This window comes from Chlorogloeopsis sp. ULAP02, from assembly GCF_038404745.2.
Classification (GTDB): Bacteria; Cyanobacteriota; Cyanobacteriia; order Cyanobacteriales; family Nostocaceae; genus Chlorogloeopsis.
On record NZ_JAYKTT020000074.1, the window covers coordinates 1 to 106,288 of the forward strand.

A 106,288-nucleotide genomic window follows, 5' to 3' on the forward strand; every position below is an offset into this window, starting at 1 on the left:
GTAAAAGTTTTTACCACTATCCATCATCCACTAACATTTATTTAGTACTAAAAACTACTGGGTCTAATCTCCACTAACGCAATGCCTAACTAACAGAAGAACTGCAAGGCTATCATTGCATCAGTGCGGAAATCAGACCCAGTATCAAATTATTAGCAATCTAATTAAGTAATCAGAGTTGCGGTTTTAGCTCGCAATTTTAGCGTCTGCTGCCACTACGAGAAGGTACTAAGCTCATGTAATCAAGTTCGGCTGCGCGAATATTTTGAGCATAGTTACCTTGGGGAGCGATCGCAGATGCCATGTCGGCATACTTGCGAGGATCGCCTTCTGCCAGTCGCCGTTCTTGGGCTTTACGGCTGTAGAAGTTCTGCAATGTAAAGCGCCAGTCGGTTTTGACGGTGCCAGCACTTTCTTGGAAGTCTTCGCCGTAGCGAGGAGTTACCAAGTTGTGGGGACGATCCACCAAACGCTTGCGTTGGTAGGGAACGGTATTTTCACCAAATGCTTCGGTGTATTCGTTACTGTCAATTAGAGCATCAACGAAGCCGCCAAATCCTTTGGTACCAATCACAATTGACCAAGCAATTTCTTCTTCTTTGTTATAAGCAGAACGACCTAAAAAGCGCTTGAGGCAAATATCGACGAGACGGTAGTTGTTATTAACCGAGACAACCAAGCGGTAGAAAGCTTCAGACTTAGCTAAACCACGAATAAAATCGCGTACTGTCAAAGAACCATTTTTCAGCTGAGATTCCAAGTGCTGTTGACGATTGAACTTCAGAATTTCATGCTCGCTGAAAACTTGGCGATAAGCTGCCCAAATGATATTTTGCCTGTCGCTATAAGAGCTGATATCTTCTAAGCGATAGATATAGGGTGTATCTTCATCTAGATCGGACGGGCCAAAGCTTGTAACCCGATGATTTTGGCTGCTGGGTTTATATTGAAGTAATGGCAGTGCCATTGGCAATTTCCCTCTTAAATTATCAACAAATTAAACAGAGCTTTTGGGAAAATAGAAGAAGGCTTGCGTGATTGCAATCCTATTTCATTAACTATTTTCCCGCATTCTGTTTAGAAGATAGAACTGTTTACAAACCAATTTAGTACGAGCAAGAAAGTGGCGATCGCAGAAAATCCAACCAGTACAGCTGATAACATTCTCCAATCGACTTTTTGAGGATAGGCTGACGCAGCCAAAAACTTATACCATTCGGTATCATGTACCCAACTGGTTTTAACAATACCTGCTTTGTCGCGATAGTCTGCACCATAGCGCGGGGTAAAGCTGAATGGTCTGTCTATTGACATCCGCTTGCGCTGATAGGGTACCGTATTGTCACTAAAGGCTTGCTCATACTCTTGAGAGTCAATCAATGCATCTACAAATCTTGCCCAACCGCGAGTGGCGATTTGAATAGACCAAGCAATTTCTTCTTCTCGGTTGTATGGAGCACGACCTAACAAACGCTTCAGACAAATTTCTACTAGTCGATAGTTATTATTAGCTGCAACTACCAACTGATAAAATCGGTCTGATTTTGCCAATCCACGGATAAAATCGCGTACTGTGATCGATTTGTTTTTGAGTTGAGTTTCCAGAGCTATTTGACGGTTAAATTGAAGAATTTCTTGTTCGTTAAAAACTTGACGATAAGCTGCCCAAATTAATTCTTCAATTTCGCCACTAGACTTAATATCTTCAAGACGATAGATATAAGGAGTATCTTCATTAATATCTGTCGTTCCAAAGCTACTAACTCTCTGATTTTGGGTAGTGGGTTTATATTCGAGTACAGGTACTACCATATTTTTATTCACCTCATTGCATGATTTGGCACTTTAGAAGGTTATGCGATTTATACCTTAGGAATTCTCAAGTAAATCTACCAACCTTCTAAATTGTGTGAACTTATTTTGGATTTACCCAGACCCACTTTTGGATGTTTGTTAGTTGTTGGTGATTAGTTGAATTTTCTAGTAACAACTAATGTGCAGACGCGAGGAACCGAAGCGTCTCTACCTACTAACCACTATCCATTTCAGTTTAGCTTAACGGGAAACTAGCGCTAGGACTAACGGACACGGGAATACCTTGTGGTTGAGTATTCCGAGTGGTGTCGGGAATTGTGATGTTGGCAGTACTAACAGGATTGTAATTAACTGTCTTAATCTCAATTGACTTGGCTAGATCCAAGAAGTTCTTAATATCACCCGACTTATAGCGCTCATTTTCTAATTTGTCTCGCCAGTAGTTACCATAGCGAGGTGTAACCAAATTAAAGGGTCTATCTTTGAAGCGGCGACGTTGGTAAGGAACTGTATTATCACCAAAGTTGGTTTGATATTCTTCACTGTCTACCAAAGCATCAATAAAGCCGCCAAAGCCTTGAGTAGCAATTTTAATTGACCAAGCGATTTCTTCGTCTTTGTTGTAAGATGCACGACCCAAAATACGTTTGAGACAAATCTCTACAATTCGGTAATTAGAGTTTGTCTCTACCACTAACCGACGAAAACCTTCTGATTTTGCCAAACCTCGGATGAAGTCGCGCACAGTAATTGCTCGGTTTTTCAATTGAGATTCTAAATTTTTTTGGCGATAAAATTTGAGGTTTTCGTGTTCGCTGAATATTTGTCGATATCCAGCCCAAATTAATTCTTTGATTTCGCTTTCAGTAGGAGAGTCCTCTAAACGATATATTCTTGGAGAATCTTCGTTAGGTACTTCGTAACCAGCAACACGCTGATTTTGGGAACTGGGTTTGTATTCTAGTAAAGGTATTGACATTGTAAATATTTGTCCTTTGTTATTTGTCATTTGTCCTTGTCATTTGTTTTGTTTTTGTGTGAAAAACCAATGACTAACGACCAATGACTAATGACTATTTAAGTTGTTTTGTTACCAGGAATGTAACGATAAGGTAGAGCAACTGATGCGGGTTTTACAGTTGGAGGAGGAGTTGCAGATTCGCGGGTTGTATCGGGAATCTGTGCTACAGCAGCAAAATTTCTAGCGCTATCTGCTGTACGCTGGTAATTCATCCCACCTGGTGCGATACTAGCTGCCATTGACAAGAATGTAAAAGGAATTGCTTGACGAACGCCGCGTTGTACTGATTCTCCTGCACGTACAACTTGATAGAAGGTTTGACCTTCTAAAGAACGTGTAAGCTCTTGATTACGCCAGTAATCAGCGTAACGGGGATTGACTAAATTAAAAGGACGGTCTTTGAAACGACGGCGTTGGAAAGGTACAATGTCGTCACCAAAATTTTGGCGGTACTCTTCACTATCTACTAAGGCATCAATAAAACCGTGCAAACCTTTAGTCGCAATTACAATCGACCAAGTAATTTGCTCATCTTTGTTATAAGTAGCACGTCCTAAAAACCGTTTGAAGCTGATGTCTACTAAACGGTAGTTAGAGTTTGTTTTTGCTACTTCTTCGCGGTATACTTCAGATTTACCTAAGCCTCGGATAAAGTCGCGAATGTTAATTGCCCTGTTTCGCAACTGCGATTCTAGGAAAGATTGGCGATAATTTTCTAAAATTAGGTGTTCGCTAAAGATTTGCCGATAGGCTGCCCAGATAATAGCGTCAATATCTGAATCTGAAATCGCGTCCGTTAATCGATATATTGTTGGCGTGTCTTCGCTGGGTACTTCGTAGCCTTCGACACGCTGATTTTGTGTGGAAGGAGTAACAGAAAGTAATGGTATTGGCATCTGTAATTTTTACCTTGTTTGATGGAGATGGAGGGATAGGGGATAGAGGCTAGAGGCTAGGGGCTAGGAATAAAGAAATCCTAATACCCAATCCCCGGTACCTAATCCCTAGTCCCTATTTTTGAGCTAGCTGCACGCGAGCGCGGATAGCATTCTCTGGATCAAAAGCCAATATTTCTGCAAGTCTTGCTTGAATTGGCTGTTGTAACTCAGGGTTTTTTGCTAAGGCTTCTAAACCAACAACAGCAGCATAACGAATTGACCAATCTGCATCTTGAGAGATGAACAGCAGAGTTTCCAGTGCTTTAGTTAATGCTGTTTGGCGTTCTGAGACTGGTAGCTTTGCAAAGTGCAAATTTCCCAATCCTTTAGCAGCGGCACGACGGACACTGGGAGCAAAATCGGTGGCTGCTGATGCTAGCAATACATCTAAAGCACGCGGATCGGCGATCGCCGCTAAAGCTCGAATTGAATAAGCTCGTGCGCCATAGTTATAATCATCGATTTGTGCTAGCAATTGTGGTACCGAAGCTTCTCCTAACTCCGTTAGTCCAGTTACTGCTGCTACTGCTGCCGCTGGGTTGTTATAGCCAAACACGGCAATTAAAGTGGGAATTGCCGCTTCATCTTTTACATCTGCCAATTTTTGTACTGCTGCGATCATCTGCGCTGGTGAGTTTGCTTCTGCTACGGCGCAAATTAATTGTTGGGTATCAGTCATTAGTCATCAGTCATTGGTCGTTTGTCATTTGTGATTAGCTTTGAACAAAGGACAAAGGACTAATAACAAATGACTACAAAAGTGAATCCATTAAGTTCATGACTCGAATGGCATCCACTCCAACAGAGGAAGCATCTGACTCCTGTTGAAGTTGATGCTCTAACAAGCCTTTGAGGGCTATGAGTTTAAAACTATTTTCTACCTTGGCATTAGCGATCGCATCTAATGCTGGTAGATACCCAATTGCACCCAAATCACCCAAGGCTACACGGCGTAATTGCAAATTGCTATTGTCCAACATTTTCACCAAATATTCTCCATAGGAGACATCTTGTGTTAGTTGGTACATTGCTCTTGCTGCTGCACATTGCACTCGTGGCACTGGATGCTTAAAGAAGGGTTCAATGAGAGGAACAGCCTCAGTCGCACCAATAGCTCCTAAGGCTTCTAATACTGCTTCGTAAGGTTGGGTTAGGTGAGGACGTCCTGGTACTTGAGATGCGGCTGCTACACCCCCGTCTAGCAGCCGCATCAGTGCTGGTGCAGCAATCATATCTCCCAGCATTTCTAGAGATTGAGCTGCTGCCTCGCGTACATAAAAGTCAGAGCATTCCAAACACTTAATTAGTCCTGGTAAAGCTCGTAAATCACCTATTTTACCGAGTGCTCTAGCAGCATTGCGTCGTAAAGGATAGCCTCCCATTTCGGTTCTGTCGGCTTCATCTTCTAACGCCACAATGAGGGCATCTACAGCAATTGGCTCACAGACGCGAAATTTACCCAACCACCAAGCAGCATAATAGCGGAGACTTAAATCTGGTGATGATAGATTGGCGATCGCTTGCTCTTTTGTCAGTGGCGGCGCATTTTCTGCGGAATATTCTTCCGCCATTGGTTCTATCATTCCTAGAACTTAATTTTCTGTTTCCGAGGTCAAAGGCTCAATTTTGATGATTCTACCGCCCATGCGGGTAATCCGCTGCATTTCTTCGTTCATGCGGTTGTATGGCACGGTCATAAATACGCTGCCACTGCGACGGATGTCGTAGCTATTTTTGTCATTTTCTTCGTTTTGGCGCAAGCCTACGACTTCATAACGAAACATCCGGCTGTTTGCACTAGAAATGCCATTAGCACCAACTGTGGTTTGACCGAACATCCTTGTTTACCTCTCCTGTGGAATTAGCTTTTAGGCAATTGTTAGGAGTTAGGAGCTAGAAGTTAAGAGTTAGGAGTTAAGAATTAGGAGCTTAGAATTTGTATTTTCTTCAACTCATAACTCATAACTCATGACTCATAACTCTTAACTCATAACCCCCACTCCTAACTCTCGACTTGATTACGCTGGTGTAACGCTGACGATTTTGCCACCTTGACGTACAATTTGCTGAATTTTGTCCGAAAGTCGCTCGTAGGGTACGACAATTGCGTAGCTGCTACGACGCACGCTAGGAAATCCAGGATTGCGCTGTCCGGTGACTTCGATCCGATAAACCCGATCCCCTTCTCCGACAGCATTTCCCATATTTTTTCTGGGCGTTACATCCGTACTTGCACGGTAACCCCAGTTAGAATTGCTGCCAGAAGGCCCAACAATTGAGGACGCGCTGTTAGTTCCCAATTCCCTTGCCAGACGGGTTTTGCTGCCTTCTACTTGAGCGCGATCGCTGTTGGCATAACCCCGGTATAAACGGAACATCCGGTTAAAACCAACTGTTTTTTGTCCGGGTTGGGTTTCAAAACCGCGGTAATATGGGACAACATTGTCGCCAAAGTTGTTTAGGTATTCGACTGAATCAATGTAGGAGTCAATTTCAGCATCAAACCCTTCACTATGGTATAGGTCTAAGTGATAAATTACCTCAGACTCATCGTAGGGAGCACGACCCAACAAATGCTTGTAGTTGAGTTCGATAAACCGAGTTTGGAAGTTGTTGTAGAAGAATTTCTTTTTGTAGAGTTCTGACTTGGCAACGCTACGGACAAACTCCCGCACTGTCAGGTTACCATCCCGCAGGAGTGATTCTGCACTCACAAGGCGTTCTGATGCCATGATGTAGTCATTACCTAAAACTTGCCGATATACGGCACGGATGACTATTTCCACATCATTTCTGCTTGCGTAGGGACGCAGCTCAACTTTAGCCGTATCGCTAAAAGCCTCTGTTCCCAGCCTAGATGCTGCTGCTGTAATCGCCATATTTCTCTGTCCCCCTATTTATTTACACGCTGACATTCTTTGCGTGTTTGATAAATATTTTTTATCAATCCCCAGATACAACTATGCCCGGAGCTTGATCCAACTGCCAGGTAATTCCAAACAGCTGCATCCCTCTCCGGGCATTACGCTATCTAGCTGAGAGCGTTGATTGCGTAATCAATGTAGGTGTTGGCTTCGTTAGCAGCTTGACCAGATAAACCGTGGTTACCTTTGATGTATTTCAAAGCTTCAACGTACCAGCTGGGAGACAAATCGAAAGCGCTGTTGATTTCAGCCAAACCAGCAATCAAGAACTCATCCAGAGGGCCAGTGCCACCAGCAACCAAGGAGTAGGTGATGATCCGCAGGTAGTGACCGATGTCACGAGCACACTTAGACTTACCACGAGAATCAGCAGCGAACTGAGGTCCACTGGTTTGGGTGGTGTAGGGGTACTTCTGATATACAGCTTGAGCAGCACCATCAATCAAGCGTTGCGCGTTGGAAGTTAAAGCGCGAGCAGCTTCCATGCTAGCAGCAGCACGCTGAAAACGACCGTTAACAGCTTGTAATTCAGTGTTGCTCAGAAAACGTCCTTGGGTATCAGCAGCTGCAATTGCTTCGGTAATTGGTGTCTTCATGATCTAGAATCTCCTTAAAGTTTTGTAACTTATAGCCGAGATACCTATACTTTGGGTTTCTGGGCTTTTTTTGTTTTGATGTTAATTAGGCAACTGCAGCAGCAGCGCGATCAAAGTAGCTAGCCAATTCAGAAATCAAGGAGTTGCAATCACCTTTGGTGATACCGTTGGGGTCGTTAGCAATGTTGATTGCAGCTTCTTTCATCTTTTGAACACCAGCTGCTACGGAAGAACCGGGAGTACCCAAAGCTTGGTAGGTTTCGCGCAAGCCGTTCAAGCAACGGTCATCCAAAACACTAGCGTCACCAGCCAATGCAGCGTAGGTAACATAGCGCAAGATGATTTCCATGTCGCGGAGGCAAGCAGCCATGCGACGGTTTGTGTAAGCATTACCACCAGGAGCAATCAACTGGGGCTGCTCTTCAAACAAAGAGCGAGCAGCGTTGGTTACGATGGTGGAAGCATTGCTGGTGATGCGGTTAACAACATCCAAGCGCTTGTTACCGTCTTTAACCAGATTGCTTAGAGCATCTAGTTGATCGCTGCTCAGGAACTCACCTCTGGAGTCGGCTTGAGAAACCACCTTGGCAAATGCGTCTAACATGGAATATTCTCCTAATTCCTTAGTTGAGTGCTGTCTTGATTAAAACTGGCAATGTTTTATCAATGTGGATTGGTTAATCACAGACCATGAATGAGAGCGTTTCTCTTTTTTTTCTGAGTCATCCCCCATTTTTCAAGTTAAACGAGAAAAATGAGAAACTGGAGTGTTTTTATGAGAAACTGGCAAACTTTACGAATTGATTGCCATCTTTAACTTTTGCCTGCTGTTTAACCCCTCCAGCTTATGTTTATACAATGCTATAGGGGCATTATCTGTTACAAATTATGAATAAATGAGATAGACCAATAAGAAAAGCCTCAAAAGCTTTACATACAAGGGCTGTAACTGAGAATAAGCAGTGATTTTATGTAACAAAACTTTGTAAATAATCGAAATGAGGCGCAATGTTTCTTTGTTTAGATTTTTTTAACTTTTGCCACAAGTCATATAAAACAACCTATTGAAGTTGTATATAACTTTGGTAGACATAGGGTAATGTGTAAAGATTTCTTAACAAAAAAGTTCTAAATATTGCGGCTAGTTGCTGAAATTTGTCACGACTAGAGAAACTTGAGGAGAACGGTAGGTATTAATACCAAAAACAATGCTGCTGTAAAAATAGCATTACAGCAGTTTTGTGTAAGGTGGAGAGAATTCCTGTAGGTGGGTTTCCTGCCGTGGAGAACTTCAAAGCATTGAGCATTAATTCTCAAATGTTTACCAGATTGGCTTTAAAGGGCAATGTTTACCCTACTGCTGTGAGAACAGCATCAAGAGGGGAGAAGACAAAAGTATTTGTATCTCCCAATCCTGCTCATATTTTGATTCTCCAGTCTGTAGCTTCTATAGCAGAATTTTTTCTAAAGCTGTTGCGATTCGCGATCGCACAACTTGATCCGGTTCTCGATCAAATGCTGTCATCAAAGCAGAGTGAGCTTCTGGGGTAGCAATTTCCTGTAAAGAAACAGCAGCGGCATAACGCAGCCCCCAATCTTCTGGAGTCAGCAATGCCCAAGTCAGTTTTTGGACAACACCAAAGATAGTTTTTGCGTCTTTTGTCGTACTGCCTATTTTTCCTAATCCACGTGCAGCAATACGACGTACATTACCTTGACAATGATTTGCAACTTCTGTACCGACTACCTCTGCTAATAAATCAGATGCTGTGCGATCGCCAATTTGGGCTAAAGCTTGAATGATATATGCTTGTAAACCTTGATCGCGAGAGTTATAGTAAGCACTAATCAGTGGTTCTACGGTTGCAGGTGCTAGCTTTACTAAAACTTTAACTGCCGCTGCACTCACAGAAGGATGATGATGACTTAGGGCTTGAATCAAAGCAGAAATCACTGCAATTTCCGTAGTTTCACTAGCAGCTATGGCAGCAATTGCAGAAACTGCATCTGCTGGCAATGAAGCAGAGTTTAATTGAGAAATAAGTTGCTTGTTGTCTGTAAATTTTAGTGTATTCATTCTTGCTAGAGATAATGCAGACATTAAAAAAGGGACTAGGGACGCTTGAAGAGGACAAGGAGCAGGGGAGACAATCAGACTTGGGGCAAGAACGTGAATGATAATTCTCCGTGTCCCCGCGTCCCTTTGTCCCCTTGTCCTCTTACTCCGTGTCCCCGCGTCCCTTTGTCCCCTTGTCCTCTTCCCAATCCCCTTCACAATTGAATTAACAAATCATCAATTGCTTGGAACAGTAACTGTGTTATTTCTTTGTCAGAGTCTTTCTTGGACGTATTTGACGCTAGAGTTGGGGATGTGTTGTATCTATCACCATCTCCGCACAGGCGATCGCTAGTTAACAAAGCTTCGAGAATACGCTTCAAATTTAACAGCTTTAAACTGTTGGCAACCGGAGCTGCGAGAATCGCATCTACAGCTTGGCGATGCCCGACGGCTCCCAAATCAAATATTGCCGCCCAGCGCAAATACATATTGTCATGATTAAGATTTTTGACAATACGTTCAATGTATTGGGGTTCTTGAGTTAAAAGATACAAATATCGCGCCGCAGCGCATTGTACTCGCTCAGAAGAATGATTAAGATAAGATTCTATCAGGGGACGAGCAGACCATACTTGCAAAGTGGCTAGCGCTTCAATTAGAGCTTCATAAGGCTGCTGTTGACTCGATTGTAGGAGATTCAGCAAAGGATTAACAGCTTGCTTGTCACCCATAGCTGCTAGAGCGTGAATCACCGCTTCTCGCAAACCCATATCCTCATTACATTCCAACGCTTTAATCAACGCTGGTACTGCTTGCGGATTTTTGAGTTGCCCTAACGCCCGTGCAGCTTGACGGCGTAGGGGATAACCTCCTGATGGGATGCGATAACCATCATCAAACAGAGCTTCACATAATGCCGTACAACCCGCTTGTACTTGATGCTTTCCCAACCACCAAGCAGCGTAATAGCGGATTTGATTATCTTCACCACTTAATGCTGCGATCGCTGCTTCCGGAGAAAGAATTGGTTCGGTAGAATAAGCAGCAGTCATAAAAGTAAAGTCAAAAGTTAAAAGTCAAAAATTAAAACTAAAGACGCGGAGAAAGAGGATGGGGGGACAAGGGGAAGGATCGCGACTCATGTCTTTTCCCCGTGTCACCGTGTCTCCACCTCCCCGTGTCCTCTTCTACGAGGCTGGCGTAATTTTAACTATCTTGCCACCACGCTTGTGAATTTCTTGGTATGTGGCTGAAAGTCGCTCGTAAGGTACGGTATAAATTTGTCTGCTGCGACGTACTGCTACTTTCGTATTTAATGTACCAGTAATTGCTTCGACAACAAACATCCGAGAATCTCCTAATGCAGGAGAACTGATTAAAGTCGGTGCGGCTGATGTAAAGCCACCAGCTGGTGATGAAGGTGGCACGATCATATTTGGCATATTCATCGAAATTTTTGACCGTAGCCGCGAACCTTTGCTACCAAATTGAGCGTTATCGCTGTTACCCCTACCACGGTAAAGCTCGAAAATACGGTTATATCCTACGGTTTTCATCCCAGGAATTGACTGAAAGCCACGGAAATAGGGAACGACAAAATTACCGAAGGCATTGTCGTATTCTGGGCTATAAATGTAAGATTCTATTTCAGCATCGTAACCACCAGACGCATAAAGATCTACGTGGAATGCAATTTCTGATTGATCGTAGGGTGCACGTCCCAGCAAATGCTTATAGTTCAATTCAATGAACCGCACTTGAGAATTCTTGTAAAAGAAGCACTCTTTGTAAAATTCGGATTTTGCTAGAAGCTCAACAAATTGTTTGACGCTTATTTTACCGTTACGCAATAAAGCTTCGGCACTTGTAAATCTTTGGCTGGCATATACTCCTTGACGCCCAAAAACTTGCTCGTAGGCTGCCCGAAATATCAATTGCAGCTCATCTTCACTCCAATTTGAGCGCAATTCAACTTTGTTGCCGATTTCGTCTCTAATTCCAAAGCGTTCTGCGACTGAAGTAGTCATCTTGACAATCGCTCCATTCTAAATCGTTTCTTTTTAAAACACGACTAATGGCTAATTGCCAATAACTAATTGTTAATTGCTAAATGCTAATTGTATTTTTCATCAGCTATTAGCCATTAACTATCAGCCACTAACCATTAGCCATTAAGCAAGGACAAAGACACTAGCTGTTTGGGATTAGCTTAATGCGTTAATTGCATAATTAATGTAGGTATTAGCTTCACCAGCAACGTCACCAGACAAACCATGATTGTCGCGGACAAATTCAAGAGCAGCTATGTACCAGCTAGGAGATAAACCAAGAGCGTTGTTGAATTCCTTCAAGCCTGCAACTACATAATCATCCAAGGGGCCAGTACCACCAACTACACAGCAGTAGCTAATAGTACGAAGATAGTGGTCTATATCACGCACGCACTTAGATTTACCTTCTGGAGTGGAAGCGTATTGTGGCCCTTGCATTTGAGTGGTGTAAGGGAATTTTTGATAAACATGATTGGCTGCAGCTTCCGCCCATTTTTTACCATTTTGAGCAAATGCTCTGGCGGCTTCTAAGCCAGCACGAGCACGATTAAAACGACCAAATACTGCTTGTAATTCAGTGTTGCTTAGGTAAGAACCGCGAACATCTGCGGCGGCGATCGCTTCAGTCAATGGGGTTTTCATAATTTGCTTAATCTCCGAAAACTTGTCAACTAACTACTAAAAAATTTGGAAAAATCTTTGCTTCAAATGCCGCACATTTAACTGTATTTTTATGTCCTCTGTAACGACAAAGGACATTTTCAACAAAGTGCAATGTCCGACAAAAACATATTAAGCAACAGCAGCAGCAGCACGGTCAAAATAACTAGCTACTTCAGACATTAATTGACTACAATCGCCTCTGGTAATTCCATTGGGATCGTTTGCAATTTGAAGTGCAGCTTCTTTCATTTTTTGAATTCCAGAAGCGACAGCATCACCAGGAGTACCAAGAGCTTGATATGTTTCACGCAAACCGTTTAAGCAGCGATCGTCCATAGCACTGGTGTCGCCAGCTAGTACGGAATAAGTTACATAACGCAGAATGAATCCTAAATCGCGGATGCAAGCAGCTTGGTTGCGATGGTGGAAGCAAGCACCGCCAGGATTGAATACTTGCGGACGTTCTGCTACTAAAGCACGATAAGCATTCGCCACAATGGAGGAAGCATTGCTAGTGAGTCGGTTAACTACATCCAAGCGCTTATTGCTATCAGCAACTACTGCCTGGAGAGCATTAATTTCATCACCACTCAGGTAAGCACCTTTTTTATCAGCTTGTTCAACGACTCTAGAAAAAGCGTCAAGCATTTTTTATTTTCTCCTCGAATTTATGGCAGCTATTTCAAACTGTTGTAGTTAGCTTTTTTCGGCTCAAAGTAATTATTTTCTCAAGACAGATAAGCAATATAAAACTGGCAATTATTGCACATCAATAGTTGGAAAACATCATAAATATGTGCAACAGTTTGCTCAAAAATTTTTACGTTTGTCTTGATATTGGTAATTACTTTCAAACCTTGTTCGTATTTTATATATTGCTTGTATTCTTTTTTTGTGAACTTTATTTAATAAGTGTAAAACCCTAGCTAATTATCCACAATTGATTGAAGTATCAAGCTTTTTGCTATATTTAAGTTGAGCCTATATTTACAATTGAATACTTTTGTTTATCTAAGTTAATAAAATCTGGCTGTAGAATATTTTGTAACAAAAACAACAAATAATCTAAACTTATCTCGCATTAATAAAGCCTAGTTAAATTTAGCGCATCCTGCTCTATCAAAAAATTCTGTATTTTATATAACTTTTTTCTTATCTTCTTCGCTGAGTCAAAATACTTAAAACTCAAAAACCAAATTTACTTAAACCATCACGACAAAGCTCAGATATTTCCCGGTTTAACTGTAACTTTGATACTGGGGATCGCGTAAAGTTCTGTAAAGATGAGTTAAGAAAATTCTGAAAAATTTCTCATTTTTATCTCTAGCGAGAGATGCCAATTCGGCGTCGCAAAACTTCTAGCAGAGTTGTAAAAGTTTCGGGAACAGGCGCAGTGACTTCAACCCAGTCTCCAGACAATGGATGCCGCAACCTCAATCGCCAGGCATGAAGTGCTTGCCCTGGTAAATTTACACCTACAGAATGACCTGAACTATAAACAGGATCGCCGACAATAGGATGACCAATATGGGAACTATGGACACGAATTTGATGGGTACGTCCGGTTTCTAGTTGAAAGTGCATCAATGTATAGTTGCCCAAACGTTCTAATACTCGCCAATGGGTTACCGCAGAACGTCCACCTTGTTCTACGGATAGGATAGCCATTTTTTTGCGATCTACAGGATGGCGGCCGATCGCTAAATCAACTGTACCGCTTTCAGTTTTCGGCGCACCATAGACAATACCTAAGTATTCTCTACGTGCAGTTTTAGCTTTGAGTTGTGCTTGTAGGTGTTGATGAGCCAATTCGGTTTTGGCAATAGCGATCGCTCCTGTTGTATCTTTGTCTAGTCGGTGGACAATTCCCGGACGCTGTACTCCACCGATTCCTGGTAGGTTGGGACAATGAGCCAAAATCGCATTCACCAGGGTACCATCTGGATGACCTGGTGCAGGATGAACTACTAACCCCGCAGCTTTGTTAAGAATCAGCAGTTGATCGTCTTCGTAGAGGATGTCTAGGGGAATGTCTTCTGCTTGCAGTTTGAGGGGTTCAGCAGCGGGAATCTCTAGCATGATGCGATCGCCTGCTTTAACATTTGCCTTTTTAGACGTGCAGACTTTGCCATTAACTTGGATGTTACCTTGTTCAATTAACTGTTGAATACGAGAACGAGATAAATCTGTTAACTTTTCGGCAAGGTAGCGATCAAGACGTTCTCCCTGTTCTTCTACTTGTAAACTAATTTCGGTCACAGTTGCGTTGATTGAATTTCCAGTGTTTGTAGTTTTTGTTAGTGCTGGTGATAACTTCAATAGTCTGCCATCAAGACATTCAACTCGCTTTACTCAGATATAGATCATATTTCGACTGCCACAAGTTTTGGAATAGTAACTTTAGCTATTTTAACGAATTACTCTAAATACACGGTACAAAAAGCTTGAAAAATAGTAGCAATCTTGGCATAACATCCATTATCATTTTCAAGCTTAAAAATTTACTCTCGTCACACAAGAATATTGTTTCTTAGATAACAGACTGTTTTCATCTGTAATTTACTACACAAAAAACATTAATATTTTGATACTCAATTACAATAATTTTGATATATCAGTATTTTATCTTGCTGTTAAAAATACATTATTTTTAAACTCGATCCGGAAAATCTTTAACATAAAAATGATTAGGATTTTTTGTATTTATCAAATGTCTTATTAAAAAATATTCTTTCTGTATGTGCAGTCTGTCATTAAATAAGTAGATAGTGGCAAAGTAGTTAAATTACCTGTCTTTTCTGTATGTATAATATATTATCTAATGGCTATTGATTGAGTTATTAATTACTCAGTTCCAGTTTAATTTGAGCAATTTTTATTCTGATTTATATTTTATCCGGATTCAAATCAGATTCTTTGAATATCTATTTCAGTAGTAAAGAGAATAGTATTTTTACTGTTGCTTATGATTTCGAGTAAGCTTACCTAATACTTAATCACACGAGATTGGAAAAATGTAAGAACAAAAAAATAGAACTAATAGCGATATATTACTGATAAATACTGGAGTAATAGCAACTGTGAATATATCAAATTATTCAATTTTACACACAATCTAGATGTTTTTTATAATTTATTTTGCATAAATGCATTCATAGTTACTATTTAATAGATATAAAAGCATAAAATCCTGCGCATTTTTGTTATTTGGATACAAAATATAAGCAGTCAAGAGTAAATTTATCATTGTCTTTACTATGATCATTAAAATAAAAAGTTTTCATGTTTTGTTTAGTTAATTCAGTATTTTTAATACATTTCGTAATTTTTTTTTGTTAAAGTGTAGTAATCTAAAAGTTAGGAATAAGCTTTGATTTTGACTATGCACTACACTTTTTTATTTGGCTCAAAATTAATAAATTGAGCAGAGATATTTTGTAGGGTGAATCTTCATCCAGATCATTAGGGCAATTCTCCAAATCATCAGAGCTAAACTTTAGAATTTATTTTCGTTACATATGAAGAAACTTTCTTCTTCTAGACGAATAACAGTTGCATCTTGTAATTTTCTGTTGCTGAGTCAAGCATCTACTCAGCAATCATATCGTGGGAGTTAGTTATTAGTGTCGTACCAGCGAAGATTTTGCTGTGGTTGAAAACAGAACTTCACACAACAGCATTGTCTGTAGATCGGGTGCTAGAGACAGTGAACAGTAAACTTTTAAGGGAAACTGTTCGTGGATACTCAATACCCGATCCTCGCTCGCTAGTACCTAAGATAGACACTTGTTTCATGGCAACAATTTAAGCCATTTTGGTATTTGGCAATAGCAAGGATACTTACCGAATTGAATTTGTAAACCTTGATTTCAATTGAGAGCCATAGCCATGAAGGTACTTCCTATAAATAGATACAGATTTTATCAATCACTACAACCACTATTTCTCCTCAAAAAAATTACGAGTAAATCTACGACTGGTTGTTTGCAAGTTTTTACAGCTTCAGCCTCTTGGTTAATCTATGTACGGGAAGGAAAATTAATTTATGCCTGCTGTACAGAGAAAATGTTTGAAATCCTTTACAAACACCTACAGCATTTCAGCCAAAAAATTCCTACTCTTCATCATGGAATTAAAGAACACCTGCAAGCAATATTTGAAACTGGCATCGAAAATCAAGCCATACCTAATCCAGATTATTTAGCTATTTGTTGGTTAGTTAAGCAGAAGTATATTACGCCTACCCAAGCTGGAATTTTGATAGAACAGTTGGCGCTAGAAATTTTAGAATCTTTTTTGAGCTTAAAAGAGGGAAGTTATGAATTTACTTCCTATAGTTTTCTCGATGAGATGCCAAAGTACTGCCATCTGGATATACGTTTACTCGTCGAATGCTGTCAAAAGCGATCGCAGCAACGCCTACAAAGTAAATCCTCACAAAGTAGTTTGTTCACCACCAATACAAAATCGGCAAGAGTTGGTGCTACCAATGTGAACACGCCACATCAGCAGCATCGTCAAGTTGTAAATCCTGCTGAGTCGAAATCGACATTATCAAAACCAAGTAATCATCAGGTTTTAACTAACCCTGTTGTCACTGAAAACCAAAATAGTCGCTCTATTACCCAGACATCTACTGAGAAAAAAGTCTACAAAGTTTTGTGTATTGATGACAGTCCAATAGTAGTTAATACTATTCAAAGATTTTTAGATGAGCAAATTTTTTCTGTTGTTGGTATCAATGAGCCATTGCGAGGTTTAGTACATATTATTCGCCTTCAACCAGATATAATTCTATTAGATATTGAGATGCCAAATATAGATGGTTATGAACTGTGTTCTTTAGTACGCAATCATTCTCTTTTTCAAGAAACGCCTATAATCATGATTACTGGTAGAACAAGTTTTATAGATAAGGCTAGAGCTAAAATTGTAGGAGCTTCAGGTTTTTTGAATAAGCCTTTTGCTCAATCAGATTTAATCAAAATTATCTTTCAACATCTTGATTGAATTAGCACATACAGCAAGCAAGAATAGAACCAAAATGATATGAATTTTGAGAGTTGTGTTTTACGATTTGATAAATTTGATATTAGCTAGAGTAAAACAAAGCATATCACTTATTGGAAATTGACAAACATTTGACTATAGAAAATAGAGAAATCCTTAATGACTAATAGAATTGATGTCAACAAAAAAAACCGTAACTCTACACAAAATTCCTTTACAGTTCCATTAGAAACTGTAACTGTATTACAACCGAGAAGTTATTCTCCATATTCTCCCATTCGTAGCGTAATTATATGGATAAAGCAGGCGAGCTTACGCACTAAAGCGACTGCTTTTGCTGTTGCCATCTCTACCCTACCAATTTTAGGAATTGGAGCATTTACTTATTACTTAGTCAATCAATCTCTGACAAAAGAAATAAGTAAGATAAAACAAGCTAGTGCTATTGATTTATCACACAATATTCAACAGTTCATTCTGGCACGAACTGGAGAGGTTCAGTTATTTGCCAGTCAAAGTTTTCTTACTAACCCAAAGCAGAGAAATATTACTAGTTTTATAGAGCAGAAAGCAAGGATAAATAACTGGCAAGAAATTTATCAGTTTTATGAAAGCATAGCAATTTTAAAACTGAATGGAGAAGTATTTTTACAAACACAAGGACAATCAATTCCTAATCAAAAAAATCAGGAATATTTTCAAGCAATACTTAAAACCAATCAACCTTATGTCAGCCAACCATTTACAACAATAAATACAGAACAGTCAAAAATTCTCTTAGCTGTACCTGTCAAAGATAGTGTCACAGATAAAACTATTTATATTATTCAGGCAGTGATATCTGTGCAATCTTTAGCACAGACACTCAACAAGCTGCCAGGAATTCGAGATGAATATCATCTCATAGATGAGACAGGAAAGATTTTTTTAGCAAAGAACAAGAGTGATGTCGGTAAAGATGCTCAAAAAGTAATTCCAAGTTGGGAGCAACTGCAAAATGCGAATCAGATATTAACACGCATATTACCTGATAAAAAGGGCCATGCTGAAGACTTAACAACATACGTTCCCTGGCAAACAACAGAAGGTTTACCAGACTTAAATTGGAGCTTAGTTTTAAGTACAGATAAAGCTATTGCCTTGGCAACTCAAAGACAAATATTGCTGATATTAACAATTGGCATTGTCGTCACAGCTGTACTGGTAGGTGCGATCGCTGCAATTTTAGCTACCCGCCTTACCCTACCAATTCAAAATGCAACCATGGTAGTGAAAAAACTGGCTAGAGGTAACTTTGACACTCGAATTACCGTTCGTGGTGAAGATGAGTTTGCGACTTTGGGAGCCAGTATTAACCGCATGGCAGATCAACTGCAAGACTTGTTAAACAAGCAAAAAGCAGAAGCTGAACGCTTAAAGTTGTTCACAAACATCTCTGCCACAATTCGCCAGTCACTCAATTGCGAAGATTTATTTAACATAACAGTTACAGAAGCTCGACAAGCACTAGGAGCGCATCGAGTTGTTGTCTATCACTTTAATGCTCACGGGCGCGGGCAAGTAGTAGCTGAGTCTGTTGCTCCTAGTTTGCCTGTAACTTTGGGAGACACGATTGAAGATGGCTCAATTGCCAGGCAGCTAATGGAAGCATACTCAATAGGTGGGGTGTTAGTTGCCAATAATATTTTTGAGATGGATTTTGCCCCTGAGTATCTCAAATTAATGGAACAATTGGAAGTCAAAGCGATTTTGGCAACACCAATTCTCAAAGATAATCAAATCTTTGGTTTCCTGATGGCTCATTACTGCTGGGCGCCTCATGTTTGGCAACCCTTTGAAATTAATTTCTTAAGGCAGTTAGCAGTGCAAGTTGGGCTTGCTTTAGAAAGAGTGAGTTTACTAGAGGTGAGCCAGGCATTGAAAGACTTTGCCATTTACTTATCTGGAAATCTCAACAGCCAAGAAATCTACAGTTTAGCAGTTCAAGGAATCCGCAAAGCTTTAAAGGTGGATCGAGTTGTAATTTGTCAATTTGACGAGAAGTCGCAAGGTAACATTTTAGCTGAATCCGGAGTAGACGGTTTACCTTGCGCTGTAGATACAAAATTATCTGGTTTACAAGATTATATAGACAAGTATCGGCAAGGTGATGTGCTGGTAACCAATAATATTTACCAAGCAGGTTTTGCTGAGTCTTACATCAAACAACTCGAATCATTAGCAGTCAAAGCTCATCTAGAAGCACCTATTCTATCCGGAGGTAACGTGCTGGGCTTGTTGATTGCCCATCAGTGTACAAGAACCCGCGTATGGCAGCAGGCAGAAATTGATTTATTTGAGCAATTCACAAGACTTGTAGGATTAGCTTTAGAGCGAGCAAATCTTTTAGAGCAAAGCGAAAAAGCTTCTGTGCTCCAACGTCAGCAAACAGAACAACTACAACAGCAACTGCTTAAACTAATAGATAATCTTGCTGGAGCTAAAAAAGGCGATTTGACAGTACGTGTGGAAGTTACAAAAGGAGAAGTAGGCGCGATCGCTGACTTTTGTAACTCAATGGTAGAAAACTTGCAGGATGTTGCGATTCAAGTTAAAGCAGCTGCGAGCCAATTGAATGGTACAGTTGCAGAAAACTCTGGTGCGATCGCTCAACTAGCAATTGACGCATTTAAACAGCAACAGGAAATCAGCCGTACCCTTGATGTTGTCGATCAAATTAGACTTTCAATGAAAGGCGTAGCCAAAAACGCCAGACTTGCCACAGCAGTTGCTCGTGCTGCCTCTCCCACCGCAGAAATCGGCGATACGGCAATGGATCTGACTGTAGAAAATATCTTAAGTTTGCGAGAGGCAATGGGAGAAACAGCGAAAAAACTTAAGCGTCTTGGAGAATACTCGCAAAATATTTCTCGTTTGACTTCCTCAATTCACAAAATTGCCCTCCAAACTAATTTATTAGCCATTAACGCTGGTATTGAAGCGGCTCGTGTTGGTGGAGATAATCAAGGTTTTGCCTCCTTTTCTGAAGAAGTTGCCGCACTCGCAGTCGAAAGTGCTGGGGTAACTGGTGAAATAGAAGGAATAGCTGCCAATATCCAACTAGAAGTTAGCGAAGTAGTTAAGGCAATGGAATTGGGAAGCGCCCAAGTAATGGAAGTAACTCGTCTAGTAGAAGATAGCAAACATAGTTTAAATCAAATGCTAGATGTCTGTCGTCAAATTGACGATTTAGTGCAATCAATTTCTACCGCTACCGGATTGCAAGTGCATAATTCCAAAGAAGTCATGAATTTTATCAAAGAAATTGCCAAAGTATCAGAATTGACAAGCAGTTCCTCTCGCAAAATCTTTACATCCCTGCAAAAAACAGTAGAAATTTATCAGCAATTACAAGCAACAGTTAGAAATTTCAAAGTTAGTTAATCTAGTTGTTTGTACAAAAGTTAGTCACTGTTCATAACTGAGATTTTGCATCTGCACTCTTGTTTGCCAAAATAAATTTATTGGTTCTCTGTTTTAGTCAGTTTTAAATGACTTGAGCTATAAGCCTGGAACTTCATCTCCAGGCATTTTAGACACTAGGCACAAGATGTAAAATCATGTAAAAATCAGGTTTTAAAGAAAGTTAGGCATTGTCCACCCTACAAAATTTGCTGTTCTAAATTACTTGTAAATATAGATTGATATAGATAAAATATGAGCAAATATCTGTGTGCTTTTTTATTCACAATCTCATTAGATTAAGCTCAACTTAAGAAACATTAAAAATATAAATAATCTCAGTTTGAAATAGAAGTTACAAAATCTCCTAGAATTCATAATCTATAATTTAATAATTTATTATCGGCAATTGCCTACCAGAAAAACCATTGTATCTCATGAATTTGGTACAAACAAATCAACTTATGTTAAAAGACAGGGAACTCGAAACCCAGATGCAATTTCTGGATACAGCTAATGATAGTTTGCATACCCTGGAAACAGTTTTATTAGAAATACAACCTAACTATCAACTTTCTATACCAAAAATTGATACAGCACTCCAAGCGACTCATTCTATAAAATGTGGTGCTGGAATGATGGGATTTAATATTTTGGGTAATTTTGCCCAACATTTAGAAGATTCATTACAAGTTTTAAAAGTACAATCTCACTCTTTAAAAATTGATACAGATTTACACACTTTACTTGCATCAGTAGTTGATTGGCTGCGTCAAATAGTAGAATCAATCTCAATTGGTTGTATTATAGATGAGCAATGGTTAGCAACCTTTTGTTATCCACTCTTTGAAGAACTACAAAAGCATATATCCTTTCACAATGTTGATAAAAATATAAGTCTTTTGTCACCCACAGATGGAATGCAAGACATGATAAACTTTCTGTTTAGAACAGAAGTAGAGGAAGACTTGCAACGTCTAGAATCTTTATTAACTAATAGCAAAAAATCTGCTTTAAAATCAGAATGCATGATCATAGCCACTCAATTGGCTAGTTTAGGAGAAATACTTCAGTTAAAAACTTTTGTCCAACTTTGTAAGTCGATTCTAGAACATCTAGAAAATATTGACTCTGATGAAAATATCGTAGAAATTACTCAACTTTCATTATCGACATTGCGGCGATCGCAAGCATTAATTTTGTCAAATCAGCTTGAGAGCATACCTACAAGTATTTTTCTATCAAAAACAGAATTTAGTAACCCAAAAAAATCAAAGTTAATCCCAAGACTGCCAGAGAATAAGGTAATAAATTTAGAGCTATCACAGGAATTATTAATATCTGGCAATCACAGAGAAAATCAAGAAACAATAACGCAAACTCTTGCCAAGAGAGTAGAAAACGTTGATGATTTAATGAAGGAACTTACTATCCAGCATGATAGTCTAGAAATGCAAATTGATAGATTAAATAAACTCATTCGCAATCTCAGCCTCCGTGTAAAAAAGCTAGAGATAGATAATAACGAGTTGCGCCTAACTTACGATAAGTTTGCAACGAAAATATCTACTTTGTCTCAAATACAATTCCACAATGGAAATTACGAGCGTATTAACAACCAGAATACATCAATAGATAATTGCCCAGAATTAGAAATTACATCTCAGACAGTAATAGAAACAATTACAAAAATTCAAGAAATCGCAAACGAGATTGAACTTAGTCTTGCAGATACAAATCAAGTCAGTCGTTTGTTAAATAAAACGGTTCAAGATTTGCAACAGTCTATCACACAAACCCCTATTGACCTCTCATTAGAGCGAGTGCTTCTAGTAGAAAGCGATCACATGCTTTTAGGATTTTCCATAGATACAGTTGAAGAAATATGCTTGCTAAATCCAGAACAAGTTTCGGTGGTAAGAGGTAGTGAAGTTTTCAACTGGCAAAATTCGACACTACAGTTAATTCGTCTAGAGAATTACTTACAATTTAATTATCTCTATCCTCTCACTTCAGCTTTGGAAACTCCACCCCAAATCGAGGCTGCTGGTATATTAATTGTCAAAGCAGGCGATCGCCCATTAGCAGTACAAATAGATCGCTGTTGGGGTGAAAGGAAAGTTTCTATTCATCAAGTAGAAGGTAACATACCCTACTACAGAAACTATACTATTTTAGATGATGGTCGGATAGTGCCACTGTTGAGCGTTGGTGAGCTATTGCAAATGAGCGAGGATTACTGCAAACTTTAGCTCGACAACAGACGACAACCAGAAAGGATCTTGTGCAAATTAACTACTGCACCAATCACTACAATCGCAGGCGCTCTCAACTTGCTCTACAGTCGTCCCCAAATCATCAATTCATTCTTCTTGTTCATATACCCCATCATCGACATACCATTGCTGAAAATCGGTTTTGTCTTTTTGTTGACTGCCAATTCTTCAATTAATTAAGAGCGATCGCATTTCTTTTAAAAGAAACTTAAGATAATTGAAAAGATTGACGAACTCATTCTAGGCTTGGCAATCACATAAACATAAAGGGAAGACAAAAGTGATGCAAAATTTAACTAGAATTACCCGTAATCCAGAAGTGATGGGTGGCAAACCCTGCATTAGGGGAATGCGTGTAACCGTCGGCACTATTGTTGGCTTGATGGCATCTGCACATAGCCCTAGTGACATTCTTAAAGCATATCCATATCTAGAAGAAGCGGATATTTACGAAGCACTTGCTTATGCTGCATGGCGGGCTGAAGAGATTGAAGTACCCCTTAGATCAGCATGAAAATCCTGATTGATATGAATCTCTCTCCTGATTGGGTTGAGGTTTTTGGGAGATATAATATTGAAGCTATCCACTGGTCTACTATCGGTAATCCTCGTGAGAAAGATTCCGTGATTATAGAGTAGGCAAGGAGCAATGGGTATATCCTTTTTACCCACGATTTAGATTTTGGTGCTTTGCTAGCTGCAACCAAAGCCGTTACTCCCAGCGTCATTCAAGTTCGCACACAGGATATCTTACCTGCTAGTATCGAAACTCTTGTTATTTCGGTTCTTCGCCAGTTTGAATCTGAACTAGAATCTGGGGCGTTAGTCTCTGTTGACCAAATTCAATCCAGGGTGCATATTTTACCAATTTCACAGGAATAATCGCAAGTCGAACTTCCGAATCTTTATCTAAAACCCTTACACTGGACGACAACCAGAAAGGATCTCGTGCAAATTAACTACTGCACCAATCACTACAATCGCAGGCGCTCCAAATCCAGCCTTCTCAACTTGCTCTACAATCGTCCCCAATTTACCAATTAATTCTTCTTGATCTGTTCGCGTACCCCAACGCACCAAAGCGATTGGAGTTTCCTGACTCAATCCTGCTATCGTTAGCTGTTCCACAATATAAGGTAGATTGTGAATTCCCATATAAATCACAATCGTTTCCGAGCCGTGAGCGATCGCCTGCCAATTCACACTCGGTTTATACTTACCTACTGCTTCATGTCCAGTAACAAAAGTTACCGATGAGCTATATAGTCTATGTGTCAAAGGAATACCGGCATAAGCTGGAGCAGCAATTCCCGATGTGATACCTGGCACAACTTCTACTGGAACTCCAGCATTTACCAATTCTTCCATCTCCTCGCCACCGCGACCAAAAACAAACGGATCTCCCCCCTTCAACCGCACCACAATCGCATACTCTTGCGCTTTTTCAATTAGCAACTGCGTCGTTTCTTCCTGAATCAGGGAATGACGCCCCCGTCGCTTACCAGCATCAATCTTCTCAGCTAGGGGATTGATCATCGCCAGAACTGCCGAGCTTACCAGAGCATCATAAATGACAACATCTGCACATTCTAACAGCCCCTTACCCTTGAGTGTCATCAATCCTGGATCTCCAGGCCCAGCACCAACCAAATACACCTTTCCCAAACAAGTCCTCCCCTCTTCCTTCGCGTTTACGTGCCTGTGCGGTTTATTACTTTAACAAATCCCAAACTAAATCAGCCAATTCTGCACTTACTCCCAAAGGCTCCGCTAGCTGAAAATTTACCTCAGGAAAATGTAATTGTAACTTTTTTGTAGCTTGAGCGATCGCATCAGTTATGCCACCAGCGAATAAGAAGTATGGCAGAATCGCAATTTGTTTGTATCCAGCAGCAATTAACTGTTGAACTTGTGATTCTAAACTAGGAGGCACAGCCCAATAAGCAGTTACTGCATCTAATTTCTTGGCGATCGCTTCCACTGGTTGTTGCGAACCCCAGCGACGGCTACCGTGGGCTAAAACAATCTTGGCGGTTGCTGTTGTCGCTGCCAACTGTTTTACCCACAACTGCTCTAAACCTGAGTGACTACCTAAATATGGTTGTAACTCTATAAAGATATCTTGACCAAGCGACTGCTGTGCTAAAGCGACTTCATGAGGAATGTCTTCCATTACATGCACTCCTGGCATCAGAAATAAAGGCACGATTTTGAGACTAGTTGGTTGCAAAGCAGACGGGCTAATAGTATTTCTGACAAAGTCGATAATTTGCTGATGTAAAGATTTCGGAGTTAGTTCTAAGTTTGCTGTACCTACTAAAGTGTCACACTCTGATATGGAGGTAATATGACCACCAACAGCTTTAACTAAATTACCTTGCGCTTTGTTGGATACTAGTCTTGCCAACTGTTGCATAGCAATTTCCGGTCGTGGATCTCGGCTTCCGTGGGATACTAGCAGATACGCAGATGGCATTAGCAAAAGTGCAACTTCAAATTTTTACTGGGAATATCTTAGCAAATCAAAACAAGCTCCCCGACTTCTCGCAAAAGTCGGGGAGTTGTGTCATACATTAATTAGGACTGCTTTTCCACCATTGGATCGGCAATATAACGGAAAGTAGGTTCAGAATTCCAAGGGCCTCTTTCGTCCTTACCATCTGTGGACAAGTTATAGTAAATATCCACAGTGCTATCGGGTTGGATATTACCGAAGAAAGGATCGGTTAATTTACCCAAAGAATCCAGTGCCTTCATAAACATCTGGGTGTGAGATATTTCTCGTGTCAATAAATGAACGAGAGTATTTTTAGTACCTTCATCAGGCGCTAACTTAATTAGTTCTTCGTAAGTTTGACGTGCGCCAGCTTCAGCACCAATATTAGCTCGCAGATCGCGCACTACATCACCACCCTCATTCACGTAATTAGCAGACCAAGCATTACCTTGACTATCTAACAGATGTGGCCCCATACCGCGCACTGCAAACAAAGTGCTTTTATAAGCATCAGTTTGATCAACATTTTTGGTGTGTGCTTCAATCAGCTTACCCACCATTTCTAAATGACCAAACTCTTCTATAGCAATATCTTGTAACATATCCCGAATGCCGGGATTTTCACAGTGGAAGGACTGAGTCCAGTATTGCAAAGCTGCTGTTAGTTCACCTGTAGCACCACCAAATTGCTCTAAAAGCAGTTGAGCAAAACGTGGGTTGGCTTCCTTAACATTAACAACATGAATTGTTTCTTTTTTGTGAAAGAACATCAGCCAGTTTCCTCTCTTTAAGTTGTAAATTTTATCTTCATGCAAGTAATTGAATTTAAATAATTACTTACAAGAATTTAAAGGCTAACTTCACTCACAAATTGTAGACATCACAGCAAATATGAACCTTCCCCAAAAGAAAGAATTACTGTTTGACAATTTCTAACTAAAGCTTTATTTTTGTTTGCGCTGATTTTAATTAAAATGAAAATCTTAATATCGTCACCACATCTCAAAACCACCTTATGTCAGAGGCAGAAGGCGATTAGGGTGTTTGTATGATCATTATCTACCGCAATTGCAGTAAAATTCGGCTTGGTCAGAGTTTTGCGGATGTAATACCAATTCTCCCAGTTAAGGCTACACATAATTTGTAGTAGTGCTTAGGCGCAATTACAAACCTTTTTGCCTCAGTAGCCAAAATTTAGGGAAATCAGCTAATATTCGGACATTAGCTCATCAACGGTTGGCATTATCTACAGAGAATGACTAAATTTGAGCCTCCGACTTAGTGCTTTTTGCCATAAGCAGAATTAAAGAAACACTTGACTGTATTGTCTTTCCTGATGCTTACCTACCCTATCCTGCGGGAACCCTCTACTTCACAGAAGCCGCTGCGCGTCTACGAGGGAACGGGAACAGCTACCTTGCGGGAAGGACTACGCCCAACGCTGAACGGAAGCCGTTACGCGTCTACTGCCCTCTGCCTTGTTTCCAATAACACATTATCTGATGTTAAGTCTAAAGCTGTTCAGCTTTGTAAGTATAAAACTGATCAAAAGCTCCCAATGTCTCAAATTGATAACCAGGTGTAGAAGGCAATAGAGAATCTAGATTCACACCAGGTGTTACAGAATTTAAACTTAAATCTGTACGATAAATGCTAAAAATCACAAAATCTTGACGCTCGGTATTTTCTGCAATTAGTTCTCGTACTTGTGGTCTAGCTGAATCCACTATTTTCTTACAATTAAATCGGATTAGATTTTCTAATATTTTTGGAGTTTTTTTACAAACATTTGTCTTTAAATAACTTGTTAGTCGTTGCTCGGCATACTCCTCATATTCAACTTGAGTGGGATTAGTCTTCGTCATTACGACACCCAGGACAATTAGTCCTATCACTCCCACATATGCCATCATATTTGAGACTTTCATTTTCTAGATAGTGATTTACTGTGGTCTTTAGACTTCAGATTACCTAAGTCCGTTCCTTAGTGAAAAACACTAGACCATTTTGCTGGAAAAGTGCTATCATAAGAAACGCAATAGAAAAATGGCGAGCGTAGCCAAGTGGTTAAGGCAGAGGATTGTGGTTCCTCCATTCGTGGGTTCGAGTCCCATCGTTCGCCCTAATTTAAAAATTGGGTGTTGCATAATTGCGGGATGATTTTGGAATTTGCATCAACCATAATCCCCGTGTCTCCGTGTCTTTGCCTCCCCGCGTCAGCCTCAATCATCCCCTTATTCAGCAACGCCAAAAATTGATATCACACCCTCATTTGCTAAATGATGCAAATCTAGTTATGTATAGTTAGTGGGTATAGACGCGATTAATAGCGTCTGTACAATTAGTGGTTAGCAGTGTATTTCATAGAATAACTATTAGATTTGCACATTCATAAAATCATTGTTGTACGGTAAGTAGCAGTATTTCTTAGGAAAAAGCGATCGCCTGATGTCTAAAGACTTGTAATTTCACAAATATACTCTGGCAAAGTTTTAATCCAGCAGTCTAATAACTGCGATCGCGTTGAGGAGGACGATAGCGGATATTATCATAGACTGAATAGCCTTTTCCATGATTAATTCGATTGTTTTGTCCATTGGTTGAGAAAATATTGGCAGGACGGTTAAAACAACGCCAACACCTATCATTTAAGCGATTAAGTGGATAGCTAGAGTAACTGTTACGAGGATGATAAGTTCGGTAGTCTTTATAACCTCCAGAATATTGAGCGCCAGGACGAACAGACTGAGCTTTAGCACTTTGAGCAAAAGTTACACTTGCGATCGCAGCAAAGAAAGTTGTCAGAAATAGTGAATTAAAAAATTTCATCACCCTACCCAAAACATTTGTTCTATTTCTATTGTTACAAACCCAACAAAAGCAAGTAGGGAGTAGAAAAAATCTTCAGCTCATCCCCCCGCTTTTTGTATCATGTCCGTTTAAAGACTTATTATTTAGGATGACGCAAAGACGCGGAAGGGGACACGGGGACGGGGAGCAGGGGAGCAGAGGAGATGGGGAGAACTACTAATCACTCACCACTGTATGGGAGGCAGTGCGCCCTTGGGGGTTCCCCCCGTTGTAGCACCTGGCGTCGGGTTAAGCGCGTCGAGTGCGATTGCCATGCGGGTTGAGAAGATAAATTCTCGGTTTGAACAGCAAGATTATCAGCAAAACCCACACGCGGCTGTGCTACAAATCGACGGAGCCGCAAGGGCGCACTGGTTCGGTTCCCCTACTAGCTAATGACAAATGACCAATGACTAATTTAACTTTGCTGCAAATAATAATCAAATCGTTCCTGGAGTTGTTCCACTGTCAAATTTTGAGTCCAGTACTCCACTATAGAATGACCAAATGCCCATGCATTGCGCTCAGATGAGGCGGAATTTTCTAAAAGCAACGGCCAAAGAGAGAGCAAGTCAAAGTTAAGAGGATTATCGCTGGTATTTAACAGCAAGAAAAGGTCATAAGCCATTTGTAATTTGCCAATGACGATAGGTAGCTGTTCTACGGGAATTTGTTCTGCCAATAGATAAGCCAAAGTTGGAGATCCAGTTGCCAGTGTAGAAATAAACTGGAGAACAGGACTTTTGAGAAATGCAGTTAGTCCTTGGGTTGTTGTCATCTGGAAGGTGTAACGATCAATAATTTTGGCAGCAGCAACAGTACGAGCCTCCAGATTACGTAAAAAGCGAGCCAGCCTGAGTTGCTTGGTAGGTGCGATCGCCTCCACTAATGCCAAAGATAGGGCATCCACTCCCCAAGCAGTTCGATTTGTTTTCATATCAGCAGTCACGACAGGCAAAACTAAATCGCAGAATTCATCTAGCAGTTGAGCCCGATACTCAGTCGCTTCGCGAATTGCAATTTCCTTGGGAAGCTCGCCCCACTCCCAATCGTAAGGAGGATTCCACTCCCGGATCGGGCGGAGACGATCCACTTGAGTTACTACCGCGATCACTGGCAAGTCTGCTACTTCTGCCTTCATATCTTGGAGAAAGTCCACATCCATTTGCAGAGCCGGATCGAGAGCAGGAGTAACCAACAGCAGTAAATCTGCGGTTTTAGCATAATCAAGCACAAGTTCTCTCAAATCAGCGCGGTTGGCTTGTTCGTAACCAGGTGTATCCCAAAGCGTTAGTTCTTCACCGCTTCCAGTTTGCCAATAATAATTTTGAATGCGAGCGGTGCTGGGCAAAATATCGACTGCGGCTTTTTCTGCTTGAAACAGCGTGTTAATCAGACTACTTTTTCCTGCTCCGGTTCTTCCTGTCAACAGGAGATTAATGGGTTTTTGTTCAACTACTTGAGTGGGTTCGGCTTGTGCCAGAATTTCCCGCAGAGTTTGAGTTTTAGCTTTAGGAATCTTTGGTGTAGGAATGGAGGAAACAGAAGCTGGCAGTGTGCTACCTCCGTACAGAATCATTGCTTGCCTGCATAAGTTCCGCAGAGTCGCTTCTCGAAGCATTTGACTCAAGTTCACCAGTAGTTGCTGATTGGCTTGGTTACTAGATCGTTGACTGGCTTTGTTTGCCACCGCCGCCACAGGATTTAACAGCCACTGCGCCCAACTCCAAGCTCGCCAAAGCTTGCGAGCGGATGGTTCTAGGCTCTGATAAACTTCGTATGCTTGAAATGCTTGCCCAACTGTCACCTGATTGAGAGCAGGGGATAATTTTTGCACCCACTGATCTAGATCGTCTACTGTTCCGCGAATCAACCCGTAAGCTTGAGGAACGTAAATGTTTAACAGCGGATACTTCACTTCTGGATGATAAATTTTGGCAATGGCGATAACGAGATCCTGACAGCGCTGCCAAAAAGTTTGCCAGTCTTCCCAGATCGGAGCATCATTTTGTGCCACGCCGAGGATTTCTTGAAGTGCAACTTCTGCTTGTTGAGTCGCGTCAGTTGCTACAGTAGGCGTTGTTTCGTCGATCGCAGATTCCAGCTCTTTGCTGACTTCTGCCACAACATTTTCAAACTGCTCGAACTGCGGTCGAGTCCATTTTACTAGCAGCCAACGCCAACCCACGAATAAAAGGGTGAACACGCCCCAGATCCAGTTAATGCCCCATTCGTGGATCTGTAATCCCGCCGACACTAGTAAGAAACCGATGATAAAAGCGATCGGAATTGCCAATACGAGCCATTGCCAAAGCTTTAAGCGCACCATTGCCCTATGCCTGCCTTGATTATCTCTTGAGCTACGATGGTAGCAAAACAAAGCACTAAGGCTATGCAACCCGCTACAGATATTGGCACATTCGGAAGAAATAAGGCAGGAAGAAATTAGGACGCAGGGAGATGGGGCAATTGTCCACAACGCTCGTCATGAAAATATTTATTTCTCCCAACCCTGTCTCCTTTTAAGCGATCGCCCAAAAGACAACTTCAATTAACTCTCCTTAGTTGCTTGCCTTGATTTCTGATCCAGACGAATAGCTTGCTCTAGAGCTAATTTTTCTTTAGCTCTACGAGCGTAGGGTTGTAATTTAGTCAAATTCCAGCCAGTAATAATACTCATATCTTCTAAATTCATTCCCTTCATCAACATTTCTGTACACCACGTCTGTTGAGCTTGCTCAATGACAGGCTGTTGTCCTTCTGGTGTCAATAATCCCTCTGTTAATATCTGCCAGCGCTCCTGTATTTCTGCTTCTGATATTGGCATTCCACTATCGTTGAGAAATAATGCCGAATGTTTATCTTTACGACTTTTTAGCCACTGATTTAATGGATTGCGAGTATGGGAGCCATATCGCTTACCCAAAATCCACTGATTAATCGGAACTTGTCGAATCGAGCCTTGAGTAATTTGCAATAGGTGCTGATTAGGATCGAGGATCTGGTGCGATCGCTCTAAATTAACAATTTCTGTAGTTGATAAACCTGCTCCAAATAAAACATACATTAGAGCATAATCTCGCAGCCCCGATTTCTTCGCTCGTTGCAAAATCAAATGGACTAAATTTGCTGGTAAATCTATTACCTTCTCTGTAGCAATAGACTCATATTGTCTTGAACTTGTAGAGTTTGTGGCACTGGGTAAAAACAACGCTACTAAGTTTTCCAAAAACTCATCTCTGTCACGCCAAAGTTCGTGGAATTCACTAGTAAACTGAATCACGGCATACCCCAATAACAGACTATTGAGTAAACTTGCTAACTTCTCGACTGGTAAATTGGTGTATAACTGCTCACGCTCTCTGACTGTTGCTAAATATTCAGCAACAGAATGATTGGCTTGATTCAAACTTCGTCCTAATGCTTGACGGTTTTCTACTGGATACTTTCCTGCCTCACCAACTAAAGAACGCACTAGATCTGGAACTGTTTCTAAAGCCTGTAAACGGCGATCACAATAATCTTTCAGAGCTTGGTAGGCACTGGTAGTTTGACTTGCTTGCATTTTCAAGGATTCACCCAACTCTTGAAACACTGGCGATTCGGAAATTACCGCCAAAAGCAATCCGTACTTATTGCCAAAATGTCGGAATAACGTCACTTCATTAACTTGTGCTAATTCTGCAACTGCTTTTGTTGTCGTCTCGGTGATTCCTTGTACAGCAAATAACGACATCGCTGCATTAATCAGTCGCTGTCGAGTTGAAATTATTTGACCAGACATAAGTTAAAAATGTAAGTGACACTTGCAATTTAAATTTTTCTTTGTTAAGCTCAAGAATGTAAGTGACACTTGCATACTTTATCAAACAGAAGCCAGAATCTTCTGAATTCTTCTTTAAAAATATCCCTCACGCTCTTGTTCTGAATTCTTCTTCAATCCTACTTTAGCTGTCTTTAACCCTCCTGTTCCTTTTTCATTACAGTACTCGCATTCAAGGAAATATTTATGAACACGCACTCAACTGCGGCTGTTGATAGGCAACCGCTAACTTTAAGCTGGACGAATGTGGCATTTTTTGGTACATTTCACGCCTTAGCAATGCTTGCTCCCTGGTGTTTTTCTTGGTCTGCATTGGGAGTTACTATATTTCTGCACTGGTTATTTGGCAGTATTGGGATTTGTTTAGGGTATCACCGACTTCTAACTCACCGAAGTTTACAGGTGCCAAAGTGGTTAGAATATGCGATCGCAACTTTGGGTGCTCTTGCTATGCAAGGAGGGCCAATTTTTTGGGTAGCAGGACATCGGATGCATCACATTCATACAGAAGACAAAGACAAAGATCCCTACTCTTCAGAGCGTGGTTTTTGGTGGAGTCATATGCTGTGGATTTTTTACCCACGCCCAGACTTATTTAGTTACGAAATTTACAAAAAATTTGCTCCCGATTTAGAGCGTGAACCTTTCTATCGATGGTTGGATCGCTACTTCTTGCTGCTGCAAATCCCTGTTGTGATCCTACTGTATGCTTTGGGCGGATGGTCTTTTGTGATCTATGGTGTCTTTCTGAGGGCAGTACTACTTTGGCAAACTACTTGGCTAATTAACTCTGCAACTCACCTGCGCGGCGATCGTCGTTTTAACGTGAAAGACAATTCTCGCAATCTTTGGTGGGCAGCACTTCTAACTTATGGAGAAGGTTGGCACAACAATCATCATGCTTACCCAAATGTAGCCAAAGCCGGATTAAGTTGGTGGGAAGTGGATATGACTTGGTGGGCAATTAAAATCTTACAGGCTATGGGGTTAGCGAAGAAAGTTAATATTGGTGGTTAGGGGGAACTAACAACTACTTTCCACAAAGTTAATTCACATCTTGCACGCCTATGGGAGAACCACCAGGCGGCAGCCCACAAACTCTCGTTACTAGGTTGAACCTGGTAACGAGAACTGGAGCAAGATATTCAGTTAAGAAATATTGCAATCAGGGACAAGTAGATTCAAGGCTAATAACATTAACCTTGAAGGCTAATGTTATTAGCTAAAGGAGGTAGTCCTCAATGATTCCAAATTTTGAACTTAAAACAATTCGAGTCAACACCGAAACACTGGCTTACGAAATAGCAGGTGATGGAGCGCTGATTCTTTGCTTGCCGGGAGTGGGTGACTTGCGTCAAGAGTACGATCGCCTCGCACCTCAATTAGTAAAAGCAGGCTTTCGAGTGATGGTTGCAGATCTACGCGGACATGGTGATACTTCAGTAGGGTGGCAATCATTTGATGTCCCAGCACTGGCAAGTGACATCGAACGGTTGCTTGATGCTGAAAAAATAGAGAAAGCATTGTTAATTGGTTGCTCCATTTCCGGTGCCAGTACTGCATATTTTGCTGCTCAACATCCAGAGCGAGTGGCAGGGGTAGTGGGAATTTGCCCAATCCGTCGTGTACCGTTTACCGGTTTAAAAGCAATCCTTATGCCCTGGATTTTGTCAGGGATGTTTGCAAAACCTTGGGGTGTCGAAGTATGGGGAATGTATTATCACTCACTTTACCCCAGCTTTCCGCCTGATGATTTAGATACTTACATTGCTACCTTAAAAACAAAGCTACGCGAATCAGGGCGCTTTGCTGCCTTCAAATCAATGCTGTTGACTGGGCGCGATTCTGCTCATCTCAAAACAATCAGTGTACCAGTTCTCGACTTTATTGGTATGGCAGATCCTGATTATGAAGATCCACAATCCGAGGCAGATTGGTTAACATCTACAATCCCGCAGGCTGAAGTTCATCTACTGGAAGGTTTGGGACACTATCCTCATAGAGAACAACCAGAGCGCATTTTGCCCCGTTTACTCCAGTTTGCCCATCAAACCCTGCGTTCGGATTCACCTTCTCTAACAGGTTCATCATGAGTCCAGCTCGTGCTAAAACATCCTATTCAGAAATCATCCGCACAGCACAGCACTTGCTCGAAACTCAAGGATTAGAAAACCTGTCAATGCAAACGCTAGCAAATGCTTTGGGAGTTCGTGCACCCTCGCTATACAAGCACGTGGAAAACAAATCGCAGCTCGTGCGTGCCGTTTTAGAACACCTACTAGCTGAACTAGGTGAAACTTTGGCAAACGCAGTGCAGGGAAATAATCTCAGTGCCGATTTACGAGCGATGGCGATCGCTTACCGAGCATTTGCCCATCAGCATTCTACCCTCTATCCGTTACTCTACTCTAACCTTTCATCAGAGATGCAGCCTGATGTTGGAGTAAGTGCAGTAGCTGTTGCACCTTTGTTGAAAACGGTAGAACAGTGGGTGAGCAAAGAAAAATCCTTGAGTGCTGCTCGCATCGTAGTCGCTTTTACTCATGGCTTTGTGGATATGGAACTGATCGGAGCGTTCCGATTGGGTGGAAATGTGGAGGAAGCATTTGAACTCGGCATTGAAAGCTTGATTCAAGTTCTAAAGGAACTTAGCTGAAACAGTAAGAATCCTCACGCCTACCGAGTGTAAAACAATCAATGATGTTGAGAACGATCTGAATTTTGTGAGGCAATCGTCTGCGTTGGACGATAGTTAATTGACTGTTGCCTAAAGAAGACAAGTCTGATTAAAATCGCAAATGCAAACGTAGCTAACAAAACAATTAAGGTAGCTATAGTCTTGCTTCCTTTTGCTTAAGTATTAGCAGCCGCAGTAGTACACTCACAAAAGTGATCGCTCCTTCAAGCCCTTATACCTGAGTGTTTCCTATCTCTTATCTCAACTACCTCCCCAACTTATTCGGAATGCCTTCACAACCACCGGGAATTGTACCTCTGGTTTTTTCGCCACACCAAGCGCAGCAGTAATAACGGTTAGCATCCGACATCCGCTGGACGTTACTAAAGTTTGCATCTTCTACTACAGCACCAGTGTGTTCGCCTGTTTTGTAGTTAGGTGGGTAATTGCGACTGCGAGGTGAGGCTGTTTCTGGAGTTCCATAAAATAAGATGATACTGTTAAGGTCAGCACCGCTGAAATTAGCCTCATATAAAATGGTACGAGAGAGGTTAGCCTTGACTAAGTCACAATTACTGAGATTTGCACGAACAAGATTAGCTTCACTCAAGTCTGTCCATCGCAAATCTGTGTCAGAAAGATCTGCACCTGCCAGCATTACTCCCAAATCAATGACGCGGACACCATAGACACGATCTTCACAATAACCACCAATCCCATCAAGAATAGCTCGACCAAGTAGGCGATCGCGCTTTAGAGGTGTGAGCAATTTGGAACGGGAAAGAAAGCGGAGTATTTTCGCTTTACCACTGCCATCTACACTACTCAAAATCGCCGCTGTACGACCTTCTGCTAGTAGCCTTTCTTGAGGCCAATCTTCGAGTAATCCTTCTTCATCCAATACTAAGTCGGAAATGCCTTGAAAATAAGAATCAATTGTCTGCTGCTGGGTAATTAAATTTTGTTGGACTGTAAGCAAGTTTTGCTGAATTGTCAAGTCCTTGGAAATAACATACTGTCGCCAGGCAATGTAAACAGCAATGATGGCGATGAGAATTTGCCCCAAAGCACCAAACCATTCTGCTAGTGTTCCGAAAGCTTCCCAGTTAATTCCGCGTCCAATTGCCAGCAGGCGATCGCCTACGCCAGTAAATCTCACAAAGCCGATGATTGCTGCTAATACTCCTAAAAATGCAACTACCAACGCTCGCTCTTGAGGAGCAAACCACTCGTCTGCAACTTCTTGCCACCAAGGTAAAATTATTGCCAAAGATATTATTAAGGCGATTATTGTTCCGACAATGCCGACAATCCAGTTATTGATGGCAATTCCTGTAAAAGTAATAGCGATCGCTACTAGGATTAGCAACAATGCTCTAGGTTTAACGCTCACAGCTGGACTAAAACGATGCTTCACGTGAGAACGTGTTTGCTGTAAAGCGGCAGTGTTTTGTGGAGATTGCAGTGAGCTAATTGTGGCTAAGGCTTGCTGTGCAGCCAGTTCATTAGGAGTTAAACCATTAACAGGCGTCTCCTCAAAGTCATCGGGTTGTAAGTCCTGTTGGGGAACAGATTCTTGGTTCGGAACTTGGGAAGAATTGGAATCAATTGACATGATTATATTTTGGCACCAGCATTCTCTAATCGACAGCTGTTTTAACTTAGCTGTCACAAATTAGAAGCAGTAACTTTATAGCGAGTTGCAGGAGTAAAAGACACCCAGAGGGCAACTTCTTGCCGAGCAGAGTCGAAAACACCCTACTAATTTTTACCTCAAATTGCTGATTCAATACACAGTTTTGACAAAAAAGAGCTAATACTAAATTAAATATTATTTATTAAATACGAGGATTCTTTTTATTTAAGTTATATACTTTATCAACATAATAAAGCCAGTATATTTGCTATGTTTTTATAAAAATTACCTTCTAAAAAAGCTAACAAGTAACAAGTAGACATTTTTCAAAATAAAATAATGTGATAAAATTATGCGAATATTTTTATCCTGCCAAAGATATTGATAGATGACTACCATGATGAAGCGAAATTAATTGATAAAAAAGTGAATATTGTTTTACAATACTTAAAACTAAGTCTTATAAGTATGAGAGGGTAAGTTTAGTCAAGCATGATCTGTTGGCGTTGGTTTTTTGCCTCTAGCTGCATTACTTTATTGATTTCAGGCTGCGGTGACTTAGCAAACTCAGCTGATAAAGATAGCAAGCAAGCCCTACAAGAAATCAATGTGGCTCAGTTCATCTCAGAAGCGCAAACTGCAAAAGAAGCAGAGTATTTTTACAACGAAGGCAATAATCTCTTAAATTCTCATCGCCACGCTGAAGCTATATTAACTTTTGATAAAGCGCTAGCTATTAAACCTCAACTTGCAGAAGCTTGGATTAATCGAGGTAATGCCTTAACAGCTTTGGAACGCTATCTAGAAGCAATCGCCTCCTACGACAAAGCGATCGCCATCAAACCTAATAGAGATGAAGCTTGGTATAACCGGGGCAATATCCTAAGTAAATTGCAACGCTACGAAGAAGCTATTACCTCATACGACAAAGCGATCGCTCTCAAGCCTGACAAGTATGAAGCTTGGATTAACCGAGGAATTGCACTGACAAAGTTGCAGCGCTACCAAGAAGCGATCACCTCATATGACAAAGCGATCGCGATTAAACCCAATAAAGATTTGGCATACTACAATAAAGCTTGTACGTATGCCTTACAGAATAACGTAGAGTTAGCAATTGAAAACTTGCACGAGGCAATCAAGCTAGTTCCTAACAAGTACGAAAAATTAGCAAAAACAGATCCAGACTTTAACAAAGTTCGTGGCGAAAAGCGCTTTCGAGAATTAATTCAGTAAAATACGTCAGAATCTAGAATTCTTTACTATTCCTTTCCCACTTGAAGAATACCTGATCGAAAACGAATTACATAGATGCCCAGATGCGGAGGGGCTACTCTTGCTTATCCACTACTTTACGAGAAGCCCATCCACGTATCACGTATCTACTGACAAAGTAGAACACATTAAGATGCCCTTGCGGGCGTCTACTTACCCTAAGGGAAGCCACTTTGTGTCTACCAAAGAAATAGGTAATCTTGTAGCAGGAAGGGAATAATTATGATGGATTGTTTTATCTTCTGATTAAGAGATGAGTATCAAAAAATATAAATAATACAACGTAATAAAGTTATATTTACCGCTAATATATCTAGTAATCATAGAAGTTTTTTGCCTTGAAATCCTGAAATTCAGATATGCAAAAACTCTTAATCACTGGAGTTAGCGGATTTTTAGGTTGGCATCTTTGTCAACTAGCAAAGCAAAATTGGGAAGTTTATGGAACATATTTTTCTCATCCTATAGAAATTCCTAATGTAAGTATGCTGAAAGTTAACTTGACTAACTTTCAAGAACTTAAACAAATATTTAGTAAAATTCAGCCACAAGCAGTAATTCATACAGCCGCTCTCTCACAACCGAATTATTGTCAAAGTTATCCTCAAGAATCCCACGCGATTAATGTTACGGCTTCTTGTAATATTGCAGGATTGTGTGCAGACTATTTAATTCCTTGTGTTTTTACTTCTACTGACTTAGTTTTTGATGGCTTAAATGCTCCCTATAAAGAAACAGATCTCGTATCACCTGTTAACTTGTATGGTGAACAAAAAGTCATAGCTGAACAGGAAATGTTAGTACGTTATCCCAGAACTGCTGTGTGTCGAATGCCCTTAATGTTTGGCGCAGCAACACCCACCGCCACTAGCTTTATGCAACCATTCATACAAACTCTGCAACAAGGAAAAGAATTAAATTTATTTATAGATGAATTTCGTACACCTGTCAGTGGTATAACTGCGGCGAAAGGGCTATTATTAGCATTAGAAAAAGTGAACGGACTGATTCATTTAGGAGGAAAAGAAAGAATTTCCCGCTATGATTTTGGACGTTTACTAGTTGAAGTATTTCAGCTTCCCTCAGCTGGACTAAAAGCTGGTTATCAAAAAGATGTAAAAATGGCTGCTCCAAGACCGAGTGATGTTTCTTTAGATAGCTCTAAAGCTTTTGGATTAGGTTATCAACCTTTGTCGTTACAGCAAGAATTAGAAGTAATAGCTAAAAGCCAATCGCAGCAATAATTGAATTCTATGAAAAATACATATTAAAAATATATAAATATCACATAGTTATTGCTATTGAGAATATTAAAAATTGAATAAAAATAAATATTTATCTGATGCGATCGCATTTAATTAATTTATACGGTTTTAGTTTGACTGATATCTTATACCATCTCATAAAACAAGCTAGAAGCTCTAGCTCTCATTGCTAGATTGAACCTAACAAGGGTTATATTAACTAGCTGTAATAGCTTGATAAAATCTCAAATCAGTTTGTTTGTGATTCTCTTACCGCCGCTCCTATAAAAGACACTCCTAAACTGAACAGTATTGTATCTAGTTCTAAATAATTTGTTTCAAGCATATTTCAGACTTCTTATATAAAACTTATATAAGTTAAGAATCTATAAGTTTATAATGTTTGTATATCTACAATATAGCTAAAATCTAGCAATTTCATTTGAGTAAAACACACTAATTTTTAATTATTTTTACTCTAACTTATGATTTAAAACTTTTAATAGTATTTGATTCAAATAAGAATTAATTAAATTATTCTATTTATAGAAATTATTCCTTTTGGTAGTTAAAAGGATAAAAGTTAAATTGTATTATTCTGAAGGATTTTCCCAAGTAATAAAGCTTCATTTCTAAGCAGTTTTGGCTTGTCAAATCATGATGAGTCTAATATCTTGCTATAGCAGTTTATTTTTTTAAGTCTAACCGTTTTCATTTTTCCTGGAGTAAAGCAACTATGGGTTGGTTAAAAAGACTTTTTGGACAAGAAAAACCTAAACAAGCACAAGTAAATCCTAGTCCAGCTCAATCTACAACTGAATCTATTCCTCCAGAACGCATGGGATTAAATGGAGAATATGACCAAAGTGGATTAGCAAAGCGAGTTGCTTTAGCATTTGATGAAGATTCCTCTTTAACTGATATTGACACTTTATACGTTGCTCAAACAGGCAGTACTGTAGTCTTAAAAGGAAAAGTTTCTAGCCAACAAATTTTGTCTCAAATGGTTTCTGTTGCTCAGAAAGTTAATGGTGCAACAGCTGTTGATACTAACCAAGTCACAATTGGCTAAAACATTTTTTAGCTTTATATGCATAGCTGATGACAGCGCAATTTTCTCAACCAAGCCTAAATGCACTCTCTTATGGTTAAGGCGAAGAAGAGATTTGAGATGAACATCATATATCCAAAGGGAAAAAAAGCCTCGTACCCAGTATCACTATTACTGACAGGATTACTAACGCTCCCACTTTTGACTAGTTGTGGTAGCTCGCGAACTGCACCACCACCTCCTATTGAGGATACACGTGGCGGCAGAGTTTCTCCTCCTCCCGTTCAACGGTCTCAAACCAAGAAGGGACTGTCGAATAGTCAGAAAGTGGCTATTTTGGCTGGGGCTGCTGCATTGTACTACCTGTACAACAAACATAAAAATTCCCAAAAGCAGGGGGCGCAAGGAAAGTACTATCTGTCGAAAAATGGGCGCGTATATTACCGTGATGCCCAAGGGCGAGCACACTGGGTAACGCCACCCCCAGAGGGAATTCGAGTACCGGAAGCCGAAGCACGGCAATATCGTGATTTTCAGGGCTATAACGGAAGACCTACAGGTCGTGACTTAACTGACTTGCAGCCAGGCTCATCGCTGTAAAAGAACAAGTGCAGTAATTTTTAATTCAATTTGATTCAAGGAGGTTTGCATGAACTTTTTACAAACCATACTTGGTGGTGGTCAAGTACCTGACAATGACTATCACGATTTTATTCGTCGATATGAGCAGGGATTGCCTTATGAAGGATACTCAGATGAGGAAGTTCTCAGCCGCTATCAGCAAGTATCCCAAGAATTACCTGACCACATCTATCAAGAGTCTGCACAAGAGGCTTTTAATCGTATGTCACCGCAAGAGCGGATGCAGTTGGGTCAGTATCTTCGAGAGCAGACGCGGCAGCAGAATATTGACTTTATTGACCAAGATCAAGATGGAGTGGATGACCGATTGCAGGATTCCAATTATCTTGCCAGAGCAACAGGTCGTCTTCACCAACAACAACCAGATCTACTTGGTTCTATGAGTGGTGGTAATGCCTTTAATCCTCTATTAAAGGGAGCAATGGCTGGTATCGCCGCTCTGGCTGTTAAGAAGTTGATGGAAGGAGGTAGATCCCAAGGGCAGTATGGTAACATCCGCCCAGCTAGTGAAGATCCCTATGGTGATCCAGCAGATTATGGACAGTATGGCAACATCCGCCCAGCTAGTGAAGATCCCTACGGTGATCCAGCAGATTACGGACAGTATGGCAACATCAGTCCAGCTAGTGAAGATCCCTACGGTGATCCGGCTGATTCACAAAGGCGTTGGTAACGTAAACAGCAATCTAGGGCATTCATTTTAGATGCGGTAGTGAACTTTTAGCAAAGGTAAGGTTGCAATAGTAATTGCATTGTCAAATCTTCGCATAACTATTTTTCTGTTTTTATACCTAGCAACTGTTTCGTCTGATTAAATTCAGAGTAAAAAACATGAAAACTTGGAAATCTTCTATCAAGGTATCAAGTTCCATAGCGTTCATTTTGACAGCTATGGCTTCGTTGACCTCCTCCCCAACTCATGCACAATCCAAACTTCCTGCAAATATAGCTATTCGTGCTCAAGATGCATGTGTAGATCAAGCCAGAGCTAAGGGATTTAACCTTGAAAATGTTGCGAGCGTTGAATCTGCAAACGCAGATACTGTGAGAGTTGTCTTGAACTTGACTCAGAATGGACAATCATACAAGTTAACGTGCAACTATAACAAAGCTAGTGGAACGAGTGTATATGAGGATACAACCACTGCCACTGCCACTGCCACTGCCACACACCAGCCATTGATAAACCCTTGGTTATTGGGATTAGTCTTACCTCTAGTTGGACTGGGATTGCTGTGGTTATGGACAAGAGGTCGAGGTTCCGATAGATACGATCGCTACACTCGCAAAGGTCAAGATCACCGCTCTGAGGGAATCATTAAAATCAGGAGCGATCGCCTGGAAATTCATTCTGGGCCGGGTACTACTTATCGAATTACTGGCAATCTCCGCAATGGGCAGCGAGTCATTTTATCTGGTCGTTACAACAACAATTGGGCGGAACTCGCAGATGGCGGTTGGATTCCTTTGCAATACGTTGAAACAAATCCTCAATATACACACTAAATGCCCACCATTAGTCTTTACTTAGTAGGAGTAGAAAAATGGTTACAAACTACACTGCAATCGAGTTAAGTAAAATTGCTGAAGCACCCATGATGGTTGGTATAGCAGTTGCTATGGCTGATATGGGTATTGTGTCAACAGCGATCGAGGCAGCTGCGATGTCTAAAGAAATTGCTGGAGCTGCCAAGAAGTACCCTAACAATTCAATTATTCAATCTGTCTTTGCTGAAGAAGTGCTCAGAAGTAATGCCTACAAAGTCACAAAACCTGACATTAAGCCTGAGGAAATTCAATCTGGTATGGTAACAGATAAGGCAATTGCTGCTGTAAACACTGCTGTAGAGCTTGTGAATGGGAAAGCCACGCCAGAGGAAATTAGCGAATTCAAAGAATTTATTTACTCTTGTGCTGACGCAGTTGCTAATGCAGCGGGAAGTGGACTATTCGGTACTGGTAACCCCAAAGTAAGTCCCCAAGAAGCAGCCACTCTGACAAAACTCAAAGCGGTACTTAGTGTCTAAATACATAGTCTAAGTTCAGGCAAACTTATAATTTATGGTTTGCCTATTTTCTTAATTGCGAGATATTTTGCTCTATTTGAGGAGAAAAAAATGATTTCCGCCCGCTGGCTGAGGGTATTTATCCTTATGTTCTTTTGCCTGCTTTTATTTGTCACTGCTTGTGCCTCCAACCCACCATCTCGCTATTCCCAGATTCAAAAGGAAACAACTCGCAGAGGCGCACCTCCAGCTGTTATAAAAACAGCAGAACAAGGCTCTACCTTTAACAAATTTTTCCCAGGCTCAACAGGAGCTTATAATGTTATTCCTGCTCAAGAGAAAAAGGGCTTTGCTGAGTACAAAGTGAATAAAGACGGTAAGACAGTTGCCATGCTGTCAATTAGCGATACACTCAGTGTTCCTGCTGCCGCAGCCAAATACAAAAACAGCACTGAAGTACTTGCTAATTACCCGATCATCGATCAAGGAAATACAGCCACAGGACTTTTGGTAAGCGATCGCTATCAGGTAAAAGTGCTTTCTCGCGATCCATCGTTTACCAGAGATGATCGAGTTGCATGGTTGCAGAAATTCGACTTGAGAGGACTGGCAAAGCTAGAGTCTACTACTGCATCTTCAAGTGTTCCTCAATCCTCGAAAATCCCCGCAAACTCTAATTCAGCACCCAAGCTTCCCCGTGTTTTGTCTCCTCAACCAGCGACTTAGAGGTTGTTAGGTGTTGCAAAACAGAATGTTTTGACTAACTGAGTCTTCCACAATTTCAGAGCAGGAGTCCAATATGAGCAAACCGATATATGAATTGGTTGATGAGTTACCTAAGGGGGGACTAACTGTAGGGGCATTGAATTCGTTGGATTTTGTCGTTCCCGGACAGTGGAACAATCTAGTTGGCTTTGTCAATACAATTCGTGTCGTGACTGGAGAAACAGACGAAGCACTAATTCAACAAATTGGTGAACGTGCAGTTACCCTATTCAATGACAAATCCCAAGGTTATCAACGTGCTCTGTGGCTTTATGAAACTGTTGATTCTGCCTCAGGTTTTCTGGGTACAGCCGCCCTGATGAACCGAATTGGGCAAGATACGTTTTTGGGATTTCTGAAGAATCTTACCCCCAAGCCAGAGCGAGCGCAAAGTATTGATTTATGTGTCAAATTGGTGACAGAACTAGTAGCCTTTTGCCAAATTAACGGCATTCCAGGCGATAGCATTGGTGACTTCTTGGCTGCTTTAAAAGATTACAGTGGTGAATCTTTAATGCGAATGGCAGCTTTGGTTTCCTTTGACGGCTTAATTCCCTTAGGTGCAGGCTTTACAGATCAGGCATTATCTGTGTTGAAAGGAATGAGTCCCTCCGAGCTAGAACACAATCAAACCTTTAAGGGAGTCAGAGATTTAGTTCCAGGTGAGAATGCTGCTGGACAACTAGGGTTTATTACCGAAAGCTTTGAGTCTACTAAAGGTTGGATGGATAACTTTGTATCCTCCAAAGGGTTGACTCAAAGTGGAGTGGTTGATAACCTCTCAAATTTCATTCAGTTCTCAAAAGACAAATTAGATTACTTGGCAGCATTTTTGGATGTAAGTGTCAAGTACTATAGGCACACTGGTATTCAAACCCTAGCACGTCGTCTAATTGAACGAGCTGTAGCGGAAATTTAAAAGTGAACAGGAGGATACCCTGTTATAACCAGGACTTACGCAAAATTTCTCTGCAACTCTCTCTTCTTTATGTAGTTTGTGGTTTTTTCCCGTGTATCACTGCGTAAGTCCTAATAAATTGCGATCGCCTGTCTTACTAAGTAAAAACTAGAACATATTTACATTGACTCTAAGTATTTTTTTCACCCCTCTCCTTGCTAAACAGAGGGGTGGTGAGATTCTATTGCGAATAAGCCTCCATTGGCAGACAAGAACAAACAAAATTCCGATCGCCAAAGGCAGCATCAATGCGCCCAACAGCAGGCCAGAATTTGTGTTCACGCGTCCAAGGTGCAGGATAAGCAGCTTGTTGGCGAGAGTAGGGATGATTCCACTCGTCAACAATTAAGCTTTCAGCGGTGTGGGGTGCATTCTTGAGGACGTTATCTTGGATGTCTGCTTTGCCAGATTCAATCTCGGCGATTTCTTGACGAATGGCAATCATGGCATCGCAAAAACGATCCAATTCTTCTTTCGATTCGCTTTCAGTGGGTTCGACCATAATTGTACCCGCCACAGGCCAGGAAACCGTTGGTGCGTGGAAGCCATAGTCAATCAGACGCTTGGCAACATCATCAATTTCGATCCCCGCAGATTTTTTGAGCGATCGTAAATCTAAAATGCACTCATGGGCAACAAACCCATTTTTCCCCTTGTATAAAACCGGATAGTACGTCTCAAGTTGCTTGGCGATGTAGTTAGCATTAAGAATCGCTACTTTTGTCGCCTTCGTCAAACCTATCGCACCCATCATAGCGATGTACATCCAAGAAATTACCAAGATACTGGCACTACCCCAAGGTGCAGCAGAAACAGCACCAATACTTTGTTCGCCGCCCACTTTTACAACAGGGTTACCGGGAACAAAAGGCACCAGATGCTTGGCGACGCCAATTGGCCCCATACCAGGGCCACCACCACCATGAGGGATACAGAAAGTTTTATGCAAGTTCAAATGACAAACATCTGCACCAATATCCCCTGGGCGGCAAAGCCCGACTTGGGCGTTCATGTTTGCCCCATCCATGTAAACTTGTCCGCCGTGGGCATGAACAACGGCGCAAATTTCTTGAATTTGTTCTTCAAACACGCCGTGTGTTGAAGGATAAGTCACCATCAATGCAGCGAGTTCTTGGCTGTGCTTTTGTGCCTTTGCCTTGAGATCTTCTAGGTCAATATTACCTTGGTCGTCGCAGGCAACAGCTACTACCTTCATTCCACACATTACCGCACTTGCCGGGTTTGTACCGTGGGCAGATGTGGGAATTAAACAAACTTTCCGGTGTCCTTCCCCACGGCTTTCATGATACTGGCGAATAACTAAAAGCCCAGCGTACTCACCTTGAGAACCTGCATTGGGTTGCAGAGAAATTCCAGCAAATCCAGTAATTTCCGCTAACCATTCCTCTAATTGTTGGAACAGAATTTGATAACCCTGCGTTTGCGACAGGGGGGCAAAGGGATGAATCTTAGCGAATTCTGCCCAACTTACGGGTATCATTTCCGCCGTTGCATTCAACTTCATCGTACATGAACCCAAAGGAATCATCGATGTCGTCAGCGATAAGTCTTTAGTTTCTAGCCTGTGCAGGTAGCGCAACAACTCAGTTTCTGAGTGATAGCGGTTGAAGATGGGATGGGTGAGGTAGCTGCTGGTGCGCTTGAGAGAGAGATGGAGGGATGGGGAGAGGGGGAGAGGGGGGGATGATTCTTCCCCAAGGGCGAAAATTGCGAGTAGGTCTTTTAGATCTGCAATTGTCGTAGTTTCATCAAGTGAAATACCTACAGCAGTTTCATCAAAAATTCGCAGGTTAATTTTCTTTTGTTCGCAAGCTGCAAGAATATCTTTTAAACTGCCCCTTCTTAGTTCTACCCGTAAGGTATCAAAGAAATATTCGGAACTAATCTTATAACCTAGAATTTTCAGTCCTTCTGCCAAGATGACAGTTAGTTTATGGATATTCTCGGCAATAGTTTTGAGTCCATCCGGGCCGTGATAGACAGCATACATACTTGCCATCACCGCCAACAACACTTGTGCCGTACAAATATTGCTAGTTGCTTTTTCGCGGCGGATGTGCTGTTCGCGGGTTTGTAAAGCCAAACGTAATGCAGGTTTGCCTTGGGCATCTTTTGATACACCTACAATTCGTCCTGGAACTTGTCGCTTGTATTCTTCTTTGGTAGCAAAATAAGCCGCATGAGGCCCGCCATAGCCCAAAGGAATACCGAAGCGTTGAGTACTGCCGACGGCAATATCAGCCCCAAATTCACCAGGAGGTGTCAAAAGTGTCAAGCTTAGAGGATCTGCTGCTACCGTTACCAATGCCCCCACAGCATGGGCTTTTTCTACAAAAGCGCGGTAGTCGTAAATAGTGCCATCACTGGCAGGATATTGCACAATTGCTCCAAAAATCGGTTCTGAAAAATCAAATGTTTGATGATCGCCGATGATGATATTTATCTCTAAAGGCTTTGCCCGTGTTTGCAGAACATCGATAGTTTGGGGATGGCAGTCTTGGGATACAAAGTAGGTATTGGACTTATTCTTACAAAAACCATAGCTCATGCTCATAGCTTCTGCTGCTGCCGTAGCTTCATCCAACAATGAAGCATTTGCAATTTCCAAACCTGTCAGATCTATAATCATTGTTTGGAAATTCAATAGCGCTTCTAGTCGCCCTTGGGCAATTTCTGGCTGATAGGGAGTGTAAGCAGTATACCAACCAGGGTTTTCTAGGATATTGCGCCCAATGACTGGTGGGGTAATACAGTCGTAATATCCCATACCGATGTACGAGCGGAAGATGCGATTTTTTAAAGCTATTTCTTTTAACTTTGCTAGTGCTGCATACTCACTGAGTGCTGCTGGCAAATCTAATCGACGAGATAGTCGAATTGACTGCGGTACTGTTTGCTCAATCAGGGCATCTAAGGAAGAAAACCCCATATCCGCAAGCATTTGCTGGATCTCGTCGCCATTCGGCCCAATATGTCGTTGCTGAAAATCACTTGACTTTTGATTGTCTTCGCCCGGCGTCTTGCGATCGCCTGACTGAGGACAAGGAGCGGATACTACCACAAATAGTTTCTCCAGACGTTACTATTTCATATTTTGCAATAAGTATATTTGAGGCGTGGAGCAAAACTCTCAGTTTCTGTAAAATTAATAAAATTTTTTTGGGACATTGGTAGGAGCGGGTTTTGCTGATTATATGAACGGTTAAAACAGACAATTTATCTTCCAAACCCGCCCGTACAGTGGTTAGTGGTTGGGGGTTAGTGGTTAATTTTTTATTGCTCCCACGCCCCCACTCTCCTCATCCCCGTGTCCCCACGTCTTTGCGTCCCCTAACTTCCCCCTCCTTCCCAACTACCCTTCTACTTGGGCGCTATACTCATCTGCGGTTAATGCATCATCAATGTCACCAGGATCGTTAACTCGCACTTTAATCAACCATCCTTCACCGTAGGGATCGTCTGCAACTTGTTCGGGAGAATCTAACAGAGGTTCGTTACGGTCTATTACAGTACCAGTAATTGGTGAGTTTAAGTCTTCTACAGCTTTTACTGATTCAACTGTGCCAAAAGTTTCTCCTTTAGTAATAGCATCACCAACTTCTGGCAATTCCAAAAATACAATATCTCCCAATTGATCGACAGCAAAGGCGGTAATGCCAATTGTGGCTATTTCCCCCTCTAACCGCACGTATTCATGGGTATCTAAGTACTTTAAATCTCCAGGATATTCCAAAGACATATTGCTTCCTCTTCCACAATGGCAAAAATCAACATGGTTAATGGTTTATAGCTAATGGCTAATGGTAAAGACATTATTAGCTGTTTGCAACACGAGCTTTTGAACGATAAAAAGGTTTTTTCACCACTACCGCTGGGTAAGTTTTACCGCGAATTTCCACTTCTAGCTGCTGACCAACAGTGGCTAGCTGGGTGGGAACATAAGCTAGAGCGATCGGATAACCAAGTGTAGGAGATAGTGTACCACTAGTAACTTCTCCTACTACAGTACCTGCTGAAAGTACTTGGTAGCCGTGACGGGCGATGTTGCGTCCTTGCATTTGCAAACCTACGAGTCGGCGCTGTACTCCAGCAGTTTTTTGCCGTTCCAATATCGGACGCCCAATAAAATCACCTTTGGTATCAAGATGCACTAGCCATCCCAAACCAGCTTCTAAAGGGGTGGTGGTGTCGTCGATATCTTGTCCGTAAAGTGCCATTGCTGCTTCTAATCGGAGGGTATCTCTGGCACCAAGCCCACAGGGGATAACACCAGCATCAACAAGACTACGCCATAACTTGACGCCTTCTTCTGGATCTAACATGACTTCAAATCCATCTTCTCCGGTGTAACCAGTACGGGCAAGGAAGGCGGTTTTGCCTAATACAGGTGCTTCGAGGTGACTGAATGCTTTAACTGGAGTTAAGTCGGCTTGCACAAAAGGCTGAAGAGATTCAACTGCTTTTGGCCCCTGGACAGCAATTAAGATTTTTCCTTTGGAAAGGTCTTGAAAATTGAACTCGTTGGCATCAAGATGCTGCAATAACCATGCTTTGTCTTTACTGGTGGTGGCAGCATTGACAATCATCACTCCCTGTTGTTCGCCAGAGGAAGTTTCGCCGTAGTAATAGAAAATAATGTCGTCAATAATACCGCCTTTTGGATTTAACAATACGGTGTATTGAGCTTGACCAGGTTGTAACCTACTCAAGTCTGAAGGAACTAGATGTTGAAGTTTTGAAATTAAGTTTTTCCCTTGGAAAGTAAATTTACCCATGTGGGAAATATCGAACATTCCTGCTGCATTTCTAACAGCCTCGTGTTCGTTAGTAATACCGCTAAATTGTACGGGCATTTCCCAACCACCAAAGCTGGTAAGTCGCGCTTTCAGTTCTTGGGCGAGGAAATATAGGGGCGTTTTATATAGGGGGAGGGCGTTCTCTTCTTGTTTAGCCACTGGTAGATTTGTTGTCGTAGAATTATCAACTTTAGTATCTTAAGGCACGCTTCTATACAAGTGCGTTAACAGGCAGAGGTTTAATAGCAAAAATTATTTGATTTCCTCCAACTATACCGAGCTAGTATGGTCTGCGAGGTCTGTCAAAGGAAACATTACTTTTATGTGTCCCTTATCTCCTAATTTATAGGGACTGGGTATTGGCTAACCAGCTACGTTGCGAGCAACCAGCGCAGTGGCTCCTCAGGAGGAAATGCCGTGTATGCTTTCCCGATTTGGGGGGACTTTGCAGTGTAATAACGTCCTCGCAACAGAATCCTCGCTGCAATCTATGGGAAGCTCCCTGTGAAGGAAACTGGATATTTTGCAAAGACAGGGGAAATTGGTATGATTCTAAGTGCGGTTTATCTATCAATTTTTAGGAGTATTTTCCACGGTCTGTGGTGAAACTGCTAAATCAACCTTTAGTTTTTTAATTTAAAGATTGGGAGCTAACTATGAAGAGGCGTTCCGCATTACGCGCCTTACTATTTACTACAGGATTAGTAATACCTGCCTGTGCTCAGACACAAAACTCTACTCAAAATGAAGTATCAACGAGTCAAACCCAAGCAGTTGCTACTGCACAAAAATCAAAGTCGGTGGAACTAACATTGGTTGGTTATGGAGTGGCTAAATCGCTTTTCTCCAAGATTATTCCGGCATTTCAACAAGAGTGGAAGGCGAAAACAGGTCAAGATGCAATCTTTAAGGAATCCTATGGTGCATCTGGAGCACAAACTAGAGCAATCCTGGGTGGTTTACAAGCTGACATCCTGGTTCAAAATCTCCAGAGCAACATAGATCCTTTAGTGGAGAAGGATTTTGTAAGTCAACAGTGGAGCCAACGATTGCCCAATCAAGCTTCCCCTGCTAACACAGTTATGGTTTTAGTTACAAGACCGGGAAATCCCAAGCAAATTCGAGATTGGAGGGATTTAACTCGCGAAGGTGTGTCTATTGTGGCGATTAATCCACAAACTTCTGGTAACGCTCGGTGGGGTATCTTAGCAGGGTATGGTTCTCTTCTCAAGTCTCAAGGAGAGCAGGCTGCTGATGATTTTCTCAAAAGCTTTGTGAAGAATATTAAGACATTAGTGAGCAGTGGGCGAGAGGCAACGGATGCATTTGTAAAAAACAAAATTGGAGATGTATTAATCACATTTGAAAACGAGATTATCTTCACTAATAACTCCATTCCTGAAGATTATCCCTACATTGTGCCGACGACTAATATCCAGGTTGATTTTCCAGTCACTGTCGTTGACAAGATTGTAGATAAAAAGGGAACCCGCGAAGTTGCACAAGCATTTACTAAGTTTTTATTTTCACCCAAAGGTCAGGAAATCTATGCTCAATCAGGCTATCGTCCCATTGAGCAAAAGGCATACCAAAAACATACCAAACTTTACAAGCCTGTAAAGACTCTTTATAAAATTGCAGATTTTGGTGGTTGGAAACAGGTTAACCAAAAGCTTTTTGCCGATGGAGCGTTATTTGATTCTGCCCAAGCAGCCCGAACTCGATAATTGCAATGTCAGCTATCTCTGTAACACCCTCTACACAACGCTTTCATCAAGCTCTTTTGCAAGGTTTAGCTCTTACATATGTTAGTTTTATCATTCTGCTACCTTTGGGAGCAATCTTTCTACAAGCTTCTAAAAGCTCTTGGCAGAAATTGTGGCAAGTTGTGACTGCTCCAGTTGCTGTAGAGGCATATAAGCTTTCTTTTTCTGCTGCGCTGTTGGCTGCTCTAATTAACAGCGTTTTTGGAGTCATACTCGCCTGGATCTTAGTACGTTATAACTTTCCTGGCAGAAAGCTTGCAGATGGCTTGGTGGATTTACCTTTTGCTATGCCTGCGGTAGTTGCTGGTATTGCTTTAGTGTCTGTGTACGGTTCTGGTGGAGTAGTTGGACAGTACTTTGACTCTGGAACATTTTTAGGGAATTGCTTGCGGCAACTTGGTATTGAGCAGGTTAACTTGACTTCATCTGTAGTCGGAGTTGTTTTTGCAAAGATTTTTGTTACCCTTCCTTTTGTCGTGAGAACCGTACAACCTGTGTTGATAGAGATTGAGCCGGAGGTTGAGGAAGCAGCGCACAGTCTAGGAGCAAACTCTTGGCAAACATTTTGGAGAGTTATTTTTCCCCAATTATTACCTGCAATCTTGACAGGATTTACTCTTGCTTTTGCCCGTGCAGTCGGAGAGTACGGTGTAGTAGTGATAATTTCTGGCAATATTCCTTTTGAGACAATGATTAGCTCAGTCTATATCTACCGTCGATTGGAACAGTATGACTATAGTGGTGCAACAGCTGTGGCGATTGTGTTGTTGGTGTTTTCTTTAGTGATTTTGATATGTACTAATTTGTTGTACTGGTGGAGTCGGCGATATGAAATTTCCGTTCCTATGAGGTATTAATACGGCATATTTCTCGCCATATAAAAATAAGATTGCTGTTAGTAGCAAAAAGTAATTTTGATAGAAATGAAATTCTTGATCAAGCAAGTTAAGGCAACCTTACAATCGCTACCTTGGGGACGCTATCTATTAATTACTTTGGGTCTTTCTTTCTTAGTGATTGTCGTTGTTTTTCCCCTATTAAATATTTTTTATCAAGCATTTGCCAATGGCATTGAAGCTTATTGGGCTGGAGTTACGATACCTGAAGCACGCCATGCCATTTTTTTAACTGTGGTGATCGCTTTAGTTTCGCTTCCTCTTAATATCGGGTTTGGAGTATTGCTTGCTTGGATTTTGGCGCGGTACTCGTTTCCCGGTAAGGTACTGTTGCTAGGAATTATTGACTTGCCATTAGCCATTTCACCTACTGTTGTGGGTTTGATGTTCATTCTTCTCTATAGTCATACCGCAGGTATCTTTGGTTCCTGGTTAGAAACAGTCAACATAGATGTCATTTTTGCCCTACCAGGGATGATTTTAACGACTTTGTTTGTAACCTTCCCATTTATAGTACGAGAGGTACTACCAACGCTGCAAAACATGGGAATGGAAGAAGAGGAAGCAGCTAAAACGTTGGGAGCAAATTCGTGGCAGACTTTTTGGCGAGTGACTTTCCCTTCTATTCGTTGGGCTTTGCTTTATGGGGTACTGATCTGTACATCTAGGGCAATCGGAGAGTTTGGAGCAGTTTCGGTTGTCTCCGGAAAGCTGATTGGACAAACAAACACTTTGACATTGCACGTCGAACAAGTATATACAGAATACCAAACTGTTGCTGCCTTTGCCTGTGCGTCGCTTCTAGCTGTAATGGGACTCCTAAGTTTGGTAGGACAGGAATTGCTGCGAACAAAGGACAAATCTTGAAAGTTCGTTTTGTCACAATCCTCTCAACACAGAGATTAAATTAGGTTTGGTTTAATAAATTACTATATTTAAAATTTTATGTCAGAAGAAGTACTTAAATCATCACTGGGAGAATACACTTATCCTCAAGGATATCTGGAGTATGTCAGCACCTTAACGTTTCTGGGTCGTTTGCGCTGTTCTACCCGACAAATTGAAGCTGGCAGTTGGCAAGAAATTCTCTTGGACTATGAAGTTGGTGCTTCTGGAATTGCAGACGGTGCTTGGTTTAAGGTAACTTTTAAATTTTACTCAGATTGGGCGTTATTTCAGACGGAAGATCCCAAGGCTGCTAACTATATTTCTGCCGAATACCAGGCTCGTCCTCCTCTGGTTGGTGAAAGTCCGGCAACTGTGCAATCACTGAAAATCCGATTTGATCAGAAGGGGCATGAACGTCCTTATCAAAAGGCAATTATTGTAGACATCGTAGATGGCTACCTCAAACCGGGAGATCACATCTTGATTCGGTTAGGCGATCGCCGCGCTGGTAGTCCGGGAACACGAGTGCAAACTTTTGTGGAACAAGGTTTCCGATTCCGGGCTTACATCGATCCGGTTGGCACTTCTCGCTTTGCTGAAATTCCCGGTGATGTGGTGATTGATATTGTGCCAGGATTACCTGCAAAGCTGACAATTGTAACCCCGCGACTTGTCAAGACAAACGTTTACTTCCCTGTACGGGTAAGAGCAGAAGACGCTTGGGGTAACACTTGCTGGGGACTAGGAGGAAAGTTACACTTAACAAGTTATAGTTTAGGCAAAATCCTCCCAGAACGGCTACTTAATTTACCAGAGCAAGGTTGGGCAGTTGCAAAAACAAAATTGACTCTAGATACAGATGCAGAAACAATACTTCAGGCTACTTTAGTAGGAACTGAACTGCAAAGCGCTCCAACTGCGATCACGGCTGAAAGTAACATCAACTTTCCACGAGCATTTTTTGCCGATCTCCACGTACACTCTAACAACACTGTTGGAACTAATAGTACAGAGTATAATTTTGCCTATGGTCGGGATGTCGCAGGGCTAGACGTTCTCGGCTATACAGCCAATGATTTCAATATCACTGAAGAACGCTGGCAACAAGACGTGAAACTCTGCCAGGAGGTAACGCAGGAGGGCAAGTTTCTCTGCTATCCGGGTACAGAATGGTGTGGTAACTCAGCAGCGGGAGGCGATCGCAATGTTATTTTCTTGAGTGATGAAGTGCTGTTTCCCTATGATCGCCAGGGAAAACAAGTACGCTCGTTTGAGTGGAATGAAGATATGAAAGGTAAGCAACTAGTACCTGGAGCTTGGCCTGTGGATCGGCTTTACGCCGCCTACATTCACAATCCAGAGCAGTACCTACTCATCCCTCACATTGGCGGACGGCGTGCTATTTTAGACTGGCATCACCCCAAATTGGAACGTCTGATAGAAATCGGTTCTGCTTGGGGACATTTTCCTTGGTTTTATCAAGATGCTATCAGTCGTGGATATAAAGTCGGTGTATCAGCCAATGGCGATGAACATCGGGGACGTTGTGGTGGTGGGGTTCCAGGTACAGCAGTTTTTGGCGTCAATGGTGGAGTTACAGGAATTATTGCCCCCTCGCTTACCAAATCGGATATCAATTACGCCTTGCGTTTTCGTCATACCTGGGCAACAACTGGTGAGCGTCTTGTCGCTTTGTTGTGGTCAGGTAAACATATTCAAGGAGATGAATTTACTACATCTGAAGCAGTTACAATTAATTATCGATTGCTCGGTACAAGCGGTTGGGATGAAATTGCGGCATATAATCACAATGGTCTGCTGTGGCATCGCAATCTTCAAGCTGAAGCAGGTTATGCTCCAAACAAAATTCGTCTACGCTGGGGTGGCTCACGAATTAAAGACCGCTATCGTTGGGCTGAATGGCGTGGAGTATTAGAATTTTCTAATACAATAGTTCAGTGCTATCAAGCTTATGGACTAGAACATTCAGAGGAGTATGTAAGACGAAAGGGAGCACTGCAATTAGAATTTCGCTCTGATACCTACGGAGATTCTGATGCAATTGAACTGGAAGTTTCTGATTTGCTCCATGCTAAGTTTCGGCTTGAGGTGCAAATCGATAGTTACATCAAAATTGGAAGTCCACTACAACGCAATCCCTATATTCATTGTCCAGAATTTAGTTGGGAATTCACTGGCAAAGAACTAATTAACTATGGAATGCTTCGGCAAGAACTGGGAGGAGCAGAGCTTTTCATCGTAGTAGAAAGGATAAGTGCAACTCAAATGCCAAGAGATATTGGTGGCAGTTTTGTACTGGAACCTCAACACACTCCCCATGGTTTTCTGCCCATCTATATTTCAGGTCGTCAAATTGATGATGCTAAAGTCTGGACTAGTCCTTTGTTTATCGTGTTTGAGACTTGAAGTATTTATTAGCTGAAACTTCCATTGAGCGATCGCTTGCTCTGGCTTAATAATTTTTACGCAAAAAGGATGATAAAGAAGATGCAAGTACGTGGTGATTGGGAGATAGAGAAGTATCGTATTTTATTTTTCCCCCAGAGAACGCAGAGGATACTCAGAGCTTTATGTTCAGAACTCAAAGAATAAATAATTATAAAATTTGTAAAATACATCACTATTAAGTGATTTATTTTTCTAATCTAAATTTAGATTCATCTCTCCATCGGTGGTGTCGTCATGATCCAGTACAGATATCGAGTATTGGTAGCCACTGTTGCTTTTTCTTGTGTTTTACCCTTAACAGTTCAAGCCGCTCCATCTGTTGAACCTCAAAGGACTACTGCACAGACAGTGGAATTTGTACAGCAACGCATTTTGTATGTCAACCCTCAGCAAGGCACAGATGCCCCTAATGCTGGCAAAAGTCAGTTGACTCCTTTTAAGACAATTACCTATGCCTTGCAACAGGCAGAACCTGGTACAGTAATTCAGTTAGCCCCTGGACAGTACCAGGCTGGGGAGACTTTTCCGCTCAAACTTAAGCCAAAAGTTATTCTCAAAGGTAACGAATTCCAGCAGGGGCAAGGAGTTGCAATTGTTGGTGGGGGTGACTATCTCAGCCGTATCTTTGCCCGCCAAAATATCACTCTCTTGGCTGCCCCAGATAGTCAAGTTATCGGTGTCACCATTACCAATCCCAATACACGCGGCACAGGCATCTGGGTAGAATCTGCTAATCCTACTATTCGTAACAATACCTTTGCCAACAACAAGCGAGAAGGTGTTTTTGTCACGGGCAACGCCGATCCCAAAATCCAGAACAATCAATTTATCAATAACGATGCCAATGGAATTTCTGTCACTGGAATAGCCAAAGGCGAAATCAGGGGAAATACGTTTCAGAAAAACGGTTTCGGTTTAGCGATCGGTGGCTCTTCTACTCCGTTAGTAGTCAATAATCAGATTCGAGGTAGCAGAAGCGGCTTGGTGGTGACGGAGAAGGGGCGTCCAAATTTGCAAGGGAATTTCGTTGAAAATAACAGTCAAAATAGCCAAATAGCGATCGCTCCTACTCAATCAAATGTAAACAATAATGACTTGCAAAATAATCTAGAAAACAACAGTGAAAATGCTCAAATAGCAAGCGCCCCCACTCAACCAAATCTAGACAATAATAATTTTCAAAATAATCTAGAAAATAGTAGTGAAAATGGACAAATAGCGATCGCTCCTACTCAACCCAATCTAAGCAATAACAATTTTCAAAATAATGTAGAGGAAGTAGGTAATGAGGCGAACTCTATACCAACAAAGCCGCCGTTACCAGCAGTACCGGAGCAACCAGATAATGGAATATGGGCGAGAGCGGATCGGGGGATCTTAAAAGAAGGTATATATACTTTTCCAGATGGATTAGTTATTTACTCAAATGGAAACAACGCATTTTGTGGTTTCACAAGTCCAGCACACTATAAGAGGTATGACAGAGGGTGGGACAATGTGAAGTCAATCAGCGAACAGGATAGAGCTAGAGTTGTATCTGATATGCGTGATGAGGGACTTTGTCCCCTAGCTGATGCAGATAAAAATAGCAGGGTGTTTGTTCATGACATCAACCGCAACGATTTTGGGAATACCCAACAGCTTGTAATTCCGAGTGTAGCAGCACAGCCGCAAGACAAATGGGTTTTAATTATGGGTAATAAAGTAGTGGTGATTAACTCTGATGGCAAGGTGTTTACCCATGACATCAGCGGGAATACTATGGGAAATGTTAACCAGCTTCCAAATTCAAGTGGTAGATAAGTGGTTAGGCAAAATTAAAGTTACGGGTGGAAATCGAGGAACAGGGTACAGGGAACAGCTTAAAAGAATGTTTAATTAATTTTGTTAAATCTGGGATAGATTCAGCATGAGCAAGTTGTGTCATCGCTGGCAGAAGAGATAATGCTAAGATTGTGCAGTTTGTTCTGGTTCTGCTTGTTCTAGCTTCTGTCCTAATTTTGGCTCTGTACCAGCAAGTAATCGTTCAATATTACTGCGATGCCGCCAAACAACGTATAATCCACCGACAATGCCGAACAAGATGTAGGGTAGTGGTTGGTGAAAAATTATCATGAAAATAGAAACAGCGATCGCACCACAAATTGAACTTAAGGAAACTATCCGTGAGATGGCGACGACGACAGCAAACACCCCTACTGTTGCCAGTGCCACCTGCCAATTCATTGCCAATAAAACACCCAAACTAGTTGCAACCGATTTACCACCACTAAATCCTAAAAAAATGGATTTACTGTGTCCCAGTATTGCTGATAATCCTGCTAAAGTTACCATCCAAGATTGCCATATTTCCAGATTTACTGTTGGGGGAATCAAATTTTGAGTTTGGGCAAAGTTGAATAACCAGTAAACAAGGAAAATTGCTAAAACTCCTTTTAGACAATCAATCCCTAAAACAAATGCTCCAGGGCCTTTACCTAAAGTTCTTAGCACATTAGTTGCGCCTGTAGAACCAGAGCCAACTTCGCGAATATCAATACCTTTTAATAGCCTCACTAGTGTGTAGCCTGTAGGAGTTGAGCCTAGTAGATAGGCTAAAACCAAAATTGCCCCACACAAACTGAACCAAATAGCCATATGTCAACAGTCCATAGTCCATAGTAAAAAGTCTACTACTCTGTCAACCAAGAATTGATGCGTTGAGGCTGACACTCCAGACGCGGGAACACGGAAGAGGACAAGGAGATCAAGGAGATAAGGAGACACGGGAACACGGGGAGTAATAAACCATCAACTCCTGTACGGGCGGGTTTAAAAGAGAAGTTGTCGATTTTAACCGAAAAATAATCAATGAAATCCGCACGGCAGTCGCACTCGACGCGCTTAAGCCGACGCCAGGTGCTACAACGGGGGGAACCCCCAAGGGCGCACTGGCTCCGCAAGGGCGCGCTGCCTCCCCTACTATTAACAAATGATTTATGACTAATTAAAAATCATCATCATAGCTTCTCATCATTTTCGGATCAGGGGCAAAGGCTAACCACAAGGGAAATTGCAGTAGTGCCAGACTAATTTGCTCTTCGGAATCGTCAATGATAATCAAAGGCAATAGCTTAGATTTCTGCAAGCGATCAGCTTTTTGGGCTAAAGCTTCTGGTGTCTCAAATAATGTTACTCCGCGATCGGGGCCAAAATCTGGACGACCAATTCCCAAGCAATCCTGCAAGCCACGCCGCCACTCACCTAAGCGTTCTGGCGTATTAGCTAATACTAAAGTGCGGAGGCGATCGCCATATAATTTGTGCAATATTGAGATAACTGCTGAACTAATCAGTATATTTTGCAATCTGCTTCCCATTGTTCGCAAAGCACCCCTTCCTCCTTGGTTGAAAAACCAGTCAGATACTCGTTCAGCATGAACTGGTTCAAAGGTACGGCGCAATTGCCAAGGTGGGCCATAATAATCTGGTTTGTTGCGATATTGATCGATGAGACGGCGAATTTGTTTTGTAGTGTCTTGAAACTGCTGTTGGGCAAATTGAGGTGTTCCTAACTCAATTTCTGCTGGTTGAACCTCTTTGACTATCGATTTTTCTGGTTCTGGTTTAGTCTTCGGTACTAATTGCAACTGTTCTGCTGCTACTGCCAAATCCTGTAAACTACCTGTGAGATAGTCCTTAAAACCCTGCACCCGAATAGCCAAGTCTTGAGAAGCACCTGCAAATGTGGTTCGCATCTCGTTACGAATACGTTCTTGACGTCGTTCTAGCTGTTCTATTGAGAGTTGTAATGCTTGTTTGCGTTGTTCTAGCCCAGCAAGCGCTTCTTGCACTAGCTTTCCCATTGCTTTTTGCGTTTGTTGCATTTGTGCTTGCAAGCTGGCAATTTCTTGTTTGAGAGCTTGTTCCTGTTGTTGCAGTTCGGCGATTCTTTGAACTACTTTTAGCTGATCATCTTCTAAGTTAACTTGTGACTCCAGGGTGAGTGTTGCCTCTTGTTCTTGTAGGGCAATATCATCAGCAGAGAACTCTTGTTTCGACTCGTCTTTAAGGCTTGTGGCTTCTGCATTTATGAGAGGCGAATCAGAAGTGGGTTCGTCTTTTACTTCTGTGTCAAGAGTAGAGTTTTGGGCTGCTGCTTCCGCCACTGGTTCAACAGATGAGTTTTCTTGTTGATCGCTTGTCAGGCTTTGTTCTTCTTTTTGCACTAAAGACTCTTCTGTTGGTTGTGGGGCTTGATATTCCTCTGGATTCATAAACTATATTGCAATAACGATGACACAATTAAATAACTTTCAGAAAATATACAATTTACGAACTATAAAAGTCTCTAGTCCTGAGTTTGCAAAACTTGCGGTAAGTCTGAAAGCTTATCTCTTTACGAGATGACACACACAACAGCTAATTTTGCAACTGTTACATTGCTATCATAGACTATTGCTGCTGTGGAACACACGCTAACTCATGCTTGTGTCAACGTATGATTGGGCTTGGCGCAGATTGAAAGATCTATGAAATCTATGCTTGTTTGCAGGTATTTTTTTGCGGCTGTTGATTTTATTTAGGACTCTATACGCGGGCAACGTTCTTCTAAGCAGTTTTTCAGAGTGTTAGGGTCAAATAAGATAGGTAGAAAGTGAATACTTTTAACTTCTTTGAAATAAAACAAGATAGGAATTTTATCCCAAAAAATACGCCAGTTTTGCCATTCTAAATAAGGAAAGCGCCTAATTAAATTTTCGCCTCTATAGATATCTAAATCGGTGGCGGTAAATTGCAGTCGTATTGTTACTGCCTGCAAAATCAGAAATAACCCCAAAATTGCGATCGCACCGCCTACCCAAGGTTGCAAAAAAAGCAGTGGAACGGCTGCGAACACTAACACTGCGGGTAGGTTGTAACTAGGCTTAAGTTCCACAGTTGATGCTAATAATGGTGCTTTTGAAGTAGTCACAGTCTTAATTCCTGTTTTGTGAGTAGACATTATTGATATTTTAGGAGTTAGTCACTTGTCATTGGTCATTGGTTAGTAGGGGAGGCAGCGCGCCCTTGGGGGTTCCCCCGGTTGTAGCGACTGCCGTGCGGGTTTATTTAGATATTTCGTCATCCTAGAGAGATTGTTGTTAAAACCCGCCCGTACAGTGGTTAGTGGGTAATGGGCATCGGACATCGGTAAAAAACCAGTTCCCCTTGTCCCCATGTCTCCTTTTGCCCGCATTTCCCCTGCCACTCCTTCCTCTTTGCGTCCCCACCTCCCCGCGTCTGGGTGTCCCCATATCTTCTTGTCTTATTCCTAGCCCCTAAAATCCTTGTAATAAGGCACTTCCCGCTCCTTGAAACATTAACCAAGAGAGAAAGAAGTTACTAATAAATATAATCAGCAAGGCTGTAACAACAGCAGTTGTAGTTGACTGTCCCACGCCTTTAGCTCCTCCAGTTGTAGTCAAGCCCCAACTACAACCGATAACAGCAATTAAGACCCCAAAGCAACACCCTTTGACTATGGCACTCAAAATATCCCAAGTATCAAGAAAGTTACGGGCTGAGTCTAAAAACTGTGTATCCGAAAGATTGTATACATTAATAGAAATAAATAATCCCCCTAGCATCCCTGTCACCAAAGATAAAAGGGTTAAAACTGGCATCATTAAAAAGCAAGCAATGACGCGGGGAATAACTAAGTAATCTACAGGATCTGTTTTTAACATTAATAAGGCATCTATTTGTTCTGTAACACGCATTGTGCCGATTTCTGCCGCAAATGCCGAACCTACGCGCCCTGCGATAATTACTGCTGTGAGTACAGGAGATAGTTCTCGTGTTAGCGCAACTGCTAGCACTCCACCTACAAGATTTCCTGCACCAAAAGTGATAAATTCCCGCGCTACTTGAATAGTAAAAACCGCACCCACAAAAATGGCTGTTAAAAGGGCAATAAATAGTGAATCTGGCCCTACTGCTGCCATTTGTTCTAGGGTATTGCGTCTATGGATTTTGCCTCTGAGGAGATGAACTAATACTTGTCCACCCAAAAATACTGCTGCCAGCAACCGCTGACCCCATTTCCCCAAACTAGATTTAGATATAGTCTCGTTCAATGTTCACTATCTAACTCGGTAACTGCATTTAGAATAGCGAATTTAGTGAATAGTCAATAGTTATTTGTGATTGGTTAGTGGTTAGGAGTTAGTAGGGGAGGCAGCGCGCCCTTGCGGAGCCAGTGCGCCCTTGGGGGTTCCCCCCCGTTGTAGCACCTGGCGTCGGCTTAAGCGCGTCGAGTGCGACTGCCCTGCGGGTTTGATTGATTAACTTTGGGTTAGAACCGACAATTTCTCTTTTAAACCCGCCCGTATAGTGGTTAGTAGTTATTCTCCCTCTCCGCTCCTGTGCTCCCCTGCTCCTGGTGCTTTCTTGTCCCCTTGTTTCCCCCTCCCCTTGTCCCTTTCCCCTCTTCTGGTTAACTTAGGTTAAATCTCATCTCAGAAATTAATATTTCGATCCATAGCACTTCTACTCCAAACATGACTGTAAATACTCCCGTCAAGCCTGATTTTGCGGGGCTTAACCAGAGTTGTGCTTTGACCAGATTTGACAACTCTGTTGAGAAATTATGTGTAGGTATTTTAATGAAAACTTAAGATTTTTGAAATCTCGCCCACTGCGGAGCGATCGCACTTATTGTAGAAAGTGACAACTAAAGGTAAACGGCTATTGTCCCTCTTAAACCACGGAGCCAAACCTGTTATGACGATTTTGACGAACTTTCTCCGCTCCCTACTACTTACGATTATTATCAGTTTCGTCGCCCCTATGTTTCTTGTCGGCGCTATGCTGTTGAGCTTGTCACTCATTGGTTATGTCCCCGGTTTACAAGGATTAACAGAGGCGATCGCTACTCATATATTGCAGTTTCTCATTATTTTTGGTAGTGGCACTGCCTTTAGAGGACTGTTTGTAATTAGTTTGACCTGTGGTTTTGTTGGGGGACTGTTTGATACTTATGCTTATTATCGGTGTCAAATTTTACGATAGTTTACTTAGGTATGTAGAAAGCTAATTTGCAATTGTTGATTTTTATAATCAAGAAGTTTAATTTATAACAGTAGAAAAATATTGCAAGTCCTCGTCTAGAATTGAATTGGCAAAGTGAAATTATTATTTATTGGTAATTTAGGGTAATTTAGAATCTAAAATATTTTGATGAATTTAACTCAAGTTTAGTATTGAATTTTTACTCTAGAATTCGACAAAGCAGTTCGAGCGGCAAGTAAGTTAGCATATAGAAAAGACACTTGCAAGTTGTAAAAATTAAATTACAATTCGTATGAGTGTCAAACCTGTTTAATTTCTTTTGAACAAAAAGCAGGTTCAATAAGTGTTTTTGTTTTTGAGATTCAATTTAGAGGTATTTTTAACTGCCCATGATTTGGCCTTTTAAGCCTAAGTTTCGCAAACAAATTGCTCGAATTGAAATTACTGGTGCGATCGGTAGTGCAACTCGCAAGCGAGTTTTAGAAGCTCTGAAAACTGTAGAAGAGAAAAAATTTCCGGCTCTACTGCTACGTATTGATAGCCCTGGCGGTACAGTAGGAGATTCTCAAGAGATATACAGTGCCTTAAAGCGTTTGCGTGAAAAAGTCAAAATTATAGCTAGTTTTGGCAATATATCTGCTTCTGGTGGTGTCTACATTGGTATGGGAGCCGAACACATCATGGCTAATCCAGGTACAATTACTGGTAGCATTGGTGTAATTTTGCGTGGCAACAACTTGGAACGCTTGTTAGAAAAAATTGGTGTTTCCTTTAAGGTAATCAAATCTGGCCCCTATAAAGACATTTTGGCTTTTGACCGAGAACTAACTGAGCCGGAGCAAAATATCTTACAAGAATTGATTGATACTAGCTATCAACAGTTCGTGCAAACAGTCGCTGAGGGACGGAACTTAGCAGTGGAAGCTGTAAAAAGTTTTGCAGATGGTCGGATTTTTACTGGTCAGCAGGCTTTAGAATTGGGTATTGTAGACAGATTAGGAACCGAAGAAGACGCGCGTCGATGGGCAGCAGAACTTGTCGGTCTTGATCCAGAAAAGACACAAGTCTTTACGCTAGAAGAACGTAAACCCTTATTAAGTCGTTTATTGCCAGGAACTCGTCAGGTTTCGTCTGGATTAGCCAGTGGTATTGATTGGCTGGAATTTGAAATGTCTACTAGTGGTTTACCTTTGTGGTTATATAGACCTTAAATCGTCATTTGTCATTTTTCTATATTCAGCAGTCCCAAACTAATGAATAATGACTTAATGACTTAATGACTGAATCTTAAGGAGGATTGATTAGTGGAGTGGCGAATGCGGGCGATTCGCGGTGCAACAACAGCCTCGGAAAATACGCTAGAAGCGATGCGAGAAGCTGTCATGGAATTAATGGATGAGCTGGAAAAACGCAACCAACTGCATCCATCGAATATTATTAGCGTTACTTTTACAGTGACACGAGATTTAGATGCAATTTTTCCAGCTGCGATCGCCCGCCAACGTCCTAATTGGGATTGCGTCGCCATGCTAGATGTACAACAAATGTATGTTCAAGGCAGTTTGGAGCGTTGTATCCGGTTGTTAATTCACGCTTACCTGCCAGACTCCAAACCAATTTACCATACATATTTGCGTCATGCTGCCCAATTGCGCCCTGATTGGAGACTACCCCAAGCTTTTTAACCAAACCTAAAAATTCTCAAGGCGATCGCCAAATATACAGTGAAGATTGCTAATGGCTAATTGGCAGATGCTTCGTTAAATAAGTAGATAGAACAAGCTTTTCAACTTCTACCCTCTGTCTTGAAAGTGGGTGTGGGGGTGTAAGGGTGTGGGGTATAGGGGAGCCAGTGCGCTGGCTCCTTTATGCCGGGGAATCCTTACTTACAGAAGCCGCCTTCGGCGTCTACGCCAGTCGCCTGTGGAGGAGCCACTGCGGTGGACGGGTTTTCCGGCATAAAGCAAGTGGCGTTGGAAACCCTACCAAGAGCGCTGGCTCACCACCGGACTGACTCACCGTGTCTTTGCGTCCCCGCCTCAGCCTCAATTATCCCCTGATTCAGCAACGCCCTACTTACGTCTTTGATTAGCCATTAGCCTGTTTTATCTTCTTTGCTAACTTTCCTCTAGTTTTTTATGATGAAAACGAATTCCTAAAAAAATGTCATAAACGAAAGCAAAAAAGTCTTTCTTTTGTAGTAATCCTAACGATTGGTAACTACCTTTTTCATCTAGAAGAGGCTTCATGAGATAGTATGTGGGTTGATAATTGTACCAAGGAATAGAAGGCCACAAATGATGAATTAAGTGATAATTCTGTCCGAGAATGAGAATATTGAGAATAGGGTTTGCGTAAACGCGGGCATTTTTCCAGCGATCGCGCTCTACAAAAGGACGATGGGGCAAGTAATCAAAAAATAAACCCAATGTTAATCCAACGATGCCAGAAGGTACAAACCAAAAATTCAGAACATAACCCAAAAAGTGGTACTGCACAGAAAGATAGACAATTGCCACTACAAATAAGCGGCTTGCCAACCATTCCAGAAGCTCATATTTTCGCCAAAGGCGGCGTTTAAAGAAAAACACCTCATGATAGAAAAAACGTACCGCTATTAGCCATAATGGGCCGCCTGTAGAGACAAAGTGATCTGGGTCATCTTTTGGATCGTTGACATGAGCATGATGCTGTAAATGCACCCGTGTAAACACCGGAAAGGCAAAAACCAGCATCAAAGCACTACCATGTCCTAGCATCGCATTAATTATCTTATTGCGATGGGCGGCTTGGTGACAGGCATCATGAATCACCGTGCCAGAAATATGTAAGGCAATAATGTTCATGACAAAAGATAACCAGTGCGGCCAATGCCAAACCCAGTAACCCAAGCAAGATAGCACAACGATTCCCACAGCCGCCAAAAACATCAGCAGTGTTGGATTCAATCCACCAGGAGGCGCTAATAATTCTTTTGGGGGGACTGTCAGTGGCTTCCGTGCCTCCGACACGAGCATCGCAAACTCCTTACTTACTCAAATGTTATTAATGAATGTGAGGGCGTAGACACGTAAAATCCCTAGAAGGCAGCTGACAGTGAGAGTCGCAGCTTCCCTGAGGATGGGATAAATCGATGGATGACTTCTTTGGAGTCAATGATTTAGGGAAGTATTGCAATCAAGATGAATGAGCTATCCAGAAGCAATTCTGATTAGCCTGAGCTTGGTTTTCCCTACATAGTTATCCTCCTTGGCAATTGGTTCTTGGTCAAGAGCTGCCCATTGAACTGTGTAGAGTTCCCCACGAACTGTTGCAGGGATACCAAGTGCTTGAGCTTTACAGCAGATTAACTTCACCAGCCAATAATATAGAACAGCAGTAACTGTCTGAACTGCTCTACTGAACAGATGATAGCTGCAAATAAACGACTTTAATCTTGATCGCATCCTTAGATAAATTACAATCCACCCTGAAAGATTATAGAGATTTAAAGTTTTGTATAGCAAGATTTATCGATTATCTTCGCATATCAGGGGCTAATTAAAGGTATGATTCCAGACGAGACTCTAAGCTTTTGTTGATTAATTAGGATGTGTAAAAAAAGAGAACAAGGAGTAGGGGAGCTTCAGGTGCAGAGGGGCAGAGTGGGGGAGAATTTTTCTCCTTGTCCCCGTGTCCCCGTGTCCCCCCTCCCCGTGTCCTCTTCCCAATCCCTTCCTTACAAGTAGCTGTACAACCAGTCCCCTTAAAACTTCCCTCCACCTCAAGCAACAGCCAGCTGAAATGACTGATTCAGCAGGCACAGACAACAGGTAGACTTTCAAATTACGATAATTCCCTGAGTAGCTCCTAAGTTTCAGCCCCTATGCAACTAAGAGATTCTGTACGCCGGACAAAAATTGTCGCCACAATCGGCCCTGCCACCAGTAGCCCAGAAATGCTCAAAGCTATTATTGAAGCTGGTGCTACCACGTTGCGACTAAACTTTTCCCACGGTTCCCATGCCGATCATCAACGCAATATTCGTTTAATTCGGCAAATAGCCTTTGAGTTAAATCAACCAGTAGGTATTCTCCAAGATTTGCAAGGGCCAAAAATTCGCTTGGGAAAATTTGAAAATGGATCGATAGTAGTAGCTCGTGGCGATCGCTTCACCTTAACGAATCGCCCAGTCGTTGGCACACAGGATATTAGCTGTGTTACCTACGAATATTTAGCAGACGAAGTTCCCACAGGGGCAAAAATCCTTCTCGATGACGGGCGAGTAGAAATGCAGGTAGAGGAGGTGAGCCGAGATAAAGGCGATTTGCATTGTCGCGTCACTGTTGGCGGCACACTTTCTAACAACAAAGGTGTGAACTTTCCCGGAGTATATCTTTCTGTCAAAGCCATGACCGACAAAGACCGCGAGGATCTCATGTTCGGTTTAGATCAAGGTGTAGACTGGGTAGCACTTTCCTTTGTCCGTAACCCGCAAGACGTCATCGAAATCAAAGAACTCATTTCCAGCACAGGCAAGCAAGTGCCAGTCATTGCCAAAATTGAAAAACACGAAGCCATAGAACAAATGGAAGCGATTTTGGCTTTGTGTGATGGCGTTATGGTTGCCAGAGGGGATTTAGGTGTAGAACTTCCAGCTGAAGATGTACCTATATTGCAAAAACAGCTAATTGCTACTGCCAATCGCTTGGGGATTCCGATCATTACCGCCACCCAAATGTTGGATAGTATGGTTGGCAATCCCCGTCCTACACGTGCTGAGGTGTCAGATGTAGCTAATGCGATTATTGATGGCACGGATGCTGTCATGCTTTCCAATGAAACGGCAGTGGGTAAGTTCCCGGTAGAGGCTGTAGCAACAATGGCACGCATCGCCGAAAGAATCGAGCAGGAAGCAGCACAAAACACCAATGCCAGTCAGGCAAAAGACAGTAAACGCTCCATTCCCAACGCTATTAGCCAAGCAGTCGGACAAATTTCCGAACAGTTGGGAGCAGCAGCCATTATGAGCTTGACACAAACCGGAGCCACTGCCCGCAATGTTTCTAAGTTCCGTCCCCACACGCCGATTTTGGCTGTTACACCCCATGTGAATGTCGCCAGACAACTGCAATTGGTATGGGGAGTCAAACCGCTACTAGTCTTGGAACTGCCTTCTACCGGTCAGACATTCCAAGCAGCCATTAATGTTGCTTTGGAGAATCAGCTAGTATGTGAGGGAGATTTGGTGGTAATGACGGCAGGTACTTTGCAAGGCATTTCCGGATCGACAGATTTAATCAAGGTAGAAGTCGTAACAGCAGTACTCGGTCAAGGAATTGGACTCGGACAAGGTTCTGTTAGCGGTAGAGCCAGAGTCGCTCACACTGGCATGGATGCGAGTAACTTTAATCCTGGGGATATTCTGGTTGCACCCCGCACTAATGCCGATTTTGTAGAAGCGATTCGGAAAGCAGGTGGTATTATTACTGAAGAAGAAAGTCTTAGTTGTCATGCAGCAGTAATTGGTTTGCGTCTTGGCGTGCCGGTAATTGTCGGTGTGAAGCAGGCAACTCAGGTGATTCGGGATGGAGCAATTTTGACAATGGATACGCAACGAGGTGTGATTTATTCTGGGGCAGTGGGAACGCCGTAGAAGTGGTTAGTAGGGGCGGGTTTATAGAAAAGATATTTCGTCATTGTAGAAAGATTTTTGTTAAAACCCGCCCGTACAGTGTTTAGTAGTTAGTGGTTGGTGGTTAATTTCTCATTATCATTCTCTGCATGGTGATGCAAACTGGAGGCTCCGCCTCCTCCTCATGAGGCGGAGCCTCAGTTAATGCCCAGTCAGGCTGGAGCCTGGGAAAGAGAAATAGAGAAACCATAGGCAAACAACCCGCACGTACAGTGAATTGTTAGTGGGCAATGGGCATCGGTTAAAAAAACCAATTCCTCTTCCTACTCCTCAATATTTTCTTAGTTGCTCTCAAGCCATACTGGCAAAGCTTTGGACAAGATGCGATCGCTTCTCTTGCTTGAACGTACAATTTTCCAAAAATTAATTGGTAGTTAAAGATAAACTTGAGTGCAGCAGTATCAGCCACATAAACTTTGCTATGACGATCGCGGAAAATTTGATCTTGACTGGGTTAGGCATTACCACAATCGGATTATTTGCGGGGATTGTCTATCAAGCAGTGAGTGAAGCCATTGCTCGACGTAGATATCCTTCACACGGTGAACTTGTTGATATTGGAGGATTTCGTTTACATCTCAACTGTGTCGGGCAGGGTACGCCAACGGTTGTCATGGATGCTGGCGGTGGTGCTCCCTCAATTACATGGGGCTTGGTTCCATCTGAAATCGCTAAGTTTACTCGTGTCTGCACCTACGATCGCGCGGATTTGGGCAACCGTATATAGTGATTAGAAAGCTAAAGGGCTTGTCTTATCCAATATAAAATCTGCCACTTTTGGAGTTTTACCCGTTGTCGCATCTTCAGAAGGGCTGAGTAAAACCGATCGCTGAGTAAACTTTTGATTGTCAAGCCGACGTTCTACCCGGCTGGGAATACCGTAACCGTAGATAATATGTCCTGCTCCAGCTAACACTACCACTTGGTGTTCTGGATTTGCTTTCACGAACTTAGCGATCGCCTCTGCCATTGTTTCATCCCATAGCACTTGCGCCAAGAAAAAGCGTTCTGAACTAGGGCTGTTACCATGCCCTGCATCTTGATGGTGTTGAAAGGCTTGAAGTGCTAATTCGCGATATGCTTGGTTATCAGTGCGAATTTCTGTAAAGGGAGGGATAAATTGGCGTTCCGAGGGTGTAAGGCTTTCTAATCCTTGACGGGCGACTTTGCGAGTAATTTCTGTTGGGGTGTTTAAGGCTAAGACGGGTAGTTGTTTTTGTTTGGCAAAGCGGAGGATGGGCGCGTAATTTTCCCAAGGGAAACCCCAGCGTTTTTCGTACTGGCTTTTCTCAAGTAGTTGTGCTTCTGTTAGTTTACCTGCCAAATATTCATTGACAACACCTTGATAGGGGCGCTGGAACATTTCCATAGCGATCGCTATTTTCGGGTTACGCTGGTAAAGTTCTTGAATAATTTTGAGTTGGTTTTGGTGATCGAGGCTTCTGTCGTGAGTTTCCCCCAGGTATATTACATCGACCTTTGCCAGTTCTGACAGCATCTGTTGCGGACTATAAACAAATTTTTCTGCTTCACCACAACTTTGATCCAAGTTTGGAAAGATAGGATCTAAATTATTGGGCGGTGTAGCGATGACTAATTTGGGAGGACAGGAATTTTTTACTGTTTGAGCACAAGCAGGTAAGGTGGAAAATAGTAGGTAAAAAGTAAAAGATAAAAAGTAAAAAAATAGTTTTTTCGTTTGGAAGCTTTGCTGCTTGTTTGCTAATATTTTGGTCGATGACTGTAACTTGAATTGCATAAAAGGTGTCTCAGTACAGCTTTGCATATGAAAGGACTCTGGCTGGAAAACAAACAACTGCAATTACTGAGCGACATTCCCGTTCCTGAACCACCACCAGGAGAAGCCTTGGTACGGGTTTTGTGCGCTGGTATTTGCAACACTGACTTAGAACTTACCAGAGGCTATTATCCCTTCACTGGCATTTTAGGACATGAATTTGTCGGCGTTGTGGAACAAGGGCCAGAACATTTAATCAACCAACGCGTTGTTGGGGAAATTAACGCTGTTTGTGGGCAGTGTCGGTTTTGTCGTAGCGGTAACTCAACTCACTGTGAAAACCGCACAGTTCTTGGCATTGTTAATCGTAACGGAGCCTTTAGCGACTATCTTTGTTTACCAATAGAGAATCTACATATCGTACCGGATCATATTCCCACAGAAGTAGCAACATTTACCGAACCTGTAGCCGCAGCATTGGAAATTCAGCAGCAGGTAAAATTACATCCAGATGAGCGAGTACTTGTAATTGGGGATGGCAAACTGGGGCAATTGGTAGCACAAACACTGGCATTAAGTGGTTGTGACTTGTTAGTAGTGGGGCGTCATCCTGAAAAACTGGCTAATTTAGAAGCACTGGGTATAAAAACAGGCTTTGCTGATGCTGTCACAGACAAAGCTTTTGATATTTCAGTTGAGTGTACGGGAAATGCCGAAGGATTTGCGATCGCGCTTCGTGCTTTACGTCCTCGTGGCACACTGGTACTTAAAAGCACATATGCTGGCAATCTTAGCTTAGATGCTTCCTCGTTGGTAGTAGATGAAATTACTTTGATTGGTTCGCGTTGTGGCCCGTTTCCACTAGCATTGGAAGTGCTAGCTCAAGGTAAAGTAGACGTACAACCCCTAATTCACGCTCGCTACCCCCTCAGTGAAGGGTTGGTGGCATTCGCTCATGCTCAAACAAAAGGTGTTTTAAAGGTTTTGTTAGAAATTAGTCATTAGTCATTGGTCATTGGTCATTAGTAAAAAGATAAATAGCCCAGGATTCTTGTAGCATTATGGAAGCAAATATTTAATTTAAAAAGCTAAAAAGCCTATCAAACAAGCAATATTCCTTTTGCCTATCCGAAGCTTTGAGCGGAGGTTTCCTCCGCACCCTTACGGGAAAACGCCTCCGGCGTCTACAAACTTCTCTGTGCCATCTGCCATCTGCCTTTTCGTACTAATAATACATCGCATTTGTTTTTGCTTGGTAATCAAGACAATTTATTGCTTCTTCTGTATTAGCAATACAGGGGTGGACAGTGCATTTGAGGCGATAGTCGTCGGTAAAATATTGGCAGCTAGAGCAGGGAATTTGATGCATCTGCTTTGCTATCTTGACACTATCGCGTGTTGCTGACCATAAACTCCATGCAACGAGAATTATTAATGCCCAAGCACTGATCAAGCAAAGAGGCACTAAAAATTGTTGAATTATATGGATTAGAAAATATATTATCTGAGACACGGCAATTCTTGTGCAAATCTGTAAAAAAATTTGAGTGAGGATCGAGAAGTTATATGTGATCTTAACCTCTCATTCCTCACTCTTGACTTCTTACTCTAGAAGTATTGATTTAGATGCCGGCATGACCAATTGCTAAACCAGCGACAAGCATTCCTAAGACTAGGAACGGTTGAGCGCTGGCTTGGTATTTGACGTCATTTTTGAGGGGATCGCGCAGGAAATACATATCCTGGAAGGTAATTTGTGGGATGATCAGCAATATGAGAATTGCCGCGTACAAATTTTCGTGAATATAAATAAGATAGGCAGCGATCGCGGTTTGAAAGACATCAATCATCACCACACAAATCCAAGCGGCGGTGGTGACGCCAAACATTACAGGTAATGACTGCAATCCTAATTTGCGATCGCCTTCTACACTCTTAAAGTCATTGACAATGGCGATTCCCAACCCAGCCAAACTGTAAATTAGAGTCAGAACAACGATTTTCCAATTGAGTTCACCAAACAAAGCATGACCGGTACACCAAGGGAAGGTAATATAGCTTGCACCTAAGGCATAACTTCCTAACCAGCCGTTTTGCTTGAGCTTTAAAGGTGGGGCTGAATATATATAGCCAACAAAGGAACCGATGAGAGCGATCGTTGTAATTGTAGGAAATTCATTCCCTGCCCATTTATCTAAAGTAAATGCTAAGGCAATACCTGCAATTAATAATACCCAAATCTGCGTAATTACCTGGGGTACAGAAATGGCTCCAGAGGGGATTGGGCGATATGGTTCGTTGATGGCATCAATTTCGCGATCGTAGTAATCGTTCAGAATTTGTACATAACCTGCCATCAATGGCCCTGATAGCAACATACAAACTGCTGCCTTAAACACATTTTCCAGTGTCCAAGTATACTCCCCAGAAGAAGCCGCACCACAGATTACACCCCACATTAAGGGAATCCAAGTGATGGGCTTCATCAGTTGCAAGCGGATTTTCCAAATCGATGTTTCTCCAGGTGCAGCACCTTTCATGCCCAACAGTTGCCTAGTTTTAGCACCACGATTAGCAATGGCTTGTGCTTCCTCAGTGGTTGCGATTGAATCTAGGGCTTCAGATGTATTGGAATTTGTGGTAGTGGGAGTTGATTCAGACATAAGGCGTACTGAATAAATAGGGACTAGGGGCTATAGGGACTAGGGGCTAGGAAGAGGAGAGGGGGAGAGGAGCCAGCGCCGTGGGCGGGTTTCCCGACTTGGGGCGACTGGCGTGGGGAGACAAGGGGAGAATCATTCTCCGTGTCACCGTGTCACCTTGTCCTTTTCTTCCCAATCCCCATTAACAATTTTCTAAAACGAGATAATCAAATAATTATTTTGAAACTTCGCGCCTGCAACAGGCCTACCACTCAAAGCTGGAGGGAGAAAAATATTTCGCCTTTGATCTCCTGCTTCTACAGTGACTTCTGGCCCATATTGGGTAAGTTTGACTTGCTTTTTGTCAAATCCTGGCAAAAACAAGCTTACTTTTCGTTCGTGAATGTCAATTTCAATAGGTTTGGGAGCTTGTACTGCTTGTGCGACAAAGTTTGGTAGGGAATCCATTAGCAGTTGCCACTCATCAGCTTTGACATGGGGAACTACGCTGACAGGCAAGGGGGTAAATTCCCCAGATGTATTAATGTTTGTGTCCGAAGATACAAGAATAACACCACCGACAGTTAAACCCACTTGTTGAGCGCTTCCCCAAAGGTAACGAGCAGAGGCAACTTCAACCGGATCAGCAGTCGTCACTAAAAAAGCAGCAACATGCTTGGGATCAGCGAGGGCAGCTTTACCCTTGTCTAGAAAATTGTTGACTTGATTTGTAGGTTGAGCAAAATTATCTGCTGTCCAATTGATGTTGAAAAAAGTGCTAACAAGCGGTTGAATCAAGGGGGATTCAGAAATTGTCCTTCCTAAATCTGAGTTGACAAATAATTGCCGAAATCGCCGTACATACCAGCTAAGATACTCTGGCATCCCAAACATTCGCAATGTAGAAGTGTCGCCGCTGCCATCGTAGACGATCACATCATAGTTGCCGCTTTCGTAGTACTCGCGTATCGCATTGAGGACAAGGGCAGTGTCCATCCCTGGCAAGACAGAGAGTTCCTGTCCATAAACATCTTTCAGGATAGGAGTTCTTAGATATTGTGCTTCCAGTTTTTTCACATCTTCCCAGCTACGTTCTAGCAGTGTTGATGCTTGTAACTGTACAACTTGCAAATTAGCAGCAATTTCTTGAGGATCGGTGCCAACAGGAAGCCCCAACAGGATTTGTAATGCTGGTTCTGCACTTCCTGCCAGAAGTACACGCTTTCCTTGGCTTGCTAATAGCTTGGCAGCGGCGATCGCTACCTGAGTGCGAGCAGAGCCGCCTTTGCCCAAAAATGTCAGTATCAGGGCCATTACTTGATTCCTAAATTTTTACCGCCGATTTTTTCAACTCCAACTTAGCACTCGGCTTTTTTTGTAACTTCTGTCCGAAGTTTAGCAATCAGCGGACACAGCCGCCGATAACTGGGTTTTTCCTTACTGTACTACTTTGAGTTCGTCTTCAAAAAACCAGGTGGTAAAATTATCATCAAACTTTACCACCACACCAACACCGCTACCATCAGTCATCTTAAAGCCTTCGATGATACCGACTTTTCCTAGCCTTTGAGCAATAGGATTAGATACGCGATCGCGCAGACGATAAACCTTAACCTTTTGTCCGATGTCCATGCCAAATTACAATGCAATAATCCACAACTCAGTGTACCGGAATCCGGTGTTTTGGGGGAGTGGGAGACGCGTAGAAGGGGAGACGCAAAGACACGGGGACACAAGGAGAGTAATAAAAACCAACAAATGTACAAAAGGCAGCGCGTTGCGGAGCCAGTGCGTTGGGGGCGTCGGGTTAAGCGCGTCGGGTGCGACTGCCGTGCGGGTTTAGAAGATAAGTTATCGTTTGAACAGCAAAGTTAATCAACAAAACCACTAACCACTAACCGATCCAAATAGTTTAATCTAGACCTACAGAGTTTAAATTACAAGCAATATATTAGATAACAGTAAACAATTCATGATAAAATTGCCCAGATATTTTTACTAAGAGTTTGGAGTAGCAATTATTTCTATCAAAAACAAAGGGAACTTTCATAGCTGATCAACTTCAAAAATAAAAATTGTGTGTAGGTAGTGGGCGAGGAAGCAGGAATTGTTGCAAACAATGCGAGGAGTTGTCCGTAAGGCAGGAAAGCTGCGACGCTGGTTGCCAATCAATGAAGTTTGGTGGGCAAAATTAGATTTGCTCAGAGCTTTGGTACGACGCGATCTAGAAGCACGGTATAAAGGTTCTATTTTAGGCAATTTATGGCCTTTAGTTAATCAGTTATCACTGTTACTAATTTATACTTACGTATTTTCAATTGTTTTAAAAGTGAAGCTGAACCTCAAAGGCTTACCAGAAAATAATTTTACTTTTGGTTTATGGTTGTTTGCAGGGTTACTGCCTTGGATTGCCTTTAGTAATGGATTAATTCAATCTGCAAATTCAGTGATAGGACAGCCGAATTTAGTCAAGAAGGTCGTATTTCCTTTAGCTTTATTACCGTTAGTGCCAGTATTATCATCATTCATTGAAAGTTCTTTTGGACTAATGGTGTTGATTTTTTTTACAGCGCTAACTTCTCATACATTGCACTATACCTTAGCGCTACTGCCTTTGATTTGGATAACGCAGTTAATGCTAACAGCGGGATTAGGTTATCTGACAGCGGGATTGACAGTGTTTTTGCGTGATATCCCGCAAACATTAAATGTTATTTTGAATATTTGGTTGTATTTGACACCAATTGTTTATCCAGCGTCAGCAATTCCCCCAGAATGGCGGAATTGGGTGTTTTGGTTAAATCCTATGACCGCTATTTCTGAAGTTTATCGTGACTTAGTTTTAGTAGGAGAGGTAAAACACTGGGGCGAGTGGGGAGTTGCTGCTTTGATATGTGCGATCGTATTTTGTTGCGGTTTTTGGGTATATAAGCGGTTACGTCCAGCCTTTGCCGATGTGTTGTAAACAATAAAAAATATGTTAGCAGTTGAGCATATGGTGGTATGGGTGAGGAAATCGCAATTTCGCTTAAAAATGTATCTAAGTGCTACAAGCGCTATGTTCATCCGGTAGATAGACTCAAGGAAATTTTATTGCCTGGAAGGAGCCATGCTCAGGAGTTTCGAGCATTAGATGATATCAACCTGGAAATTCCGAAAGGAGAAACCTTTGGGATTATCGGCCAAAATGGCTCTGGTAAAAGTACACTGCTGCAAATTATTGCCGGAACGCTGACGCCAACAACAGGAGAAGTTCATGTTAATGGCCGGATTTCAGCTTTATTAGAATTGGGTAGCGGTTTTAATCCAGAGTTTACAGGACGGCAAAATGTCTTTTTTAATGGACGAATCTTGGGATTAAGTCAAGAAGAACTAGAATCTAAGTTTGATGAAATAGCCGATTTTGCTGATATTGGAGATTTCATTGAACAACCTGTTAAAACTTACTCAAGCGGGATGTTTGTTCGATTAGCATTCGCTGTGGCAGTAAGCGTTAATCCTGACATTTTGATTGTTGATGAAGCTTTAGCAGTTGGGGATATTTATTTTCAACAAAAATGTTTTGAAAGAATCAGAGAACTGAGAAATTCGGGTACTACACTTTTATTTGTTTCTCACGATCGCAATGCAGTTTATAAACTTTGCAATCGGGCTGTGTTAATGGAATCAGGCAAGATAATACTTGATTCTAAACCCAAGCAAGTTCTCGATTTATATGAAGCCAAGCTTTTAAGAAAAAAGGACAATCAACCTGATTCATTTGAAATTCAATTATTGTCTGAAGAATCTACTTCGATGATTTCTGATAATACAGCTTCAGAGATATTTAATGGTAGCATCGATGAAGTTGTTATTAATTCTCCAGAAGTTAGTGTTAGCTTTGTCAAAATATTAAATGAAGATGGACGTGATATTAAATCTTTAATTAGCGAGGAATTATTACAAATATCTGTTGGATTGTTATTTAAAGAATCATTCGCTGATCCTCATGTAGGCTTTAAAATCAGAAATAGAACCGGAGAGGTTGTTTTTGAAACTAATACTTTTTGTATGGGAACAACAATCGGTTCTGTAAGTAGTGGTAGTTTCTTAGAAGTCAAATTTAATCTGAAAGTTCCTTTATATGAAGGTGAATACACTATATCTTTGGGAGTCGCTGATAGCGCATATGGAGATGGGCAGTTTAAACGAACACTAGTTTATGCCCATAATATCAGCGATTTAAAAGTGTTCAAAAATAAAGAATCTATACACTGGACAGGCGTAGTCAATCTTTATCCTACAGTTTCGATTCACAGACAGGCTTATGTTTGAGTCCATCATTCAAGAAGCAAAAAAGACAGAATATGATTTTAGATTGACTGCTAATCTAGAAGATCCTTTGTTACATCTGTTTGATGAATGGGTTGATTACTACAAACTCAAGTGGGCGATCGCTCGCGTTCTCAAGCCAGCTTCCATCCTAGAAATCGGAGTACGCTTTGGTTATTCTGCCGCTGCTTTTTTGAATGGCTATTCTACCGCCAAATATGTTGGTATTGATTTGGATACAGATAGCTATGGTGGTGTTAAAGGTGCAATAAATTGGGCAAAAAAAATTACTCAACCCTTTGAAGCTGAGTTTATTGTTGCTGACACACAAGCAATGAATAGCTTTCCCGGTGATATTTACGATTTAATTCATATTGATGGGCAACAAGATGGGGATGGTTCTTTTCACGATTTAGAACTGGCAATTAAGCAAGGGCGTTATGTTCTTGTAGATGGATATTTGTGGACAAGGCAGAATTTTATGGCGGTTAGCGATTTTTTATTTCGCTACGCCGATTTACTAGATTGGTTTGGAGTGATACCGGGTTACGCCGGAGATTTGTTAATCAAAGTTGCTCCTGAATATCACAGACAAGTTTTTGAAAGTAAATACAGTACAGTTCCATCTAGTCTAGCTATTCGTCATACTTATACAACTAACTATTACACGCAAGATTGTGGAGGCTATGAGGCTTTCAACAGACATCAAGGCAAAAAATTAGAAGATGTCAGACTACAAGCAGTCGCTACTATTGCTAGCTTGAAAAAATCAGGACGCGTATTAGATCTTGGCTGCGGTAGAGGCGAACTGAGTTATTATTTTGCCCATCAAGGCTTTGGTGTCACGGCTGTTGACTATGCACAAAGTGCGATTGACTTAGCAAAAAAGTGTTTTGATGGAGAAGAACAGCTACAAGCAAAAGTAGAATTTATTTGTGATGATGTTTGCAATTTAAAATTGTCAGGGAAGTATGACCTGGCAGTAGCATCTGATTTAATTGAGCATTTATCTTCACAAGAAGTAGAAAAGCTTTATCAAAATATTGCCAATAATCTGAAGACAGATGGATTATTTGTTGTCCATACTTTCCCCAATCTTTGGTATTACCAATACGATTATGCACGCAAAAGAAGAATAGCCGCTTCTGTAGGGGCTTATTTATCTCCAGAGCCCCGTTCGAGATATGAATTACTCATGCATATCAACGAGCAATCACCCAGAATTCTAAAAAGACAGTTAAATAAATGTTTTAAGTATGTATATTTATGGTTTGGTGATACTTTCAATCCTGGTGGAAGTTTAGTTAAAAAATATTCTTTAAGAGAAATTTGTGCTGCTCCTAGTCTGTTTGCGATCGCATCTCATCAACCAATTGCTCAAGAGCAGTTAAAAAATCTTCTACAAATGCCGCCTTTACCTCCTCTGCCTAGCGGTCAAATTCAATTATCAGCAATAGATTACCCTCAGACAGTAGAAGTTAACACTGAGTTTACAATTCAATTAAAAATCGAAAATTGTAGTGAATTTATTCTGCATAGTTATGGTTCTAATCCGGTTCATATTTCTTACCACTGGTTAAATACACAAACTCATGATTGTGTGGTTTTTGAAGGAGCGCGAACAAAGCTATTTCCTCCGTTAGATAGCTGTAAACGCACAGTATGGAACCCTTGGGCAAAAAATGTAGCGAAAAGGATTTACACAGCCAGAGTACAGGCACCACCGCAGGAGGGTAAGTATATCCTCAGAGTCACGATGCTGCAAGAATTTGTACGTTGGCTTGACGAAGCCCCCACTCAACTCATGGAGGATGTTCCAATCGCAATTATCTCAAAGCCTTAATTGAGTATAATCAAATTTCCACAAAAATTATGCTTGAAGAAGTTGGATAAAAATAATTATGGAAGCAGATAGCCCAGAAATTAATGTTGACGAATTAATGCAGAAAATTCGTGCAGAAGTAGCTAAACGTCGCAGTTATTCTCCACAAAAACGCTTAATTAATAAACCAAAAAATAACAATTTATTGACAAGTCATAATGCCAATTTAGAACTGATGGAAGGCTTACTCAAGAATGCAGAGTCGCGTTCTGAAGTTCGTAATAAATGGCCTGATAATTTAAATAAATTTCCTTTTAATATCAGCAAAAATATACGAAAAGTAGCTCTTAAAATACTTAATGTTCTATTCAAAGACCAGAGGGAAGTTAACTATAATTTAATCCGGGCATTGAAAGAATCGGTAGCGCTGAATCGGCAGTTAATAGAACAAGTAACAGCTCTAAGAGCGCAGATTGATCATCCTTCTGCGGCGATGGAAACTCGCCTTGCCAGCATCGATACGCGCTTAACTACTACGGAAACTCGCTTTAGCAGTATTGAAAAGCGCTTGAGTGCCGTAGATAGTCGTATCCCAGAAATAGATAAACATCTGGGAGCGATAGATGAGCATTTGATAGCTAAAAATCGTCGTTTGGGAGACATGGACGATCACTTAAATACAGTTGATGCTCGCTTGCAAGCTGTAGGCGATCGCTTGAACACAACAGATTCGCATCTACACCAAGTGGATTCTCATCTGCAAAGGGTAGATGAACGCCACTTTAGAAACGACAGCTACATTAAAAATGATCTTAACCAGCAGAAACGTTTGCTCTCTGTTTTTTTAGAAGAAGCCAGAAAGCGATTGCCAGAACCTTTTAATCAAGAGCAACTCCAAACCTTTGTTAACGAAGAAAAGCATATTTCAGATGCATTCTACACAGCTTTTGAAGACCATTTTCGCGGTAGCCGTGAAGAAATCAAAAATCGTCTAAAAACTTACATACCCTTTGTAGAAAAGGCTCTTGCGTCTTGTGATTATGCTCCAACTATTGACATTGGTTGTGGGCGTGGAGAGTGGCTAGAGTTGTTATCTGAGTGTGGCATTAAGTCATCTGGAGTGGATATAAATACCACGATGGTGCTATATTGTCAAGAACTTAACTTAGATGTTGTCCAGGGAGACGGGCTGCTTCATTTACGTAATATTCCAGACAATTCTTTGGCGATCGTCTCAGCATTTCATGTCATAGAACACCTGTCATTACAAACGTTAATCGACTTGACTGACGAAGCGCTGCGTGTCTTGCGCCCCGGTGGCATCGTCATCTTTGAAACTCCAAATCCAGAAAACCTAATTGTAGGTGCTTGTAATTTTTATTTCGATCCCACACACCGTAACCCAATCCCGCCAGCAACAGCGCAGTTTTTATTAGAAAATCGGGGATTTCGCCAAGTTGAAATTCATCGCTTGCATCCAATGGGTGTCGATCACAACTTGGACAATCAATTTTTAAAAGATGTCCTGCTTTGTAGCCAGGATTATGCAGTCATCGGATGGAAAGCATAAATCGGGTGATGCAATGAGAATATTAATTTGCAACGAAAGATTTTTATTCAGGTTCGGACTAGATCGGGTGCTGCTGACGATCGCTAAAGGGTTGGCAGAAAAAGGCCATGAAATTTATATGATGGGCAATCGCTATGATGAAGAAATTGTCAGGCAGATAGCCAAAGACTTTATCACTGTTCCACCAGCCCCCGATGATTACGCCAATTCTAACGAGTTCACTGCTCAGTGGCTGGAGCAAAATTGGTATAGCTTTTTTGGGAGCACTTGCCAGCCGGATGTAATTTTGTTTGCGGGATGGCCTTTTTTCCAAGCCGTTGAATTTTTCCGCAAAGTCTGCAAAACAGTGATTTTTCAGGATCACGGGGCAGTACCAATTGAAGGTTTTTCCGGACACGCTTTATTTATTCAAAACAAGGTGCGGCAAATGCGACGCACTTTTTTGCCCCAGACAACAAGCATAATTGCCGTAAGCGATTTTATTGCTCAGTCGCAAAGCATCCCCGATCGAGGGCAAAAAGATGGAGTTATTACCATACTCAATGGAGCCAACCATCTAGAATTATCGGTTTGGCAAGCCCAATTTTTAACAGCAGGCAATAGTCTCCAACAAGCTTTATTCCGAGTTGAAAATCTCCTCCAACAAGGGCGAAAGTGCATCCTTAACCTCGGACGTTGGGAGCCTAATTGCTACAAAAATTCGGAAGCTTGCTTCGAGATTATGCGTAGGCTAGTTCAGCGACATCCTCAGGCAGTTTTGCTGATTTTAGCCCATCCTTCAGATATCGATATTCCTCAGGACTTACAAGCACATATTCAACCGCTAGGATTTCCAGACGACGCAGAACTACAGGAAATTATGAAACGCGTGACGCTGGGAATTTCTGTATCGCTTTGGGAAGGTTTTAACTTGCCGCTTGCCGAGATGCAATGGCTACAGCAACCAGCCCTTGTATTCAACCTTGGCGCTCATCCGGAAGTCGTTGTAGATCCTTGGTTTTTGTGCGCCGATGCAGTAGAGATGGCAGAAAAAGCGGATAGCGTTTTGGCAGGCAAAATTCCCAATCAAGTTGTATCCTCCGACAATTACAAGAGGTTCCAATCTCAATTCCGTTGGCAAAGCGTTGTGCAAAACTATTGTGACTATCTTGAGAGTGCAGTGCAAACCAAATTAAACCATGATCTTAATCTTCCCCTACTAATTATAGATGTCACCAATAGCTGCCGCGATCCTGCTAATTCTGGTGTAATTAGAGTGACAAGGCAAATTTGCCGCGCCCTGCAAAAACATTGCGCACCTGTCTTTGTAGTTTGGGATTTTACAAGCGATCGCTACGTGCTTCCTTCGCAAGCAGGTTATCAGCAATTAAGCCAGTTTAACGGCCCAGAAATGCCCAACTACGCACAGACAGTTCTGGAACGTTTTGGCAGCATCCCCCTCGACGAATTTCTGGCACTCGATCCAGGAGCGCAAGAACGGGCAGTTTTGTTTTTCTTTGCCGAAACTATCATCGATCCACGCTGTACAAAGGCTATTACTTACGTCAAGCAGCAGCAGTGGAAAACAGCAGCCATCCTCTACGATCTTATTCCGGTAATGCATCCGGAGTTTTGCAGCCCGTCTATCAATGCGCTGTTTCCTCCATATTTGGAGATGTTGGCGAGTGTCGATGTCATGATTCCGATTTCTGAATATTCTGCCAAGTGCGTTCAGGATTATTGGCATCTACAGAACTTGACATACGGCAAGGTAATGACTGCCCTACTACCTGGGGAATTTGGTCAGCATCCTCGTAATATAAAGATGCCTAACCTTGAATCCAGTTCTATAAATATGCTGTGCGTTTCTACCCTGGAACCGCGCAAAAATCACCGCACCCTACTCAAAGCCTGTGAAATCTTAGCCGAGAAATATCCCCAACTGGATTGGCATCTGACACTCGTTGGCAACCGTTATGATGGTGCGCCAGAAGTCTATCAAGCTGTTGAAGAGGCATCAGCAAAAGAACCCCGCATTCAATGGTTGGGGGTAGTAGATGATGCTACGTTACATGGGCTATACGAGGAATCCACCTTCACCGTTTATAGTTCCTTAGTGGAAGGATACGGTATGCCGATTTTGGAGAGCATTTGGCATGGAAGAGTTTGTCTGTGTCATTGCCAAGGTGTGATGGCTGAGTTAGCAGCAGGAGGTGGTTGCGTTGTAGTAGATATGACAAATCCTCAAGCATTAGCCAAAGCAATTTACAAATTATCGAGCGAGCGCATCTTACTTGCTGAATTATCCCAAGCAGCAATTGACCGCACGCTCAAAACTTGGGAAGATTACACCCAGGAAGTATTGACTGCCTTAGGTCTGGAGGAGACATACACTATGGTTGTGAATGCTACAAAGACCCAGAACCTAGATATCATCCGTTACGAAGATCTACTTTACCCCAACTGTCTGCTCGAACGCTGGCAGATGAATGATTCGGAGCGTGTAGCATTGATTGGCTTGCTAGCACAACATCAACCGAAATGTAGCATTGAGATTGGTACTTATTACGGTGGTAGTTTGTCACTAATCGCACAATACTCGGAAATGGTGTTTTCGATTGACATCGATCCAGAAGTAACTACACGGGTTCCACCGATGGAGAACGTTAGCTTTTTGACCGGAGCCTCAACGACTTTGCTACCGCTACTATTTCAAGCACTCGATGAAGCTAATATCCCCATAGACTTTGTACTCATTGATGGCGATCATTCTGCTGATGGTGTGCGCAGAGATATAGAAATCATTTTGAAGTATGTACCGAAGCGACCGATGTTCGTAATGATGCATGACTCTTTCAACCCAGAGTGTCGGCGCGGCATGATGAGTGCGAGATGGCAAGATTCGCCGTATGTGGTTTGGGTAGATATAGATTTTGTGCCAGGACGTATTATTGAGGGCGACAATAACAAGTTTAAAGGCGAAATGTGGGGAGGTCTAGCACTAGCCCTAATTTCTCCCACACCCCGTCAGGGCAACCTAACCATTGCTGCTTCAGCAAATGGTTTCTATGAATTAGCCCTTCAGAACTCACGCTACTGAATATAAGTGGGTGGACATAGTTAAACGTCAAGATGCTTGCCTCTAGAAACTAGATAGAATAAGCTTTTTTCCGTCTGCCGTCTGCCGTCTGTTGTCTGCTTTCTACTTAGTCGTTTTGTTTAGTTCATTATGCTGAAAAGAATACTAATTTGCAGCAATTTCTACCCTCCTTTCTTCGTTGGCGGTGCAGAAATCATTGCCCACGAGCAAGCGTGTTACTTAAAAAAGCATGGATATGAGGTATTTGTATTCTGTGGAAAGCATGATGATAGCTGCCATCGTTATTCAATTACAAAAGATACTTATGATGGGCTGAAGATTTTTCGTGTGAGCTTGCACGCACAAGACTATCATATTGGTGAAAATTTTTACAATCGTGCAGTTGATGATCTGTTTGATGCGGTAGTTGAAGAAGTTCGCCCAGATGTCATCCACTTTCACAACATTGTCAGTTTATCGTTAGGTATTGTAGCTCGCGCCCGCAAGCGTGGAATTAGAACTGTACTTACTCTCCACGATCATTGGGGATTTTGTTATAAAAACACTCTACTCAAGGAACCACAGAAAGTTTGTAATGACTTCTCAAAATGCGCAGAATGTCTACCAGAATTGACAGATAGTCGAGGGCGACGATTACACATCCGGATGCGACAAGATTACATTGCTTTGCAACTTGCCAAAGTTGATCGCTTTGTCTCACCGAGTTCTTATTTAGCATCTGCCTATGCCAAAGCAGGTATACCTACTGATAAAATTAGTGTTATTTCCTACGGTGTGAATGTTGAGCGCTTTTCACGAGTGGTAAAAATTTCGACAAACGGCCCTATGCGCTTCACCTTTATTGGGCATCTTGGTATACATAAGGGCGTTCATGTTTTGCTCAGTGCTGTAGAGCTATTGCAAAAACAAGGTTACCTTGGCAGTCTGTGTATGCTCAACATCGTCGGTGTCGGTGCAATGGCAGACGATGTAGCAAAGTTCGTCAAGGAAAAGCGCCTTGATGATGTTGTAAAGTTATGGGGAAAAGTTAATCACACTCAAATCGAGAAAGTTTACCAATCTACGGATGTTCTAGTCACACCATCAATTTGGCCGGAAAACGAGCCGGTTACTATTCTAGAAGCGATGGCTGCGGGTATCCCAGTTTTAGCTTCTGCCCTTGGTGGCAATCTGGAACTGGTGGCGAAAGGTGTTAGCGGTTGTTTGTTTGAGTCTGGTAATGCCCAAATGCTGGCGGAAAAAATGGTGGAGATGGCTCAGAACCGTAAACACGTAGAAATGATGGGTAGTAATGCCCGACAACAGGTAGCACAAGATACGCTTAATAACTATGTACGGCAGATTGTCAAGGTTTATCAGAAGCAAGAGACGACGATGACATCAGGAGGCGATCGCATGATCTTGTGCAGTGGCGATCGCCTTTCAATGGAGTGTGCATTTGCGATCGAGCAATTTCGTCAACCAGACAATGGCAAACGCTATCGGTTCATCATGAGCGACTGGATCGAACCTGAAGATTGGGAAATTGTAGATCTGGTTTGGGTTGTTGATGAAAATGGCAAACAGCGAGATTTGCTGGAGAGTATGAAACGCGGGCTACCGTTATTGGTTCCTGAACAAAATTACAAACTTGTCGAAATGTGCCGCAATGGGCAATGTGGCTTATTTTATACTGATGAGCTTGAAGCAGAGGTTTGCCTACAATATCTGATTGATAGACCGTTAATTTTAGCTGCCCTTGGTCGCAATGCTAAAAGTACTTCTCAAAAAGGTACGACTAATTTATCAATTGCTTTAGGAGGATTGGGCAGGTAATTGAAGTATAACGGATGAGATGGAGGCAGAATTTTGATTAACGAATAAGATAAAAAATTTTGGTTATTTATCTTCTTTAAATCCACTATGCCATGATTTCAGTTGTTATACCAGCTTTCAATGAGGCGGAGAATATACCTAATTTATATAGGCGAATAATTTCAGCCGCCCAAGATTGGCAGATGCCTTTTGAAGTCATCATGGTTGATGACGGTAGTAAAGACAAAACCCTTGAGCTTTTACAAAAACTCCATGCAAAAGACTCAAGATTCAAATATATCAGCTTTTCCCGTAATTTTGGACATCAAACAGCCGTTAGTGCAGGCTTAGTTTATGCCCAAGGTGATGTGGTAGCTATTCTTGATGCCGATTTGCAAGATCCTCCTGAAGAAATTCACCGCTTTTTAGAGAAATGGCGTCAAGGATATCAGGTGATTTACGGCATCAGAACTAACAGAAAAGAAAATTTTTTCAAAAAATCTGCTTATTATTTATTCTACAGAATTTTAGCTTGGTGTTCATCCATTGAAATCCCCCTCGATTCTGGAGACTTCTGCATCATGGATAGAACTGTTGTTAGTTGGCTAAATGCTATGCCAGAGCGGAACCGTTTTATTAGAGGATTACGTTCTTGGATTGGTTATAGGCAAATCGGTGTTCCCTATGAGCGCCAAGCTCGTTTTGCTGGAGAAGTGAAATACACCTTTCGCAAACTCATGCGTCTTGCTTTGGATGGCATAATTAATTTCTCCTACCGTCCATTGCAAATTGCTGGCACCTTTGGCTTTTTTGTCGCGATCATTTCTTTTTTGGGGATTATTTTCTTTTTTCTACATCGCATTCTCAACTTCAAAATCTTTGGTTATTCTCCCCAAGATGTACCAGGTTTTACCTCTGTGATTTTATCCCTCCTATTTATTGGAGGCGTGCAGCTATTTACAATGGGGCTTTTTGGAGAATATATTGGGCGGATCTTCGATGAAGTAAAACAACGTCCCCTCTATATAATTAAAGACCAAAGAGGCTTTGATAACTCAAGCACTTTATTACCTGGGAATACACGACTTTGAAGCAAAAAATTATCTTTTGGCTAGGCTGGGCAATTAGTATTTTCCTTTTAACTTTAACAGTTCGCAATGTAGATTGGTCTAGGGTAATAGCAGCATTCACTTCGGTTTCTCCCATCGCCCCCTTATTGATGATTGGCGTTTATCTTCTGAGTTTTCTCCTGCGATCTGTGCGGTGGAAAATTCTCCTACCTACGGGTGTATCCCTAGATAATTCTCTTTATGCTGTAGTTTTGGGCTATGCTGCCAACAACATACTTCCTAGTCGTTTGGGAGAATTAGTTAGAGCGCAAGCCATTGGAAAAAAGTGCCAAATCAGTCGCTCTCTTGCTCTTGCCAGTATTTTTGTTGAACGTATTTTTGATGGACTAATTATCACCATTTTTCTTTATATAAGTATCATTGGTAGTTCTTTACCCAATTGGGCATATTCTACAGGAAGACTAGGAATGTTCATTTTCGGCGGAACTTTCACCGTAATTGCCATCCTGGCTTTAACACGCCCCTTTTGGAATTCTAAGCTATCTAAAATTCCTTCTTCAAAATGGCGAGATGCGCTGCTCAAATTCGGCGAAGGATTAACTCTTGTTTGGCGTACTCCTTTTCTTCCCTTGAGTATTTTTGTACTTTCCTTGGGGATTTGGCTGATAGAAACTGGAGTGTTCTATTTGGGAATTCAAGCTTTTAATTTAAAGCTTCCTCCTGCTGCTGCTCTATTTATGATGGCATTAGTTAACTTAGGTGTTTTAATTCCTTCTTCTCCTGGTTATTTAGGAGCGTTCCAATACTTTGGAGTATTAGCTTTGAGTGCTTGGCAAGTTCCTCAAGCCGAATCCCTTGCCTGTTCAGTATTGATTCACGCTTGTCAATACATTCCGATTACGCTTTGGGGAGTCAGCCTGATACCCTACTTTGGATTCTCGTCTCTAAGTAAGCTGAAGCACGAAGCTAAACAAACTACTTAATTTTTGTAATTGACTTTTATAAATCAAAACATCATGAGTTTACTGATTGTTGGTGGTGGTGCTACTGGTTTAGCCTCAGCCTATATAGCGGCAAAGCGGGGTGAAAAAGTAACTTTAATCGAAGCTTCCGATCGCCTTGGGGGTTTATTATCTACTTTTGAAGTTGGTAGCACTAAATTAGAGTGCTTTTACCATCACTTCTTTACCCATGATCGAGAAATTCACTGGTTACTAGAAGAATTGGGGCTAGCTCAAGATATCAGATTTGTAGAAACAAAGATGGGAATGTACCGCCGGGGAAAGTTGTACCCATTTACCACTACAAAAGATTTGCTTTTCTTTCCTCACCTGAATTTAATAGATAAAATCCGCTTTGGATTGACTAGTATATTTCTTTCTAGACAACAAAATTGGCAAAAGTATGAAAATACTCCTGCTCTAGATTGGTTTTATCGTTGGGCAGGCAAGCAGACTACAGATACGATCTGGCGTCCAATGTTAGAAATCAAGTTTGGAGAATATAGCGATCGCATTCCTGTTTCATGGATGATCGGAAGGATGCAGCAACGGCTAAAATCTCGTTCCCAAGGTAAAGAAAAATTGGGATATCTGCGAGGCAGTCTTCAGAGACTTGTAGATGCCCTAGAGTCAGCTTTAGAGCAATTAGGAGTCAAAATTATTAAAAATGCTCCTGTTGAGTCTTTGATTTTTGAAGACGAGGTAAAACTTATTGGGGTTAGAACTCCTCAAGGAGAGTTGAAAGCAGACAAAACATTAATCACAATTCCTACAGTTTATTTAGCAAAGCTATTACCGAATGAATATGTAGAATACCGTCAAGACTTGGAAAGAATAGAATATTTTGGGGCAATTTGTGCTGTAATTATTACTCAAAAACCTTTAAGTGCAACTTATTGGATGAATGTAGCCGATCCAGGTTTTGAGTTTGGTGGAGTAATTGAACAGACTAACTTTATTCCACCAGAAGAATATCAAGGATTTCATCTAACTTATTTATCAAGATATACTACGCTTCAAAATCCCATTCTCTATAAAAGTAATTCCGAAATAGCTACTTTATTTAAAGCCCAGCTACAAAGTATCTTTCCCAATTTAGATAATCGAGGTATCAAAGAAATTAAAATTTTCCGAACTAGAACAGCCGCTACAGTTTGTGATCTCAAATTTTCTCAAAAAGTACCTGCTTATCAAACACCAGTTCCTAATCTTTATGTAGCTAATATGGCTCATGTCTATCCTGATGAAAGAAGTGTGAACAATAGCATTAAAGTAGCTTTTGAAGTTGATGCTGTTTTGAAGAATTCTTAATTCTTCAAAAATATTAATGCTCAACCCTAGATAGGATCATGGAAAAATTTTTATATCTAATCCTATTCCATAAAAATCTGATACAAATATAAACCGTATAAAGACGCGATATATTACGTCTTTACAAAATTCATGTGTATCGTAATTAACGTGAAATGGTATAAATATGATGAATTTGCAAATTAGTCAAATGTGTAATTAATATCATTATTACATTAATTTACAACAACTATTTTGTAAAATTTTAGGATATTTAGTATGCCTTATAACAAATCTAAATGGTTAATTTTGAATATTTTTATTTGGCTAACTTTGATTTTTTGTTTTAGTTTTTTAGTGATTAAAGATTTTTCTAATCCACTAATTGGCCCTGGTGATATCGACCTTTGGGAATATCAAGGTTTTTACTTATTTAAAAATTTCAGTTTTTTACCATTTCCTCATCTGAATTTAGTCAATAATCAAGCTTTTTATCCGTATGGAACAAACAATGTATTTCAACCTTGGTCATTTGAAAGAGAAATTTTCTACGCAACTTTATACTCTTTATTTGGTATTGGTGCTTGGTTGCAATTCTATTATCTTATTAGTGTATTAATTACAGTTATTGGCTCATTTAGTTTACTTGTTAGAGATTACGGATTTGTTCGTGCTAGTGGTGCAGCTATTATAGTTGCTTTTATGAATTTTTATGCAAATAATAAATATCCCCATCATTTAAATTATGCTGTACTTCATTGGACTGTTCTTAATTTTATCTGCGACTTTATTTTAGTCAAGAGATTTGTATTAAAACATCATATATCCTTAAGATTCATTTTAGTGAGAATTTTATTCCTGATACTTGCAATAGGTCAAGATATAGGATATGTAGCTGGTTTTGCTTTGATGTCCTTTACAGTTTCTATTTGTTTTTCTTTAATATTAATAATTTCTAGATTCTTGCAGAAAAAAGTCAAACTTAAAGAAGTTTTCCATACTCAGTTCCAACAATACCTCAGAGAATTTCTTACCTATCGTTATATATGTTTACTTTTAATATCACTGATTTCTATTTTTGGTTATATATATATTCCTTTAGTTATTCAGATTTTCCAGGAAGCTAAAAGTTTTGACTTTACTGGTATCGACAATGGGATTTTCTTTGCTCATCCTTCAAGATTACTAATTCCATATTTGCCTTTGATTAACCCAAGTCAAACTGTTTTTGACAAAATATTTAGTGATTCTCCAGAAAGTTTAGGTGCTGGTAGCCCTGGTTGGTTTTTACTAATAATAGCAACTATAGGAATTTGGCAAGCACGCCAAAAGTTTCTTATATTTATACCACTACTGATTATTTTTTTCCTTTGTCTTTTTTATCATCCAGAATATATACCAACACTTAAGATATTTCCCTGGTTTAGTTTCAATCGTGTTGGAGGCCGTTCAACTGTTATTTACTCAGTAATACTTTGTTTATTTGCCATCCATATAAATTTGAATAGATTACATGAAGGCAAAAAAATATTATTTACAGCACTCTTAATATTTCTAGGTTGTATAGAAATCTATACTGCTTATTCCTTCAAGTTTAATTATCAACCCTACTTATTAGATCAGAATTTTTTTACCTACATGAATTATGTTAAACAGCAACCGGGAGAAGCTGTTCTAGATTGGCCATTTTGTGCAGCAGGAGGAAATGCAGTAGGCTCGCTTGATGGACTTTGTCCATATTTTTATCAAAATGGTTCAATTTTTGCTTTGAGAAGATTTCATCAAAAGAAAGTGATGGGTAAGTATTTTGGTCGTTTGCATCCTTCCCAAATCAAATCTTATCTTCAGGCAGGTTGGCATCATTTACTTGTTCCCAATAGCTTATTTTATCTTGAAAAAACAAGCCCGAAAGTTCGGTGTTTTAGTGAAGAAGAATGGTCTTTTTTCACGGATTTCTATAAATTTAATGACTTTGCTGGTATCAATCTTTATACAGACTTATTATCAGAAAGCTGTGTAAAAGAATTTTATACGCGCTTTGGTAAGCCTACCGTAGAAACAAAGGTTCCGGAAGCAGGCAAATTATCATTTATTCCTAAATCGAATGAATTGTCAAATCAAGTTAATTTAGCTCTTGGTTCTGAAATTAAATTTGAACCTTTTCTAAACTTTTCTGAATCTAATTTACTAGATATACGCTCACGAAGTACTTTTATATCCGTGACTGGGCTGAGTGGTTTTGAGGAAATTCCACCGAAAACTTTTCGTTGGGCTTTAGGGGCAGAAACTAATATTATATTTAAGCTGCAAGATTCCCAACTATTGAATCTATCTTTCAAGTTTGAGAATCCAATTGAAGCTCAGAATATTTTGATTGATATCAACGGTGTAACTGTAGATAGTTTTAATAATTTAAATAAAGGTGCGAATATAGAACGTATTCTTCAATTTCCAGCCTTAAAAGGAATAAACCGTATTGTTTTTAAGTATAAAGATTGGAATCATAACCAGGTAACATTTGCACGTGAGGATGATAGAGCTTTGTCTGTTCTATTTAGACGACTTGTAATACAACCAACAGAAGAAACTTCTCTTTAGAACAAACGTCCATTAACATGGATTCATCTTTGTTCCTACCCAAACGCGATCGCAACCAACTTCAAACTTGTTTCCAAACCTAAAATGATGCCTATGAATAGATATACCTATAAATTCCGCTTCTATATTGCGATCGCTTTTGTGTGTTTATCATCACCTTTACTAGCAAACAATCCTACTTGGGCGCAATCAGCAACACAAACACAAATTAACTCTTATATTCAACGCTTAAAGAATCCCCAACAACGTTCCACAGCGGTGGATTATTTAGCATCTGTAGGTAAGCCTGCCGTTCCCGCCTTAATGAAAGCTTTACAGGATACCAATCCTCAAATGCGTGCTGGTGCAGCAATGACTCTTGGTAAAATTGGCCCAGCGGCATCCGAAGCTGCAATTGCTCTCATGCGAACAATTGGTGATAAAGATCCTACTGTTCGTTCTTATGTAGTTCAAGCGATTGAAAAAATTGGCAGAAAAGCCTACATCCCTTATTTTATTGCCGCTTTAAATAGCGACAAGAAATGGGAACGTTACAGTGCAACTCATGCTTTACGTGCAATGGGCAAAGATGGGGCATCTGCTGTACCCGCCTTAATCAAAACTTTAGAAGATAAAGATATGTGGATGCGGGTAAATGCTGCCTCTGCTTTAGGCTATATTGGTACACCTTCTGCACCTGCTCTACCTGCCTTAGTTGCCCGTTTGCAAGATCCAGATGAAACGGTGCGCAACACAGCAGCTTATGCTGTAAGTATCATCGGCTTGAGTTTACAAGAAGATATCAGTCAGGTATCCACCTCAGAATTGGATCGGGCTGTCTCAAGTTTAGAAAAAGCTCTAAAAGTACTGCGAACCCCCTCACTAAAATTCCGTCAAGAAGCAATTACCTCTGTTCAAGATCCCCTCGTCGCCTTGCAGAAGGAGAGACGTAGACGAGTAAAATCATTTCTTGCACCTAGCCCTAAATGGCGAGTTAACTACCCAAGCACCCACCACCAGATATGGGAGTAGAGTGTCACACTAGGAAAAGGAGAGTTATTTTCATTAGGAGGGAAGAGCAATGGCTCTAAATCCCACCATTATGCAAGCTGTAGAACGATTGGGTTACCACGTTACTGTGGGAGATGTGGCAACCCAAGCCGGATTGAATGTTGAAATAGCCAATCAGGGGTTATTAGCCCTTGCCTCTGAGGCTGGCGGACATATGCAGGTTGCAGAATCAGGTGATATTATTTACCTCTTTCCGCGAAATTTTCGAGATGTTTTACGCAATAAATATTTGCGGTTGCAGTTGCAGGAATGGTGGAAAAAAATCTGGAGTGTGCTGTTCTACGTAATTCGCATCTCCTTTGGCATTTTTTTAATAGTTTCTATTGCCTTAATTTATCTAGCCATTCTCATTATCATTATGTCTGCTAATTCAGACCGTGATAGTGGCGATCGCGGCAGTGATTTTGGGGGAGGTTTTTTCTATTTCCCAAATTTCTTCTGGTATCTTAGCCCCAACTATGATACCTACTCTTACCAGCGGCAACGGGGACAAAGAGAAAACAAGTTGAATTTTTTGGAAGCTGTGTTTTCGTTCTTGTTTGGTGATGGCAATCCCAACGCTAACCTAGAAGAGCGGCGCTGGCAAGAAATTGCTGGGGTGATTCGCAATCATCAAGGTGCAGTAGTAGCCGAACAAATCGCACCTTACCTGGATGACATCGGTGAGACTTATCAACAAGAATATGAAGATTATATGCTGCCCGTACTTACCCGCTTTAACGGACGTCCCGAAGTAAGTCCTCATGGGCAAATTGTCTATCACTTTCCAGAATTACAAGTTAGTGTCACCAAAAAGCGTCATCGCTCATTGCAATCCTTTTTGCAGGAATTTCGCTGGCGTTTTAGTGCGGCTTCTTCTGGGCAAATTCTCTTGAGTGCTGGATTGGGTGCAGTCAATTTTGTTGGTGCTTTAGTCTTGGGAAGTTTGTTGAGAGATGGCACCGCCGCCGCTGCTTTAGGTGGGCTAGTTGCTTTTGTACAAGGATTTTACTGGCTGCTCTTAGGTTACGGAACAGGTTTTTTAGTGATACCGTTAGTGCGCTATTTCTGGATTCAGTGGCGCAATCGTAAAATTACCGAACGCAACCGCCAACGGCAAGCACGAGCGATGGTATTAGAAAGCCCAGATTCCCAGTTGCAAGCAAAAATTGCTTATGCACAACAGTTTGCAGCGGAAAAAATTATCGGCAAAGAAGATTTAGTGTACTCAACTGAAACTGATTTACTAGAGCAGGAAGTTGAGAATACTGCACAAATTGACGCTGAATGGCAAAGGCGGCTTGAGGAAGGGAATTAAGGATTAGAGACTAGGGACTAGGAAGAGGAGAGGGGGAGAGTGGGAGAGGGGGAGAGAATCATTCTCTGTGTCACCGTCTCTCCTTGTCCCCGTGTCCTCTTTCGCCCATAGCCCCTAGCTCCTCATTTCACCTTAATTGGCGATAGAGCTACACCTTTGTAGTAATGTCCCAAAATTTGCAAGTGATTGGCTCCCTGCCTTGCTAGATTATAGGCTCCCCATTGACTCAAGCCTATACCATGACCGAAGCCAAGTCCTTGAAGTATGAAAGCACCATTTCCATTAGAGACATTAAAGCGCGTGCTTCTTAGCTTTAAGGCAGTGCGAACTTCTTCGCCTTTGAGCATTTTTTCGCCCTTATCACCGATGATTTTTAAGCTTTTGACACTACCGTAACGCGATCGCGTTTCTGGAATCATCTGCTTGACGTTGCCCACCTCTGGAAATTTGGCGCTAATTTCTGCTGGAGAAAAGCTTCTTACCCAGTTGCATTGTTGAATATTCTGATCAAAGTCTGGCACTGCACGCAGGTACGGCAGAGGATTTCCCCAAACATCTTCGACGTTTTCCGTATGCCCACCGGAACAAGCATGGAAAGCTGAGAGAATAATTCGATTTTGGTAGGTGAGCACTTTCCCGGCTGTACTATCGACAGCAGCATAGGTAGTGGGAGATTCGCTAATTACGCCTTTGTAAATCTGCCAGCGATCAGGAGTTTTTCCTAAGTCATAAATAGGATTATTGCGTTCTTTTTCCCGCTTGTAAAGAGCATAGGTACGAGCGGCGATCGCTTGAGCTTTGAGGGCTTCTTGTGGCCATCTGGCGTCCACTTCGCCACCAATAACGCTGTAGAGATATTCTTCTAAATCCACCCAGTTAACGGCGGTTAAACCTTTCTCTGTGGGAACAACTAAAGTTCTGCCTCGATACCAGCGATCGCCTATATAAACAAATCCTTTTCCTTCTGGTTCTATCCAAAATAAAGGAGATTTCCACCTATCCAAAGCAACTCCGCCAGGAACAGCTTGGGCATAATATGAATTCATTGCCGGCAATTGTCCCAGAGTCTTACCGCTACCATCCTTGACGATCGCAGTTGTGGAACTGCCAACTTTTACCTGATTGACATCCCGCTCAATGGCAACGCGCAAGATTACAGATGCTTGTGCTGGTGCTATTAATGCAATCCATAAAATGATACCAAACCACCAATGGCGTCCTTTTATTTGGGAAAGCAAAGAGGCTAAGAACAGTTGGAATTTCATGCCGCTGAACATCTAGTTAGAGTTGTATAATTTTATGCTTGTTTATGTAGAAATTTGCTGGAGACAACCTGTGATCTCCAGTAGATACAGATGAGATTAACCGTTCTACATTGGCAACCAGGTTTTTGTTGTTTGTCGTTGCTTCATGCTTAGTTGTTCCCGATGAAGAAGACGCGGTGACGCGCACAAAGAATAATTCCCCGCGTCACCGCGTCTCCCTGTCTCCTCATCCCCCTAATCCCTAGCCCCTAGTTCCTACCCTCTAGTCCCCTTGCAGCTACTGTTTGCACATCTTTATCACCACGCCCAGAACAGTTAATGACAATGCGGGGGTTACCGTTAAGTTGCGGACATAGGCTTTCTAGGTAGGCGATCGCATGAGCAGTTTCCAGTGCTGGTATTATCCCCTCTAACCGTGAAAGTCTCTGGAATGCAGACAAAGCTTCTTCATCTGTGACGCTGTAATACTCAGCACGGCCAATTTCTTTCAAAAAGCTGTGTTCTGGCCCCACACCAGGATAATCTAAGCCAGCACTAATCGAATGCGCCTCAATTACCTGCCCATCGTCATCTTGTAATAGATAACTCATTGCTCCATGCAATACACCAATACGTCCTTTTGTCAAGGTAGCGGCGTGTTTATCTGTACCAACTCCTTCTCCGGCAGCTTCCACGCCTACTAACCGTACCGACGGTTCATCGACAAACTCGTGGAACAATCCCATGGCATTAGAACCGCCACCAACACAAGCGATGAGAATATCGGGCAACCCACCCCATTTTTCCATTGCTTGGGCGCGAGTTTCTTTTCCAATCACTACATGAAAATCCCTTACCATCATTGGGTAAGGATGAGGCCCTGCTACCGAACCTAAGATGTAGTGAGTCGTTTCTACATTTGTCACCCAATCCCGAATTGCTTCAGAAGTGGCATCTTTGAGCGTACCCGTTCCTGCTGCCACCGGACGCACTTCTGCTCCCATCAATCGCATTCTAAATACATTTAAGGCTTGGCGTTCCATATCGTGAACGCCCATATAAATTACGCATTGAAGCCCAAAACGAGCGCAAACAGTAGCTGTAGCTACTCCATGTTGCCCAGCGCCAGTTTCCGCGATAATTCGCTGCTTGCCCATCCGTTTCGCCAATAACACCTGGCCGAGTGCATTATTGATTTTATGAGCGCCTGTATGATTTAAATCTTCTCTTTTTAAGTAAATTTGCGGCCCTGTACCATCTGGGCGAGCATAGTGAGCGGTGAGGCGTTCGGCAAAATACAACGGAGTAGGACGTCCTACATAATCGTGTAGTAACTGTTGTAGTTCTGCAACAAAGCCTGGTTCATGACGGTATTGCTGATAGGCTGTTTCTAGTTCCGCTAACGCTGGCATGAGCGTTTCTGGAACGTATTTACCGCCAAAACGACCAAAGCGTCCTTGGGGATCGGGGCGATGGGTAGTTGAAGAATTCGGGGGAATGGGAGTTGTAGTCACGGAATGATTTTCAATTACGGGACGATAAATAATTATAAGAAAGTCTGAGGCACATGAGGTATGGTTGCAGTTATTCTCTCATCCCACCCATGGCTAAAACAGCCGTTCCATAAGCTGCTTCCGTATGCAACGGGCGGACAACAGGCACTTGCAAATACCGCTGCCGAATTTCTGTCCAGGTATCATTTGCTGCTCCACCACCTGCCGAATACACACAGTTTAATTTATCTGCTCCTAACTGCTGTAATAATTCATAACCCCGTGCTTCAATCCGGGCAATACTTTCTAATAAGCCATGCAAAAACTCTACAGGACTATCTGGACGTGGTTCCAGTCGCGGCGGTAAATTTGGATCATTGATGGGAAAGCGATCGCCTGCTTTCAATAAGGGATAATAATCCAAATTACTTGCTTTAGTGGCGTCAATTTCCTGGCTAAACCTTTCTAATTCAGCATCCGTAAAAAATTGCCGCAGCACTGCACCACCCGTATTGGAAGCACCTCCAGTTAGCCATAAATCCCCTAATCGATGGCTATAAATTCCATACCTGGCATCTTCAACACGGGTGCGACTCAACAGTTTTAGAACCAGTGTAGAACCAACAGATGTTACCCCCTCGCCAGGCAATTTTGCGCCACTAGCAATAAATGCGGCAATGCTATCTGTGGTACCAGCACAAATCAGGCAATTTTGTGGAAAATTGAACTTCACAGCAACTTCAGGATCTATCTCCGCTATGGGAGTTCCAGGAGTAAATATTTTAGGTAAATGAATTGGGATTTGTAGTTTTTCCAACCATTGTGGGTATTTCAATGTTTCTACGTCATAACCCAACTTCAAAGCATTGTGGTAATCGCTAATACCTAACTGCCCATGCAGTAAAAATGTTAGCCAGTCTGCTTGATGGAGAAAATATCTAGCTTGGTTAAAATCAGGCTGTTGTGCCATCCATAGCAGTTTTGCCAGACTCGATGTTGCGCTTAAAACAGTATGGTTTGGAGGAGCTACACTCTTCAACTTGTTCAGCACAATTGCGCCTCGTCCATCGTTATATAGTAAAGGCGTACTTACAGGATTACCAACAGGATCGCAAAGTAAGACAGTAGAAGACGTACCGTCAATAGCGATCGCTTGAATTTCTTGCCGTACTTCCCCAGGTATTTGTTCCAGCAGACTAAACAAAGCTACTTGCCAATCTCTTGCTAAGTTTGAGTCAGAAGACATTGCAAAGGGATATCGCGCCTGGTGTTGGATACTCCCTTGTTGATCAATCACCACATCCCGCGCACCAGAAGTACCAAAGTCCATACCTAAGTACAATCCCATATTTTTATAAAATTTTCTAATGATAAATGACTAATGACCAATTTGTTTCAACTTGTAACAACATATTCCCCTATCCAGACAAAACAGGGAAAAGTAGTAAACAAACCGATCAATTAGGAGGCCTTAAACCATGTCTATCTCTGATACTCAAGTTTACATCGCTTTAGTCGTGGCAATTATTCCAGGCTTTTTGGCTTGGCGGCTAGCAACAGAACTTTATAAATAGGGACTGGGTACTGGGGATTGGGAAGAAAAGGACAAGGTGACACGGTGAGACGGTGACACGGAGAATGAATCTCTCCCCCTCTCCCACTCTCCCCCTCTCCTCTTCCTAGCCCCTAGTCCCTAATCCCTACTCTTCTCGAACCTGACACTCAAGGGTGTGGTTGCTTAGTACTTTTGGTTTAATACCGTCAAGCACTTGCAAATATCACTTTTGTGTGCCAGGTTTATTTTTAAATTGCTATACACCTGTAGCAAATTGGGAAAAATAAAGTAATATTACAGCTAAACAAAACAAATATTGTAAACAGCACAAAAGTATTGTTTACTGAGCATCAATTCCATCAGGGAGAATATTTTAGTACCTATGAATGCACTTCAACCATCTAGAACTCCACTACAGCCAATACCAAAACGCCGAGCTGCTCCTCGTCCAAAACGGCAATTACGACAACGTTCTTACCAAGTTTTGGCACTAGAAACAACAGCCAAAATAGGAGTTAACGTTTTAGTCTCAGCAGTAGCAATATCGGCTCTAGTAAAGCTTTTACCATTTCATCAATCACAGCAAGAAAAGTTGCGAGAAATCCGCACTGAAGTCAAGCTCATGGAAGAGCGAGTCAGTAAATTGCAGGCAGAATTTAGCCGGAACTTCGACCCAAGTCAAGCCAAAGCTATTATGCAAGAGCAATCACATCGATTAGCTCCAAATCAGCGCCCAATTGTCCTTCTAAAACAGGAAACCTCTGAAATTAAACAAGCAGAGTCATCAAATTAAGTAAGCTAATATTTCAGATTTGGAATTGTGGTTAATTGAGATTTACTGACTGAGGACTATTTATAAATAACTTAGTCATTAAAAAAGCTATTAGCTAATAGTTAAGTCGCAATAGACGATTTGTTTAGATCTCTTTACTTGCTAAAAATTATCCATAGCCAAATCATAAACTTCACAAATGTATGGAAAAGCTAAACTTAATTCTAGACTCAACCATTAGCAGCAAGCTTATTTTTGATGATCTAACTCAAAATATAGTTGCTTAAATAGCTAACAAATTATAAAAAATGGTGGCGACAATGGATTAAATAAATGTTAATTATCCCGTCGTCATAAAATACAGGTGTGTAAAATCTACCTATTTAAAATGTGAAATAGAAGTAAGTTCTTTCAACCAACTTTCAACTTGCAAACGCAAGCGCCAGCCTGGATCTTTCCTTGTTGTGCAAGACAAAGGTAGTAAATTCAAAGCACGACGATAGTCAGCGATCGCACAATTCCAGTCACCCCACAAATGATAAGTTCTACCACGCTCGGCAAAAATGTGTCCTTCTAATTGCTCAAAAAGCAATGCCATCTCAAAATTATCAATAGCTTTTTCATAGTCGCCCAAATCGCGCCAGGTAATACCTTGATTCAGCCAAGCTCTAACATAACTAGGATTCAAATCCAACGCTCGCTCGTAGTCGGCGATCGCTGCAATTAATTCTCCACGCGCTGCATAGTAGTTTGCTCGATTGTTATAAGCGCTAGCTAACTTAGGATTCAGTTTTAGAGCCTTATTATAATCACAGAAAGCTTTTTGCCTTTGTCCGCATTGAAAGTAAATTAATCCCCGATTGTTGTAATCAATGGCATTGTGCGGATGACGATGAATTAGTTGACTCAATAGTGTGATCGCTTCAGTGTAATCTCCTTGTTGAGCCGAAGTTAAAGCACACAAGCGTAAGTAACTGTCACCAAAAGCAGAGTAATCGTTACTATTAGCCTCTATTTCATGTTCATTAGTATCTTTAATTACATTTATATATGGGCAATTTCGCTGCTGACTAGATTTTAAAAATGATTGACTGTTCATATTGTCCTGCCTGGGGTATATACTTTTTGAACTCAATCTATAATTTTTTTAGTACTTTTAACGCTGCTCCGGCGTTACTCGCTAAGGTGTTTATGAGTACTTGGAAGCATTCTATCTGAATCTCATTATGTGCAACAGGTGTATGCAACAGATGTGAGTATTCGTCATATCCAATAGATCCTCAAACTTAAGAATGAATACTTCATCCCTAAGTTGAATTCCTGAAACTACAAAGATCAATCGAACAGAATAGTCAATTCGTAGGAGCAACAACTTGGTAAAATGCCAACAAGCGACTCAGACATTTTTTAGTTGATAATTATAATTTTGAAAAATTTTCTTATGGCAACAGCAATTACTTACCCAAATGCACCTGATTTAACAACCGATGATTATGTTGTCATCGGTCTAGCAACTTGCTTCATCAAAGAAGACGGAGAAGTTCATCAAGTAGAAGTTATAGAACCGATTCCCTCTGCGGCGTTGGAAGCGATCATTAAAGGTATTCCCACTTCCTATAGATTTGCTTGTGGAACAACTTTAGGAAGTGTACTTGATGGCGAGACACTCACAACACCTGCTAACTTCCCACAAAAAGCCCAATTCTGTGATGAATTTGCATTACGGGCGATCGCTGCGGCACGAACTTACAAACGTAGTGCTACTACAAAATCTCTGATTCCTCTAGGCAGCACTTATACCGATTTGAATTATTCTACAGAAAGAAAGCGGGTGCTAAACGCTACACGTGTAGTATCTAAAGAAGATAACGTCAAACAGCACTCTCACACCCACAAAGTTTTATAAATTGGAGATAGTAGTTAGTAGTTAGTAGTTAGTAGGTAATGTTTAATTTTTGAGAAAAGAAGCATTTACTGATACAGTTAGATACAACTAATAACTGACCGCTAATGAGCAACAATCAACGAAAAATACTATGTTAAAACTTTACGGTGGCGCTCGCAGTCGGGCATCAATTGTTCAATGGTATATAGAAGAATTGGGAATTCCCTACGAATTTATCATGCTAGATATGCAGGCTGGAGAACACCGTAAACCAGAGTATCTAGCAATCAATCCGATGGGTAAAGTTCCGGCGATTGTTGACGGTAATCTTCAGATTTGGGAATCTGGGGCAATTTTACTTTATCTCGATGAGAAGTATGGCAAAGTCAAGCATTCTTTAGAAGAACGTGCCAAAATAGCTCAGTGGGTGTTGTTTGGCAATTCTACCCTAAGCACAGGTATATTTATGGAAGCTACCCGTGAGCAGGAATTACCCCGCCTGATGACTCCCCTAAATGAAATTCTCCAGCGCCAACAATTTTTATTGGGTAATACATTTACTGTCGCTGATGTAGCAGTTGGATCTGTTTTAGCTTATATTACGACTCTACTTAAGCTAAATCTGAGTATCTATCCAGCTTTATTTACCTACTGTAAGCGATTATCTGAGCGTCCAGCGTTTCAAAAAAGCATTGGTTCTCGTAGTTAAAGATAGTAGATAGTATAGAGAGCCAGAGGCTCTAGTTCTCGTTACCAGGTTGAACCTGGTAACAAGAGTTTGTGGGCTGATGCCTCCAGGCTCTTAACCAATGTACTGACGCGAAATTTAGCCATTAGCCATTAACCACTAAATACTGTACGGGCGGGTTTAAAAGAGAAATTATCAGTTTTAACCGAAAAATCATCAATGAAACCCGCCCGGCAGTCGCTACAATCGGGAGAACCCGACGCCAGTTGCTTTATGCCGGAGAACCCGTCCACCGCACTGGCTCCGCAACGCGCTGCCTCCCCTACTAACCACTAACCCAAATTTAACGATAGTTTGTAAATTGCAAGGCAACTGGATAATCTTCTTGCTTTAAGCGTTGGATGACAGATTGTAAATCATCTTTATTTTTAGCACTCACACGCACCGCATCGCCTTGAATTGAGGCTTGTACTTTTTTGAATTCGTCACGAATTAACTTGGAAATTTGTTTAGCAATCTCTTGACTAATACCTTTTTTCAGTTTAATTTCTTGGCGAACGCGGTTACCAGTGGCTGATTCTACTTTGCCAAAATCAAGGATTTTTTGAGAAAGGTTACGTTTAGCTGCTTTTTCTCTCAAAATGTTGTGTACAGACTCTAAGGTGAACTCACTATCGGTGTTGACTACAATATTTTCTTCACCTAACTCTATTGTCGTTTGAGTATCTTTAAGATCATAACGGCTTTTAATATCTCGTGCAGTTTGATCCACAGCGTTAACCAATTCTTGTCTGTCAAAGTCGCTAACAATGTCAAAGGAATAGGTAGAAGCCATAGTAAAGAGTTAGTAATTGGTTGTTGGTATGGGTGATTTAACTTAATATTCAGCCTTTTTAACCAAAGATATTTTAGCTAAATCCCTCCGTACAGTATTTGGTAGTAACCATCAACTAATTAGTAGCCTTGATAATACTCAAGACAAAAAGAGTAGTAATTCCAAAAGAGCCAACGCCAAACATAGCAGAGCGCAAAATGGGTTGATTTAAAATATAAAAAATTGAGTATAGTAAACGTGCTAAGACAAACGCTAAAGCTGCTCCTACAGCTAGTGGAGAATTGACTCCGGTTGCATATGCCGACAATGCTGCTGCAGCAAATAGCATAAACGCTTCAAAGGAGTTTTGGTGCGCCCAAGTTGCCCGTTGGGCATAAGGTGGTAGCTTATCAAACATGGCACGGGGAGCAGATATATCATACCCAATCATGACACGAGCATAAACCACGACCAGAAATGGCAAATAAATTAATACAGCCGCTGCGGCAATTGAGTACAAAAAAATTGCTGAAATGGGAATTTTTAATAGGTACATTAACATGAAAAAGATTAAAAATCTTAGGCTTTTGATGTTTTGGCGTAGCCGCAAAGCAGCTTAATATTAGCGCTCGTCATCGCAAAAACTCAAGGACACTTGCAAGGCAGTTTTCCTTTCTCGCAATGTGTCCGCAGTATTTACCCATAAGTTATTGCTAAAAAATCATTAGTCTCCATATTGACTATATCTACCTTCATCATGAAAGAAGATATGACAACTTGTAACGAGAGTGAGGTACAAAATCCAAGACTCAAAGTCGTAGATGAAGCCTGTTTTACTTCTGACTTTTAACTCCTGTAGACGTCCAAAGGGCGTCTTCCCGTAGGATATTCTGCTATGTGTATCACTGACGTCTGGCTAATGATTAATCAAAGTAGAATAGCGTCACCACTTTTCTTTGTTCTTCTGCATCCTTACAAGTTTGCAAAAGAGTACGACTGTCATGAAACGCAAAGCAGATTAGTTGCTGGCAACGGGAGATAATCTCCTTATTACACAAGTAACTCGCTTCGGCTAAAGACAGATGATCGTTAGCAGGATTTTCCACCAGATGCATAACTTGTTCGAGTTGCTGGCGGGATTCGTTGGGCTGCCTTTCCAAGCTTTGGGGCAGAATCACCGTTAATAAATTGGCATCAGCCCGCATTGCTCCCTTGATGGCAGCTGAATTAGTACCCGTAGCGCCAGATGTGATGATGCGGTTGCCAGATAAAACTAGGGCATAGGACATCATCTCAATAAGATTTTGATGTGTAATTGGTACATGACGAGAACCCAACAAGGCGATCCTTTTAGAACCTGTTTGTTGGATTGTCGCCAGTTCCTGCACTAATGTATCGACGTTGATAAGGTCTATTGACTGACTCAAAGACGGACGGAATCAGATTAAACAACCTAGTTATTTTAACAGAACCAGAGCAAACGCAAAGCTGCTTTGAGTGATATATCACTATAATTTCAGACTTCTTAACTAATGAGGGGTTTAGGGGACGATAAGTCCGGCACTCTAGCTAATCAGGTGAGCATCAAGAGGATGTCACCTAAGCAGCTTGATTGCTTGTTGGCACCAAGCAAGCCAATGTGTTTCATAACTAATGCCATTCAGGAGAGTCAAGAACTGAAACTTGGCTTGTTCCGACAGTTCCTGAGGTTTTTGAAAGTACTGTTGCTCTAAAGCTTTATATGTAGATAATCTTTCCAGATGCGCTTGCTGGTGACGCTCTAGCTCTTCCAAAATTACCTCTCTAGAGGCAGCATACCCACCAAATATTTTCACCAATAAATCGTCTTTGATTGGTGTGGGATCACATGGTTTTGCAATCCACTCCTTTAGCTGCTGTTTTCCTAATTCTGTTACTTGATAAAGCTTTTTATCGGGACGTCCTGATTGTGACACTAACTCAGAAGTAACCCAACCTTGAGCCTCAAGTTTGGACAATTCACGGTAAATTTGCTGGTGAGTTGCCTGCCAAAAAAAACCGACTGAGCCGTCAAATTGCTTGGCTAAGTCATACCCACTACAAGAACGATCAATCAGAGAAGCCAAGATAGCGTGTGCTAATGCCATAAAAATCTTTTATATCAAATATGCAATTTTTTGAATATACTAAATTAATATACAACTAGTTGCATATTCAAAAATTTGAATACACGATAAGGGTTTGTTGACGACAATAGCAAGAATTGTACGTCACAACACACCTTGTTAAGAGATATGTCGTCTATTCGACTTAGGAGAATAATCTTATGGTATTAATTTCAGTTACGCGCTTGCACTTGAGAGCACCTCTTTATCTACCAGCCTTTTTGTGGCACAATATCTTGACTGTTTGGCAAATTCTCAATACTCCTGGATTTTTAAGCGGCAAGCTGTGGAAAGACGAACACGGAGCATTTTGGACGCTGACTGCTTGGAGAGATGAGTTGGCTATGCGCAATTACCGCAACTCTGGTTCGCACCGTCAAGCTATGCGACACTTGCCACATTGGTGTGATGAAGCCGCAGTTGTTCACTGGCAACAAGAAGATAGTAAATTACCTGATGCGGGCAAGGCTTACCGTCGTATGGTAGTAGAAGGTCATTTTACAAAGGTGCTTCATCCATCAGTTGCTCATATGAGTCGAGAAATTCCAGATCTAACATCAGCAAAAGCGATCGCATTGCATCCTCTGAAAAAAAAAGGTGACTTATACCAATGCGTGGATTTTGGATTAAAACCATTGATTAACAGGCTATTCTAGAATTTTGAAACCAGACTGCCGCGTGCCAAATTGGTATCATACTAATTCACATTCACAAACAATTAATCAAGGCACAGCAATGCTGTGCCTCTACCTTCCATCTTCATAACTGAATTAAAGGTGGGAGAAATCCTAGTTATGGTAAAGCTGCTGCTGGACTTAAATCCAAGAGATTGAGCAAACGCTTAATATCAAAATGTTCAGCCATTAAATTGCGAATGCAGTGAACTTTAATTGGTTCGTGAACACGCACTTGCCCAAAAGTCTTATCAACAATTTCCACAGTAGTGAGAGTATCTAAATCTACCGATAGGATAGGTATTTCTAACTCTTCAGCCCGATTAAGAATAAAAGAGGGTGGTGGTAGTTGTCCGGTAAGAATCAGACATTGAGTCGAAGTTTCTAAAGCTGCTTGTTGAATTTCCACGCGATCGCCTCCTGTCACTACTGCCATATTTCGGCGCTTACGGAAATATTTAACGGCGGCGTTGACATTCATTGCCCCAATGGCTAGACTTTCGACCATCAAATCCAGGCGATCGCTGCGACAGAGAACTTCTGCATTAAGTTGGTGTACCAGTTCACGCACGCTAACACTACGTAGCAAGTCATTTCTAGGTAAGATTCCCAGCACAGGAATTCCTTGCTGTTCTAAAAATGGGCGGATAGTTGTATCAAAGATTTGTGTTTGTTCAGCGGGAACATCATTGAGTACAAAACCAATTAAGCGTTTTCCCAAACGCTGCTTTGCTGATAGTACAGCCTCGATTGAAAGTAGCGACTGATAGCGCGTTACTAACAACACGGCAGCATCGATGACTTCTGCTACTTGTGACAAAGACAAGTTATACAAACTGCCTTCTTCTAAGTTACCTGGCCCTTCCAGTAACACCAAATTACCAACTGACATTTGTAGATATTTTTGTGCTAAAGACTGCCGATAATCCGTTGTATCTTCTCCGCACAAGCGTTTTTGCATGGTAACTTCGTTTAACGCCAGCAGGGTGGGTGCAATACGATTTTCTGGCAGGTTGAGACTAGCTGCAATAAACTGGACATCTTCCTCAACAGCACTTCCCGAAGATTCACTCAAGCACGTACCTAGCGGTTTGCCGTAAGTAATATCCAGCCCTTGTTGCTGTAGTAAATGAGACAAGCCTAAAACCGTCGCAGATTTACCACTGTAAGCCTCCGTCGAGCCAATTAATAAATATTTAGGGGATTTTGGCACACATACACTCCTAATTTCAAAAGTTGGTACAACCTTTGCTTAGTGTTTATTAATTTTAGGGCGAACGAAGGCGATCGGGTTGCAGCTAAAGACGCAAAAGGAATTTATTAGCTAATTTTCAAGAAGAATTTCCGACTAAAAATCGACTTGCTTCTTAATCAAGGTGTGCCAAAGTCCAGTATTTTTGGGGGTATTTTACCAACAGATCCAAAATTACTCGTCTATTTTGAGCAGCTTACGGTAAAAAGTTTGAGAAAAATCAGTGACACGATAACGCTTGTAATTTTCCATTAATTCAATTAAATAATTTATAAACTCGAAACTTGCCATCATTACCTCATAATTTAGCTCCGCATTGCCATCAAACTGAACACGGCAACGAGTTAAGTCTGAAGGCAGTGCAGCAACATTCCAAGTCGCAACAAAAGGGATATTTTCACTACCCTCTATCTTGCGCTGCCCCTCCAAGACACTTTTTTGATAGAGACTAATCGCATAGGGCAAGAAATTCCTCTTGCTGGCTTGAGTGTATGGCATATAGACATTGGCTTGCTGCTGAGTGACAGGCTGGAGTTGCTCGATAGACATAACTTAAATACTTCTCAAGTGGGTTGATCCAAGTTCCATTAGGGGATGGGGTGTAAGGGTGTAGGAGAGCAAGAGTTAACTTATACATCTACACCCTCAGTGACAACCAGGCATATGAGTGACCTTTGATAGTATTCCCAAAAAAGTGCCTTGATACACAGCTGCTTGTGGAAGAGGAGGGGGAGATAAGGGAACAG

96 protein-coding genes, 1 tRNA gene and 2 pseudogenes are annotated in these 106,288 nt (G+C 41.5%); 50 read left to right on the forward strand and 49 right to left on the reverse strand.

From position 1 onward, the window contains the following. Positions 1-199: 199 nt before the first annotated feature. The 16 genes from U2718_RS25780 to U2718_RS25855 form a co-directional block, all read right to left on the reverse strand. Positions 200-967 carry a phycobilisome rod-core linker polypeptide gene (locus U2718_RS25780; protein WP_342002845.1) on the reverse strand — a complete coding sequence of 256 codons (768 nt, stop codon included), beginning with the start codon at positions 965-967 and terminating at the stop codon, positions 200-202. A 110-nt stretch (positions 968-1,077) separates the two neighbouring features. Further along, positions 1,078-1,812 (reverse strand): phycobilisome rod-core linker polypeptide, encoded by a 735-nt coding sequence (locus U2718_RS25785; RefSeq protein WP_342002844.1) that lies wholly within the window; start codon positions 1,810-1,812, stop codon positions 1,078-1,080. Between the two features lie 238 nt (positions 1,813-2,050). Continuing rightward, the gene (locus tag U2718_RS25790) at positions 2,051-2,794 is read right to left on the reverse strand and encodes a phycobilisome rod-core linker polypeptide (RefSeq protein WP_342002850.1); all 744 of its coding nucleotides are present in this window, start codon (positions 2,792-2,794) and stop codon (positions 2,051-2,053) included. Between the two features lie 98 nt (positions 2,795-2,892). Then, positions 2,893-3,732, reverse strand: coding sequence for a phycobilisome rod-core linker polypeptide (locus U2718_RS25795; protein ID WP_342002843.1), 840 nt, complete (start codon positions 3,730-3,732; stop codon positions 2,893-2,895). A gap of 115 nt (positions 3,733-3,847) precedes the next feature. After that, on the reverse strand, positions 3,848-4,453 hold the full coding sequence (locus U2718_RS25800; protein ID WP_342002842.1) for a HEAT repeat domain-containing protein: 606 nt from the start codon (positions 4,451-4,453) through the stop codon (positions 3,848-3,850). Between the two features lie 73 nt (positions 4,454-4,526). Further along, complete coding sequence (locus tag U2718_RS25805) at positions 4,527-5,357, reverse strand: HEAT repeat domain-containing protein (RefSeq protein WP_342002841.1); 831 nt, start codon at positions 5,355-5,357, stop codon at positions 4,527-4,529. A gap of 9 nt (positions 5,358-5,366) precedes the next feature. Then, entirely contained in the window at positions 5,367-5,612 is a 246-nt protein-coding gene (locus tag U2718_RS25810; RefSeq protein WP_342002840.1) for a phycobilisome linker polypeptide, read from the reverse strand. 180 nt (positions 5,613-5,792) lie between these two features. After that, positions 5,793-6,653, reverse strand: a complete 861-nt coding sequence (locus U2718_RS25815) for a phycobilisome linker polypeptide (RefSeq protein WP_342002839.1) — start codon at positions 6,651-6,653, stop codon at positions 5,793-5,795. Positions 6,654-6,805: 152 nt separating this feature from the next. Next, the gene (cpcA, locus tag U2718_RS25820) at positions 6,806-7,297 is read right to left on the reverse strand and encodes a phycocyanin subunit alpha (protein ID WP_342002849.1); all 492 of its coding nucleotides are present in this window, start codon (positions 7,295-7,297) and stop codon (positions 6,806-6,808) included. Positions 7,298-7,379: 82 nt separating this feature from the next. Beyond that, positions 7,380-7,898, reverse strand: coding sequence for a phycocyanin subunit beta (locus tag U2718_RS25825; RefSeq protein WP_342002838.1), 519 nt, complete (start codon positions 7,896-7,898; stop codon positions 7,380-7,382). Between the two features lie 843 nt (positions 7,899-8,741). Then, positions 8,742-9,371, reverse strand: a complete 630-nt coding sequence (locus U2718_RS25830) for a HEAT repeat domain-containing protein (protein WP_342002837.1) — start codon at positions 9,369-9,371, stop codon at positions 8,742-8,744. Positions 9,372-9,565: 194 nt separating this feature from the next. Next, positions 9,566-10,405, reverse strand: coding sequence for a HEAT repeat domain-containing protein (locus U2718_RS25835; protein ID WP_342002836.1), 840 nt, complete (start codon positions 10,403-10,405; stop codon positions 9,566-9,568). 135 nt (positions 10,406-10,540) lie between these two features. Beyond that, the gene (locus tag U2718_RS25840) at positions 10,541-11,380 is read right to left on the reverse strand and encodes a phycobilisome linker polypeptide (RefSeq protein WP_342002835.1); all 840 of its coding nucleotides are present in this window, start codon (positions 11,378-11,380) and stop codon (positions 10,541-10,543) included. Between the two features lie 177 nt (positions 11,381-11,557). Then, complete coding sequence (locus tag U2718_RS25845; protein ID WP_016874691.1) at positions 11,558-12,046, reverse strand: phycocyanin alpha subunit; 489 nt, start codon at positions 12,044-12,046, stop codon at positions 11,558-11,560. A gap of 150 nt (positions 12,047-12,196) precedes the next feature. Next, positions 12,197-12,715 (reverse strand): phycocyanin/phycoerythrocyanin subunit beta, encoded by a 519-nt coding sequence (locus U2718_RS25850; RefSeq protein WP_289792668.1) that lies wholly within the window; start codon positions 12,713-12,715, stop codon positions 12,197-12,199. 675 nt (positions 12,716-13,390) lie between these two features. Beyond that, the gene (locus tag U2718_RS25855; RefSeq protein ID WP_342002834.1) at positions 13,391-14,326 is read right to left on the reverse strand and encodes an RluA family pseudouridine synthase; all 936 of its coding nucleotides are present in this window, start codon (positions 14,324-14,326) and stop codon (positions 13,391-13,393) included. Positions 14,327-15,955: 1,629 nt separating this feature from the next. On the opposite strand from U2718_RS25855, the gene U2718_RS25860 reads away from it, so the two are divergent. The 3 genes from U2718_RS25860 to U2718_RS25870 all read left to right on the forward strand — a co-directional run bounded on the left by U2718_RS25860 (position 15,956) and on the right by U2718_RS25870 (position 22,770). Continuing rightward, entirely contained in the window at positions 15,956-17,077 is a 1,122-nt protein-coding gene (locus U2718_RS25860) for a response regulator (protein ID WP_342002833.1), read from the forward strand. Between the two features lie 159 nt (positions 17,078-17,236). Next, on the forward strand, positions 17,237-20,500 hold the full coding sequence (locus U2718_RS25865) for a GAF domain-containing protein (RefSeq protein WP_342002832.1): 3,264 nt from the start codon (positions 17,237-17,239) through the stop codon (positions 20,498-20,500). Between the two features lie 482 nt (positions 20,501-20,982). Next, positions 20,983-22,770, forward strand: coding sequence for a chemotaxis protein CheW (locus U2718_RS25870; protein WP_342002831.1), 1,788 nt, complete (start codon positions 20,983-20,985; stop codon positions 22,768-22,770). Here the strand turns inward: U2718_RS25870 and U2718_RS25875 are convergent. Beyond that, positions 22,767-22,881, reverse strand: a pseudogene (locus U2718_RS25875) (uroporphyrin-III C-methyltransferase); the annotation flags it as partial. The gene U2718_RS25870 and the pseudogene U2718_RS25875 sit on opposite strands and share 4 nt — an antisense overlap. A 196-nt stretch (positions 22,882-23,077) precedes the next feature. On the opposite strand from U2718_RS25875, the gene U2718_RS25880 reads away from it, so the two are divergent. Beyond that, positions 23,078-23,308 (forward strand): DUF433 domain-containing protein, encoded by a 231-nt coding sequence (locus U2718_RS25880; RefSeq protein ID WP_342002830.1) that lies wholly within the window; start codon positions 23,078-23,080, stop codon positions 23,306-23,308. A 14-nt stretch (positions 23,309-23,322) separates the two neighbouring features. Next, a pseudogene (locus U2718_RS25885) lies at positions 23,323-23,676 on the forward strand (DUF5615 family PIN-like protein). Between the two features lie 36 nt (positions 23,677-23,712). On the opposite strand, the gene cobA reads toward U2718_RS25885, so the two are convergent. From cobA to U2718_RS25905, 4 genes are all read right to left on the reverse strand, one after another. Continuing rightward, on the reverse strand, positions 23,713-24,459 hold the full coding sequence (gene cobA / locus U2718_RS25890) for a uroporphyrinogen-III C-methyltransferase (protein ID WP_342002829.1): 747 nt from the start codon (positions 24,457-24,459) through the stop codon (positions 23,713-23,715). Positions 24,460-24,505: 46 nt separating this feature from the next. Further along, positions 24,506-25,270 carry a sirohydrochlorin chelatase gene (locus U2718_RS25895; RefSeq protein ID WP_342002828.1) on the reverse strand — a complete coding sequence of 255 codons (765 nt, stop codon included), beginning with the start codon at positions 25,268-25,270 and terminating at the stop codon, positions 24,506-24,508. Positions 25,271-25,371: 101 nt separating this feature from the next. Continuing rightward, complete coding sequence (locus U2718_RS25900) at positions 25,372-26,061, reverse strand: manganese catalase family protein (RefSeq protein ID WP_342002827.1); 690 nt, start codon at positions 26,059-26,061, stop codon at positions 25,372-25,374. 741 nt (positions 26,062-26,802) lie between these two features. Beyond that, complete coding sequence (locus tag U2718_RS25905) at positions 26,803-27,219, reverse strand: DUF4359 domain-containing protein (RefSeq protein WP_342002826.1); 417 nt, start codon at positions 27,217-27,219, stop codon at positions 26,803-26,805. Positions 27,220-27,340: 121 nt separating this feature from the next. On the opposite strand from U2718_RS25905, the gene U2718_RS25910 reads away from it, so the two are divergent. Continuing rightward, a tRNA-His gene (locus tag U2718_RS25910) sits at positions 27,341-27,413 on the forward strand. A gap of 383 nt (positions 27,414-27,796) precedes the next feature. Here U2718_RS25910 and U2718_RS25915 read toward each other — a convergent pair. Then, on the reverse strand, positions 27,797-28,120 hold the full coding sequence (locus U2718_RS25915; protein WP_342002825.1) for a hypothetical protein: 324 nt from the start codon (positions 28,118-28,120) through the stop codon (positions 27,797-27,799). A 216-nt stretch (positions 28,121-28,336) separates the two neighbouring features. Between U2718_RS25915 and U2718_RS25920 the strand changes: the two genes are divergently transcribed. Then, positions 28,337-28,537 (forward strand): hypothetical protein, encoded by a 201-nt coding sequence (locus U2718_RS25920; protein ID WP_342002824.1) that lies wholly within the window; start codon positions 28,337-28,339, stop codon positions 28,535-28,537. Between the two features lie 22 nt (positions 28,538-28,559). Here the strand turns inward: U2718_RS25920 and U2718_RS25925 are convergent, their stop codons facing one another. Continuing rightward, positions 28,560-30,470 carry a GTPase family protein gene (locus U2718_RS25925; RefSeq protein ID WP_342002823.1) on the reverse strand — a complete coding sequence of 637 codons (1,911 nt, stop codon included), beginning with the start codon at positions 30,468-30,470 and terminating at the stop codon, positions 28,560-28,562. A gap of 222 nt (positions 30,471-30,692) precedes the next feature. Further along, complete coding sequence (locus U2718_RS25930; protein ID WP_342002822.1) at positions 30,693-31,925, reverse strand: TetR family transcriptional regulator; 1,233 nt, start codon at positions 31,923-31,925, stop codon at positions 30,693-30,695. Between the two features lie 225 nt (positions 31,926-32,150). On the opposite strand from U2718_RS25930, the gene U2718_RS25935 reads away from it, so the two are divergent. The 3 genes from U2718_RS25935 to U2718_RS25945 all read left to right on the forward strand — a co-directional run bounded on the left by U2718_RS25935 (position 32,151) and on the right by U2718_RS25945 (position 34,620). After that, positions 32,151-32,981, forward strand: a complete 831-nt coding sequence (locus tag U2718_RS25935) for an acyl-CoA desaturase (protein WP_342002821.1) — start codon at positions 32,151-32,153, stop codon at positions 32,979-32,981. 224 nt (positions 32,982-33,205) lie between these two features. After that, positions 33,206-34,057 (forward strand): alpha/beta hydrolase, encoded by an 852-nt coding sequence (locus tag U2718_RS25940; protein WP_342002820.1) that lies wholly within the window; start codon positions 33,206-33,208, stop codon positions 34,055-34,057. After that, the gene (locus U2718_RS25945) at positions 34,054-34,620 is read left to right on the forward strand and encodes a TetR/AcrR family transcriptional regulator (RefSeq protein WP_342002819.1); all 567 of its coding nucleotides are present in this window, start codon (positions 34,054-34,056) and stop codon (positions 34,618-34,620) included. Before U2718_RS25940 ends, U2718_RS25945 begins: the two co-directional genes overlap by 4 nt. A 286-nt stretch (positions 34,621-34,906) precedes the next feature. On the opposite strand, the gene U2718_RS25950 is transcribed toward U2718_RS25945, so the two are convergent. Further along, complete coding sequence (locus tag U2718_RS25950; RefSeq protein ID WP_342002818.1) at positions 34,907-36,256, reverse strand: pentapeptide repeat-containing protein; 1,350 nt, start codon at positions 36,254-36,256, stop codon at positions 34,907-34,909. A gap of 513 nt (positions 36,257-36,769) precedes the next feature. On the opposite strand from U2718_RS25950, the gene U2718_RS25955 reads away from it, so the two are divergent. The 9 genes from U2718_RS25955 (at position 36,770) to U2718_RS25995 (ending at position 44,179) form a co-directional block, all read left to right on the forward strand. After that, positions 36,770-37,513 carry a tetratricopeptide repeat protein gene (locus U2718_RS25955; protein WP_342002817.1) on the forward strand — a complete coding sequence of 248 codons (744 nt, stop codon included), beginning with the start codon at positions 36,770-36,772 and terminating at the stop codon, positions 37,511-37,513. A 398-nt stretch (positions 37,514-37,911) separates the two neighbouring features. After that, the gene (locus U2718_RS25960) at positions 37,912-38,796 is read left to right on the forward strand and encodes an NAD(P)-dependent oxidoreductase (protein ID WP_342002816.1); all 885 of its coding nucleotides are present in this window, start codon (positions 37,912-37,914) and stop codon (positions 38,794-38,796) included. Between the two features lie 736 nt (positions 38,797-39,532). Beyond that, a complete protein-coding gene (locus U2718_RS25965; protein WP_342002815.1) occupies positions 39,533-39,868 on the forward strand; it encodes a BON domain-containing protein in 336 nt (111 codons plus the stop codon). A 99-nt stretch (positions 39,869-39,967) separates the two neighbouring features. Beyond that, positions 39,968-40,447, forward strand: coding sequence for a hypothetical protein (locus tag U2718_RS25970; protein ID WP_342002814.1), 480 nt, complete (start codon positions 39,968-39,970; stop codon positions 40,445-40,447). Positions 40,448-40,496: 49 nt separating this feature from the next. Continuing rightward, complete coding sequence (locus tag U2718_RS25975) at positions 40,497-41,162, forward strand: hypothetical protein (protein ID WP_342002813.1); 666 nt, start codon at positions 40,497-40,499, stop codon at positions 41,160-41,162. A 218-nt stretch (positions 41,163-41,380) separates the two neighbouring features. Beyond that, positions 41,381-41,995: an SH3 domain-containing protein gene (locus U2718_RS25980; RefSeq protein WP_411813368.1), complete on the forward strand. Its 615-nt coding sequence runs from the start codon at positions 41,381-41,383 to the stop codon at positions 41,993-41,995. A 38-nt stretch (positions 41,996-42,033) separates the two neighbouring features. Beyond that, the gene (locus U2718_RS25985) at positions 42,034-42,516 is read left to right on the forward strand and encodes a hypothetical protein (protein WP_342002811.1); all 483 of its coding nucleotides are present in this window, start codon (positions 42,034-42,036) and stop codon (positions 42,514-42,516) included. Between the two features lie 90 nt (positions 42,517-42,606). After that, positions 42,607-43,221 carry a hypothetical protein gene (locus U2718_RS25990; protein WP_342002810.1) on the forward strand — a complete coding sequence of 205 codons (615 nt, stop codon included), beginning with the start codon at positions 42,607-42,609 and terminating at the stop codon, positions 43,219-43,221. A gap of 73 nt (positions 43,222-43,294) precedes the next feature. Beyond that, positions 43,295-44,179, forward strand: coding sequence for a hypothetical protein (locus tag U2718_RS25995; protein ID WP_342002809.1), 885 nt, complete (start codon positions 43,295-43,297; stop codon positions 44,177-44,179). A 220-nt stretch (positions 44,180-44,399) separates the two neighbouring features. Here the strand turns inward: U2718_RS25995 and gcvP are convergent, their stop codons facing one another. The 3 genes from gcvP to gcvT form a co-directional block, all read right to left on the reverse strand. Beyond that, positions 44,400-47,300 (reverse strand): aminomethyl-transferring glycine dehydrogenase, encoded by a 2,901-nt coding sequence (gene gcvP / locus U2718_RS26000; RefSeq protein WP_342002808.1) that lies wholly within the window; start codon positions 47,298-47,300, stop codon positions 44,400-44,402. Between the two features lie 291 nt (positions 47,301-47,591). Next, complete coding sequence (gcvH, locus tag U2718_RS26005; protein WP_342002807.1) at positions 47,592-47,978, reverse strand: glycine cleavage system protein GcvH; 387 nt, start codon at positions 47,976-47,978, stop codon at positions 47,592-47,594. Positions 47,979-48,054: 76 nt separating this feature from the next. Beyond that, positions 48,055-49,194, reverse strand: coding sequence for a glycine cleavage system aminomethyltransferase GcvT (gene gcvT, locus U2718_RS26010; protein WP_342002806.1), 1,140 nt, complete (start codon positions 49,192-49,194; stop codon positions 48,055-48,057). Positions 49,195-49,691: 497 nt separating this feature from the next. On the opposite strand from gcvT, the gene U2718_RS26015 reads away from it, so the two are divergent. The 5 genes from U2718_RS26015 (at position 49,692) to U2718_RS26035 (ending at position 56,857) form a co-directional block, all read left to right on the forward strand. Continuing rightward, positions 49,692-50,762 carry a sulfate ABC transporter substrate-binding protein gene (locus tag U2718_RS26015; protein WP_342002805.1) on the forward strand — a complete coding sequence of 357 codons (1,071 nt, stop codon included), beginning with the start codon at positions 49,692-49,694 and terminating at the stop codon, positions 50,760-50,762. 5 nt (positions 50,763-50,767) lie between these two features. After that, positions 50,768-51,658 (forward strand): sulfate ABC transporter permease subunit CysT, encoded by an 891-nt coding sequence (gene cysT / locus U2718_RS26020; protein WP_342002804.1) that lies wholly within the window; start codon positions 50,768-50,770, stop codon positions 51,656-51,658. A 66-nt stretch (positions 51,659-51,724) separates the two neighbouring features. Then, on the forward strand, positions 51,725-52,564 hold the full coding sequence (gene cysW / locus U2718_RS26025) for a sulfate ABC transporter permease subunit CysW (protein ID WP_342002803.1): 840 nt from the start codon (positions 51,725-51,727) through the stop codon (positions 52,562-52,564). A gap of 78 nt (positions 52,565-52,642) precedes the next feature. Then, on the forward strand, positions 52,643-55,012 hold the full coding sequence (locus tag U2718_RS26030) for a hypothetical protein (protein WP_342002802.1): 2,370 nt from the start codon (positions 52,643-52,645) through the stop codon (positions 55,010-55,012). Positions 55,013-55,288: 276 nt separating this feature from the next. Beyond that, positions 55,289-56,857: a right-handed parallel beta-helix repeat-containing protein gene (locus U2718_RS26035; protein ID WP_342002801.1), complete on the forward strand. Its 1,569-nt coding sequence runs from the start codon at positions 55,289-55,291 to the stop codon at positions 56,855-56,857. Between the two features lie 144 nt (positions 56,858-57,001). On the opposite strand, the gene plsY is transcribed toward U2718_RS26035, so the two are convergent. The 4 genes from plsY to U2718_RS26055 all read right to left on the reverse strand — a co-directional run bounded on the left by plsY (position 57,002) and on the right by U2718_RS26055 (position 61,151). Beyond that, the gene (plsY, locus tag U2718_RS26040) at positions 57,002-57,691 is read right to left on the reverse strand and encodes a glycerol-3-phosphate 1-O-acyltransferase PlsY (protein WP_342002800.1); all 690 of its coding nucleotides are present in this window, start codon (positions 57,689-57,691) and stop codon (positions 57,002-57,004) included. A 349-nt stretch (positions 57,692-58,040) separates the two neighbouring features. Further along, positions 58,041-59,309 (reverse strand): DUF3086 domain-containing protein, encoded by a 1,269-nt coding sequence (locus tag U2718_RS26045; RefSeq protein ID WP_342002799.1) that lies wholly within the window; start codon positions 59,307-59,309, stop codon positions 58,041-58,043. A gap of 305 nt (positions 59,310-59,614) precedes the next feature. After that, on the reverse strand, positions 59,615-60,037 hold the full coding sequence (locus U2718_RS26050) for a DUF3119 family protein (RefSeq protein ID WP_342002798.1): 423 nt from the start codon (positions 60,035-60,037) through the stop codon (positions 59,615-59,617). 316 nt (positions 60,038-60,353) lie between these two features. Further along, complete coding sequence (locus U2718_RS26055; protein ID WP_342002797.1) at positions 60,354-61,151, reverse strand: MlaE family lipid ABC transporter permease subunit; 798 nt, start codon at positions 61,149-61,151, stop codon at positions 60,354-60,356. Between the two features lie 646 nt (positions 61,152-61,797). Between U2718_RS26055 and U2718_RS26060 the strand changes: the two genes are divergently transcribed. The 4 genes from U2718_RS26060 to U2718_RS26075 all read left to right on the forward strand — a co-directional run bounded on the left by U2718_RS26060 (position 61,798) and on the right by U2718_RS26075 (position 64,145). Beyond that, complete coding sequence (locus U2718_RS26060; protein ID WP_342002796.1) at positions 61,798-62,085, forward strand: hypothetical protein; 288 nt, start codon at positions 61,798-61,800, stop codon at positions 62,083-62,085. Between the two features lie 389 nt (positions 62,086-62,474). After that, positions 62,475-63,296, forward strand: a complete 822-nt coding sequence (gene sppA, locus U2718_RS26065) for a signal peptide peptidase SppA (RefSeq protein ID WP_342002795.1) — start codon at positions 62,475-62,477, stop codon at positions 63,294-63,296. Positions 63,297-63,401: 105 nt separating this feature from the next. Continuing rightward, positions 63,402-63,770 (forward strand): chorismate mutase, encoded by a 369-nt coding sequence (aroH, locus tag U2718_RS26070; protein WP_342002848.1) that lies wholly within the window; start codon positions 63,402-63,404, stop codon positions 63,768-63,770. A 183-nt stretch (positions 63,771-63,953) separates the two neighbouring features. Next, the gene (locus U2718_RS26075) at positions 63,954-64,145 is read left to right on the forward strand and encodes a hypothetical protein (RefSeq protein WP_411813369.1); all 192 of its coding nucleotides are present in this window, start codon (positions 63,954-63,956) and stop codon (positions 64,143-64,145) included. 57 nt (positions 64,146-64,202) lie between these two features. On the opposite strand, the gene crtR is transcribed toward U2718_RS26075, so the two are convergent. Both crtR and U2718_RS26085 read right to left on the reverse strand, forming a co-directional pair. Next, complete coding sequence (gene crtR, locus U2718_RS26080; protein WP_342002794.1) at positions 64,203-65,102, reverse strand: beta-carotene hydroxylase; 900 nt, start codon at positions 65,100-65,102, stop codon at positions 64,203-64,205. 174 nt (positions 65,103-65,276) lie between these two features. Continuing rightward, positions 65,277-65,531 carry a hypothetical protein gene (locus tag U2718_RS26085; protein ID WP_342002793.1) on the reverse strand — a complete coding sequence of 85 codons (255 nt, stop codon included), beginning with the start codon at positions 65,529-65,531 and terminating at the stop codon, positions 65,277-65,279. Positions 65,532-65,950: 419 nt separating this feature from the next. On the opposite strand from U2718_RS26085, the gene pyk reads away from it, so the two are divergent. Continuing rightward, positions 65,951-67,720 (forward strand): pyruvate kinase, encoded by a 1,770-nt coding sequence (gene pyk / locus U2718_RS26090; RefSeq protein ID WP_342002792.1) that lies wholly within the window; start codon positions 65,951-65,953, stop codon positions 67,718-67,720. Positions 67,721-68,180: 460 nt separating this feature from the next. Then, positions 68,181-68,486, forward strand: a complete 306-nt coding sequence (locus U2718_RS26095; RefSeq protein WP_342002791.1) for a hypothetical protein — start codon at positions 68,181-68,183, stop codon at positions 68,484-68,486. Positions 68,487-68,489: 3 nt separating this feature from the next. On the opposite strand, the gene U2718_RS26100 is transcribed toward U2718_RS26095, so the two are convergent. Further along, positions 68,490-69,518: a ChaN family lipoprotein gene (locus U2718_RS26100; RefSeq protein WP_342002790.1), complete on the reverse strand. Its 1,029-nt coding sequence runs from the start codon at positions 69,516-69,518 to the stop codon at positions 68,490-68,492. 27 nt (positions 69,519-69,545) lie between these two features. On the opposite strand from U2718_RS26100, the gene U2718_RS26105 reads away from it, so the two are divergent. After that, a complete protein-coding gene (locus U2718_RS26105; protein WP_342002789.1) occupies positions 69,546-70,502 on the forward strand; it encodes an MDR/zinc-dependent alcohol dehydrogenase-like family protein in 957 nt (318 codons plus the stop codon). A 220-nt stretch (positions 70,503-70,722) separates the two neighbouring features. Here U2718_RS26105 and U2718_RS26110 read toward each other — a convergent pair whose 3' ends face one another. The 4 genes from U2718_RS26110 to U2718_RS26125 all read right to left on the reverse strand — a co-directional run bounded on the left by U2718_RS26110 (position 70,723) and on the right by U2718_RS26125 (position 73,771). Next, positions 70,723-71,010: a hypothetical protein gene (locus U2718_RS26110; protein ID WP_342002788.1), complete on the reverse strand. Its 288-nt coding sequence runs from the start codon at positions 71,008-71,010 to the stop codon at positions 70,723-70,725. Between the two features lie 109 nt (positions 71,011-71,119). After that, a complete protein-coding gene (gene chlG, locus U2718_RS26115) occupies positions 71,120-72,160 on the reverse strand; it encodes a chlorophyll synthase ChlG (RefSeq protein WP_342002787.1) in 1,041 nt (346 codons plus the stop codon). A 192-nt stretch (positions 72,161-72,352) separates the two neighbouring features. Next, complete coding sequence (locus tag U2718_RS26120) at positions 72,353-73,453, reverse strand: ArsA family ATPase (protein WP_342002786.1); 1,101 nt, start codon at positions 73,451-73,453, stop codon at positions 72,353-72,355. A gap of 123 nt (positions 73,454-73,576) precedes the next feature. Next, positions 73,577-73,771, reverse strand: coding sequence for a DUF2862 domain-containing protein (locus U2718_RS26125; protein ID WP_342002785.1), 195 nt, complete (start codon positions 73,769-73,771; stop codon positions 73,577-73,579). On the opposite strand from U2718_RS26125, the gene U2718_RS26130 reads away from it, so the two are divergent. From U2718_RS26130 to U2718_RS26190, 13 genes are all read left to right on the forward strand, one after another. Then, positions 73,757-74,014, forward strand: a complete 258-nt coding sequence (locus U2718_RS26130; protein WP_411813370.1) for a hypothetical protein — start codon at positions 73,757-73,759, stop codon at positions 74,012-74,014. The genes U2718_RS26125 and U2718_RS26130 overlap by 15 nt on opposite strands. Positions 74,015-74,258: 244 nt before the next feature. Continuing rightward, positions 74,259-75,104, forward strand: a complete 846-nt coding sequence (locus tag U2718_RS26135) for an ABC transporter permease (protein ID WP_342002847.1) — start codon at positions 74,259-74,261, stop codon at positions 75,102-75,104. Positions 75,105-75,142: 38 nt separating this feature from the next. After that, positions 75,143-76,453, forward strand: coding sequence for an ABC transporter ATP-binding protein (locus U2718_RS26140; RefSeq protein ID WP_342002784.1), 1,311 nt, complete (start codon positions 75,143-75,145; stop codon positions 76,451-76,453). Beyond that, positions 76,446-78,293 (forward strand): methyltransferase domain-containing protein, encoded by a 1,848-nt coding sequence (locus tag U2718_RS26145; protein ID WP_342002783.1) that lies wholly within the window; start codon positions 76,446-76,448, stop codon positions 78,291-78,293. The genes U2718_RS26140 and U2718_RS26145 overlap by 8 nt, the downstream gene beginning before the upstream one ends. A 58-nt stretch (positions 78,294-78,351) precedes the next feature. Next, on the forward strand, positions 78,352-79,842 hold the full coding sequence (locus U2718_RS26150) for a class I SAM-dependent methyltransferase (RefSeq protein ID WP_342002782.1): 1,491 nt from the start codon (positions 78,352-78,354) through the stop codon (positions 79,840-79,842). Beyond that, positions 79,817-82,921 (forward strand): glycosyltransferase, encoded by a 3,105-nt coding sequence (locus U2718_RS26155; RefSeq protein ID WP_342002781.1) that lies wholly within the window; start codon positions 79,817-79,819, stop codon positions 82,919-82,921. Before U2718_RS26150 ends, U2718_RS26155 begins: the two co-directional genes overlap by 26 nt. A gap of 129 nt (positions 82,922-83,050) precedes the next feature. Beyond that, entirely contained in the window at positions 83,051-84,736 is a 1,686-nt protein-coding gene (locus U2718_RS26160; RefSeq protein ID WP_342002780.1) for a glycosyltransferase family 4 protein, read from the forward strand. A 92-nt stretch (positions 84,737-84,828) separates the two neighbouring features. Next, positions 84,829-85,806: a glycosyltransferase family 2 protein gene (locus U2718_RS26165; protein ID WP_342002779.1), complete on the forward strand. Its 978-nt coding sequence runs from the start codon at positions 84,829-84,831 to the stop codon at positions 85,804-85,806. Further along, entirely contained in the window at positions 85,803-86,768 is a 966-nt protein-coding gene (locus U2718_RS26170; protein WP_342002778.1) for a lysylphosphatidylglycerol synthase transmembrane domain-containing protein, read from the forward strand. Before U2718_RS26165 ends, U2718_RS26170 begins: the two co-directional genes overlap by 4 nt. Positions 86,769-86,801: 33 nt before the next feature. After that, a complete protein-coding gene (locus U2718_RS26175; RefSeq protein ID WP_342002777.1) occupies positions 86,802-88,097 on the forward strand; it encodes an NAD(P)/FAD-dependent oxidoreductase in 1,296 nt (431 codons plus the stop codon). A gap of 258 nt (positions 88,098-88,355) precedes the next feature. Further along, positions 88,356-90,674: a hypothetical protein gene (locus tag U2718_RS26180; RefSeq protein ID WP_342002776.1), complete on the forward strand. Its 2,319-nt coding sequence runs from the start codon at positions 88,356-88,358 to the stop codon at positions 90,672-90,674. Positions 90,675-90,761: 87 nt separating this feature from the next. Then, positions 90,762-91,685, forward strand: a complete 924-nt coding sequence (locus tag U2718_RS26185; RefSeq protein ID WP_342002846.1) for a HEAT repeat domain-containing protein — start codon at positions 90,762-90,764, stop codon at positions 91,683-91,685. Positions 91,686-91,734: 49 nt separating this feature from the next. After that, the gene (locus U2718_RS26190) at positions 91,735-93,021 is read left to right on the forward strand and encodes a hypothetical protein (protein ID WP_342002775.1); all 1,287 of its coding nucleotides are present in this window, start codon (positions 91,735-91,737) and stop codon (positions 93,019-93,021) included. A gap of 122 nt (positions 93,022-93,143) precedes the next feature. Here U2718_RS26190 and U2718_RS26195 read toward each other — a convergent pair whose 3' ends face one another. After that, positions 93,144-94,298 (reverse strand): SpoIID/LytB domain-containing protein, encoded by a 1,155-nt coding sequence (locus U2718_RS26195; protein ID WP_342002774.1) that lies wholly within the window; start codon positions 94,296-94,298, stop codon positions 93,144-93,146. Positions 94,299-94,396: 98 nt separating this feature from the next. On the opposite strand from U2718_RS26195, the gene U2718_RS26200 reads away from it, so the two are divergent. Then, positions 94,397-94,531 carry a hypothetical protein gene (locus tag U2718_RS26200; RefSeq protein ID WP_342002773.1) on the forward strand — a complete coding sequence of 45 codons (135 nt, stop codon included), beginning with the start codon at positions 94,397-94,399 and terminating at the stop codon, positions 94,529-94,531. A 3-nt stretch (positions 94,532-94,534) separates the two neighbouring features. Here the strand turns inward: U2718_RS26200 and trpB are convergent, their stop codons facing one another. Together trpB and U2718_RS26210 are read right to left on the reverse strand one after the other, a co-directional pair. Beyond that, on the reverse strand, positions 94,535-95,779 hold the full coding sequence (gene trpB, locus U2718_RS26205; protein ID WP_342002772.1) for a tryptophan synthase subunit beta: 1,245 nt from the start codon (positions 95,777-95,779) through the stop codon (positions 94,535-94,537). Positions 95,780-95,849: 70 nt separating this feature from the next. Further along, positions 95,850-97,106 (reverse strand): FGGY-family carbohydrate kinase, encoded by a 1,257-nt coding sequence (locus tag U2718_RS26210; RefSeq protein ID WP_342002771.1) that lies wholly within the window; start codon positions 97,104-97,106, stop codon positions 95,850-95,852. Positions 97,107-97,236: 130 nt separating this feature from the next. On the opposite strand from U2718_RS26210, the gene psaM reads away from it, so the two are divergent. Both psaM and U2718_RS26220 read left to right on the forward strand, forming a co-directional pair. After that, positions 97,237-97,332, forward strand: coding sequence for a photosystem I reaction center subunit XII (gene psaM, locus U2718_RS26215; RefSeq protein WP_289792730.1), 96 nt, complete (start codon positions 97,237-97,239; stop codon positions 97,330-97,332). A gap of 363 nt (positions 97,333-97,695) precedes the next feature. After that, positions 97,696-98,106 (forward strand): hypothetical protein, encoded by a 411-nt coding sequence (locus tag U2718_RS26220; RefSeq protein ID WP_342002770.1) that lies wholly within the window; start codon positions 97,696-97,698, stop codon positions 98,104-98,106. Positions 98,107-98,464: 358 nt separating this feature from the next. Here the strand turns inward: U2718_RS26220 and U2718_RS26225 are convergent, their stop codons facing one another. Further along, on the reverse strand, positions 98,465-99,184 hold the full coding sequence (locus tag U2718_RS26225) for a tetratricopeptide repeat protein (protein ID WP_342002769.1): 720 nt from the start codon (positions 99,182-99,184) through the stop codon (positions 98,465-98,467). Positions 99,185-99,526: 342 nt separating this feature from the next. On the opposite strand from U2718_RS26225, the gene U2718_RS26230 reads away from it, so the two are divergent. Both U2718_RS26230 and U2718_RS26235 read left to right on the forward strand, forming a co-directional pair. Next, positions 99,527-99,991, forward strand: a complete 465-nt coding sequence (locus U2718_RS26230) for a hypothetical protein (protein WP_342002768.1) — start codon at positions 99,527-99,529, stop codon at positions 99,989-99,991. A 130-nt stretch (positions 99,992-100,121) separates the two neighbouring features. Further along, positions 100,122-100,679, forward strand: coding sequence for a glutathione S-transferase family protein (locus U2718_RS26235; protein WP_342002767.1), 558 nt, complete (start codon positions 100,122-100,124; stop codon positions 100,677-100,679). Between the two features lie 322 nt (positions 100,680-101,001). Here the strand turns inward: U2718_RS26235 and U2718_RS26240 are convergent, their stop codons facing one another. From U2718_RS26240 to U2718_RS26255, 4 genes are all read right to left on the reverse strand, one after another. Beyond that, positions 101,002-101,493, reverse strand: a complete 492-nt coding sequence (locus U2718_RS26240) for a YajQ family cyclic di-GMP-binding protein (RefSeq protein ID WP_342002766.1) — start codon at positions 101,491-101,493, stop codon at positions 101,002-101,004. 115 nt (positions 101,494-101,608) lie between these two features. Beyond that, positions 101,609-102,034: an MAPEG family protein gene (locus U2718_RS26245; RefSeq protein WP_342002765.1), complete on the reverse strand. Its 426-nt coding sequence runs from the start codon at positions 102,032-102,034 to the stop codon at positions 101,609-101,611. A gap of 361 nt (positions 102,035-102,395) precedes the next feature. Then, positions 102,396-102,899: a DNA-processing protein DprA gene (locus tag U2718_RS26250; RefSeq protein ID WP_026087467.1), complete on the reverse strand. Its 504-nt coding sequence runs from the start codon at positions 102,897-102,899 to the stop codon at positions 102,396-102,398. Between the two features lie 168 nt (positions 102,900-103,067). Beyond that, positions 103,068-103,598, reverse strand: coding sequence for a PadR family transcriptional regulator (locus U2718_RS26255; RefSeq protein ID WP_342002764.1), 531 nt, complete (start codon positions 103,596-103,598; stop codon positions 103,068-103,070). A gap of 179 nt (positions 103,599-103,777) precedes the next feature. Here U2718_RS26255 and U2718_RS26260 point away from each other — a divergent pair, with 179 nt between their 5' ends. Beyond that, positions 103,778-104,272, forward strand: a complete 495-nt coding sequence (locus U2718_RS26260) for an antibiotic biosynthesis monooxygenase family protein (protein WP_342002763.1) — start codon at positions 103,778-103,780, stop codon at positions 104,270-104,272. 136 nt (positions 104,273-104,408) lie between these two features. Here the strand turns inward: U2718_RS26260 and U2718_RS26265 are convergent, their stop codons facing one another. Next, on the reverse strand, positions 104,409-105,503 hold the full coding sequence (locus U2718_RS26265; protein WP_342002762.1) for a phosphotransacetylase family protein: 1,095 nt from the start codon (positions 105,501-105,503) through the stop codon (positions 104,409-104,411). Positions 105,504-105,716: 213 nt separating this feature from the next. Then, a complete protein-coding gene (gene ebsA, locus U2718_RS26270; protein WP_289792740.1) occupies positions 105,717-106,091 on the reverse strand; it encodes a type IV pilus biogenesis protein EbsA in 375 nt (124 codons plus the stop codon). Positions 106,092-106,288 lie beyond the last annotated feature (197 nt).

Excerpts from the sequence above, each read along its gene's own strand:
- crtR (WP_342002794.1), bottom strand. The coding sequence starts at position 65,102 with ATGCTCGTGTCGGAGGCACGGAAGCCACTGACAGTCCCCCCAAAAGAA.
- U2718_RS26060 (WP_342002796.1), top strand. The coding sequence starts at position 61,798 with ATGACGATTTTGACGAACTTTCTCCGCTCCCTACTACTTACGATTATT.
- U2718_RS26230 (WP_342002768.1), top strand. The coding sequence starts at position 99,527 with ATGGCAACAGCAATTACTTACCCAAATGCACCTGATTTAACAACCGAT.
- U2718_RS26155 (WP_342002781.1), top strand. The coding sequence starts at position 79,817 with ATGCAGTCATCGGATGGAAAGCATAAATCGGGTGATGCAATGAGAATA.
- U2718_RS26210 (WP_342002771.1), bottom strand. The coding sequence starts at position 97,106 with ATGGGATTGTACTTAGGTATGGACTTTGGTACTTCTGGTGCGCGGGAT.
- U2718_RS26125 (WP_342002785.1), bottom strand. The coding sequence starts at position 73,771 with ATGGACATCGGACAAAAGGTTAAGGTTTATCGTCTGCGCGATCGCGTA.
- U2718_RS25945 (WP_342002819.1), top strand. The coding sequence starts at position 34,054 with ATGAGTCCAGCTCGTGCTAAAACATCCTATTCAGAAATCATCCGCACA.
- U2718_RS26095 (WP_342002791.1), top strand. The coding sequence starts at position 68,181 with ATGACGATCGCGGAAAATTTGATCTTGACTGGGTTAGGCATTACCACA.
- gcvH (WP_342002807.1), bottom strand. The coding sequence starts at position 47,978 with ATGTCTTTGGAATATCCTGGAGATTTAAAGTACTTAGATACCCATGAA.
- cysT (WP_342002804.1), top strand. The coding sequence starts at position 50,768 with ATGTCAGCTATCTCTGTAACACCCTCTACACAACGCTTTCATCAAGCT.
- U2718_RS26075 (WP_411813369.1), top strand. The coding sequence starts at position 63,954 with ATGCCGGGGAATCCTTACTTACAGAAGCCGCCTTCGGCGTCTACGCCA.
- U2718_RS26220 (WP_342002770.1), top strand. The coding sequence starts at position 97,696 with ATGAATGCACTTCAACCATCTAGAACTCCACTACAGCCAATACCAAAA.
- aroH (WP_342002848.1), top strand. The coding sequence starts at position 63,402 with ATGCGGGCGATTCGCGGTGCAACAACAGCCTCGGAAAATACGCTAGAA.
- U2718_RS26160 (WP_342002780.1), top strand. The coding sequence starts at position 83,051 with ATGCTGAAAAGAATACTAATTTGCAGCAATTTCTACCCTCCTTTCTTC.
- U2718_RS26120 (WP_342002786.1), bottom strand. The coding sequence starts at position 73,453 with ATGGCCCTGATACTGACATTTTTGGGCAAAGGCGGCTCTGCTCGCACT.
- U2718_RS25860 (WP_342002833.1), top strand. The coding sequence starts at position 15,956 with ATGAAGGTACTTCCTATAAATAGATACAGATTTTATCAATCACTACAA.
- U2718_RS25850 (WP_289792668.1), bottom strand. The coding sequence starts at position 12,715 with ATGCTTGACGCTTTTTCTAGAGTCGTTGAACAAGCTGATAAAAAAGGT.
- U2718_RS25805 (WP_342002841.1), bottom strand. The coding sequence starts at position 5,357 with ATGATAGAACCAATGGCGGAAGAATATTCCGCAGAAAATGCGCCGCCA.
- U2718_RS26165 (WP_342002779.1), top strand. The coding sequence starts at position 84,829 with ATGATTTCAGTTGTTATACCAGCTTTCAATGAGGCGGAGAATATACCT.
- U2718_RS25940 (WP_342002820.1), top strand. The coding sequence starts at position 33,206 with ATGATTCCAAATTTTGAACTTAAAACAATTCGAGTCAACACCGAAACA.
- U2718_RS26240 (WP_342002766.1), bottom strand. The coding sequence starts at position 101,493 with ATGGCTTCTACCTATTCCTTTGACATTGTTAGCGACTTTGACAGACAA.
- U2718_RS25960 (WP_342002816.1), top strand. The coding sequence starts at position 37,912 with ATGCAAAAACTCTTAATCACTGGAGTTAGCGGATTTTTAGGTTGGCAT.
- U2718_RS25810 (WP_342002840.1), bottom strand. The coding sequence starts at position 5,612 with ATGTTCGGTCAAACCACAGTTGGTGCTAATGGCATTTCTAGTGCAAAC.
- plsY (WP_342002800.1), bottom strand. The coding sequence starts at position 57,691 with ATGGCTATTTGGTTCAGTTTGTGTGGGGCAATTTTGGTTTTAGCCTAT.
- U2718_RS25790 (WP_342002850.1), bottom strand. The coding sequence starts at position 2,794 with ATGTCAATACCTTTACTAGAATACAAACCCAGTTCCCAAAATCAGCGT.
- U2718_RS25955 (WP_342002817.1), top strand. The coding sequence starts at position 36,770 with ATGATCTGTTGGCGTTGGTTTTTTGCCTCTAGCTGCATTACTTTATTG.
- pyk (WP_342002792.1), top strand. The coding sequence starts at position 65,951 with ATGCAACTAAGAGATTCTGTACGCCGGACAAAAATTGTCGCCACAATC.
- U2718_RS25995 (WP_342002809.1), top strand. The coding sequence starts at position 43,295 with ATGAGCAAACCGATATATGAATTGGTTGATGAGTTACCTAAGGGGGGA.
- U2718_RS25920 (WP_342002824.1), top strand. The coding sequence starts at position 28,337 with ATGGGAGGCAGTGCGCCCTTGGGGGTTCCCCCCGTTGTAGCACCTGGC.
- U2718_RS26190 (WP_342002775.1), top strand. The coding sequence starts at position 91,735 with ATGGCTCTAAATCCCACCATTATGCAAGCTGTAGAACGATTGGGTTAC.
- U2718_RS26235 (WP_342002767.1), top strand. The coding sequence starts at position 100,122 with ATGTTAAAACTTTACGGTGGCGCTCGCAGTCGGGCATCAATTGTTCAA.
- U2718_RS25880 (WP_342002830.1), top strand. The coding sequence starts at position 23,078 with ATGCAAAATTTAACTAGAATTACCCGTAATCCAGAAGTGATGGGTGGC.
- U2718_RS25930 (WP_342002822.1), bottom strand. The coding sequence starts at position 31,925 with ATGTCTGGTCAAATAATTTCAACTCGACAGCGACTGATTAATGCAGCG.
- U2718_RS26245 (WP_342002765.1), bottom strand. The coding sequence starts at position 102,034 with ATGTTAATGTACCTATTAAAAATTCCCATTTCAGCAATTTTTTTGTAC.
- U2718_RS25845 (WP_016874691.1), bottom strand. The coding sequence starts at position 12,046 with ATGAAAACCCCATTGACTGAAGCGATCGCCGCCGCAGATGTTCGCGGT.
- U2718_RS25895 (WP_342002828.1), bottom strand. The coding sequence starts at position 25,270 with ATGCCATCTGCGTATCTGCTAGTATCCCACGGAAGCCGAGATCCACGA.
- U2718_RS25900 (WP_342002827.1), bottom strand. The coding sequence starts at position 26,061 with ATGTTCTTTCACAAAAAAGAAACAATTCATGTTGTTAATGTTAAGGAA.
- U2718_RS25815 (WP_342002839.1), bottom strand. The coding sequence starts at position 6,653 with ATGGCGATTACAGCAGCAGCATCTAGGCTGGGAACAGAGGCTTTTAGC.
- U2718_RS25965 (WP_342002815.1), top strand. The coding sequence starts at position 39,533 with ATGGGTTGGTTAAAAAGACTTTTTGGACAAGAAAAACCTAAACAAGCA.
- U2718_RS25865 (WP_342002832.1), top strand. The coding sequence starts at position 17,237 with ATGACTAATAGAATTGATGTCAACAAAAAAAACCGTAACTCTACACAA.
- U2718_RS25840 (WP_342002835.1), bottom strand. The coding sequence starts at position 11,380 with ATGACTACTTCAGTCGCAGAACGCTTTGGAATTAGAGACGAAATCGGC.
- U2718_RS26185 (WP_342002846.1), top strand. The coding sequence starts at position 90,762 with ATGCCTATGAATAGATATACCTATAAATTCCGCTTCTATATTGCGATC.
- U2718_RS25935 (WP_342002821.1), top strand. The coding sequence starts at position 32,151 with ATGAACACGCACTCAACTGCGGCTGTTGATAGGCAACCGCTAACTTTA.
- U2718_RS25835 (WP_342002836.1), bottom strand. The coding sequence starts at position 10,405 with ATGACTGCTGCTTATTCTACCGAACCAATTCTTTCTCCGGAAGCAGCG.
- U2718_RS25915 (WP_342002825.1), bottom strand. The coding sequence starts at position 28,120 with ATGAAATTTTTTAATTCACTATTTCTGACAACTTTCTTTGCTGCGATC.
- U2718_RS26085 (WP_342002793.1), bottom strand. The coding sequence starts at position 65,531 with ATGCGATCAAGATTAAAGTCGTTTATTTGCAGCTATCATCTGTTCAGT.
- U2718_RS26100 (WP_342002790.1), bottom strand. The coding sequence starts at position 69,518 with ATGCAATTCAAGTTACAGTCATCGACCAAAATATTAGCAAACAAGCAG.
- ebsA (WP_289792740.1), bottom strand. The coding sequence starts at position 106,091 with ATGTCTATCGAGCAACTCCAGCCTGTCACTCAGCAGCAAGCCAATGTC.
- U2718_RS25870 (WP_342002831.1), top strand. The coding sequence starts at position 20,983 with ATGTTAAAAGACAGGGAACTCGAAACCCAGATGCAATTTCTGGATACA.
- U2718_RS25830 (WP_342002837.1), bottom strand. The coding sequence starts at position 9,371 with ATGAATACACTAAAATTTACAGACAACAAGCAACTTATTTCTCAATTA.
- psaM (WP_289792730.1), top strand. The coding sequence starts at position 97,237 with ATGTCTATCTCTGATACTCAAGTTTACATCGCTTTAGTCGTGGCAATT.
- chlG (WP_342002787.1), bottom strand. The coding sequence starts at position 72,160 with ATGTCTGAATCAACTCCCACTACCACAAATTCCAATACATCTGAAGCC.
- U2718_RS26255 (WP_342002764.1), bottom strand. The coding sequence starts at position 103,598 with ATGGCATTAGCACACGCTATCTTGGCTTCTCTGATTGATCGTTCTTGT.
- U2718_RS25825 (WP_342002838.1), bottom strand. The coding sequence starts at position 7,898 with ATGTTAGACGCATTTGCCAAGGTGGTTTCTCAAGCCGACTCCAGAGGT.
- U2718_RS25950 (WP_342002818.1), bottom strand. The coding sequence starts at position 36,256 with ATGTCAATTGATTCCAATTCTTCCCAAGTTCCGAACCAAGAATCTGTT.
- U2718_RS25785 (WP_342002844.1), bottom strand. The coding sequence starts at position 1,812 with ATGGTAGTACCTGTACTCGAATATAAACCCACTACCCAAAATCAGAGA.
- U2718_RS26105 (WP_342002789.1), top strand. The coding sequence starts at position 69,546 with ATGAAAGGACTCTGGCTGGAAAACAAACAACTGCAATTACTGAGCGAC.
- U2718_RS26140 (WP_342002784.1), top strand. The coding sequence starts at position 75,143 with ATGGGTGAGGAAATCGCAATTTCGCTTAAAAATGTATCTAAGTGCTAC.
- U2718_RS26195 (WP_342002774.1), bottom strand. The coding sequence starts at position 94,298 with ATGTTCAGCGGCATGAAATTCCAACTGTTCTTAGCCTCTTTGCTTTCC.
- U2718_RS25795 (WP_342002843.1), bottom strand. The coding sequence starts at position 3,732 with ATGCCAATACCATTACTTTCTGTTACTCCTTCCACACAAAATCAGCGT.
- U2718_RS25975 (WP_342002813.1), top strand. The coding sequence starts at position 40,497 with ATGAACTTTTTACAAACCATACTTGGTGGTGGTCAAGTACCTGACAAT.
- U2718_RS26030 (WP_342002802.1), top strand. The coding sequence starts at position 52,643 with ATGTCAGAAGAAGTACTTAAATCATCACTGGGAGAATACACTTATCCT.
- U2718_RS26145 (WP_342002783.1), top strand. The coding sequence starts at position 76,446 with ATGTTTGAGTCCATCATTCAAGAAGCAAAAAAGACAGAATATGATTTT.
- U2718_RS25905 (WP_342002826.1), bottom strand. The coding sequence starts at position 27,219 with ATGAAAGTCTCAAATATGATGGCATATGTGGGAGTGATAGGACTAATT.
- U2718_RS25985 (WP_342002811.1), top strand. The coding sequence starts at position 42,034 with ATGGTTACAAACTACACTGCAATCGAGTTAAGTAAAATTGCTGAAGCA.
- U2718_RS25980 (WP_411813368.1), top strand. The coding sequence starts at position 41,381 with ATGGCTTCGTTGACCTCCTCCCCAACTCATGCACAATCCAAACTTCCT.
- U2718_RS25970 (WP_342002814.1), top strand. The coding sequence starts at position 39,968 with ATGAACATCATATATCCAAAGGGAAAAAAAGCCTCGTACCCAGTATCA.
- sppA (WP_342002795.1), top strand. The coding sequence starts at position 62,475 with ATGATTTGGCCTTTTAAGCCTAAGTTTCGCAAACAAATTGCTCGAATT.
- U2718_RS26260 (WP_342002763.1), top strand. The coding sequence starts at position 103,778 with ATGGTATTAATTTCAGTTACGCGCTTGCACTTGAGAGCACCTCTTTAT.
- U2718_RS25780 (WP_342002845.1), bottom strand. The coding sequence starts at position 967 with ATGGCACTGCCATTACTTCAATATAAACCCAGCAGCCAAAATCATCGG.
- U2718_RS26035 (WP_342002801.1), top strand. The coding sequence starts at position 55,289 with ATGATCCAGTACAGATATCGAGTATTGGTAGCCACTGTTGCTTTTTCT.
- U2718_RS26225 (WP_342002769.1), bottom strand. The coding sequence starts at position 99,184 with ATGAACAGTCAATCATTTTTAAAATCTAGTCAGCAGCGAAATTGCCCA.
- U2718_RS26015 (WP_342002805.1), top strand. The coding sequence starts at position 49,692 with ATGAAGAGGCGTTCCGCATTACGCGCCTTACTATTTACTACAGGATTA.
- cysW (WP_342002803.1), top strand. The coding sequence starts at position 51,725 with ATGAAATTCTTGATCAAGCAAGTTAAGGCAACCTTACAATCGCTACCT.
- U2718_RS26135 (WP_342002847.1), top strand. The coding sequence starts at position 74,259 with ATGCGAGGAGTTGTCCGTAAGGCAGGAAAGCTGCGACGCTGGTTGCCA.
- U2718_RS26180 (WP_342002776.1), top strand. The coding sequence starts at position 88,356 with ATGCCTTATAACAAATCTAAATGGTTAATTTTGAATATTTTTATTTGG.
- U2718_RS26045 (WP_342002799.1), bottom strand. The coding sequence starts at position 59,309 with ATGAATCCAGAGGAATATCAAGCCCCACAACCAACAGAAGAGTCTTTA.
- U2718_RS26150 (WP_342002782.1), top strand. The coding sequence starts at position 78,352 with ATGGAAGCAGATAGCCCAGAAATTAATGTTGACGAATTAATGCAGAAA.
- U2718_RS26175 (WP_342002777.1), top strand. The coding sequence starts at position 86,802 with ATGAGTTTACTGATTGTTGGTGGTGGTGCTACTGGTTTAGCCTCAGCC.
- U2718_RS26050 (WP_342002798.1), bottom strand. The coding sequence starts at position 60,037 with ATGTCTACTCACAAAACAGGAATTAAGACTGTGACTACTTCAAAAGCA.
- U2718_RS25800 (WP_342002842.1), bottom strand. The coding sequence starts at position 4,453 with ATGACTGATACCCAACAATTAATTTGCGCCGTAGCAGAAGCAAACTCA.
- U2718_RS25990 (WP_342002810.1), top strand. The coding sequence starts at position 42,607 with ATGATTTCCGCCCGCTGGCTGAGGGTATTTATCCTTATGTTCTTTTGC.
- U2718_RS25925 (WP_342002823.1), bottom strand. The coding sequence starts at position 30,470 with ATGGTGCGCTTAAAGCTTTGGCAATGGCTCGTATTGGCAATTCCGATC.